101 protein-coding genes, 9 tRNA genes, 3 rRNA genes and 2 riboswitches (2 of these 115 cut by a window edge) are annotated in these 115,343 nt (G+C 37.2%); of the genes, 27 read left to right on the forward strand and 86 right to left on the reverse strand.

Annotated features, from left to right (window positions below):
- The 5 genes from HXV90_RS20400 to HXV90_RS20420 form a co-directional block, all read right to left on the reverse strand.
- A protein-coding gene (locus tag HXV90_RS20400) for a bifunctional homocysteine S-methyltransferase/methylenetetrahydrofolate reductase (RefSeq protein ID WP_066038151.1) crosses the window boundary here: on the reverse strand, window positions 1–1,761 show its 5' portion. 87 nt of this gene lie to the left of the window's left edge; the window shows 1,761 of its 1,848 coding nt (coding positions 1–1,761); its start codon is at window positions 1,759–1,761; the stop codon falls past the left edge of the window.
- An 89-nt stretch (window positions 1,762–1,850) separates the two neighbouring features.
- Window positions 1,851–1,951: riboswitch (SAM riboswitch) on the reverse strand.
- Window positions 1,952–2,050: 99 nt separating this feature from the next.
- Entirely contained in the window at window positions 2,051–3,445 is a 1,395-nt protein-coding gene (locus HXV90_RS20405; protein ID WP_269899052.1) for a protoporphyrinogen oxidase, read from the reverse strand.
- Between the two features lie 240 nt (window positions 3,446–3,685).
- Window positions 3,686–4,978 (reverse strand): globin-coupled sensor protein, encoded by a 1,293-nt coding sequence (locus HXV90_RS20410; protein WP_048394980.1) that lies wholly within the window; start codon window positions 4,976–4,978, stop codon window positions 3,686–3,688.
- A gap of 630 nt (window positions 4,979–5,608) precedes the next feature.
- On the reverse strand, window positions 5,609–6,895 hold the full coding sequence (locus HXV90_RS20415; protein ID WP_269897901.1) for a tetratricopeptide repeat protein: 1,287 nt from the start codon (window positions 6,893–6,895) through the stop codon (window positions 5,609–5,611).
- 72 nt (window positions 6,896–6,967) lie between these two features.
- Window positions 6,968–7,984, reverse strand: a complete 1,017-nt coding sequence (locus tag HXV90_RS20420) for a YdcF family protein (RefSeq protein WP_269897902.1) — start codon at window positions 7,982–7,984, stop codon at window positions 6,968–6,970.
- A 184-nt stretch (window positions 7,985–8,168) separates the two neighbouring features.
- On the opposite strand from HXV90_RS20420, the gene HXV90_RS20425 reads away from it, so the two are divergent.
- On the forward strand, window positions 8,169–8,630 hold the full coding sequence (locus HXV90_RS20425; RefSeq protein ID WP_269897903.1) for a hypothetical protein: 462 nt from the start codon (window positions 8,169–8,171) through the stop codon (window positions 8,628–8,630).
- Window positions 8,618–8,905: a DUF2653 family protein gene (locus HXV90_RS20430; RefSeq protein WP_004224435.1), complete on the forward strand. Its 288-nt coding sequence runs from the start codon at window positions 8,618–8,620 to the stop codon at window positions 8,903–8,905. The genes HXV90_RS20425 and HXV90_RS20430 overlap by 13 nt, the downstream gene beginning before the upstream one ends.
- A 49-nt stretch (window positions 8,906–8,954) precedes the next feature.
- Here HXV90_RS20430 and HXV90_RS20435 read toward each other — a convergent pair whose 3' ends face one another.
- From HXV90_RS20435 to HXV90_RS20450, 4 genes are all read right to left on the reverse strand, one after another.
- Window positions 8,955–9,323: an ion channel gene (locus HXV90_RS20435; RefSeq protein WP_048394973.1), complete on the reverse strand. Its 369-nt coding sequence runs from the start codon at window positions 9,321–9,323 to the stop codon at window positions 8,955–8,957.
- 88 nt (window positions 9,324–9,411) lie between these two features.
- Window positions 9,412–11,037 (reverse strand): S-layer homology domain-containing protein, encoded by a 1,626-nt coding sequence (locus tag HXV90_RS20440; protein WP_269897904.1) that lies wholly within the window; start codon window positions 11,035–11,037, stop codon window positions 9,412–9,414.
- 109 nt (window positions 11,038–11,146) lie between these two features.
- The gene (locus tag HXV90_RS20445) at window positions 11,147–12,313 is read right to left on the reverse strand and encodes an endonuclease Q family protein (protein ID WP_269897905.1); all 1,167 of its coding nucleotides are present in this window, start codon (window positions 12,311–12,313) and stop codon (window positions 11,147–11,149) included.
- A 72-nt stretch (window positions 12,314–12,385) separates the two neighbouring features.
- A complete protein-coding gene (locus HXV90_RS20450) occupies window positions 12,386–12,556 on the reverse strand; it encodes a hypothetical protein (protein WP_175400775.1) in 171 nt (56 codons plus the stop codon).
- A gap of 181 nt (window positions 12,557–12,737) precedes the next feature.
- Between HXV90_RS20450 and HXV90_RS20455 the strand changes: the two genes are divergently transcribed.
- The 3 genes from HXV90_RS20455 (at window position 12,738) to HXV90_RS20465 (ending at window position 14,058) form a co-directional block, all read left to right on the forward strand.
- Window positions 12,738–13,316: a TetR/AcrR family transcriptional regulator gene (locus HXV90_RS20455; protein ID WP_048394966.1), complete on the forward strand. Its 579-nt coding sequence runs from the start codon at window positions 12,738–12,740 to the stop codon at window positions 13,314–13,316.
- 74 nt (window positions 13,317–13,390) lie between these two features.
- Entirely contained in the window at window positions 13,391–13,744 is a 354-nt protein-coding gene (locus HXV90_RS20460) for a DMT family transporter (RefSeq protein WP_054548870.1), read from the forward strand.
- Complete coding sequence (locus tag HXV90_RS20465; protein WP_054548871.1) at window positions 13,744–14,058, forward strand: DMT family transporter; 315 nt, start codon at window positions 13,744–13,746, stop codon at window positions 14,056–14,058. The genes HXV90_RS20460 and HXV90_RS20465 overlap by 1 nt, the downstream gene beginning before the upstream one ends.
- 81 nt (window positions 14,059–14,139) lie before the next feature.
- Here HXV90_RS20465 and dapF read toward each other — a convergent pair whose 3' ends face one another.
- The 3 genes from dapF to HXV90_RS20480 are packed head-to-tail and all read right to left on the reverse strand — an operon-like array spanning window position 14,140 to window position 16,893.
- Window positions 14,140–14,997, reverse strand: a complete 858-nt coding sequence (dapF, locus tag HXV90_RS20470; RefSeq protein ID WP_269897906.1) for a diaminopimelate epimerase — start codon at window positions 14,995–14,997, stop codon at window positions 14,140–14,142.
- A 52-nt stretch (window positions 14,998–15,049) separates the two neighbouring features.
- Entirely contained in the window at window positions 15,050–15,841 is a 792-nt protein-coding gene (locus tag HXV90_RS20475) for a heme ABC transporter ATP-binding protein (protein ID WP_048394959.1), read from the reverse strand.
- Between the two features lie 5 nt (window positions 15,842–15,846).
- Complete coding sequence (locus tag HXV90_RS20480; protein ID WP_269897907.1) at window positions 15,847–16,893, reverse strand: FecCD family ABC transporter permease; 1,047 nt, start codon at window positions 16,891–16,893, stop codon at window positions 15,847–15,849.
- Window positions 16,894–17,039: 146 nt separating this feature from the next.
- Window positions 17,040–17,226, reverse strand: a riboswitch (cobalamin riboswitch).
- A gap of 153 nt (window positions 17,227–17,379) precedes the next feature.
- Between HXV90_RS20480 and HXV90_RS20485 the strand changes: the two genes are divergently transcribed.
- Window positions 17,380–17,976 (forward strand): biotin transporter BioY, encoded by a 597-nt coding sequence (locus tag HXV90_RS20485; protein WP_269897908.1) that lies wholly within the window; start codon window positions 17,380–17,382, stop codon window positions 17,974–17,976.
- A gap of 103 nt (window positions 17,977–18,079) precedes the next feature.
- Window positions 18,080–18,649, forward strand: coding sequence for a YdhK family protein (locus HXV90_RS20490; RefSeq protein ID WP_048394955.1), 570 nt, complete (start codon window positions 18,080–18,082; stop codon window positions 18,647–18,649).
- A gap of 41 nt (window positions 18,650–18,690) precedes the next feature.
- On the opposite strand, the gene HXV90_RS20495 is transcribed toward HXV90_RS20490, so the two are convergent.
- From HXV90_RS20495 to HXV90_RS20520, 6 genes are all read right to left on the reverse strand, one after another.
- Window positions 18,691–19,392: a response regulator transcription factor gene (locus HXV90_RS20495; RefSeq protein WP_257962242.1), complete on the reverse strand. Its 702-nt coding sequence runs from the start codon at window positions 19,390–19,392 to the stop codon at window positions 18,691–18,693.
- Entirely contained in the window at window positions 19,370–20,764 is a 1,395-nt protein-coding gene (locus HXV90_RS20500; protein WP_269897909.1) for a sensor histidine kinase, read from the reverse strand. The genes HXV90_RS20495 and HXV90_RS20500 overlap by 23 nt, the downstream gene beginning before the upstream one ends.
- 483 nt (window positions 20,765–21,247) lie before the next feature.
- Entirely contained in the window at window positions 21,248–21,790 is a 543-nt protein-coding gene (locus HXV90_RS20505; RefSeq protein WP_048394950.1) for an NADPH-dependent FMN reductase, read from the reverse strand.
- Between the two features lie 63 nt (window positions 21,791–21,853).
- Window positions 21,854–22,471, reverse strand: a complete 618-nt coding sequence (locus HXV90_RS20510) for a nitroreductase family protein (protein WP_004224402.1) — start codon at window positions 22,469–22,471, stop codon at window positions 21,854–21,856.
- Between the two features lie 70 nt (window positions 22,472–22,541).
- Window positions 22,542–23,525 (reverse strand): ring-cleaving dioxygenase, encoded by a 984-nt coding sequence (locus HXV90_RS20515; protein WP_048394949.1) that lies wholly within the window; start codon window positions 23,523–23,525, stop codon window positions 22,542–22,544.
- A gap of 50 nt (window positions 23,526–23,575) precedes the next feature.
- Window positions 23,576–24,010 carry a MarR family winged helix-turn-helix transcriptional regulator gene (locus HXV90_RS20520; RefSeq protein WP_004224400.1) on the reverse strand — a complete coding sequence of 145 codons (435 nt, stop codon included), beginning with the start codon at window positions 24,008–24,010 and terminating at the stop codon, window positions 23,576–23,578.
- Window positions 24,011–24,162: 152 nt separating this feature from the next.
- On the opposite strand from HXV90_RS20520, the gene HXV90_RS20525 reads away from it, so the two are divergent.
- Window positions 24,163–26,157: a catalase gene (locus HXV90_RS20525; RefSeq protein WP_269897910.1), complete on the forward strand. Its 1,995-nt coding sequence runs from the start codon at window positions 24,163–24,165 to the stop codon at window positions 26,155–26,157.
- 47 nt (window positions 26,158–26,204) lie between these two features.
- Here the strand turns inward: HXV90_RS20525 and HXV90_RS20530 are convergent, their stop codons facing one another.
- The 3 genes from HXV90_RS20530 to HXV90_RS20540 form a co-directional block, all read right to left on the reverse strand.
- Entirely contained in the window at window positions 26,205–26,669 is a 465-nt protein-coding gene (locus tag HXV90_RS20530) for a YusW family protein (RefSeq protein ID WP_048394947.1), read from the reverse strand.
- Between the two features lie 105 nt (window positions 26,670–26,774).
- Window positions 26,775–28,982, reverse strand: coding sequence for a YcdB/YcdC domain-containing protein (locus HXV90_RS20535; protein WP_269897911.1), 2,208 nt, complete (start codon window positions 28,980–28,982; stop codon window positions 26,775–26,777).
- Window positions 28,983–29,110: 128 nt separating this feature from the next.
- On the reverse strand, window positions 29,111–30,283 hold the full coding sequence (locus tag HXV90_RS20540; protein WP_412758673.1) for a glycosyl hydrolase family 18 protein: 1,173 nt from the start codon (window positions 30,281–30,283) through the stop codon (window positions 29,111–29,113).
- 605 nt (window positions 30,284–30,888) lie between these two features.
- Here HXV90_RS20540 and HXV90_RS20545 point away from each other — a divergent pair.
- Together HXV90_RS20545 and HXV90_RS20550 are read left to right on the forward strand one after the other, a co-directional pair.
- Entirely contained in the window at window positions 30,889–31,308 is a 420-nt protein-coding gene (locus tag HXV90_RS20545; RefSeq protein WP_048394944.1) for a hypothetical protein, read from the forward strand.
- A gap of 12 nt (window positions 31,309–31,320) precedes the next feature.
- Entirely contained in the window at window positions 31,321–36,411 is a 5,091-nt protein-coding gene (locus HXV90_RS20550; protein ID WP_269897912.1) for a DUF4132 domain-containing protein, read from the forward strand.
- Window positions 36,412–36,454: 43 nt separating this feature from the next.
- Here the strand turns inward: HXV90_RS20550 and HXV90_RS20555 are convergent, their stop codons facing one another.
- Window positions 36,455–37,186, reverse strand: coding sequence for a hypothetical protein (locus HXV90_RS20555; RefSeq protein ID WP_054548883.1), 732 nt, complete (start codon window positions 37,184–37,186; stop codon window positions 36,455–36,457).
- Window positions 37,179–38,516 carry an AAA family ATPase gene (locus HXV90_RS20560; protein WP_269897913.1) on the reverse strand — a complete coding sequence of 446 codons (1,338 nt, stop codon included), beginning with the start codon at window positions 38,514–38,516 and terminating at the stop codon, window positions 37,179–37,181. The genes HXV90_RS20555 and HXV90_RS20560 overlap by 8 nt, the downstream gene beginning before the upstream one ends.
- 149 nt (window positions 38,517–38,665) lie before the next feature.
- Here HXV90_RS20560 and HXV90_RS20565 point away from each other — a divergent pair, with 149 nt between their 5' ends.
- The 4 genes from HXV90_RS20565 to HXV90_RS20580 all read left to right on the forward strand — a co-directional run bounded on the left by HXV90_RS20565 (window position 38,666) and on the right by HXV90_RS20580 (window position 45,357).
- Window positions 38,666–39,124, forward strand: a complete 459-nt coding sequence (locus tag HXV90_RS20565; protein ID WP_269897914.1) for a hypothetical protein — start codon at window positions 38,666–38,668, stop codon at window positions 39,122–39,124.
- Window positions 39,125–39,648: 524 nt separating this feature from the next.
- Window positions 39,649–41,397: a methyl-accepting chemotaxis protein gene (locus HXV90_RS20570; RefSeq protein WP_054548886.1), complete on the forward strand. Its 1,749-nt coding sequence runs from the start codon at window positions 39,649–39,651 to the stop codon at window positions 41,395–41,397.
- Between the two features lie 136 nt (window positions 41,398–41,533).
- A complete protein-coding gene (locus HXV90_RS20575; RefSeq protein WP_269897915.1) occupies window positions 41,534–44,704 on the forward strand; it encodes a non-ribosomal peptide synthetase family protein in 3,171 nt (1,056 codons plus the stop codon).
- Window positions 44,701–45,357: a 4'-phosphopantetheinyl transferase family protein gene (locus tag HXV90_RS20580; protein ID WP_269897916.1), complete on the forward strand. Its 657-nt coding sequence runs from the start codon at window positions 44,701–44,703 to the stop codon at window positions 45,355–45,357. Before HXV90_RS20575 ends, HXV90_RS20580 begins: the two co-directional genes overlap by 4 nt.
- A 79-nt stretch (window positions 45,358–45,436) precedes the next feature.
- Here the strand turns inward: HXV90_RS20580 and HXV90_RS20585 are convergent, their stop codons facing one another.
- The 5 genes from HXV90_RS20585 to groES form a co-directional block, all read right to left on the reverse strand.
- Entirely contained in the window at window positions 45,437–46,447 is a 1,011-nt protein-coding gene (locus HXV90_RS20585; RefSeq protein WP_048394931.1) for an ABC transporter substrate-binding protein, read from the reverse strand.
- Between the two features lie 10 nt (window positions 46,448–46,457).
- Complete coding sequence (locus HXV90_RS20590) at window positions 46,458–47,219, reverse strand: ABC transporter ATP-binding protein (protein ID WP_054548890.1); 762 nt, start codon at window positions 47,217–47,219, stop codon at window positions 46,458–46,460.
- Window positions 47,220–47,223: 4 nt separating this feature from the next.
- Window positions 47,224–48,303 carry a FecCD family ABC transporter permease gene (locus HXV90_RS20595; RefSeq protein ID WP_009374126.1) on the reverse strand — a complete coding sequence of 360 codons (1,080 nt, stop codon included), beginning with the start codon at window positions 48,301–48,303 and terminating at the stop codon, window positions 47,224–47,226.
- A 353-nt stretch (window positions 48,304–48,656) separates the two neighbouring features.
- On the reverse strand, window positions 48,657–50,288 hold the full coding sequence (groL, locus tag HXV90_RS20600; protein WP_036075467.1) for a chaperonin GroEL: 1,632 nt from the start codon (window positions 50,286–50,288) through the stop codon (window positions 48,657–48,659).
- 129 nt (window positions 50,289–50,417) lie between these two features.
- On the reverse strand, window positions 50,418–50,702 hold the full coding sequence (groES, locus tag HXV90_RS20605) for a co-chaperone GroES (protein WP_004224358.1): 285 nt from the start codon (window positions 50,700–50,702) through the stop codon (window positions 50,418–50,420).
- Between the two features lie 170 nt (window positions 50,703–50,872).
- Here groES and HXV90_RS20610 point away from each other — a divergent pair, with 170 nt between their 5' ends.
- The gene (locus HXV90_RS20610) at window positions 50,873–51,637 is read left to right on the forward strand and encodes a CPBP family intramembrane glutamic endopeptidase (RefSeq protein WP_112116748.1); all 765 of its coding nucleotides are present in this window, start codon (window positions 50,873–50,875) and stop codon (window positions 51,635–51,637) included.
- A gap of 379 nt (window positions 51,638–52,016) precedes the next feature.
- Window positions 52,017–52,379: a hypothetical protein gene (locus HXV90_RS20615; RefSeq protein ID WP_269897917.1), complete on the forward strand. Its 363-nt coding sequence runs from the start codon at window positions 52,017–52,019 to the stop codon at window positions 52,377–52,379.
- Between the two features lie 1,418 nt (window positions 52,380–53,797).
- Here the strand turns inward: HXV90_RS20615 and tatC are convergent.
- From tatC to HXV90_RS20630, 3 genes are all read right to left on the reverse strand, one after another.
- On the reverse strand, window positions 53,798–54,622 hold the full coding sequence (gene tatC, locus HXV90_RS20620; protein WP_269897918.1) for a twin-arginine translocase subunit TatC: 825 nt from the start codon (window positions 54,620–54,622) through the stop codon (window positions 53,798–53,800).
- A 16-nt stretch (window positions 54,623–54,638) separates the two neighbouring features.
- Entirely contained in the window at window positions 54,639–54,824 is a 186-nt protein-coding gene (locus HXV90_RS20625) for a twin-arginine translocase TatA/TatE family subunit (RefSeq protein ID WP_008176991.1), read from the reverse strand.
- A 166-nt stretch (window positions 54,825–54,990) separates the two neighbouring features.
- Window positions 54,991–55,626, reverse strand: a complete 636-nt coding sequence (locus HXV90_RS20630) for a redox-sensing transcriptional repressor Rex (protein WP_004224350.1) — start codon at window positions 55,624–55,626, stop codon at window positions 54,991–54,993.
- Between the two features lie 253 nt (window positions 55,627–55,879).
- Here HXV90_RS20630 and HXV90_RS20635 point away from each other — a divergent pair, with 253 nt between their 5' ends.
- Window positions 55,880–57,823, forward strand: coding sequence for an ABC transporter ATP-binding protein (locus HXV90_RS20635; protein WP_259951099.1), 1,944 nt, complete (start codon window positions 55,880–55,882; stop codon window positions 57,821–57,823).
- 434 nt (window positions 57,824–58,257) lie between these two features.
- On the opposite strand, the gene tsaD is transcribed toward HXV90_RS20635, so the two are convergent.
- The 6 genes from tsaD to HXV90_RS20665 all read right to left on the reverse strand — a co-directional run bounded on the left by tsaD (window position 58,258) and on the right by HXV90_RS20665 (window position 61,934).
- Window positions 58,258–59,274, reverse strand: a complete 1,017-nt coding sequence (gene tsaD, locus HXV90_RS20640) for a tRNA (adenosine(37)-N6)-threonylcarbamoyltransferase complex transferase subunit TsaD (RefSeq protein ID WP_048394920.1) — start codon at window positions 59,272–59,274, stop codon at window positions 58,258–58,260.
- Window positions 59,274–59,726 (reverse strand): ribosomal protein S18-alanine N-acetyltransferase, encoded by a 453-nt coding sequence (gene rimI, locus HXV90_RS20645; RefSeq protein WP_054548892.1) that lies wholly within the window; start codon window positions 59,724–59,726, stop codon window positions 59,274–59,276. Before rimI ends, tsaD begins: the two co-directional genes overlap by 1 nt.
- Entirely contained in the window at window positions 59,719–60,426 is a 708-nt protein-coding gene (tsaB, locus tag HXV90_RS20650) for a tRNA (adenosine(37)-N6)-threonylcarbamoyltransferase complex dimerization subunit type 1 TsaB (RefSeq protein WP_048394916.1), read from the reverse strand. Before tsaB ends, rimI begins: the two co-directional genes overlap by 8 nt.
- Window positions 60,423–60,872 (reverse strand): tRNA (adenosine(37)-N6)-threonylcarbamoyltransferase complex ATPase subunit type 1 TsaE, encoded by a 450-nt coding sequence (tsaE, locus tag HXV90_RS20655; protein ID WP_269897919.1) that lies wholly within the window; start codon window positions 60,870–60,872, stop codon window positions 60,423–60,425. The genes tsaB and tsaE overlap by 4 nt, the downstream gene beginning before the upstream one ends.
- 180 nt (window positions 60,873–61,052) lie before the next feature.
- Window positions 61,053–61,391, reverse strand: coding sequence for a hypothetical protein (locus HXV90_RS20660; RefSeq protein ID WP_048394912.1), 339 nt, complete (start codon window positions 61,389–61,391; stop codon window positions 61,053–61,055).
- 467 nt (window positions 61,392–61,858) lie between these two features.
- Window positions 61,859–61,934: transfer RNA gene (locus HXV90_RS20665), tRNA-Asp, on the reverse strand.
- 209 nt (window positions 61,935–62,143) lie between these two features.
- Between HXV90_RS20665 and HXV90_RS20670 the strand changes: the two genes are divergently transcribed.
- A complete protein-coding gene (locus tag HXV90_RS20670; protein WP_269897920.1) occupies window positions 62,144–63,208 on the forward strand; it encodes a M24 family metallopeptidase in 1,065 nt (354 codons plus the stop codon).
- Between the two features lie 159 nt (window positions 63,209–63,367).
- Here HXV90_RS20670 and rrf read toward each other — a convergent pair.
- The 23 genes from rrf to acpS form a co-directional block, all read right to left on the reverse strand.
- Window positions 63,368–63,483: ribosomal RNA gene (gene rrf, locus HXV90_RS20675) — 5S ribosomal RNA — on the reverse strand.
- Between the two features lie 192 nt (window positions 63,484–63,675).
- Window positions 63,676–66,603 (reverse strand): 23S ribosomal RNA (locus HXV90_RS20680).
- A 181-nt stretch (window positions 66,604–66,784) separates the two neighbouring features.
- Window positions 66,785–68,336: ribosomal RNA gene (locus HXV90_RS20685) — 16S ribosomal RNA — on the reverse strand.
- The 16S, 23S and 5S rRNA genes sit together here with 8 tRNA genes alongside, the layout of an rRNA operon.
- Window positions 68,337–68,535: 199 nt before the next feature.
- A tRNA-Gly gene (locus HXV90_RS20690) sits at window positions 68,536–68,609 on the reverse strand.
- 17 nt (window positions 68,610–68,626) lie between these two features.
- A tRNA-Arg gene (locus HXV90_RS20695) sits at window positions 68,627–68,703 on the reverse strand.
- Window positions 68,704–68,725: 22 nt separating this feature from the next.
- Window positions 68,726–68,811 (reverse strand) — tRNA-Leu (locus HXV90_RS20700).
- Between the two features lie 66 nt (window positions 68,812–68,877).
- Window positions 68,878–68,950 (reverse strand) — tRNA-Lys (locus tag HXV90_RS20705).
- Between the two features lie 15 nt (window positions 68,951–68,965).
- A tRNA-Gln gene (locus tag HXV90_RS20710) sits at window positions 68,966–69,040 on the reverse strand.
- Between the two features lie 5 nt (window positions 69,041–69,045).
- Window positions 69,046–69,121: transfer RNA gene (locus HXV90_RS20715), tRNA-Asp, on the reverse strand.
- A gap of 30 nt (window positions 69,122–69,151) precedes the next feature.
- Window positions 69,152–69,223, reverse strand: a tRNA-Glu gene (locus HXV90_RS20720).
- A 1-nt stretch (window position 69,224) separates the two neighbouring features.
- Window positions 69,225–69,301, reverse strand: a tRNA-Asn gene (locus HXV90_RS20725).
- A 91-nt stretch (window positions 69,302–69,392) separates the two neighbouring features.
- Window positions 69,393–69,854 (reverse strand): SprT family protein, encoded by a 462-nt coding sequence (locus HXV90_RS20730; RefSeq protein WP_103118888.1) that lies wholly within the window; start codon window positions 69,852–69,854, stop codon window positions 69,393–69,395.
- Window positions 69,855–69,921: 67 nt separating this feature from the next.
- Window positions 69,922–72,093 (reverse strand): Tex family protein, encoded by a 2,172-nt coding sequence (locus HXV90_RS20735; RefSeq protein WP_269897921.1) that lies wholly within the window; start codon window positions 72,091–72,093, stop codon window positions 69,922–69,924.
- 135 nt (window positions 72,094–72,228) lie between these two features.
- Complete coding sequence (gene sigB / locus HXV90_RS20740) at window positions 72,229–73,014, reverse strand: RNA polymerase sigma factor SigB (protein WP_066038032.1); 786 nt, start codon at window positions 73,012–73,014, stop codon at window positions 72,229–72,231.
- The gene (rsbW, locus tag HXV90_RS20745) at window positions 72,992–73,462 is read right to left on the reverse strand and encodes an anti-sigma B factor RsbW (RefSeq protein ID WP_016993413.1); all 471 of its coding nucleotides are present in this window, start codon (window positions 73,460–73,462) and stop codon (window positions 72,992–72,994) included. The genes sigB and rsbW overlap by 23 nt, the downstream gene beginning before the upstream one ends.
- Window positions 73,462–73,794: an STAS domain-containing protein gene (locus HXV90_RS20750; protein ID WP_016993414.1), complete on the reverse strand. Its 333-nt coding sequence runs from the start codon at window positions 73,792–73,794 to the stop codon at window positions 73,462–73,464. The genes rsbW and HXV90_RS20750 overlap by 1 nt, the downstream gene beginning before the upstream one ends.
- A 63-nt stretch (window positions 73,795–73,857) precedes the next feature.
- Complete coding sequence (locus HXV90_RS20755) at window positions 73,858–74,808, reverse strand: PP2C family protein-serine/threonine phosphatase (protein WP_048394289.1); 951 nt, start codon at window positions 74,806–74,808, stop codon at window positions 73,858–73,860.
- A 58-nt stretch (window positions 74,809–74,866) separates the two neighbouring features.
- Window positions 74,867–75,268, reverse strand: coding sequence for an anti-sigma regulatory factor (locus HXV90_RS20760; protein ID WP_048394287.1), 402 nt, complete (start codon window positions 75,266–75,268; stop codon window positions 74,867–74,869).
- Window positions 75,269–75,629: 361 nt separating this feature from the next.
- Window positions 75,630–75,980 carry a type II toxin-antitoxin system PemK/MazF family toxin gene (locus HXV90_RS20765; protein WP_004232054.1) on the reverse strand — a complete coding sequence of 117 codons (351 nt, stop codon included), beginning with the start codon at window positions 75,978–75,980 and terminating at the stop codon, window positions 75,630–75,632.
- A 4-nt stretch (window positions 75,981–75,984) separates the two neighbouring features.
- Entirely contained in the window at window positions 75,985–76,248 is a 264-nt protein-coding gene (locus HXV90_RS20770; protein ID WP_004232053.1) for a hypothetical protein, read from the reverse strand.
- Window positions 76,249–76,549: 301 nt separating this feature from the next.
- Entirely contained in the window at window positions 76,550–77,671 is a 1,122-nt protein-coding gene (gene alr, locus HXV90_RS20775) for an alanine racemase (protein WP_269897922.1), read from the reverse strand.
- Window positions 77,672–77,849: 178 nt separating this feature from the next.
- Complete coding sequence (locus HXV90_RS20780) at window positions 77,850–78,908, reverse strand: LolA family protein (RefSeq protein ID WP_048394283.1); 1,059 nt, start codon at window positions 78,906–78,908, stop codon at window positions 77,850–77,852.
- A gap of 124 nt (window positions 78,909–79,032) precedes the next feature.
- Window positions 79,033–79,386, reverse strand: coding sequence for a holo-ACP synthase (acpS, locus tag HXV90_RS20785; protein WP_048394281.1), 354 nt, complete (start codon window positions 79,384–79,386; stop codon window positions 79,033–79,035).
- A 65-nt stretch (window positions 79,387–79,451) separates the two neighbouring features.
- Here acpS and HXV90_RS20790 point away from each other — a divergent pair, with 65 nt between their 5' ends.
- Window positions 79,452–80,075, forward strand: a complete 624-nt coding sequence (locus tag HXV90_RS20790) for a rhomboid family intramembrane serine protease (RefSeq protein ID WP_048394279.1) — start codon at window positions 79,452–79,454, stop codon at window positions 80,073–80,075.
- 60 nt (window positions 80,076–80,135) lie between these two features.
- Here HXV90_RS20790 and HXV90_RS20795 read toward each other — a convergent pair whose 3' ends face one another.
- From HXV90_RS20795 to HXV90_RS20830, 8 genes are all read right to left on the reverse strand, one after another.
- Window positions 80,136–80,711, reverse strand: a complete 576-nt coding sequence (locus HXV90_RS20795) for a GNAT family N-acetyltransferase (RefSeq protein WP_054549589.1) — start codon at window positions 80,709–80,711, stop codon at window positions 80,136–80,138.
- 111 nt (window positions 80,712–80,822) lie between these two features.
- Window positions 80,823–82,289: a PH domain-containing protein gene (locus tag HXV90_RS20800; RefSeq protein ID WP_269899054.1), complete on the reverse strand. Its 1,467-nt coding sequence runs from the start codon at window positions 82,287–82,289 to the stop codon at window positions 80,823–80,825.
- Window positions 82,282–82,761 carry a PH domain-containing protein gene (locus HXV90_RS20805; RefSeq protein ID WP_004232029.1) on the reverse strand — a complete coding sequence of 160 codons (480 nt, stop codon included), beginning with the start codon at window positions 82,759–82,761 and terminating at the stop codon, window positions 82,282–82,284. The genes HXV90_RS20800 and HXV90_RS20805 overlap by 8 nt, the downstream gene beginning before the upstream one ends.
- Before the next feature lie 136 nt (window positions 82,762–82,897).
- The gene (locus HXV90_RS20810) at window positions 82,898–84,421 is read right to left on the reverse strand and encodes a degradosome RNA helicase CshA (protein ID WP_054549592.1); all 1,524 of its coding nucleotides are present in this window, start codon (window positions 84,419–84,421) and stop codon (window positions 82,898–82,900) included.
- Between the two features lie 352 nt (window positions 84,422–84,773).
- Complete coding sequence (locus HXV90_RS20815) at window positions 84,774–85,466, reverse strand: alpha/beta hydrolase (RefSeq protein ID WP_269897923.1); 693 nt, start codon at window positions 85,464–85,466, stop codon at window positions 84,774–84,776.
- A gap of 75 nt (window positions 85,467–85,541) precedes the next feature.
- Entirely contained in the window at window positions 85,542–86,909 is a 1,368-nt protein-coding gene (locus tag HXV90_RS20820; RefSeq protein WP_269897924.1) for a UDP-N-acetylmuramoyl-tripeptide--D-alanyl-D-alanine ligase, read from the reverse strand.
- An 11-nt stretch (window positions 86,910–86,920) separates the two neighbouring features.
- A complete protein-coding gene (locus HXV90_RS20825) occupies window positions 86,921–88,000 on the reverse strand; it encodes a D-alanine--D-alanine ligase (protein WP_269897925.1) in 1,080 nt (359 codons plus the stop codon).
- A gap of 223 nt (window positions 88,001–88,223) precedes the next feature.
- Window positions 88,224–88,976 (reverse strand): hypothetical protein, encoded by a 753-nt coding sequence (locus tag HXV90_RS20830; protein WP_048394266.1) that lies wholly within the window; start codon window positions 88,974–88,976, stop codon window positions 88,224–88,226.
- 353 nt (window positions 88,977–89,329) lie between these two features.
- Between HXV90_RS20830 and HXV90_RS20835 the strand changes: the two genes are divergently transcribed.
- A complete protein-coding gene (locus HXV90_RS20835; protein WP_036079404.1) occupies window positions 89,330–90,517 on the forward strand; it encodes an FtsW/RodA/SpoVE family cell cycle protein in 1,188 nt (395 codons plus the stop codon).
- A 57-nt stretch (window positions 90,518–90,574) separates the two neighbouring features.
- On the opposite strand, the gene HXV90_RS20840 is transcribed toward HXV90_RS20835, so the two are convergent.
- A complete protein-coding gene (locus tag HXV90_RS20840; protein WP_004232019.1) occupies window positions 90,575–90,712 on the reverse strand; it encodes an Lmo0850 family protein in 138 nt (45 codons plus the stop codon).
- 368 nt (window positions 90,713–91,080) lie between these two features.
- Between HXV90_RS20840 and HXV90_RS20845 the strand changes: the two genes are divergently transcribed.
- Window positions 91,081–92,241, forward strand: a complete 1,161-nt coding sequence (locus HXV90_RS20845) for an MFS transporter (protein ID WP_048394263.1) — start codon at window positions 91,081–91,083, stop codon at window positions 92,239–92,241.
- A gap of 186 nt (window positions 92,242–92,427) precedes the next feature.
- Window positions 92,428–93,885 carry a cardiolipin synthase gene (cls, locus tag HXV90_RS20850; protein WP_103119112.1) on the forward strand — a complete coding sequence of 486 codons (1,458 nt, stop codon included), beginning with the start codon at window positions 92,428–92,430 and terminating at the stop codon, window positions 93,883–93,885.
- Window positions 93,886–93,934: 49 nt separating this feature from the next.
- Here the strand turns inward: cls and HXV90_RS20855 are convergent, their stop codons facing one another.
- The 4 genes from HXV90_RS20855 to HXV90_RS20870 form a co-directional block, all read right to left on the reverse strand.
- Window positions 93,935–94,714 carry a M15 family metallopeptidase gene (locus tag HXV90_RS20855; RefSeq protein ID WP_054549595.1) on the reverse strand — a complete coding sequence of 260 codons (780 nt, stop codon included), beginning with the start codon at window positions 94,712–94,714 and terminating at the stop codon, window positions 93,935–93,937.
- 149 nt (window positions 94,715–94,863) lie between these two features.
- Window positions 94,864–95,112, reverse strand: a complete 249-nt coding sequence (locus HXV90_RS20860) for a hypothetical protein (protein WP_048394257.1) — start codon at window positions 95,110–95,112, stop codon at window positions 94,864–94,866.
- 55 nt (window positions 95,113–95,167) lie between these two features.
- Window positions 95,168–95,929, reverse strand: a complete 762-nt coding sequence (yidC, locus tag HXV90_RS20865) for a membrane protein insertase YidC (RefSeq protein WP_004232011.1) — start codon at window positions 95,927–95,929, stop codon at window positions 95,168–95,170.
- A 176-nt stretch (window positions 95,930–96,105) separates the two neighbouring features.
- Entirely contained in the window at window positions 96,106–96,900 is a 795-nt protein-coding gene (locus HXV90_RS20870) for a helix-turn-helix transcriptional regulator (RefSeq protein WP_048394255.1), read from the reverse strand.
- A 505-nt stretch (window positions 96,901–97,405) separates the two neighbouring features.
- Between HXV90_RS20870 and HXV90_RS20875 the strand changes: the two genes are divergently transcribed.
- The 3 genes from HXV90_RS20875 to HXV90_RS20885 all read left to right on the forward strand — a co-directional run bounded on the left by HXV90_RS20875 (window position 97,406) and on the right by HXV90_RS20885 (window position 101,227).
- On the forward strand, window positions 97,406–98,056 hold the full coding sequence (locus HXV90_RS20875; protein ID WP_004232004.1) for a LytTR family DNA-binding domain-containing protein: 651 nt from the start codon (window positions 97,406–97,408) through the stop codon (window positions 98,054–98,056).
- A 352-nt stretch (window positions 98,057–98,408) separates the two neighbouring features.
- Window positions 98,409–99,929 (forward strand): succinyl-CoA:acetate CoA-transferase ScpC, encoded by a 1,521-nt coding sequence (locus HXV90_RS20880; protein WP_004232003.1) that lies wholly within the window; start codon window positions 98,409–98,411, stop codon window positions 99,927–99,929.
- A 155-nt stretch (window positions 99,930–100,084) separates the two neighbouring features.
- Window positions 100,085–101,227 carry an MFS transporter gene (locus HXV90_RS20885; protein WP_054549597.1) on the forward strand — a complete coding sequence of 381 codons (1,143 nt, stop codon included), beginning with the start codon at window positions 100,085–100,087 and terminating at the stop codon, window positions 101,225–101,227.
- A gap of 17 nt (window positions 101,228–101,244) precedes the next feature.
- Here HXV90_RS20885 and HXV90_RS20890 read toward each other — a convergent pair whose 3' ends face one another.
- The 12 genes from HXV90_RS20890 to HXV90_RS20945 form a co-directional block, all read right to left on the reverse strand.
- On the reverse strand, window positions 101,245–101,553 hold the full coding sequence (locus tag HXV90_RS20890) for a hypothetical protein (RefSeq protein WP_004232000.1): 309 nt from the start codon (window positions 101,551–101,553) through the stop codon (window positions 101,245–101,247).
- A 499-nt stretch (window positions 101,554–102,052) separates the two neighbouring features.
- Window positions 102,053–102,334: a GNAT family N-acetyltransferase gene (locus HXV90_RS20895; RefSeq protein WP_009370656.1), complete on the reverse strand. Its 282-nt coding sequence runs from the start codon at window positions 102,332–102,334 to the stop codon at window positions 102,053–102,055.
- Between the two features lie 228 nt (window positions 102,335–102,562).
- Complete coding sequence (locus HXV90_RS20900; protein ID WP_048394252.1) at window positions 102,563–103,477, reverse strand: DUF1002 domain-containing protein; 915 nt, start codon at window positions 103,475–103,477, stop codon at window positions 102,563–102,565.
- Between the two features lie 158 nt (window positions 103,478–103,635).
- Window positions 103,636–104,493 carry a CvfB family protein gene (locus HXV90_RS20905; protein ID WP_048394250.1) on the reverse strand — a complete coding sequence of 286 codons (858 nt, stop codon included), beginning with the start codon at window positions 104,491–104,493 and terminating at the stop codon, window positions 103,636–103,638.
- A 29-nt stretch (window positions 104,494–104,522) separates the two neighbouring features.
- Window positions 104,523–104,942: a transcriptional regulator MntR gene (mntR, locus tag HXV90_RS20910; protein ID WP_004231993.1), complete on the reverse strand. Its 420-nt coding sequence runs from the start codon at window positions 104,940–104,942 to the stop codon at window positions 104,523–104,525.
- A 122-nt stretch (window positions 104,943–105,064) separates the two neighbouring features.
- On the reverse strand, window positions 105,065–105,361 hold the full coding sequence (locus HXV90_RS20915) for a late competence development ComFB family protein (RefSeq protein ID WP_369700627.1): 297 nt from the start codon (window positions 105,359–105,361) through the stop codon (window positions 105,065–105,067).
- A 170-nt stretch (window positions 105,362–105,531) separates the two neighbouring features.
- Window positions 105,532–107,655: a heavy metal translocating P-type ATPase gene (locus HXV90_RS20920; protein ID WP_054549599.1), complete on the reverse strand. Its 2,124-nt coding sequence runs from the start codon at window positions 107,653–107,655 to the stop codon at window positions 105,532–105,534.
- Window positions 107,636–108,007 (reverse strand): ArsR/SmtB family transcription factor, encoded by a 372-nt coding sequence (locus HXV90_RS20925; protein WP_269897926.1) that lies wholly within the window; start codon window positions 108,005–108,007, stop codon window positions 107,636–107,638. The genes HXV90_RS20920 and HXV90_RS20925 overlap by 20 nt, the downstream gene beginning before the upstream one ends.
- Before the next feature lie 141 nt (window positions 108,008–108,148).
- Entirely contained in the window at window positions 108,149–110,518 is a 2,370-nt protein-coding gene (locus HXV90_RS20930; protein ID WP_269897927.1) for a penicillin acylase family protein, read from the reverse strand.
- Window positions 110,519–110,934: 416 nt separating this feature from the next.
- Window positions 110,935–111,690 (reverse strand): exodeoxyribonuclease III, encoded by a 756-nt coding sequence (locus HXV90_RS20935; RefSeq protein WP_269897928.1) that lies wholly within the window; start codon window positions 111,688–111,690, stop codon window positions 110,935–110,937.
- 52 nt (window positions 111,691–111,742) lie between these two features.
- The gene (murB, locus tag HXV90_RS20940) at window positions 111,743–112,657 is read right to left on the reverse strand and encodes a UDP-N-acetylmuramate dehydrogenase (protein WP_269897929.1); all 915 of its coding nucleotides are present in this window, start codon (window positions 112,655–112,657) and stop codon (window positions 111,743–111,745) included.
- A gap of 219 nt (window positions 112,658–112,876) precedes the next feature.
- Window positions 112,877–113,182, reverse strand: a complete 306-nt coding sequence (locus HXV90_RS20945; RefSeq protein ID WP_004231981.1) for a winged helix-turn-helix transcriptional regulator — start codon at window positions 113,180–113,182, stop codon at window positions 112,877–112,879.
- 359 nt (window positions 113,183–113,541) lie between these two features.
- Between HXV90_RS20945 and HXV90_RS20950 the strand changes: the two genes are divergently transcribed.
- Together HXV90_RS20950 and HXV90_RS20955 are read left to right on the forward strand one after the other, a co-directional pair.
- On the forward strand, window positions 113,542–114,069 hold the full coding sequence (locus tag HXV90_RS20950) for a YceI family protein (RefSeq protein ID WP_048394236.1): 528 nt from the start codon (window positions 113,542–113,544) through the stop codon (window positions 114,067–114,069).
- Window positions 114,070–114,102: 33 nt separating this feature from the next.
- Window positions 114,103–114,468, forward strand: coding sequence for a DUF2500 domain-containing protein (locus HXV90_RS20955; RefSeq protein ID WP_004231978.1), 366 nt, complete (start codon window positions 114,103–114,105; stop codon window positions 114,466–114,468).
- 31 nt (window positions 114,469–114,499) lie between these two features.
- On the opposite strand, the gene HXV90_RS20960 is transcribed toward HXV90_RS20955, so the two are convergent.
- Window positions 114,500–115,343, reverse strand: partial view of a bifunctional 2',3'-cyclic-nucleotide 2'-phosphodiesterase/3'-nucleotidase gene (locus HXV90_RS20960; RefSeq protein ID WP_269897930.1) — the 3' end only. The gene runs 1,517 nt beyond the window's last position; the window shows 844 of its 2,361 coding nt (coding positions 1,518–2,361); its start codon lies beyond the right edge, outside the window; its stop codon occupies window positions 114,500–114,502.

Genomic DNA, 115,343 nt, shown 5'->3' on the forward strand with positions numbered 1-115,343 from the left:
TGGTGTAATAAGGTAAATCCCATTGAAATATTGCGTAGCCACTTCTACTAATTCTTTGGCAATAGCAATCCCTTCCAAGGTTGCCTTTTCTTTATCTTCTCCACATGCTTTCATTCTTGTTAAGGCATCTTCAGATAATTTGATACCTGGCACTTCATGATGTAAAAATTCAGCACTTTTATAACTCGTAACAGGCATAATACCAATGTAAATTGGAGCTTGTAAATGCTTTGTTGCCTCATAAATCTCTACAATTTTCTCTTTCGTATATACTGGTTGAGAAATGAAGTAGTCTGCCCCATGCTCAATTTTCTTCTCCAAGCGTGTCACAGCACGATCTAACACACGGACGTTTGGATTAAATGCAGCAGCAACTGAAAAATTTGCTTTTTTACGAAGTGGCTTACCTGAGAAAGAGACCCCTTCATTTAATTGCTTAATTAATTGAATTAGCTCCATGGAAGATACATCATAAACACTTGTCGCACCTGGGAAATCTCCTACTTTCGTTGGATCACCCGTAACGGCCAACACATCATGAATACCTAAAGCATTTAACCCCATTAAATGAGATTGTAGACCAATTAAATTACGGTCTCGACATGTAATATGAGTTAGTGGGCGTACACCATGTGAGCTCTTCAACAATGCGCCCATTGCAATATTGCTAATACGTGGAGAGGCCAATGAATTGTCTGCCATCATAACTACATCTGCACCTGCATCATATAATTGCTTTGCTCCTTCAAGGAACCCATCAATCTCTAAATGTCTAGGCGTATCCAACTCTACTATGACAGAACGTTCACGTTTAACTTTTTCATGAAGAGGCTCATACTTTGTTGGCTCCGCTTCCCGAACAATCTCAATCTTTTTAGGCTTCGCAAGCTTCTCCTGAACCGGTGATAACTCTTCTAAATACTTCTTTGCTGCTGCAATATGTTTGGGTGTTGTACCACAGCAGCCCCCTATTAAACGTACACCTTGATCACGCAATTCAACAGCCGCTCGACCAAAATAATCAGCTTCTGATTCATAAACGACACGCCCATCCTCTAAGTCCAGTAGTGATGCATTTGGATAGGCCGACATAAATGCCTTATTAGGAAGTTCTACACCTTCAAATGCCTGAATTGTATGGTGTGGACCTAGTCGACAATTGACACCAACAATATCAGCACCTAGGGCTTCAAGCTCATGGAGAGCATTATTTAAAGACATCCCATTTTGTAGAACACCGGGCTCATGCATAGAAACTTGTGCAATAATCGGCAATTTTGTTTTTTCTCGTAGCATCTTTAAGGTTGCTGTTAATTCTTCAAAATCATAATAAGTTTCAAGTAAAAGGCCATCTGGATTCCCTGCAAGTAAGACGCTTGCTTGTTCTTCAATAGTCGCTAATATTTCATCCAAGGTTGCATCACTTTTACGAATTCCCCGAATACCACCAATTGTTCCTAAAACAAATTGACCGCCATCAGCCGCTGCTCGTTTTGCGATGGTGACAGCAGCTTCATTAAATTGTTGGACACGTGATTCCAATCCATAGCGAGCTAATTTAATGGCATTTGCACCGTACGTATTCGTTTGAATGATGTCAGCACCAGCTGCAATATATTCTCTATGAATCTTTTCAATTAACTCGGGTCTCTGAACATTCATTTCCTCATGGCAATACTCCAATCCATAGCCATATAGCACTGTGCCTATTGCACCGTCTGCCGTCAATACATGCGTTTTTAACCTTTCAAGCAATCCCATAAAATTAGCCTCTCTTCCTATGTCTCTATATAATAAAAAGCCTTCTTTCATAAAAAAAGAAGGCTTTAACGATTCATCATTGTTGTTCCTTCTCATCTTCGACTCAACGGTCTTCTGGATTTAGCACCTGACAATAAAGTTGGTTGCTGAAGCTTCAATGGGCCAGTCCCTCTGCTTCTCTTGATAAGAATTAAGTATGAATTTTTTAAATAATTAAAAGAATCATATCGTTTACTGACGAATGAGTCAAGACTATTTCACATAACAAAGTTTTTTTCCACTTAAAACCCTAGAAATTGGCAAGTTCCTTTGCAAGCTCTTCACCAATTTTTTTCCCGTTTTGAATGCAAGCACCAATACCTACGCCAAAATACGAGCACCCTGCAATCGATAAATTAGGATATTTCTCATGTAATTCTTGTAGTAATCCTTGTAATGCTTCACGATGCGCTAGATCATATTTAGGCATTTGATCAATCCATTTTGTTACATTCACAACGGTTGGCTGCTCCTCTATTCCTAGGCTCTTTCTCACATCTTCTAAAGCAACTGCTGCCAATTCTTCATCCGTCATGGCGCGTAGTTGCTCATAGGCTGGATTGATGCTCTTATAAAAGAGTCGCACAAGTAATTTATTTTCTTTCGATGTATGCTTCCATTTACGACTAGTCCAAGTTGCCGCATTACAAGTTACGTCTGAATTATGGGAAACAATATAGCCCGTTCCATCTGCTGGCAATTTAGCGTCTGGCACATCAAAACCTAAATAGATAGTAATCGCTGACGCTGTCGTAAATTGGTCAAAATAGCGGTTTAAAGATTCATCCTGTAGCAGATTTTGTACAGTATGGTTCGGTAATGCTAAAACGACATAATCTGACTCAATAATTTCACCATTAGCTAAGGAAATTGTGTAGTTCTTATCTTGTTTTTGAACATTTAGTGTAGTAACACCCTTGATAATTTCTACATCGGATAAGGTTTGTTCAAGTCGATCAATTAAAGAAGATAAACCATTTTTAAAGGATATAAATTTTTTGTTCGCTGCTTTAACAAATTGCTCACGATTCGCATCAAAGCCTTTAATAATACTTCCAAAATCATTCTTATAATCAATTAAATACGGTAAAGTAGAGCCAATAGAAAGCTGATGTAAATCTCCCGAATAAACACCTGCAAGGACTGGTGCAATTTGGTTTTTCACCAGTTCCTCTCCTAAATAGTAAGTTAAAAATTCACCAATTGAACTTTCCTTTGTGAAGCCATTGTTTGGCAATGTTAAATCCTTCAACGCTTCTTTTTTTCCCTGCTCGGAAATAAGTGTACTTTCCTCTAAGGATGCTACACTCATCGGTATTCCGAAAGTTGAATCTGCCGGAATAGCATGTAACTCATTATTCGTATAAATATAAGAAATACCTGTTTCGTTGTAAACTAATTCCGCCTCAAAATCAAGCTCCTGCACGAGTTCCATAACGCCTTGATGACGGGCTACAATAGAATCAGCACCCGTTTCCATGATGAAACCTTGTTCATGTGCTGAATATAATTTGCCTCCTAAATATGTATTTTTTTCTATAAGCACTAGACGAACATTTAAATTATGTTCCTTCACTTGACGTTGCAAATAATGCATTGTACATAGTCCTGTAATACCGCCGCCTAAAACAACAACTGTTTTCATCATAACCGCCCCTATTATTCATTCTTTCTACAGTATAATCCTTTTTTCATTGAAAATTACGTTAAACCCTTTACAAATTTAGCAAAAATAGAGCTATTTCATCAGTGAAATAGCTCTTACTTTCTGAATCTCTATAAAATTGATCCTCTATAGCGATAACTTCACAACAAACATTTAAATAGGTACTATAGTGTTTATTACGTCTAAAAATATGAAAAATAGAATGTAAATGTTAGTAGTCTATCCTTTTAAATTTTGCGCAAAGCTCGCTAATTTTTCAGCTGAATTTGTTACCTCAGTAAATGAAGTGCCTAATTCACTTAATATGCCTACAATTGCTTGTATTTTTGTTGCCATACACTCATTTTGATCTTTTGCTTCTGTCATGGCTCCCAATATACTCGTAAATTGGCCTTCAGTTTGTAACATATTTTCTTCACCTGCTGCAACTTCATCTTGAATGTTGGTCAAAGAATACTCTAATTTCTCTGTTCGTTCACCTGTCTTTTTCAATAACAAAGCCACCGCTGTAACAGATTCTTTTGTCTGAATTGATAATTTACGTACTTCATCGGCCACTACGCTAAAGCCCTTTCCCGCTTCCCCAGCACGTGCTGCTTCAATTGCAGCATTTAAAGCCAATAGATTCGTTTGATTCGCAATATTGGTCACAACACTCATAATTGTTTCCATTTCCTTAGACATACCTGATAATTGTTCAATATTTTCTTCTATATCATGAAGAGAATGACTAATATTGAGCATATTTTGTGATTGATTTTTTAAACGCTCGCGACCCTCAAGTGCTTGGTTTTCAGCCAGTGTAGACACATCGAGTGATTTTTTTGCCAAATGTTTAATTTCGTCAGATTGCTTACTTAAGCAGCAAAATGAATTATTGGTTTCCTGCGAGATAGCTGCAAGTGCTTCCGAAGAATCTACAATCTGTCGTTCAATCGCTTCTTTTTCATGAACCATTTTTTCTTTCAGTTGTTCCACAGTGTTTTCAAAAGCTTCTAAAACGAGTTGTTGCTCAAAATTACAAATTTTCGATATAGCTCTGATCGTATTAAATTGATCTTGTGGAAATTCTATATTTTTTTCGACTAAATCAATAAATGATATCGATAAATCTTGGAATGCGCAGATATACCACTGTGTTCTAAGCCCAATGTGGACATGCACCTTTGCAATTTTTACACGCCTTTGGTAATACATCTCATCAATGGTTCCGTTAAACATTTCAATAATATGTTGCCGTAATGTTACTTTAAGCTTTTCTACAGAACTATGATGACTGATAATATCTACCAAATGATGCTCTGTTCCAATCATGTTGTAAAAACGGTTTACGATGTGATCTACATTATCCATAACTATTGGCTGGAAAGCTTTTAAATATTGTAAGTCGTTCTTCGTTAAGTTCAGCATTTCAATTTGCTTCGCCATCGATTGACGAGAGGACAAATCCATTTTCACTGTGTATTGCTGTAAATCCAATACCTTCGTCTTTCTTTGTTTTTGAAAAATCACACATCTTCCCTCTTTCATTCCGTTTACTTTCATCAGGCTGAGAAACATCAAATCCCTTTTAACATATTGATGGATACACGAAAAAATACCGATAAAATCTGATTAGTCAGATTTAATGGTTACATTCGATAGCGCAATTCCGTATGACAAACTTCCTCCAAAAGTATGTCGGGTACCCATTTGCTCAATTTATCCTAAGGTCATTTGCTCTCAGCAAACAGATATAGTCCCTACATGACTAACAGTAAATTATTTACGTATGCTTCTTTTCAAAATCACTCATTTACATTAATCATTTTATAAATGACTGTCAATCTTATTAATACCATTTTTTTACACAAAATGTATAAAAAGTCCTTGTTGTTAAATAAAGCGTAATAAACTATAAAAAAGCTACCACAATATTATTGGGTAGCTTTTTTAACTATTTTTTTGTTTATTATGCTTACTTGCTTTATATTTATTCTACTTTTTTATCGATCGTCTTCAAATTTCACTATACTAATATTTTTTATCCTCAATCATGATCTATCTAAATACTCGTAAAAAGCAGTATGATTTAGACTAAAATACCCATATACCCTAGCATTATAAATCATTCTAAAAGCCTATGTTTTTTTAACACTAAATTTACAATCCTTTAAGTTCCTGTAATATTTTAGCCGCTTCTTCGGATCCTGCATCTGCCGCGAGTCCATACCATTTAATAGCTTCTTTCAGATTTCTATCTAACCCTGTATCTTTATTAAAAATATGCCCCAATTGTAGCTTGGCTTCCACATCTCCTTGAAGTGCAGCCTGCTTAAACCAATGAATACCTTTTTCGAGATTGCGTATTCCTGCCAGACCATTACTCCATATATAACCTAAATCATAAAAGGCGTCTACATGATATTGCTCCGCAGCTCTTTCATACCAAAACAGACCACGATTGACATCTTTCGCTTGGCATAAGCGCCCCTCTAAATAAATTCCACCAAGTCGATATTGTGCTTCCACATACCCTGCCTCAGCTGATTTTTTATAGGCGTTAAAAGCTTCTTTCTCATCTACCTCAACGCCTAACCCCTGCTCATAAATTATTCCTAACGTAAACATTGCCTCTGCCACATTCTTTTGTGCAGCATAATCAAACCATTTTTTTGCTAATGTATAATTCGTTGCTACGCCCTCGCCATTAAAGTACATATCTGCTAAATTATTGGCAGCGTCCGCATGTCCCTGCAAAGCTGCTTTTTCATAGTATGAAAAGGCAAGGGAATAATTTTCCTCCATACCTATGCCTCCAAAGCAAAAATTCCCAAGCATATATTGAGCATCTGCATTTCCCTGGGCAGCGGCTAGCTCAAACCATTTCAATGATTTTTCAGGTTGAAAATGTTTACCCTCTCTAGAATTATAGTATTCACCCAGTTGATATTGGGCATCCCCATCCTGCTCTTCAACCGCTTCTTTATACAAATCAATAATGAGCTCATGATCTAAGTCCTCTTCATCTAGAGCAGCAACTTGTTCATCTTGATGGCGTAAATACCACTCTACAATATCAAGCACATCATCTACTACTTCTATACTGTTTTTTAACTTTTCTAGCGAAGAAATTTGCCAAATGAGTATATAGATAGGCTGTGGAATGGCATCGCGCAAGACATCATCATATTCTGCCAACAGCGTTAATACATTCTCCTGTATCGATTGAGATTGCACTGTATGGACAATCTGTAAATGACGTTGTTGCTGTTCTTTTAATAACCCTCGTACTACTTGATACAGTATTTTCTGCAAGGCTGTTAGGTTAACTTCAGCGAATGTAAGTAATTTTATATTTTGAGCAAACCACTGATCTTGAGTTTGTGTAGGATTTTGTAGGGAAATTATTCGTTCTTTATTTCGCTTGGCTAAAATTTGCTCGTACATTATTTTCCTCCCTTGCACACTATGTAAAAAAACTGCCTTACCACTATTATATGGAAGACAGTTGAAGTTTGGTTACACATATGCTCTCAATAGTAAGCCTACGAATAGCGTAATAATTAAAAATACTGTGACATGGGTCCATTTATACATGGCTAATAAACCTATAAATTCTCGTGTGAATGCATTAGGAACATAGTAAAAAGCAGTTTTTGAACCAATCCCCTCAGCATCTAATGCTGCTTTCCTAGCATAAATACTTGCGCGAAACACATGGAAATTATTCGTAACAAAAATGGAACGATAGTTCTCTTCATGAGAATGGTGGTCCATTATTTGCTTTGAAAAGATCATATTTTGTTCTGTATTGGCTGAACAATCCTCCATAATTATCTTGTCAGTCGGAATATGATGTACTTCTATTAGGTATTGTTTCATTGCATATGCTTCTGATACCTTTTCATCATTTCCTTGACCACCAGAGACAATGATATAAGGCTTCATCTCATACTTTATATATTGCTTTACTGCTTCATCTAAACGGCTTGCTAAAAGTGGAGGTACTCTATCGCCAATTAATCCTGAACCTAATGCAATAATGTAATTTGGTTTATAACGTATTGGTGTAAGAAGATACAATATTGAATAAGCAAGGACACTAGTGTATAAGAACATTGTATAACCAAAAATCAAAAACGCATAGAAGAAAAGAATATGCCAAAATACATTTTCAATTTCAATAAAAATGACGAATACATACCATAACATCATAATAACAAAACTTAGCCCTAATATGGCTAACATTAAGTTACGGAATTTGCGTCCTTCCTTTTCCAATAATACTTTACTATTGAAAAACATGGCTATTGATAAAATAAACATAATACTTGGAAAGCTTCCTAATATAATGAATATCCCCATTTCAGAAATAATCCCCTGATCATTTGGTAGCAATAAAGGATAATGAATAATAAACGCTCTGACAATATATATCCCTATCACGCCAAGGGCTACAACGTTGAGAAAGCGCCTTTTTTCTGTTAGGTACAAAATGATAAAAATGGTAAGGAAGATTGATAAAGTTAGTAGCATTTTTTCACTCCTTCCTATTGCATAATTTCTACAATCATTACATCTGCCACTATTTGTCCATATTTTTTGATATAGCTTAATTTTTGAAAGCGTTTGTTTTATTTTTTAATATAGTTCATGTAATATTACTATATAAGAACTAGTTTATGATTAAATTAAAAATTATATTGGAGGAATGTATGTAATGAAAAAAATTCTTGCCGCTCTTTTTGCAGCGACACTGATATTTTCGACTGTTGGTGCAACATTATTTATTTCTGATACACCAACGGCAGAAGCTAAATCCTATAAATCGGGTAAAAAGGGCTTCTCTAACAATAATAATAGCTCGAATATCCAAAAGTCGGATATTACTAAAGATCAAAACAATGCAACAACAAATAAAAACAACTCAACATCTACTAATAAAGCAGATACTACTAAAAAAGGTGGTTTTTTCTCAGGTGGTCTGATGAAAGGATTAATGCTTGGCGGACTTGCTGGATTATTATTCGGTAGTCTATTTAGTGGTATGGGTATACTGGGGAATATTTTAGGTTTACTTATTAATGTGGCAGCAATTGTTGTTATTGTGATGCTTGTTGTGAAGATAATAAATATGTTTAAAGATAAAAAGCGCAAAGAGGAAGCACAATGGCACAAATAATCAACGAACAAGATATTATTAATGCTATTTGTTTATCTCAAGCCTACTATCAAAACATTCGCCCTGAGGATGTTCTTGTTGAATTAACTTACGAGGATGATGCAGGTTTTGGTGCAGAGGTCGAAGTCAACGGTCAAATCGAGGTGCTTAATACAGCAGCCATGATTGGTGCCTTACGTGTTTGGATCAAGGATGTTCTACACGGTGATCCATTCTCGACAGGGATTGAATTAGTTTTAGATGACGAAGAAGGCATTATTGCCAAACTATCATAAAAAAATAGCAGTACAATGAATCGTCCAAAAAATTCATTGTACTGCTATTTTACTTTTTCAAACGTTTTTTAACCTCTTCTTTTTCTTCTTCATTCAGAGAAAAATCTACGATAGAGCGTCCCAGCATTAATAACATGATAAACATTACTCCTGTACCAACAATTAAATAAATCATTGTAAATACTTTAGAATAAGCCGTTGTTGGATATAGTCCTGTTTCGACTCCAGTTGGAATTAAGCTCACTACAGCAAAATACATGGCATCCAACCAGTACCATCCTTCTGTCCCCTTGTAGAATAGAGTTCCTGATAGAATGATTAAAAATAGTGTAGTAAATAATGATAGGAACTGTGGACGTTTAAAGGACCTCCACAGTCCTTTTCCTAATCTTTTAGCAGATAATATAAATGACAGCATCCCATTCTCCTTTATTTAGATAGACTATACTTCGTTTTTTACGAAAACATCAAAAGGTAGAGGAGACAATCCCCCTACCTTTTAATGATTATTGAATGAGTAGCTGACTAAGATTGGTAAATATTTTAGCTGCTTGACCTCTTGTTGTGACAGCCTCAGGTGAAAATTTCCCTCCATCCCCTGTCACGATTCCTAATTCATACAGCATTGTGATTGCACGTTTGGTTTCTGCATTATATGAAGCGACATCTACAAATGGCACATTACCTTTTGCAATATACGGCTGATTAGATTGCTGTTCATAAGCGCGATGAATCATTAAAGCTAATTGAGCGCGTGTCACAGGGTGTCCAGGCTTAAATTTCCTATCTGTTCCTTTAATAAGACCATGTACATATGCTGCCGCAATTTCTGCCTGTGTTGCTGCATCATAATTTTCGATATCAGTAAATGGTGCTTTTTCTTCTGTAGTTAAGCCAAGGCTTCTTACAAGAATAGCTGCAGCTTGGGCACGTGTTACACTACTCTCAGGTCTAAATGTCCCATCAGTATAGCCGTTCATTATACCTATATTTGCAGCTGTTTGAATATAATCTTTTGCCCAATGATTCTGTGTATCTGTAAAGCTAACTGTTCCTTTCGTAGTGAAAGTTACTGTAGGATTTTGAACACTTTCATTACCAGCAGCATCAATTGCTTTGATAGATACATTGTAGGTTGTATTTTCTATTAAATCTTTGAGCGTAATTGTAGTAGTGTCAGCATTTAATGTTGAAGTTAATTTTCCATTCACATAGACAAGGTAATTTGCTACGCCTACATTATCTGTCGCTTCTTGCCAGCTAACCTTAACAGTTGTACGATCTTTTACCTCTACTCCAATAGCCTGCGTGACATCCCATAAAGAGCTTGTTTTAATGATTGGTAAAAATGCTTCATTTGCTACTGCTAAATAACCAGCTTCACTTAAATGAATATTTTCAGGGTTTGGTAGATAGTTGGCAACATCCTTTGCAACAACATCATATGTAGGAACAAAAATAGCGCCCGCTTTTTCAGTAGTTGTTTTAATTGTTGCATTCAATGTAGCTAATAACAAATTAAATTGTTTTTGTAAGTTCTCACTATAGTATGGGAAGGAATTATAATAGCCCATTACATATACTTCAGCTTGTGGATTAATCTTTTTGATTTCAGATAGAATAGTAGCAATGTTCGATACAGCTTCTTTAGTAGCTTTTATGATAGCCACAGTGTCAATTCCCGTTGCTTGAGATTCTTTTAATATTGGCAATAGATCATTTGCCCCAGCTGTTAATGTGATGATTTCAGCTTCTTTAATAGAAGCCCGTAACTTTGCCTGTTCGTCTGTATAGCCAAAACCAGTCACTGTTTTTGCAACATCATTTTGTAGATCAGCTAAAACATTTTTAGTTGTGTAGCCTGACATAGCAAAGCCCTTATTAAAGGAAGTAAGGAAGCCGTCTTGCTGTAATGCCTGTGCAATAAAATCGGTATAGCCTAATCCAATTACACCTACTTCATTCATTCCATGTGCTAATGAATCACCAAGTGCCACATAATCGGTTTGTACAACCCAACTTGGTGCTATATGGTCACCCTGTCCTTCTTCTGCACTAGCTGCTACAGGTATAGCTAATTGCAAAGCCAATACACTTGAAGCTAAAAAACGAAATTTCTTTGATAATCGCATTTACTCTCTCCTCTACTTATAAAATAGTCGTTATTTTCACTATTTTACTAGAGGAACGATAAAAATAGGTTAAATTACAACAATCTTTTTGAAACATTTCATTTTTTATCTAATTAACCTGTATCTTTCCATAAATCCCACCACCACCAACTTCAATGGCTAATTGACCCGTTCTCGCTAAATCGATTAAATGGGCTAGTTTATGTGGCACAATTTGTTCAAGCTGGTCGATTGTTACACGATGCAAAATATTCATTTCTGTACCAAATGCTTCGATTAAACGTTCCATCATTTTAGGACCAATACCTGGAATGAAATCAAGTGGTATCTGATGAATATAAGGTGGTCTATTTCGTTTATCGGGAAAGTCTTCAGATAGCTCTTGTATACGGGTAGCTACTCCCTTTATAATTTGAGTACTCCCACATTCTGTACAAATGGTAGCCTCTTTACTTAGCTGTTGACTACATTTTGCACAAACTGTTTGATGATATTTGCCAAGCAAAGGGTTTAGGCCATAATTGGCTATTATCGCTCGTCCCTCTTGCTCATGCAGGGCCATTTTTAATTCTGTAAAATTCGCTTCTGCTAATCGTAACTTTTGATACTCTCGTGCTAATTTCCCAAGCGAATGTGCATCAGAATTGCTAACGAATGTATATGCTTGTAATTCTTTAATATGACTTACCATATTTGTATCAGAGCTTAAACCTAATTCAATACCATCAATAAGCTGCGGATCAAAGACTTCAGTTAAACTTCGACGAACCCCTTTGCCAAACAAGCTTTTAAATGGTGTAAATACATGTGCAGGAATAAAAATACCTCCCAATTCATGTACCTTTTGCTGCAAGGTCTGACCATCACAATAAATACGCTGTGAACTTAAATGGATATTCTTCATATGTTGTGACATCCATTCTGAGAACAGCTTCATGAGCTCTAGTGTAGGAAAGTAAGCAAGCACATGAATAGGACCCTGACAATGTTGATCATAAATTTCGATCTCTGATCCGGGAATTAAAGTGGTTTCCTGAAATCGCAGACCACCTTCTTTAAGTTCTTGTAGTTCTCCGTGTTCAATCATCCTCACCATTTCTTCGATTACTTCAGGTGAGTGACAGTCAATGATCCCAATGATGTCTAATCCCTTTCTTGCACTAGCCGTCTCTAAAATTCGTGCTAATGTTAACGTTTTACTGCCAGTAATTTTCACTGCCCTTCCACTAGAAGTACGTCCAATATGAATATGTAAATCAGCATAGAATTCATTCAATTCAAACACTCCTTTAAATACATTCTATAAAACGAAAATACCTTACATTACTGCAAGGCATTTCTCACTTCATTATGATGGATGATTTGTAGTAGTGCTATTATTTGACTCAAAAGCGCCGGAACCGTGTGATGGTGTGGAGGAAGCATCATAGGCAACTAATGTTACACCAATCTTTTCTTCAAGCTCATTAATTTTTTCTAGTTGCTGCGGGTCTAATTGTGCAAACTTAATTTCTTTCATGGTCATCAATCCTTTCAATTATACAATTCCCCGAAATATAGAAAATATACTCCTTCGCATAATTGTGGAATTACAAACGAACATTGGATAATAAAAATGACTGATAATCAGTCATTTTTATTGACATTATTTTTCTTATTCTATAACATAATAATTAAGTAAGGCAAAAGTGAGGGATTGCATGTCAAAAGAAGAAAAAATTATTCAAGCTGCCATTGAGGTTTTTCGAGAAAAAGGTATAGAAAAAACAAAAGTTTCAGATATCGTTAAAGCTGCTGGGATCGCTCAAGGAACATTTTATCTTTATTTCCCATCACGCCTTTCTGTTATGCCTGCTATTGCAAAAAATATGGTAGAAAGAATTATTGCTACCTTAGATGAAGGTATTTCAAGTCATAAGCCCTTTGAACAGCAACTTGAAGAGGTTGTGGAAATGGTTTTCTTAATCACGAAAGATTATGGAGATATCGTTGCACTTATTTATGCAGGTATTGCGCAAACTGAGCATTTAAAAGAATGGGAAAATATATATGCACCCTATTATGACTGGATGAGTCATTTCTTATTATCTGGCCAGCAACAGGGAATGATACGTGATTCAATTGACCCAACACGTTCTGCTAAACTGATGATTGGTCTAATTGAATCTGCTGCTGAACAAATTTATTTATTTGATGATAGCAAGGACGAAACAATGAAATTGCTCAAGCTTGAGCTTATAGACTTCCTATCTCACGCACTTGGCCTACGTCACCCATAAAAGTGACGTTCTCTTTTACCTCGAAAATGACTGAATGTCAGTCATTGTATTACCTAATAGAAAGGATTTTATTGATGAAAAAAGAATGGATGTACGTCGTTTTAACAAGTTTATTTGAATTGCTTTGGGTATTTGGCTTTAACGTAGCAAGCTCATGGTGGCATTGGATAATTATTGTGACAATCATTGCTATAGATTTTCATTTCTTATCGAAGGCTTGTGAGAGCTTACCTACTGGTACAGTCTACGCTATTTTCGCTGGAGCAGGTGCAATCGGTACCACATTAATGGATATTTTCATTTTCGAAGGAGAATTTAATGCCATTAAAGGACTGTTCATGATTATTTTATTATTAGGTGTGATTGGTCTAAAATTAGCGGATAATTCCTCTAAAGAGCAGGTGCAAACGAAAGGAGAGAATGTATAATGGGTTGGGTACTTATTATCTTAGCTGCATTGTCTGAAATTATAGGTGTGGTTGGCTTACGCTTCTATAGTCAGCATAAAACATTACGAAACTTAATGTTATATATTGGTGGTTTTGGTGTGTCTTTTGCCCTTTTATATGCATCCTTCAACTATTTGCAGTTAAGCATTGCCTATGTTGTTTGGGTAGGAATTGGTACTGTTGGAGCTGTACTCGTAAATATCATTTTCTTTGGCGAATCTAAAAATCTATCACGTATTATCAGTATCATAGCAATTATCATAGGTGTAGCAGGCTTAAAAGCAGTATCTTAATGGCTTTACAATATAGGACGCCACTCTTAAATCGGAGGCGTCCTGTATTCATTTATTTAAAATGGCATGAAATGGGAGTAATTAAGATAAAAATTCATAAATACCATCCGCTATAAATTCTGCAGGTCCACGCATCCAGATATGGTCATTGTCAGCCCATCGAATGACTAAGTCACCGCCCCTAAGTTGGACTACTATCTCTTCTTCCTTCTGACAAAAACCATTTAATATAGCAGCCACTACCGCTGCACAAGCACCTGTCCCACATGCCTCTGTTATACCCGAACCTCGTTCCCAAACGCAGCATTTTAATGCCTTCTCATGAACAACCTCTACAAACTCAACATTGCAACGATAAGGAAATCTCATATCGTTTGCTATAATACCGCCTAATGTTCTTAATGGTGCTTGCTCGATCGCATTCACAAAAACTACAGTATTCGGATTGCCCAAAAACAAAGCTGTTACCAAAAGAGAGTGTTGGGGTAAAGGAAATATCTCATTGATGACAAGCTCATTTGGGTTTCCTAACATCGGAATGTCTTTGCGCAATAAGAGAGGTTTGCCCATATCGACAATCACTTCTATTACACGATTGTCTTGCACCACTACCTGTGCCAGCATAATCCCGGATTTCGTTTCAATCGTAATTAGCTCTTGTCGTACAATATGACGTTCAAAAATATACTTAGCAACACAGCGAAGACCGTTACCACAATTTGTCCCCTCAGATCCATCTTTATTAAATACACGCATACCACAGTCAGCAATTTTAGAGGGTTGGATAATAATCAATCCATCTGAGCCAATACCAGTATGGACATTGGCCATTTTTTGAGCCAATTCACAAAAGATATCTTCCTTGTAATCATGTTGGAAAAGATCAAGATAGATATAGCTGTTGCCAATACCATGCATTTTCGTAAAGGCTATTTGCATACAGTCACTCCTTAAAGGATGTTTTATGTATCTAATAGAAGATGAAACTTTTCTATATTTGGCTAAACCCCTTCGTGAACTGTTCAGGAACATATGTAAGATACGGCTTCCCTGTCATTGGATGTATTTGAATATCCGCAAAAACACCAAATACATCTTGCAGCACTGTTGGCGTAAGTACTTCCTCTGGTGTACCATGACAAACTATTCGCCCTTGCTGTAAAACGTAAATTTGATCGCAATACATAGCAGCAATATTCAAATCATGTAAAGCTGCTACTACGGTTAAATGCAAAGTCTGAATTAAATCCATAAGTTGAAGTTGATGTTGAATATCTAAATGATTCGTCGGCTCATCTAATATTAATATCTGTGCTTGTTGAGCGAGTGCCCTTGCAACCATGACACGTTTTTTCTCGCCACCAGAAAGCGAACTAAAGCTTCGTTTCTCTAAATGCGATATGCCCGTTTGTCTAAGAGCCTCTTTAACAATTTGAAAATCTTTCTCTTGATCAAGCTCTAACAGCTTTTTATGTGGGGTTCTTCCCATACTGACTAAATCATGCACAGTGAAATCAAATAATACGGGTGTCTCTTGGCTTACAACAGCCAAATTTTTCGCAATTGCTTTACTTGATTGCTTTAATATATCTTGCTCATTTAATACTACCGATCCACTTTCAGGTTTTAGGAGACGATACATATTTTTTAACAATGTAGATTTTCCGCTCCCATTAGGACCAATTAATCCAACAAATTGCTTTTCTTTTATTTGAATGCTTACATCATGCAGTATACGCTGATCGTAAATGGAGAATGATACTTTTTTCGCTTCTAATGTCATGGAAGTTAATCTCCTTCACCGAAAGAATAGTTGTTACGACGGAGAAGCCAAATGAAAAATGGTCCTCCACAAAAAGCTGTAATAATACCAATTGGCATTTCCTGAGGAGCAATAATAATTCGAGCAAAAGCATCTGCCCACACTAAGAATATTCCACCTATTAAAGCACTGATAGGTATTACGTATTTATAGTTTGAGCCCACAATTAAACGCACAATATGGGGAATAATCAATCCCACAAATCCTATAGAACCACTAACTGCGACAAGCACACCTGTTAATAGAGATACTAGTAGTATTAACTGAATACGGAATTGCTGAAGATTAACGCCTAATGTCACTGCCGCCTCTTCTCCTAGTAATAATAAATTTAAATTGCGATAGTGTAGCCACAGTAGCCCAAATACAATAAAAAATACGAAAGCTGGAATCACAATATTATTCCATTTGGCTCCAGCTAAACTACCTAGCATCCAAAACATAACAGCCTTTAAGGCCCCTTCTTGCTTTGACATCATTAAAATAAAGTTAGAGATAGCCGTTAAGATAAAGGACACAGCCATGCCTGCCAATAGCAAGCGGAAAATAGAGACACGTCCCCCAACACGTGATAAGAAAAAGACAAGTGCAATGGCAAGTAATGAACCAAGGAATGCGGATACTGAAAGAGCGTAAATACCTAAAAATGAAAAGGCTCCTAAAATAATCACAGAAGTAGCTCCGACAGCTGCCCCTGAAGAAATCCCTAGAATATACGGGTCTGCAATAGAATTACGTACTAGTGCCTGAATGGCTGCCCCTGCAATAGCTAACCCCGCTCCTACTATCACAGCTAGCAAAACACGAGGTGCTCTTATTTGCCAGATGATGATTTCCTGAGAGCGACTCCAATCTTGCTCGATCGAATTTTGTATAAAAGGAATTTTAGAAAGAATAACTTTCCATACATATAACGGTGTAACTGAAACTGAGCCAACCATTACAGCAAAGGTCATTGAAACAATTAATACCATGAAAAGTACGAAGGAAAATAACATAAATTTTTTATTCATCTGTTTTAAACTCCTACTGAATATTGATGAATGAAGCAATAAAAAAAGGTATCCCATGCGAAAATGCGCATAGAAATACCCAAGATTAAACAAAGTCAGAAAAATATCCAGCTATTGTCCGTAATTGCTTGCATCCTCGTGGGCATTACAGGTATTACTAAATGGCAGGTCTCCTGGCTTCGATTCACTATCCTATAATTGCCTTCCCATTCTTAAACAGTGGCAAATCATATTATAGGATTCCTCGTTACAGTTGCGGGACAGCGTCGGACTTCCACCGACTTCCCTTTTAAGTGACATTCAAAATGTCACACCAATAGTATTTGAAGTTATAAAATTGTGACGGTTCTATCATACATTTTTATAGATAGATAGTCTACTTCAATTTAATCCAACAATTGAGTTAACTTATTTAAATAATAAGGTTGACACAAATACATTCGTTTTTTACACTAGCAGTAATAACTTATAAAACGAGGTGAAATCATGGCAACTGTTACACAACATAGTCACCATAAGTTAAGAACTGTTGACATTACCTACATTGGATTATTTACAACGTTAATGATGGTGGGTGCTAATATCACTTCCTTTGCACCTTTTATGGTAGTTGGTGGTGTACCCATTACGCTTCAAACCTTCTTTGCAATTTTAGCAGGGCTTATTCTTGGTAGTAGAAAAGGTGCGCTCGCCTGCACAATTTATATGTGCGTAGGATTGGCAGGAGCTCCTGTCTTTGCTCGTTTCGGTGGTGGAATTGGCCAAATTTTAAGCCCTACCTTTGGGTTTATTATTACATTTATATTTGCGGCATTTGTTGCGGGGTTGATCGTAGAACGAAGCGGAACAAAGAAAAGTTTTATCGTAGCTGCTTTGGTAGCAACGGCTATAAATTATTTGATAGGAACAAATTGGATGTTTTTTGCCTATAAGCTATGGGCAAGTGCGCCAGAGAATTTTTCATATAAGCTCGTTTGGCTTTGGATGATTCCTCCACTACCAAAAGATATTATTTTAGCTATTTTTGCTGGTATCTTCGCCCATAGATTACAAAAAACATTGAAGATCATGCCCATTCAATAGCATATCTCCCCGCCAGACTAAAGAAATGTTTTTCATAGGTTATATCCATCGTTTCTGCACATTTATTTGCTACATTAGGAGCACATAGTGAGGAGGATATCATATGAAATTCAATAAAAGATGGTCAGTCGGACTATTATCAGTAGTCGCTCTAATTAGTTTATCGGCTTGTACAGAGGATCAAACAAAACCTGCGTCCACTTCTAATGAAGCTGCTGAAGAAATGGATCATTCTACAATGAACCATTCAAGTTCTGGCGAAGTACCAGTAACGTTAAAAAAAGCTGAAAATCCGAAATTTCCTATAGGAAGCACAGCCATTATTACAGATGGACATATGGAAGGTATGAAAGGGGCCGAAGCAACAATAGTAGGTGCCTATACTACAACTGCCTATGTTATTTCCTATGAGCCTACATCTGGTGGAAAGCGAATAGAAAAGCATAAGTGGGTAATTCATGAAGAATTAATTGACCCACAAGAAGCACCACTGGCTCCTGGAACAGAAGTAAAAACGGACGCAACACATATGGAAGGTATGGAAAATGCAACTGTCCTTATTGACGAGGCTGTGCAAACAACTGTATATATGGTTGATTATACTTCCACTACAAGTGGTGAAGCTGTAACAAATCATAAATGGGTAACAGAAGAAGAGCTTAGTCCAAAATAATAGAAATAACCTCTACCTTCAATTCTGGTAGAGGTTAATTTCTAGCTTTTATGTTCCATTTGCTTTCTCTTTGCAGACTTATGCCATTTATAGCCAATGCCCCAAACGGTTTGCAAGTAATCATCCGCCGGAAAACCACTTTTTCTTAATTTTTCTCGTAAATTACGTACATGTGAATCAATGGTACGATCTTCAATCGTTACATCATATCCCCAAACGGCATGTATAAGGTGTTCCCTAGAAAATGCTCTATTTTGATAATCTAAAAATAGGGCGAGCATGGCAAATTCCTTTGGTGTTAATGGAATTGCCTTATGTTGAAAATATACTTCAAAGGACTCTCTATCTAAACAAAGCCCTTCAAAGTTAATCACTTTTTCTTCAGATATCGTTCTTCTTAATACAGCATGTATGCGTGCTAACAATTCTTCCTCATCAAAAGGCTTTAAAACGTAGTCATCAGCACCAAGATTTAAACCTTTTACAATATCAGCGTGTTCTCCTTTTGCAGTAAGCATAATGATAGGAACATCCCAAAACTTCCTAATTTCCTGGCAAACCTGCCACCCATCCATCTCTGGCATCATAATATCCAAAAGAACTAAATCCACATGCTCTTCTTCTAAAAAATCCAATGCCTCTTGTATAGAAGACATTGCTCTACAAATAAATAGTGGTTCCAAATAAAGGGTTAATAAATCTAACATTCTTGGTTCATCATCAATGCATAAAATCGTTTTCATTCGTTTCTACTCCTTTAAATGATAATTCAAAAGTAGTCCCTTTATTTATTTCACTTCTAACCTTTATTTCTCCCCCATGTGCTTGTACAAGCTCCTTGACAATAGCAAGCCCAAGTCCAGATCCACCTAAAGCACGACTACGTGATTTTTCCACTCGATAAAACCGATCAAAAATATACGGTAAATCCTTCTTTGGAATTCCTTTCCCTGTGTCTTCAACGATGATGCTTAAAATTCCACTGTCTTGTTTTACAGTGACTGTAGTCATATCTCCTGGTGCACAATAGATTAATGCATTATTTAATAGATTAATCAGAATTTGCTCAAGTCTTGCTTCATCTGCACATAGTGTTAAGCCATTATCACAACGTACAACTAAATAGATACCTTTATCTTGAAAAGCGGGACTTAATTTTTCTTCAATGCTTGTAAAAAACGGCTCTAAATGTAAGCAATGTTTTTCAATTACAAATGAGTTTTCATCCATTTTCGCTAAATCAAATAAATCTTTGATTAATCTAGAAAGTCTATTTGTTTCTTCTATTATAATAGCTAAATACTTTTGACGATCTTGCCCTGTTAAATCCCGTTTAGCAAGAATGTCTGTATAGCCTTTAATAAAAGTTAGCGGTGTACGAAGCTCATGTGCAATACTTGATAAAAACTCCTTACGCTCTTGCCTTAGATGATTTAAATCATTGGATAAAAGCTGGATAGCATTTGATAAATCCCCAAGCTCATCTTTTCCATTCGTAGAAAGAGCAACTGTAAAATCACCCTTACTCATTTTCAATGTAGCCTCTTTCATTTGAATAAGTGGCTTAGCCAGCTTACGAGATAGAACAACAATGACTGCAATACTGACTAGACCAGATACAATACCCACGATGAGAAAATGCTTATTCAGCCGTTTCATTAATGCATGGATGGAATCGGTATTTTGAAACATAAATACATAGCCAATCGTTCCTTGCTGATTTTGAATAGGGCTTATAGTCGCAATTGCTTTAACTTCTTGCCAATTGTCTTGTAAAACCCTTCCTTCATAAGGTATTTCCCCCTCTATTTCACGAATCAGATCACTGATTTCTTGATGTGGCTGTGAGGATGCAAGGATTGTCCCGAAATGGTCAGTCACCACGACATCTGTACTTGCTTCTGATTCCATAAGAACGACATGTGCTAGTGTTTCATTATTGAAGTTCTGTTCTAATATAGTACGATGTGAATTTCCTATCGCTTGTAAACGCTCTAGTTCCTCTTCCACTCTAGAATTCGTCAGGGAAACATGCAAAAAAAACATCATAAAGGTTTCAATACAAAACAATGTGATGAAGAAGATAATGCCCAGCTTTAATGATAATTTTCTCATCCATAACCACCATTTTAGAATTTCTTAAAAGTATATCTTGAAAGTGTGAAGATTTCATGCAGAAGTAGCATCTTTCCAAACAAAAAATGCCCATAAGTATATTGTATACCTATGGGTCATACTATTGAACATTCATTAGAATTTGTATGAAAAAGGCTTGCTGTTTCACAAGAATTACCATCTTAGCAAAGATTTTATGGGTAACTAATCACTTCTCCAAGTGCCTATCCTTTCTCTAATGGGCTATTTTATCCGTTACTGCTAATATGAAAAATAATCTCTTGATGTATGGTTGATTAGAGAGGAGCTAGCGTCACAGAGTAGATCCTAGAGGAACGGAATTGAGGGAAGCGCTCATCGGACGCTAGCGGAACCGAAATCAACCATTCGCCTTAACAAAAGGGCTTTTTTCGCTAGTGACATCCTCTTTTTTCCAACAACATAACCCATAAGTATATTGTATACTTATGGGTTAGATTTTAATTAAACGTATTTTTTTGCCCAACTTAAGAAATTATCAATAACTACGTCAAGGAATTTCACTGTACCTTCATCAGTTAAATTGCCTTCTTCATCAAATTTAGTGTGAACAGCACCAATATAAACGTCATTACCGCTAAGTAATGGTGAGTTAATGCCTGGAGAGAATAAAATATCACGTAAATGTAATTGTGCTTTTACAGTACCTAAATTCCCCATTGATGCACCCATAATGATAGATGGTTTGCCAATCATTACTTTATCTACACGAGATAGCCAATCAATAGCATTTACCATAACCCCAGGAACTGTACCATTATATTCTGGTGTAACCCAAAGTACAGCGTCTGCAGCTTTTACTTTTGCTTTAAAATCAAGAACTGCTTGTGGAGCCTCATTTTCAATATCTTGATTATACATTGGTAGGTCCTTTAAGCTTAATACTTCAAGATCTAACTTTTCTGTATAACGTTTTTGAATAAATTGAGCTAATTGCATATTATAAGATTCTTTACGGATACTACCTACGATTGCTACTACTTTCATGATGTTTCCTCCTAAATGTATATTATTCATAGTATTTGTATAGCTATTGTATTTTATACCATTTCAATAATAAATGGCAAATTCTTCAACTGGCTTGCGATACCCACGTAATCGACGACTGCTTTCTTTTTCTTTCCCAATAGTAATCATTAAGGCTATTTCATGTGTTTCTGGCACATTGAAAAGCTCACGCATTTTCTGATTATCAAAGCCAATCATTGGGCAAGTGTCCCAACCACGATTTTTCGCAGCTAGCATGAATAACATTGCAGACAGAGAAGCATTACGAATGGCTTCATCTTTCATGAATCCTTCACCGCGATCCTCATAAAATCTTGTATTCTCTGCTACAATATCCTCTAGTTCACCCGCTGTAATTATGCCTAAATCCACCATGCCCTGACTTAACTCAGCAGTATTTTTATATGCTTCCTTGTCACCTAGTACAAGAATTACACCTGAAGCTGAATGTACTTTATATTGACCATATGCTGCCTCTCTCACCTTTTCTTTCATATCCTCATCCAGCACAACAATATAATTAGCATGCTGTAAGTTAAATGCTGAAGGGGCAAGCTTAACATCCTCCAAAATAGGGCGTATATCTTCTTCAGTCATTTTAACGTCCTTGATAAAATTATTAGCAGAGCGACGCTTATCAATCAGCTTGGAAAATTCCATTTTTTTATCCCCCAATACAGTTATGTATACATCCAGTGGGGCTTTGCTTTCCCAACTGGATGAAATTGTGTTACTCATATTCTTTATCGAACATAATGGAACTTCTTACAGTGTCAATCGGACGAACAAGACTTTCAATCTGTTCACGTTTTGGTTCTAAAAATGGTGGTAATGACAGTTTTTCTCCTAATGTTTCATATGGTTCATCGCCCATAAATCCTGGACCATCTGTAGCCAATTCAAATAAAATCTGCGGAGCTACTCGTGCATACAATGATTCAAAGAAATGACGATTTACATAGCCAGAAGTGTGGAAACCAAAACTTTCGAAACGTGCAGTCCATTCATCTAATACCGAACGATCCTCTACACGAAAGGCAGCATGGTGAACAGTACCAAAACCTTGACGAGCAACGGGTAACACTGTGTTGTGCTCGACAATAATCTGGGCGCCATTTCCTCCCTCGCCTACTTCAAATAAATGGAAGTCCCCTTCATCTGCAATCTCTGTAAAAAGCATTACCTTTTCTAAAACATCCTTAAAGTATTTAAAATTAGCGACACGGACAAAAACTGGTCCTAAACCTGTAATGGCATACTCAAGTGGGATGGGGCCATTCTGCCAAGGCGTACCTGCCGCCACACCTGTATTGTGCTCATCAGAAATTAACTGATAGTGCTGATCATCAAAATCTACGAAAGATAGTGTTTTTTTACCAAACTGTTCTTTCATACCTGTATGCTTCACATTTAAACGGTCAAAGCGCTTTATCCAATAATCTAAAGCAGCATCCGTTGGTACACGGAAAGAAGTCTTTGAAATTTCATTTGTACCATGTACACCTTTTGGGATATTAGGGAAATCAAAGAACGTCATATCTGTACCCGCACTACCCTTATCATCTGCAAAGAATAAATGGTATGTTTGAATGTCATCCTGATTCACTGTTTTCTTTATTAAGCGCATTCCTAAAACATAGGTAAAGAATTTATAATTTTCTTCAGCACTACTTGTGATAGCCGTTACATGGTGTACACCTTTTAAATGATTCATAGTATGCTCCTCCTATATATCTCGATATCGAGATATATATTTAAATTTTTTTATTGGTTAGTGGCGTTCTTGCCAACTTTTTTAAGTGATAAAATCATGTTGTCCAGCTCCTGGGCTTCCAATACTTCAAATATCTCATTTATTTTCTGTTCATGCTTAGGGAATATTTCCTCCATCAAAACCTGTCCCTCAAGCGTTAGTAATACGTACGTAACACGACGATCTCTTGGACATGCCTTACGGTACACATAGCCCTTTTGCTCGAGCTTATCAATCACATAAGTAATACTACTGCTTGCAATTAATATTTTTTTACCAATCATTTGAACTGGTTGTTCTCCATGGTGATACAAAAATTCAAGAACCGAAAATTCAGTTTGATTTAAATCGAATTGAAGTAAATCTCTTCTAGTTGCATCTTGAATCGTTTGATATGCTCGGAACAAGACCGTAAATGCTTTTAAGTTACGATTGTTTTGCTTCATACGACTCCCTCTTTTTACTTCGAATTTAATTATCTCTAATTCGAGATAATAATAACATATACATTTTTAAACAGCAAACAATTTGTTTCTTTATGTTTGCCATCTTTTCGTTCGGGTAGAAGGTAGTTGTAACTTATAAAGGAGGATTCTAAATGAAAAAAGATGTCAATCAAAAACAACAACAGCTAGAAGCATTCCGAGTAAGTGATAAAGATCAACCTCTCACAACCAATCAAGGATTAAAAATATCGGAAGATGAACATTCACTAAAAGCAGGTGAGCGAGGACCCACTTTACTAGAGGATTTTCATTTCCGTGAAAAAATGACTCACTTTGACCATGAACGAATTCCTGAACGAGTAGTACACGCACGTGGCTCAGCCGCTCATGGAATTTTTGAAACATATGAATGCGCAAGTGATATTACAAAGGCTCAATTTTTAAATGGAAAAGGCACTAAAACCCCTGTTTTTGTCCGCTTCTCTACCGTTGCCGGGTCTAAAGGCTCTGCAGATACTGTTCGTGATGCACGCGGCTTTGCTACTAAGTTTTATACACAAGAGGGCAATTATGATTTAGTTGGAAATAACATACCAGTATTTTTTATTCAAGATGCTATTAAATTCCCCGATTTTGTACACGCTGTAAAGCCCGAACCAAATAACGAAATACCACAAGCACAAAGTGCCCATGATACTTTTTGGGATTTCATTGCAAATAATCAGGAGTCTGCTCATATGGTTATGTGGCATATGTCAGATAGATCGATTCCACGAAGCTATCGAATGATGGAGGGCTTTGGTGTTAATACTTATCGCTTTATCAATGCCGAAGGAAAAGCCCACTTTGTTAAATTTCATTGGAAACCTGTACTTGGGGTAAAATCATTAGTATGGGATGAAGCACAAATCATTGCTGGAAAAGATCCCGATTTTCACCGCAGAGATTTATGGGAATCCATTGAACGTGGGTATTTCCCAGAGTGGGAGCTTGGTGTGCAACTTATTCCCGTTGAAGATGAATTCAAATTTAGCTTCGATATTCTTGATGCCACGAAAATATGGCCTGAAGAAGAAATTCCAGTACGCATTCTTGGGAAAATGACCTTGAATAAAAATGTGGATAATTTTTTTGCAGAAACGGAACAAGCCGCATTCCATGTCGGGCATGTTGTGCCTGGCATTGATTTTTCAAATGATCCTTTATTACAAGGTCGTTTATTCTCCTACACCGATACACAGTTAATACGACTGGGAGGACCTAATTTCCATGAGCTTCCTATTAATAAACCAATCTGTCCATTTCATAATAACCAACGAGATGGCTATGGCCGACAAACTATTAATGTAGGACAAGTTAGCTACCATAAAAATTCCTTAGCCAATAATACACCACATCCTGTTTCTGAAGCAGATGGTGGATATAAGCATTATGAAGAAAAAGTTGAAGGGCATAAAGTACGTGTACGTAGTGAGAGCTTTAAAGACCATTTTTCTCAAGCAAGATTATTCTGGCTTAGTATGTCAGATATTGAGAAAAAGCATATTATTGATGCCTTTAGCTTTGAACTTGGCAAAGTAAAAAATAAAGCGATTCGAAAACAAGTTGTAGACATGTATGCTCATGTCAGTTACTCACTTGCTTCAGCTATCGCTGAACGTATTGGTATAGTTCCACCTGTAGAAGTGGAAGTACCACATATTCAACAAACTTCTCCTGCTGTTAGCCAAGTAATCAATGCAAAGGAAAGTGTCAAATCTAATAAAGTAGCTGTAATTGTTACAGAAAATAGTAGTGAAAAATTAAATGAACTTATTGCTACATTTTTAAGTGAAGATATCGTAGTTGAACTAGTAAGTAATAAACAAGGCATAGTAAGCGGTTATGAAATTCACGAAACATTTGCTACTACCTCCTCAGTTCTTTATGATGGGGTTTATGTTACAGGAGCCTTTCAGAATTCCTATGAACAAGCAAAAGCAGAACAGTTTATTGAACAAGCCTATCAGCACTGTAAAACAATAGGTTATACGGAAAATGTTTTATTTTTACAGCATATAGCCAATAAACATGGGGTTGCAACCGATCCAAAATCTTTTGTTCATGCCCTTGCTAAACATCGACATTGGGTACGAGAATGTAAATGAATGTAAAGCCAGCTAACTGATTAAATCAGCTAGCTGGCTTGTTTTTATTATTTAATTCGTTTAAATTCCTTTTCATTGCCGTCTACAAATTCGACATCCACTTCAATGGATTGATAGTTATCTTCAATATTAAATACTTTGATTACTTGATCAATCACTTCATCATTAGATGTTGTAGAATCAAAATTCAACTGCTTAAATAACGGCTCTAATTTAGTATAAGCTTCATCGCCCTGCAGTTTTTCATTTTTTCGATCATCTTCTAATTTTGCTTCTATTCCTGTTTTTTTATCCTCATATTCTACCTCATAAGACTCCGTTGCAGAGTAATCAACATCTAAAGAAAACTCTAAAAAATTAAATGTCACTTGGTCAGTTGGCGTCTCACCCGTCTGTTGAGTAGCATTCTGATCTGCTGGAGCATTTGCAGGCACATCTTTTACCTCATCCTTATTACAGCCGTAAAGAATAACAGTCATTAAAGAAATCACTAAAATAAATTTCAATTTCAATTTATTCACTCCTTTCTTTACATATTATTTCCCCATTCTTCTACAAACTAACCTAAAAAGGGCATCTCCTACAAATAAGGAGATACCCTTTTCATGGAATGCGACTTAATAATAGAAGTTACGATCCACTTTATTTTCTTGAATAGCTTTTGCTAAACGAACTGTTGACACAGCCAAATCGGCATATGACACACTCTTGGTAGCATTAAAGTTATTTTGCTGTGTATCAATCAGCCCCATCCCATTTGCTATTGCTATATAGCCTGTATACGCTGGATCAATAGAAGCTGCATCCGCAAAGTTTAATTTGTAAATATCCTTATACTTTGCAACATTCTCCAATTGCATTGCTTTAACAGCCCATACTGCTAGCTCTTGACGAGTCAATGTTTCATCCAAAGCGAATTGGTTTGCTGGCTGTAAAATTCCCATTCTTACAGCTTGTTCAACCACTCCATATAATGGATGGTTTTTATCGATATTGCTGAAGGTTTGCTTTTCACCATCGCCACTACCAAAATGGCCATATGTTAAAGATTTTAGTAGAATCTTTAATGCTTCTCCCTTTGTCACAGCAGCATCAGCATTAAAGTTTGCTATATCTTTTATCTCTAATACATTTTGATGTAGAAGATAATTTAATTCATTGGCTGCTGTTGGGTGTGAAATAGATTGCTTTTCTTTTGAGCCATCTACCTCATACAACCATTCACCAGTAATTGCATCAATTTGATTAACTAAGCTACCGTTGTAAGTTGGAGCATAGACTAGATCATAATGTTGTTTACCTTCAGTATCCTGCTTTACATATTGTAGTTGTAATGTAAGGGCCTTACTATAGGCTTCTTTTGCTTTATCAGCAGAGATTACTTGACTAAGAGAAGGCCAGTTATTAATCTTTTGTTTATTAACATTCAAAGAACGTAATGATCCATCAGAGCCAATACCTACGTTTATTTCATCTCCAACAACCGCAATCCCGTTTACGATGCGTGGGAAGGAGAAGTAATAATCTTTACTATAATCATCATGTACAGGATTATCAATTGGCATCGAATACTCATGTAAATAGGATGGAGCCCATTGCTTTAAGTATTCAACAGCCTTTGCTAATGCCGCATCCTTAGAGAGGGTAGTTGTTTTGTCAGTGTTGATAAAATCTCTCATAATATCGTGATACTGCACGATATCGCCTGTTGCCTTATTAATTTCTAAAGAGGTACCAGACCCGCCATTATTGTACATATACATGTAATTTACTGTATAAACCGTTTCACCATTGTCATTTTCTCTTTCGTCAACCATATCAATAGTGAGCTTTGCCTTGTCTTCATCGACTTTTAATAAATTTTTAGCGAATTCCTCAACCTCTGCTACTGTCATACCGCTTTTTCTTGGTGGTAATTGCTGTGAGGATATTTTCTCAGCGCTTTTCGTCTTTGGAACTTGTGTAGAGAAGCCATTCGTTGTTTGCCATTGACCTGTTAAAGCATGTACACCATTAAATCCTGTTGCTGGCATATAGACAAGCTTCACATTACGTTGATCGCTAAAATAGTCAACGTAATAACGAAGTTCAACTGCTAAGTTATCACGTACTTGTGCAACAATTTCTTCCTCATTTTTTTTCTGGCTTGAGCTATCAAAGGTTGCTTTACCAATTGATTCTGTATTTTTATACATTCCTGTTATTTGACCATTAGCAAGAACATCTATAGTGATACTTTGATCGCCAATAAGCACTCCATTATAGGTTGGTGAATAAACAAATGAGTAGGTAATTGGTTGTGATAATGGACGATTAATGTCATTGTAATAACCGAAGCCATCTTCACGGAGTTTATAGTTCTCTATTTTCGCAAATTTTCTTAGGAAGTCATCTGCAATTTTTTTTGCTTCAGTCTCTGAATATTTTGCGGGATATACTGCTTCAGCGATATTAGCTGGCTGATAATAGAAATGTTCTAACTCTAAATCTTCACCTTTAAATGTAAAACCACCATATACATCTTTACCATTTACCGTTTTATGGAAGTTCAAATCATAACGGACCGTTGTATCATCTCTAAAGAAATGACCGCCTCCAGAATTAAACTCATTATCAGCTACAAATTTGAACTCTTCAGGGAATAGTGCACGTAATTTGTTAATTAGCATACCTTTTGTCACTTTCGTCTCTGAGGCAGCCAACTGTATTGCAATACGCTCTGAAGGTTCTTTCACATTTGCAGAAGCTTGTGAAACGGGTGCTAGAATACCAACAGAAAATGCAGTAGTTGTTAAAATAATACCTAACTTTTTAAATTTACCCAAAATATACCTCCTAAAATACTATTTACCATAATTATAATATATTTACCCATAATTAGAAATGAATTTTACAGATAATTTCCTCTTCGAAGAAAATACATTGGGCAATCCGTCCTTTTTTCTTCATTTTCTCATTTCTTTACCACATCAAAATTGGCACCAATTAACACCCAGTTCTGAGGGAATGGTAGTCCTAATTTCCAATAACCAATACCACGAAGGTTATATTGTTTAATGAGATTGAATTTAGCTTGAATAGATCTAGCATCTTCAAACCACACCATATGCGCCCTACCTTGCTCATCATAGTATTCAAAAAATGGTGCTTGGGCTCTCCAATCATATTGAATTGCTGCATTATAACGTTTAGCAATTTCAATGGCTCGCTGTGGACTAAGCGCTTCTGCATACGGTCCCCCCTGAACAAAAGGTAACGTCCAATCGTAGCCATATAAATTTTGCCCTAACATAATTTTGCTTGCAGGTATTTCACTCACCGCATATTTTACAACTGCTTCTACCTCTGGGAGAGGTGAAACGGCCATTGGTGGGCCAGCTGAATATCCCCATTCATAAGTCATGAGTAAAACAAAGTCCACGATTTCCCCATGTGCTCTATAATCATGTGCCGCTGTCCATGGTCCTCGTTCACTATCACTTGTTTTAGGAGCTAATGCTGTAGACACTGTATATCCTTGAGCGTGAAATTTTTCTACAGCTCTTCTTAAAAAATTGTTATAGGCTTGTCGTTGATCTGCTGGCAAATTTTCGAAGTCAAAGTGGATATCTTTAACATCCCCAAGTCGCTTTGCTTCTGCAAGAATATTATCAAATAATAAATCTTGAACAGCTGTACTTTGAAAAATATCTCTCGCTAATTCACCACTAAAACTAAAATTCTCCAAATTAGAAATAACCATTGCCATTGATGCTCCCGTATCATTTGCAATTTGTGTCACACCTTGGCTTGGTGGCTTCTGTAAAGTACCATCACGCCTAGCCTCATAGCTAAATAAAGCTAAATATGTTAAATTAGGACCCGCTTCCCTCGCTTGATTCAAGAGTGCTTCACTAACTGATGTTCCTCTCGGCTCTAAATAGGCTAATGTTTCTGCCCTTGTTTTTGGTGGCTGTGGGATATATAATCTCGTTCCAACTGCTAATGGTTGATTTGGATTAATGCCATTTACTTGTGCAAGTGTTACATAATTAATACCGAAACGTTGGCCAATTGACCATAGGCTATCACCTGGCTGTACATAATAAAAGCTTCCGACAATCGGGATTACAAGAGCTTGCCCCACAACTAAACGATTTGGCTCTGGAATTTGATTGGCATCTATAATGCTCTGAACCGTAGCCCCATACGCCTGTGCAATTCCCCATAAAGACTCGCCAGCCCGTACAACGTGTATTTGAATGATTTTGCCTCCTTCTAGCTTTATAAAATCATACCTATAAAGCTTATGAAATCAGAGATGAAAAGATGTCTCTTAACAACTCCACAAAAGTACACCACTATTTTATAGCAAATAAATAGTAGGCTGTATTATGTCACCTATTTAATACTAATGAGAATAATCTTCGTTTACGAGATTTCATGAAAGAATTTTCTTTTAAATACGTATGTCTAAAAAGTTACCTGAGTAATATATTCTGCTTCTTCACCGTTATTAGAATAAAAAAACGTAAAATGATACTTATCTTGATAACAATAATCGTACAAATGTTCTATTTTCCGCATAATCTTCAGTAAATTTTTACCCACTTTCTACCCTACAAATCAGTTGTAGCAGGCTACTTTTGATAACACTTTTCCCAAATTTTTTTACGCAACTAGCGTCATATGACTTATTCTTTTCCCTGTTCTCACTCTTGTATAATGAAATTATTGTAAGGAGGTGTTAGATTGCGTTTATTTTACCAGCAAAAAGTAATCGGTAAGAAGTCTCGTAAACTTGAAAAAATTTCATTTTCAATTGAAGAGCCTGTCATAACGTTACAAGATTTACTTGTTCAGCTTGTTACACAGCAGGTTCAACAATTTAATGAGAAAATGGTAGATACACCACTTCATGTTTATTTATCGGATCAGCAACTAGAAGAAGCTGCTCAATATGGCAAAGTACATTTTGGAGAAAAGAAAAAGGATACTGTACAGTCAGTGGATCAAGCTATTTCCACAATGCTTCAAGCCTTTCAGGACGAGCTGTTTTTAGTCCTTCATAATGAAGAATCTTTAGATTCTCTTTCTACACCATTAAACATACAGGAAGACGATGTCTTTACATTTATTAAACTTACTATGCTTGCAGGACGAATTTGGTAAGGAGGGATTTATATGACACTTTCACATGAACAAAAAATACATTTTCAAAGTATAGTTGATTCTGCACCTATAGCAATACAGCCTTTAGCAGCTGCATTGTTAAAATACATGGATAATAGAGATTATGACATTGAAACGCTTATAGCTGCTCGGCAATATTCATCACTTGAAGAACTATTTAGTGGACCATTATTTGAAGTGCTTACCATGTTTTCTTCACAAGAACGTGCACTTAAGATCAAGAAACTAGCATTACGCTTTGATGCTACAATGTTCCAAAGAGGTGTTTTACGTCGATCTTTTCGTTCTTCTCAACCAGTGCAAGACCATCTGTTTCAATGTTTACAGTTAATAGAAGAAATGCTGACATTTGAGGAAATTACTTTGCAGGAGTTGTTAACGAATCATCGTCAATATGAGCATGGAACCTATCCAAACTATAGCTCCTATGTCTTAAAGAATGAAAATACAAAAGTAATGGGTTTTAATGTCTTTGAGCAGTTGCTTGCTGAAGAACTATCATTAGAAAACCCGTCAATTGAAGAAGCAGTAGAAGGTATTTTATTTGATGAACATCAAAGTAGCTTTTTCGGCCATCCATTCATTCGAGGTATTTTTAAATCAAGTAATCATCGGATGCATGATGCACTTGGCAAACTCTTATTAGCAGCTGCACGACAAGAAGGTTTACGACAGGCAATAGTAGAAAATATTGACCATGGCAATCTTGATGCACAACTCAACATGATGAAGCTTATTCAGGAACATCGCCTAACACGCTTCTCCTCTGTAATTCGAGCAGTCGATACTTGGATGGGACTTGGCTATAATAGTTTCGAAAATCAAAAAATAACAGAGGAAGTTCTTGCATTAGCCATCCAAGCAATCGAAGAAGACAGCTTTGTTGAGCAATTGTTAAAAAGTGAACGTACAATTGATATTTATGTTGTATTATGGGCTACTGCTACAAAGGACTATACGAAGTTAAATGACCTTGTAACAATACTCTTAAAGCGTGACAAGCATATCCAACTTACAACGCTTGCCTTTTTGAAAAACTTATCGAAAATTTCCTTCACTGCGCCATTTGTAAAGGATTTAATCTTATCAACAAAAGATATCGAGTTGTTTGCCTTTGCATGGGGCAATTTTCTTTATGCTAATCACCATATTAATAGTGAGTATGCAAGAGACAATGAATGGGCGCAAATCCTTCAAACCTTCATGCAAGAAAACACACAGTTACAAGGGATTGAATACCTTTTATTTGAACAGCTTGAGTGGGCAAAAAATGAAATTACGAAAGATGGACTTAACATTACAGGTAAACCTCTATCCTTTGTCCATGTCCATTTGTCATTAGAAGATTTAATTTCAACACAAATTATTTTAGCCCATCATGTACAAGACGAGGCATTATTCCAACGAATTATTGAGCATGCAGATTCTTACTCACCATCTAGCAGAATCGGCCTACTGAATATTTATTGTCTTGACCCTGTCACAGAAGGTCAACGTGAATTTTTATTTAATTCATTACGGGATCGCAGTTCCATCAATCGTTCTCTTGCGTTAAAGAAAATACATGCTCTAACACCAACAGAAGAAGAAATAGCAAAAATTGAAGATCTTTTAGCTAATAAATCAGGTGCACTTCGTAAAGAGGCTATTTCACTCTTAAAAGTTCAGGCACAGAATAATCTGTTACAAAGTGCTGAAAGGCTGATAAAAGATAGTAAGCAGTTAAAGAGACTTGGAGGGCTTGAATTACTACTAGTAGCCTCTAAGCAATACAACTTAGCAAGCGAGCAAATTACAGCTTTATGCTCCTTATTACCAAAAGTAACTAAAAACGAGCAAGTTTTGTTAGAGCAATTAATTACAAGGGATGTCCCTGAGTATAACGAGAGTAATGGCTTTGGCTTGTATACACCACATCCCCCTATTCAATATGGCTGTATTTCGGATGGAGCCATTCAAATGAATGGTGTAGAGCCTTGGCAACAGCTTGCTCCACTTTATGTACAGGCACCTACACCTTTTGAAAAATTCTTTCAATATGATGTTGATAAGTTATTATCTAAGCTTGAACAGCTTATTCAGGTTTTAGATCAACATGCTGAACTAGAATATGAAACATACCAATGGAATGACACACCCATTAGCACTACATTAGGACAAAGATATAGTGTAATGGCAACTAAATCGGATAATCAACGACATGCTAGTCTTGATGCTTATCCTATCCCCGAAGAAATTGTTCAATGGATGAAGACAGCATTATTTAGTAATGAGGACTTAGCCTATTTTAATTTTTACCATAATCTATCAGAATACCCTGCTGCTCATGATCTTTCCGAAGCAGCTCATACACTAATCAAACCGTTCTTCCAATACAAAGATTTAAAAGTACGTGTTGCGCAATTTAATTCCTTGAAATATGACGATACAATTCAACAGATTTTCTCAGTGCTATCCCAAGACATCGACAAAATCTCAGGTGATACAGTGCTACATCAGGAAGCACTTTCATTACTCGAAAAGCATGCACCCGAATTTAATCGCTTCGAACAGGCAGTAGGCATAATGTTACAGCTATTCAAACAAATCCCTGTTGATCAGTGGCAACTTGATGTTCGAGAGAAGGGTTATTATTACTATCGTTCCACTTCTACTATTATCGATTTAGATGTCGTTGAGTCATTCGTTGATCGATGCTGGTCTGATTACTCAACCTATGGTGAATATGTCAAAATGCTAGCTGTTAATGAAGAGCTAACAAAGCGTATGAAAAATGCAAGCTATAGCCCAAACGTCTACAATTTATCTTTGTTCCAATATTTAGACGCCATGAAAGTTGGTTTATTTACGCAAGATCACTTATTTGAAGCCATATTTACCAACACGCTCGCTTCAGAAATATTTAATGAGCCAACTAAGTTACAAGAACGCTATCAACAATCGTTTGAAGATTTAACAGATTTCTTTGCTATTCGTGAACAAGCGATTGATCGTATTTTAGCCATAGAGCTAAAACGTGGTGATACGCCTACTGCTGTAACAAAGCTTGCTAGTAGCATTTCTTATTTTGAGGGTATTGATTATTTCTTACAGATTCTACAGGCACTTGACGGAGAAAAGCTTGCGAGAGGATATATTTGGCAGGCAGAAACGAAAAAGGATGTATTCTCCCGATTGCTAACTAACTGTTACCCCAAAAAAGAAGAAACAGCGCAGCAATTAAAAGAAGCTTGGCAGAAAACAGACATTTCTAAAGAACGATTAATTGAAGCAATGATGTATAACCAGCATTGGATAGACCTTGTAAGTGAAGTGATTGGCTGGGATGGACTAAAAGAATCAGCCTGGTATTTTATCGCTCACACCACAGATTCTTTATCCGACTTTGCCAAAGATCAGATTGCCCTTTTCTCTAGCATCACTGCTGAGGATTTCCGTGATGGTGCATTCGATTTAGCTTGGTTCCAAAGCGCCTATCAAACACTTGGGGCTAAGAAATTCAAACTTGTTTATGATGCTGCAAAATATGCTTCTGAAGGAGCCAACCATCGTCGGGCACAGCTTTATGCCGATACAGCCATCGGTAAGCTCAGTCCAAAAACGTTAATGCAAGAAATTCAAGATAAACGCAATAAAGATAAACTGCGTGCACTTGGTCTTATCCCTTTCATAAAATCAGATGACAAAGACGCCCTGACACGCTATCAATTTATTCAACAGTTTTTGAAGGAAAGTAAGCAATTTGGTGCTCAACGCCGCGCAAGTGAGGCTCGAGCAGCAAGTATCGCTCTAGAAAATTTAGCGCGCAATGCAGGGGATGGAGAAGCCACTCGCTTCACATGGCGTATGGAGTTATCTGCCTTTAACGATATGAAGCATTTATTTAAAGCACAACAAATCGAGCAAATTACAGCCCATCTACAAATAGAGGATGATGCCTCTGTAGCTATTATTGTTGAAAAGGATGGTAAACGTCTAAAGAACGTTCCTGCTGCATTAAAAAAGCATGCTGATATTGTAACCTTGCAGGAAGCCCGAAAAGACTTACAAGAGCAATATAAACGAGCACGCCCAGCGCTTGAGCAAGCAATGGAATTAGAAACAGTATTTTCGGTCGAGGAGCTCATTCATTTATTAGCTCATCCGATTCTAGCTCCGCTGTTACAAAAACTACTATTTATTAGCGATAATTACGTTGGAATGCTGACATCAGAAGGTTTACAGCTTTTATCGGCTGACATTGTGAACCTTGCTCCTACGTCCTCTATAAAGATTGCTCATCCTTACCATCTTCTAGAGAGCGGTCAATGGAGACAGTGGCAATCCTATATGTTCGAGCACAACATTAAACAGCCATTTAAGCAAGTGTTCCGTGAGTTATATCTCATCAATGCTGATGAAAAAGCACAGAAACATTCATTGCGCTATGCAGGGCATCAAGTAAATCCTTCACAAACAGTAGCCCTGTTGAAAACACGTGGCTGGCAAATCAGCTATGAAACAGGACCACGTAAAGTATATTATAAGGAAAATATTGTGGCATCCTTGTATGCACAGGCAGATTGGTTTACGCCAGCAGAAATTGAAGCACCTGCAATCGAAGGTGTTTACTTCTATGATCGACTAACAGGCAAAGATATCGTTTTAGATGATATTCCAGCTGCGATATTCTCTGAGGTTATGCGAGATATTGATCTTGTTGTCAGCGTAGCTCATGTTGGTGGTGTAGACCCTGAGGCAAGTCATTCTACTGTTGAAATGCGCAGTATTATCGTAGAAGAATTGGCTAAATTATTGAAGCTAAACAATGTGGAAGTGAAAAAGCAACATGCCCTCATAGAAGGTAAGCTAGCAAGTTACTCCTTACATTTAGGAAGTGGTGTGGTGCATCAAATAGGCGGTTCCATGATCCCAATTATTGCTGTCCCATCTCAGCATCGTGGACGAATTTTCTTACCGATGGTGGATGATGATCCACGGACGGCTGAGATCATGACCAAGCTCTTATTACTATGTGAAGATACAAAAATTAAAGATCCAGCTATATTAACTCATATTCGAAGCTATGAGCAAATGCACTAACGTACTCTAGATAAAAACAGGTGACTCCATTCGTCACCTGTTTTTACTTTACATCTGTTTTAATCATTTCAAACAATAGCGGTACATTCGTGCCACGATGCAATGAATGACAGCCTTCCATTAAAAATGACCAACTTTTCTTTATTTTTTCCCTATAAGACAACTCTGAACTAACTGGGAGATAGGTGCTTAAATATTCCTCAATCGTGCATGTCAGATTGTCCATAAATTTATCTGCTTTTTGTATTTTTTCTGTTGGGATTTCATTGCGCTCATTCCATAAGACATGTTCTAAATTCGTAGAAAAATAAAATAATTGATAAGGTACTTTCATACGGTTAATGCTAAAGTGGTCGTTGGCAATCAAAATTCTAGCATTCTTAGCCTTCATATCATTGCGTTGTTCTATTTGTTCTTTGCGTTTATCTGACTTCACTAAAATAGCATCCTCTGTATAAAATAAGTTTTGCTCGATACGCTCATCTACCTTGACGCACTCTGGTGCGATAAAGCATCCATCTGCATCTGTAATATGAACAACCGCTGTTAAATCATTGGCTAAAAATTTATATTTTTCAAGATAGCTTTGAATCACTCGTACAACACTGTTTTTAATATTCGGTATTCGTTTGTGCGCATCCCACTTTGTTAAGATATCTTCTCGTTGTACATCAAAACGTATTGTGGAGTTCGCAAAATGAGCATCTAAATAATCTTCTAAAATAATTTGCTCCGTCTGCCCTTCCACAATAATCAAAAGTACTTTTTTAGTCATGTTGAACACCTGCTTTACGAAAAGCCCGCTTTATTTTAAATGTTTTAGTTTCCTTATATATCTCTTCCTCTTGCCCGCCAAGCTGGATAGCACGTAAATAGACATCTCTAGCGTTATTCACTTCTTTGATACCTTTTAGCTGCATATAACGGTGATGTTCATTTGTTGTCGTAAACCATAAATTTTTAATAGCTAGCACCTCTAACACACGTAGATTATGGGAAGTAAAAATAAGTTGCCCTTTTCCATCCTCATCTATCACTGTTAACAACTCACCTAACAAATATTCAAATACACCTGAATCTAATTCATCAATAACCACGCATGCATTCGGATTATTGTATACAGCAATTAATACACTAAGAATAGAAATGATCTTTAAAATTCCCTCTGACTCTGTTCGTAGCGGTAATTCCTGCTCCCCGCGCTGAGACAAAAATTCAAAACGAATTCCTTGCTCGCCACTGTCCATCATTTGCTTTGTAATGATATTAATTTTAATCGTCAGTCCAGGAATAATTGCTGAGAGCACTTGATTACTTTGTTCAATAACTTCACATAAAGCATAGAATGCATCCTCTGGTAATAAAGCTGGTCCATTTAAATCATAAGGAATAAGACCTCTTGTTTTCTCTAAATGAATACTGAATGGCATCATCCGTTCTTCAAATAGTGGGGCAATATTTTGAGTATTAACAACATGTAAGTCTCGACTAAAATCAACAGCAATATTTTGTAGCAACTGCATTTCTAGCTCAGAAAGCCGTTCCTGTAATAATGTCTTTATATCTTTATGGAATAGAAATGACATATATTGTTTTCTTGCTAACTGTTGAATAACCAGTAATTGAATTCGTGCTTGTTCACTCAAATCATCCAGTTTCGATTGACGAATTTGTACATCCCTCTCCGTCACAGCCACTAAAATCTTTGATCGCTTCCCTTTCGTGTTTTCTCGATAGGTAAGGCGCTCCAACGTAGTATATAGTCGATGTTGATCCTGCTGTAGCTCCACATAGTAATTCACAAAAAATGTACCGAATTGATTCTGAACTAGAAATTCTACATCCATGCTAGCTGTTTGCTCTCCTGCCAATATAAGTCGCTTCTTTTGAGAGGGCAACTTCACTTCAGCAAGCCATCCTGATAGAAGTGTCTTCAATAAACTAAATGCATCTACAATGGTTGTCTTTCCAGAGCCATTTTGTCCATATAGGCCAACAACATTCGCTTGTAGAAATGTCTCAAAATTTACTGCGAGAACAATTTCACCCTGTCGTACATTTCGTAAATTTTGTATGTTTATTTTTTTTATCTTAATAATTGCCATGTGCTAAACATCCTTTTAGCTTTTTCCCTTATTATAATGAAAATCGTTTTATTTTATAACAAATTCGAACTTAAGCATCCATAGCCTATAGCCTATGACAAAAATCGTAATAGGCATATGTTAGAAAAAATGAAGAAAGGTGTGTTTCATTGGTTTATCCTAGATTAGCCCCTGATGATTTTAACAGTCAATTTCGCCCAGGTATGAAAATATGGGTAACACTCCCTACTGGTACTTATTCAGGTACATTAATTCGGACATTCGGAACTGGAGGAAGAACTGCTGAAATTCAGTTAGATAATGGTCAAATAGTGACTGTGGATGTTAGTCAAATCACTGCTGCAGGTACAGGAACACCTCCTGGTAGTTCCTATCCGCCGCCATACCCACCATATCCACCATATCCGCCTCAACCTTATCCACCGCGTCCATACCCACCACAGCCTTATCCACCGCAACCTTATCCGCCACGTCCTTATCCACCACAGCCTTATCCACCGCAACCTTATCCGCCACGTCCAGGGGGGCAATATCCTGGTTTCCCACCACCATTAATACCAGGACTCCCTAATATTTTACCGGGCATATTTGGTAATCCGCGGCCTTAGCAACAATTAGAAAAGGTTATTTCTTTATTTAAGAATAAAGAAATAACCTTTTTTCATTTTATTCCCATAACAATAATCATCAAATTCCTTTACATATAAGTCATGACAAAATAAGTAAAAAGCCCTAACAAGGAATTGGAAATTGGTATTTCAGCCAAATTTTTAATCAACTAAAAATAAGTTAGATCTGAGCATACTTCTTTTTTATACTAGGAAATATATAGCTTTTTGTAAAAATTTAACCTAACTTAAAAAATATATAGACTAAAAAACTATATATCATCGTTTATTTATAGAAATCATGACTTGAAATAGTAAGTTTTCTGGGTTGTGAATCAATTTTTTTGGCAGTATAGTAGTTAAATGATAGGGGATAAATAGATTATTTTGCATTTATAATAGTTAACACGCATCTGGACTTCTACGAATAACATCAACATCTTCAATGTGTAGTACATTGACTAAATTATCCATTTATAGTCCTTAGCTTGAAATATTTGCTATATCATATTAGGAGGAAAAGCATGAAAACACGCAAGAAGCAGCAAATGTCTATTAGTAAGAAATTAACTGCAATAGTAGTGAGTATTTTATTATTATTTGGATTAGTTACTTTAGGTCTTTCTTATTATATAGTAAGAAATAGTAATTTAACAGACATGAATCAATCTCTTTCTGACAAAGGCATGATCCTAGCCAAAACCATTGATATTACTACACTAAAATCGATATTAGAGAATCCTACAAATAGTAACCCTGATGCTCTACGATTAACTAGTGAAATGGATGCAATCAATGATAATTCAGATAGCATTACCAATCTATTTTTAATTACAGTTAACGGTGAAAATATTAATGCACCTGTTCTATCATCTAGTATACTTGAACTAGGGGCAGAGTATAACCAAGATATGATTGCAATGGGTTTATCTCCAGATTTCCTAGCAAGAATTAAAGAAGTCTTTGATACAAAAAAAGCAACAGCAACAGATATTTATAGCGATGAATATGGTAGCTATAAAACAGGCCTTACACCAATCTTGGATGAGAATGGGAATATGCTGGCTGCTTATGCCATTGACTATGACGTATCAATGGTAACAGGAAAAGCGATGTCTGAAGCCCTATGGACTTTATTAGTAACGGTTATTTTCTTAATTGGTTCATCCATTGCTGTTTACACTCTTTTAAGAAAAAAATTAACACCAATTCAACAACTTTCCTTACAATCTAAAAAAGTCGCAGAAGGTAATTTAGAGCTGGAACCATTACCAGTTACTTCAACAGACGAAGTAGGAATGCTCACACAAAATTTTAATTCTATGATCGATAACTTAAAAAATGTTATTAAGAGTACAACGATTGTTTCTGAGCGTGTTTCAAACACAGCCAATGTTTTATCTGTAAATATGCAAGAAGCTTCCGATTCATATAATAATGTAGCATCTTCCATGCAGGAGATTGCAAGTGGCGCTGATCTTCAAGTACAAAAGGCAAAAGAAAGTACAATTACCATTGAAGAAATGAATATTGGTATTCAACGTATTGCCATGACGTCCAATCAAATTTCAGAATCCTCGATTTTAGCATCAGAGGAAGCTGAAAGAGGGAATGAATCGACAAATAAATCTGTTGCACAAATGAATGCTATTAGCAAAGCTGTTAATCAATCTGCAGCTTCTGTTAAATTACTTGGCGATCATTCTAATAAAATAGAAGAAATCGTAGGAATCATTACAGGGATTGCTTCGCAAACCAATTTACTTGCATTGAATGCGGCAATCGAAGCTGCACGTGCTGGGGAGGCTGGTAGTGGCTTTGCAGTGGTTGCTGATGAGGTACGTAAACTTGCAGAGCAATCTGAGGCATCTGCAAGAGAAATTTCTACACTTATTTCTCATATCCAGCATGATACAAACGAATCTGTAAATATCATGGTTCACGCTGTAGAAGAAGTAGATCATGGTATTGTCATGATCAATGATTCGGAAAAATCATTTAGCCAGATTTTAACTTCCATTCACCATGTGACAGGGCAAATTCAAGAGCTTTCTGCAACAATTGAAGAAATGGCAGCTGGTATGGAAGAAGTAACATCTGCCGTAAAAGATATGGAAGATTTTTCAGTCAATTCAAAGGACAATACAAGAGCAGTAGCAGCAACTTCTGCCTCTCAATTGAATACAGTACAACGAGTTTCTGAAGAAGCTCAAGTATTATCCGAGCTATCTGATGAATTAATGAATGTTGTTAATACCTTTGTAGTGAAATAAAAAATGAAAGGGCTGCCCTTATTAAGGAGAGTTATGTCCGTTAGTTTCTCACAGATCGATTCACTACTGTGGACCTAATGACGATAATCGCTCCTTCATAGGTGTCGGCCCTTTTCTAAAATAGGAGTTGTCATAATTGAATAATAAAAAAGAATTTGATGTACACCCATCACAGAATAATACGCTTTCTTTTGACCAACAAACACTTCAATCCAATAGTACACAATTATTAAACAGAGAAGACTTACTCGCATATCAAACGTTAAACCGTACAATAGCTGACTACGATCAAAACACCACAATACCTGACGTATTTTATCAAGCAGCACAAAAATTTGCGGAACGAATCGCATTATCCTATGAAGGTGGAAAACTTACCTACCGTCAGCTAAATGAACAATCCAACCAAGTTGCTCATATGTTAGTTGCCAACGGTCTACAAAAAGGAAACTATGTAGCGATAGTTATGGAACGCAGTAAAGAAACCGTCATTAGTTTGTTAGGTATCCTGAAAGCTGGTGGAGTTTATGTTCCCATTGATCCGAGCTATCCAAAAGAACGTTGTCAGTACCTATTAAACGATACAGGTGCTCCATTTATCATAACGAAAAACGAACATACAGCTCTACTGAATGATTTTATACATAATGATTCCCAAACACGCACAGTGTTCACAATCAACCAAATGGAGCAAGGATATTCACAGGAAAATATCCAATGTGAACTTCTTCCATCCGATTTAGCCTATATTATTTATACATCTGGTTCAACAGGTAAGCCAAAAGGCGTCATGCTTAAGCATGAGGCTGTCATTAATTTAATAACAGATAATCAACGAATCTACCATTCAACTAAAGAAGATGTTTATTCCCAGTTTATTTCTTTTAGTTTTGACCCTTCTATAACAGAAACCTTTACTGCTTTATTTTCAGGTGCAAGACTTCATATGCTTACAAGTATAGAGCGTTTGTCCATTGAGGCATTTGCTGATATGATCGACCGTGAGCAAGTAACGACCGCTACTGTTCCAAATGCTTTCTTTACACAGCTAGCTACACATTTACCAGTAAGCTATAGAAAAAAGCTTTCGACATTAAATTATTTATCTGTAGGTGGTGAGGCCCTATTGCCTGCCATTGTTCAAAAATGGCAAGACAAATTTGGACTCTCTACAGAAATTATTAATGTGTATGGACCAACTGAATGTACAGTATTGTCCTCCTATTTTAAGGTGAAAAGTCAGATAACAGACATGCAATCTAGTATCCCTATTGGTAGACCAATCGCCAATTATGAAATGTATGTTATTAATACGGACGATCAGCTATGTCCCGTTAATGTAATCGGAGAATTATGTATTGCTGGTGCTGGTTTAGCAGCAGGTTATTTACATCAGCCTGAAAAAACAGCTGAAGTATTTGTACCTCATCTCTTAAAGCCAGATCAAAAAATGTATCGAACAGGTGATTTAGTTCGACTATTGCCAACTGGTGTCATTGAATTTGTTGGACGTAAAGACTCTCAAATTAAAGTAAGAGGCTTCCGTATTGAACTTGGAGAAATCGAAACAGTATTGAGCAATCATACGAGCATTCAGGAAGCTGTGATCATTGCAAAGAAAATGGCTGATGGGAATAATCATTTATTTGCCTACTATACGGTGGCAAGTGGGATGCAGCTTGAGGAGAATCTTTTAAGGGACTACTTAGCAAATCTTTTACCAGATTATATGGTGCCAGAGCAATTTATTGAATTGCAAGAAATGCCATTATCCCCTACAGGAAAAATTGATCGAAAACACTTAGCTTCATTGGAATTAACTTTATCACGCAGTACTACATATATTGCCCCAGAAAATGATACACAGCGTATGCTTGCTACTGCATGGGAATTTGTACTCGGTATTGAGCCAATTGGCATTCACGATAACTTCTTTCATATCGGAGGGCATTCGCTAAAAGTGCTCGAGATTCTTGTACAAGTGAAAAAACATATACCATTCTTAAAGATTCAGGATTTCTTCCAATATCAAACGATTGCTGAACTGGATCATTATATTCGTCATTATCAACCAGAAGCGATTGAAGATCAAGACGAGCCAGCTAAAAGCATTGTATTCAAGGACTTAATGGAGCCTAGTCCTCTAAAAGTCTCCCAAAATGTGAAGCCCTTGCCAATGACATCGGTATTACTAACAGGTGCTACAGGTTATTTAGGTAGTCATGTATTATATGAGCTATTAGCAACAACAACTGCGCACATATATTGCCTTATTCGACCAAGCACCCAAACTACGATTGAAGATAAACTAAGAGAGAGTATGCAATTTTATTTTGGCAATACCATTGCTCAGCAGATGAAAGATCGTATTACTGTTATCCAAGGTGACTTAGGGAAGCAACGACTACACTTATCTGATAAAGATGAAAAAATCATTATGAAAGAAATTAATGCTATCATTCATTGTGGTGCAGATGTACGTCACTTCGGTGCAGCTGATCATTTTAATAATGTCAATGTGAATGGAACTCGCTACTTGCTTGAAATAGCCAAACAGAAACCAGGTGTGCATTTCCATTATGTATCGACAATTGGCATTCCAGAGGAGCTAGCCGCCATACAATGGGGACCAAATGAAGCAAAAGGTAACTTCAATTACAATGTTAAGCTTGATAATGTTTATACTCAAAGTAAGCTAGAAGCAGAAAATCTTGTTCGAAACGCTGTACAGGATGCAATCCCTGTCTCCATTTATCGTGTAGGAAATTTAAGCTGTCATTCTGAAACAGGTAAATTCCAACGTAATATTGATGACAATGCCTTTTACCGTATGATTAAATCAATGCTTTATTTAGGTAAAACACCTACCGCACAATGGCATGTTGACTTCACACCAATCAATTATGCTAGTCAGGCACTTGTTTCTTTGGCAAGCCAGCCAGCAACCAACGGCCATGTCTTCCATTTATGTAACCCTGTATCGCTTACTTATTTAGAATTAATCGATATGCTTAAGGAAATTGGTTATGACCTAACAATTGTGTCAACACAAGAGTATACAGATTGGCTATTAAATGGTGATCATTCAAAAGATGTACAGGAATATTTATCGTTAGCCATTGCGCAGCTTGAAGGTGATGGAGCAAGTGACTCCCCATTTATCTTCAATTGCAAGAAAACGATAGAATTTTTAGCTCATACCAAGATTGTATGTGCGGCACCAAATAAAGCCTTTATTTACAGAATGATTCAATATGGCATTGATACAGGCTACTTTCCTGAGCCAAAACAAGTCAATATAAGATGATAAAACAAACTATACAGTTATTTGCACTTCCTCTAGGAGTACAGTTAGCACCACCAGAACGGGAGGCTTTCCTTAAAGTACTCCCTTTTGAGGTGCAAAGAAAAGTTCAGCAATACAAGCACTGGCAAGATCAACAAAGAGCGTTGCTAGGTAGCACTCTTATTAGATGGGCACTCCTTCCCTATATAGATGACGTTCTGTTACATCTAGCTCATAATGAATTTGGGCGCCCTTATATTGCAAGACACCCTCATTGGCAGGGAGATTTTAATCTCTCTCATTCTGGGGATTGGATAGTGTTAGCAGTCACCACTATCGGACGAGTCGGCATTGATGTTGAAGAAATAAAGCCAGTGAGTGAAGATATGATGATATATGCGCTTTCTGAGACAGAGCGTCAATTGGTCTCTCATCAGCCTTTACATGTTTTTTATGAGTTTTGGACTTTAAAAGAGGCTCTTTTTAAAACAGGCTTATTGCCAATCCTATCGCCATATTTGCTTGATACCACCAACATAAAAAAAACAAGGAAAGACCTTTTTACCCAATTACTCTATCTCGATCCACAGCATCCTGTATCCGTCTGCTGGAACAATGAAAATTCTAAGTTAATAACCACAATATTAAATAAAGAGCAGCTTCTACAGCCATAACAATAATTATTCCTCCGTATTAAGAAAACGCTGCCCTAACGTGTCATTTATTCGACCCGCTAGGACAGCACTTTTTGTTTTATTTAAATAAGTCTGGATACATTTCTTTTGCTAATGCTTCCATTCCATCAATTGTGTTATAGCCATAGCCAAACATGTAATTGTAATCTACAATATACATTTGTTTATTTTTAATAGCCTTCATGCTTGATAGTTTAGGATTCGCATAAATTTCTTCACGTACTTTTGTCAAATCAGAACCGTCCCAGTTAGGAAGAATTAATACATCTGGATCTGCTGCAATTAATGTTTCAACACTTACATCGCCTGTTTCATCTTTAAAAATATTATCTAATTTAACCATTTTAAATGCATCATTAAAGAATGTTTCATCGTGTGCTGGATAAACAAAAAGCTCTTTTGGATCATTTGTATGCAAATAGGCAAATGTTTTTTCTTCTTTAATACTTTCTAATTTTGAGGAAATATCTTGTTGTCGACCTTTTAATTCTTTAATAAAGCTATCTGCTTTGTCTTGAACATTAAAAATTTCACCAATATTCTTTATATCTTTATAAATAGAATCATATGTGCCGCCTGTTACGGATGACTCTAAAACATATGTTTTTACACCCATTTCATTAAGCGAATCTACTGTCCCTACTCCCCATTCAGCATTATCAAATAAGCCACCACGACCAAATACTAAATCAGGATCAGTACCTAATGTAACCTCTTTCCCAACATATTCATCACTTAAAATATTTAGCTTAGCATACTCTTCTTCAACAGCTTTATCAACTGCACCAAAGTTTGCACCAACACCAACGATTTTATCGCCTAATCCTAAATGTAATAATAATTCTGCAGCTGGGCGTGTATTTGCCATAATTCTTTCTGGTGCTTTATCAAATACTTGATCTTTCTTTTCCCATGTTGATCCACCTTCAGCCTTTGTAAAGTTCTCAATTGTCAGTGGATAATGCTCTTTTGTTTGTTTTTCCTTAGATGTATCTTTTGATGTGTTACCGCAGGCTGTTAATGTTAATAAAGCCGCTAAACCAATTCCTAATAATAATTTTTTTTTCATGTTTTTCCTCCTACAGTCCATATGCAAAGCCTAATCCATTCGTCACTGGATTAGTAAACGTTTGACATTTGATATGATATAAAGCTTCTATTGTTTCTGGTGTTAAAACTTCTTGGGGTGTACCATGTGCATAGATTTCACCATCTTTTACTGCATAAAGATAATCACAGTAATGTGCTGCCATTTCTAGATCATGAAGAGCTGCTAAAACACCGATGTTTAAACTTTTTACACAGGATAGTATTTCAATTTGATAACGAATATCTAAATGATTTGTTGGTTCATCCAAAATCATAAATTTAGGCTGCTGGGCAATCGTTCTAGCTAAAATAACCCTTTGCTTTTCACCACCAGATAGTGAAAGAAAACTGCGTTCTCTATAAGATTGTAAGTTCGTTCTTGTCAATGCCTCTTCTACGATGTCAAAATCCTTTTGGTTATCTGACTCTAGCATTTTTTTATGAGGTGTTCTACCTAACATCACCATTTGTTGTACCGTTAAATCAAAGTGCATTTCATTGAATTGTCCAACTACACCTAAGTGTTGAGAAATCTTTTTTTCGGCGCTTTTTAAAACATCTAAATCATCTAAGAAGACCATCCCTTTTTGAGGTACTAGGCTTTTATAAATGCTTTTCAGTAAAGTTGATTTTCCGCATCCGTTTGGTCCGATTAAGCCCACAAATTGTTGCTTATTCACATGAATGGATACGTTTTTTACGATTTCCTTTTTGCCGATTTTTACTTCTATTTCCTTTGCTACTAATTCCATTGTTCTACCCTCCGAAGTTGTAACCTTTTTTTACAATCATATAGATAAATAATGGTGACCCAATGACAGAAGTAATAATACCAATCGGTAATTCCACATTTTGGATTAACGTTCTAGACAGAATATCAGCCCAAATCATGAAAAGGCCTCCTAAGAGCAATGTTCCTAACATTAATCGTTTGTGATCTGCCCCGAAAATACCTCTTGTGATATGAGGAATAATTAAACCAACAAAACCGATCATACCTGCATAAGCGACCATCGTTCCTGTAATAAGCGAGGTAAGAATCATATATAATTTACGATAAGCACTTAAATTGATCCCTAAGGTGATAGCTGATTCATCTCCAAGTAGCATTGTGTTTAGCACACGATGTTGGAAAAGGAATAATGCAGCTCCTAGTACAATCACGATTGTTAAAATTGGTGTTTTGTCCCAGCTGGCAGATGCTAAACTCCCCATAGACCAGAACGTAACAGTTTTAATGCCCTCTGCATTATTGGCAAAAAAGATGATAAGGCTTGAAAACGAACTACATAATGCACCGATAACAACCCCTGATAAAACCAATTTTACTGAGGTTGCTTTACCTCCAATGCTGGATAAGATAAGCACTGCCATAGAGGTAATCATCGCCCCTGCAAATGCACCAAAGGCTACTCCAAATTGTGCTAACAATGCACTACTCCCAAAACCAACTAGAATAGCAAAGGTTGCACCTAATGACGCTCCTGAAGAAATACCAAGTATGTATGGATCAGCAAGCGGGTTTTGGACAACTGCCTGCATGACAGCCCCACACAATGCAAGACCGACACCAATCAATAAGGCAAAAACCACACGCGGCATTCTGACCTGTAGAATAATATTCAAATAGGATTCACTTTCCACACTATCAAGTGTTCCAAGTTTTCCATTGGATATAGTATGTAGCAAAATATCCATCGATTGCTTGAAAGGAATGCTGACTTGTCCTATTGATACAGAAAAAACGGCAGATATTAAAATAGAGACTATTAAAAGCAAGATAATAACATAATAAATATTGCCCATTCCTATTCTGTTAGCTTCCTGTCTATCCAAAATTTCACCTCTATCTATTAAACTTTTAGTTAATGATAACGATTATCATTTTCATTTTGTATTGTAAGTGATAATCCATTGAAAAACAACAGGAAAATTTTTAATTATAGATTATGCATACATTCAGTAGATAAATATTCCACTACTGGCGGGTTTTAATTCGCTAAAATTATTGTTCCGATAGAAATTAAAACAGCTCATTGTAAATTCCGGATATTATATAGCGAAGAAAATTTAGGGATTTTTATTTAAACTCTGTTCTAATAAAAAATCAAAATAAAAAACCACTTTCCATAAAACTATGGAAAGTGGTCATATTACTTAAAAGATTGTGCTTATAGGCTAACTAAATCTTACATCATTCCTGGCATACCGCCCATGCCGCTCATATCTGGCATTGCTGGTGCTGCTTCAGGGATATCTGCTACAACCGCTTCTGTTGTTAAGAATAGGGCTGCAACTGATGCTGCGTTTTGTAAAGCTGAGCGAGTTACTTTTGCTGGGTCTACTACGCCTGCTTCCATCATGTTTACCCATTCGCCAGTTGCTGCATTGAAACCAATGCCAACTTCTTCACGTTTTAGACGATCTACGATAATTGAGCCTTCAAGACCAGCATTATTAGCAATTTGACGAACTGGTTCTTCTAAAGCACGTAGAACGATTTTCACACCTGTAGCTACATCGCCTTCTACTGCTTCAGCCGCTTTTTCCACTGCTGCATAGACGTTAAGAAGTGCTGTACCACCACCTGATACGATACCTTCTTCAACAGCCGCACGAGTTGAGTTTAAAGCATCCTCAATACGAAGTTTACGCTCTTTCAGCTCTGTTTCTGTTGCAGCACCAACTTTGATAACTGCTACACCACCTGCTAATTTAGCAAGACGTTCTTGTAATTTTTCTTTATCGAACTCTGAAGTAGTTTCAGCAAGTTGTGCACGGATTTGACCAATGCGTGATTCAATCGCGTCTGCTCCGCCTACACCTTCAACGATTGTTGTGTTATCTTTTGTTACAACTACTTTTGCTGCACGACCAAGTGCAGAAATATCAGCTGATTTCAGGTCTAAGCCTAATTCTTCTGTAATCACTTGGCCACCTGTCAGGATAGCAATATCTTCAAGCATTGCTTTACGTCGATCACCGAAACCTGGTGCTTTTACTGCTACAGCATTAAATGTACCACGAAGTTTGTTCACAACAAGTGTTGCAAGAGCTTCACCTTCTACATCTTCAGCAATCATTAAAAGTGGACGACCTTGTTGCACCACTTGTTCTAATAATGGTAATACTTCTTGAATGTTTGTAATTTTTTTATCAGTAATTAAAATGTATGGGTTATCAAGAACCGCTTCCATTTTATCTGTGTCAGTTACCATGTAGTGAGAAGCATAACCACGATCAAACTGCATACCCTCAACTACATCTAACTCTGTTGTGAAGCCTTTTGATTCTTCAATTGTAATAACTCCATCGTTACCAACGCGTTCCATTGCTTCAGCGATTAGTTGTCCAACTTCATCATCTGCAGCAGAAATAGCAGCAACTTGTGCAATTTCTTCCTTATTGCTTACTGGGCGAGAAATAGCGTGTAATTCAGTAAGTGCTGCAGCAACTGCTTTATCGATACCTTTACGGATACCTACTGGATTTGCGCCAGCTGTAACGTTTTTCAAGCCTTCACGAATAATTGCTTGAGCTAATACTGTTGCTGTAGTTGTACCATCACCAGCGATTTCGTTTGTCTTAGAAGCAACTTCTGCTACTAATTTTGCTCCCATGTTTTCGTATGGGTTTTCTAGTTCGATTTCTTTAGCGATTGTCACACCATCATTTGTAATAAGTGGTGAACCGAATTTTTTTTCTAAAACAACATTACGTCCTTTTGGTCCTAATGTTACTTTTACTGCATTTGCTAATTTATCTACACCTTGTAACATTAATGAACGAGCGTCTTCTGAGAATTTAATATCTTTTGCCATGAGAATTTACCCTCCTGAAATGGAATATTCGTTAAGCTTCTTCAATATATTTATATCAATTTCACCTTATTGTCACATTTGTTATGAAAACAATAAGTATTCACCTTACGTAAGGTGCCTTTAAAGTTCTTATTCAATAATTGCAAGAATATCGCTTTCGCGTAAAATTAGGTATTCATTACCTTCAAATTTAACTTCTGTGCCAGCGTATTTAGAGAAAATAATGCGGTCGTCAACTTTAACGTCAAGCTCTACACGTTGCCCGTTCTCTAATACACGACCTGTCCCAACTGCTACTACTTTACCTTCTTGTGGTTTTTCTTTTGCAGAGTCAGGTAGTACAATACCGAATGCAGATTTTTCTTCTACCTCGATTAGTTCAATTACAATACGATCTCCTAGTGGTCTTAACAAGTGAAACAACCTCCTAATAGTTAAATAATTGTTGATATTTATTAGCACTCTATATCAATGAGTGCTAACACAATTATTATGATAATCAATCACTCTTTTTTTTGCAAGTCAGAACTATAAAAAATTTGTTTTCTTTCCATATTCCTCTACAATAGAAAGGAAGCATATGAATGGAAAGGATTTTGACTGTGACTAATTCTCAAAAAGTAACGAAACATAAAAAAACAGCCCTGTATGTTTTGCTGATTTATATCTTGATGCAAGTCTCTAGCAGATGGTTGCTCTTACCGTTCCATAAGCTCATCATGAAGGTAACTGGTTTAGCTTCTGAACAAGCGGCTCCTATTACTCAAGGTTGGTATATTGCACTAAGTTTTGCGGTAGCGCTCATTTTAAGCTTAATCCTTACATCTCGAGATAAAGCATTTTGGAACATTTATCAAGGAAAAAAAGAAACGATACCTCTTACAATTGTGTGGGGAATCATCGGCTTCTTCCTAGTGTTCTTTGGACAAATGATTGGTGCAGCTATTGAGATGGCTGTTTTCGGTATTGAAGGAGGCTCACAAAATACTGCAGATATTGTCGCGATAGCTAAAGGTGCTCCCATCGCCATATTAGCAATTGTTGTATTCGGGCCAATCTTAGAAGAATTCGTCTTCCGTAGAGTGATCTTTGGCTCGCTTGTCCAAACAACAAATTTCTGGGTGGCAGCAATTGTGAGTGCCATTTTCTTTGCGATTATCCACTTCGACTTCTCACATATCTTGCTTTATACCATCTGTGGTTTAATTTTCGCCTTTTTATATCACAAAACAAAGCGCATTTGGACGTCTATTATTGCACACGTCATGCTTAATGGATTTGTGACACTTGTACAATTCTATGCGGAACCATTGCAAAAGTTTCTTCAAGAACTAGAAAAAATGCAATAAATTTTTGTAAAGCCCAAAAGGTAATACAAAATATAGACGAAATTGTATAAGTACCAATTTAATGTAATTTAATTACATCATGTTAGATTTCAGTATAAATAGCCTCCATTACAAAAAGACAATAGCTTTCCCAATTTAAAAATAGCAACAGATAACGAATAGTTTTCTGTTGCTCTTTTTTATTTCGGAAACAAAATTTGTAAAAGTCCGATAATACTCTATAGTTTATAGAGAGATAAAAATGAAAATATTAACATAAATACACATTTTCTGTAAATTTTGATTGATTATCCATAATGCGAATGTTACACTTGATTTAACTCGAGTGTAGCTTACTTTTAATAGCGCTTTAAATGATTAATTATAGGAGGTATTAAATATGCAAGCAAAAAAAATAATTAGTGGTGTGTTACTAGGATTATCCGTAACTCTATCAGGAGCACTAATTTCTTCGGCAGAAGAAATAGAGAATAATGAAACTAATAATGAAAGTACTGAAAATAATAGTGAAATTTCACAAAGCTCTGGAGAAATAACTCCTTATGCTGTACACGAAAGATGGGTTTCAGGAATCAAAAGAGGTTACTATAGTTACGCAACTGTAGAAAAACAAGTATATTATATTGACGGCGATTGGGGCGGTATACTAAATTTAGTAAGTATTGAACATACAACTGAGTTTTTAACAGGAAAACCCATTAAGATGGGTACTTATGAGGGTTGGATATATCCAAGAAAATAAGTTTTACGAAAATTTATTTAGTATTTGAACTGCACCCCCATTGGAGGTGTAGTTTTTTCATGAATAAAAGGAAAACTAGAAGCAACTAATTGCTTAGTAGTAATAAGTGGAATTACCTTGATATTGCTTAATCAATGGGATTAAATCGACAACTTACTGTAAAATGGGTTTACAATCTAAACATGTCCAAATTACACATCACAGTTTAAATTAGATCTACTAAATTTTATGATTGAAAACACTGGGTTACAATGCCCCTCAATCAATGAAGATGGGCGCACATCCATGAAAAAAGATTTACACAAACAACCTTACCAGCACAAATGGTAGGATATTCCAGAAGCAATTAAAGCAAATCAAACGTTTACATATGGAAATCGAGTATTTCTGTGCACAAATTCTACTCAGTTGCACGCATTATGAAATAAAGTTTATTGGATATAAAAAATATAGGTTATACGAATGCTCAATCGTTAAAGGGGCCATTGCGTCAAATTTAGATAGAATCTTTTAAGCGGAAACGCACAATGAGAAATGGTAGAAGATATTACGGAGTTAAAATTGTCTGGTAAGAAGATTTATTTAACTTTGAAATTTATTAGTATACAATTGGCCCTCCACCTATTCACTGGTTTCAGATAGTTATAAAAAGCATTTAGAACGTTTTCCTTAGGATTACTGGCTACTGATGCATTTTGAGATCAAGGTTGGCATTATCAAATAGAGAAGTATCGTAGAATACTTGAATCAAGATGAAGCAAACAGGGTATGTCTCATAAAGTGAATTGATAACGCCATGGTAGGGTATTTCTTTAGCATAATGAAGTAAGAATTCCTTTATTTATTGCTTTTGGATTAGCTACAATTTGAAGTACACGATTAATCGGAACCATTCATCTTGGAGTTTGAATATCAACGTTGCTTTTGCTTTTCGAGGTAAGAACCCTGATTCTCCTAAAAAAAACGTCTAATAAATATACATTTTCTTAACGAAGAAGCTCTTTTCACGTTCTAATTGTTCTAAGATAATAATTGATTTTCTTCCATTGTGTATTTTTCTTTTCTTTTTTAGACATAAGGGGTCGTTCCTTTATTTAAATCAAACCCTCTATTCCTTCTTTTGAAAATGTACTGTACCACTTAATTTATAATAGTTGGTTGATTCATTTGAAATTTAATCCCATCATCTTGTTAAAAAGCCTGTTTGTTTTATAAAGTGTTTTACAGAATAAACTTTATTTTATATGTTTCTACGTAATCACTAGGATTACTATACTTCTTGGCTAATTCCCAATAAGAAATGATGTCTTAAATATTCTTATAAATTAAAATTTACTGCTATACTTTGACATATAAAATACCCAAAAGTTAGATTATTGACACTAACTTTTGGGTGTCACTTCAATTCTAAAAATCGATTATTGATTATTTATTTCTTCAATTTGTTTCCGTTGTAACTTAAGTGCCTCTTCAATCTGGCGCTTTTGTTCAGCTTCCTGCTCTTCTTTTAATCTCATTTCTTCTGATTGCAAGTATTTTTTATAGCCAATACGTGAAATCATAATGCTTATTTCATATAGCATAAACAATGGTATTGATACCATTAAATGCGAGGCCAACTCCGGGGGTGCAATTATAGCTGCACACACAAACAGACCAAAATAGGAATACTTTCGAAAACGCACTAGTATTTCAGGAGTTAACATTCCAATACGTGAAAAGAATAGGACTACAATCGGCAATTGAAAAAGGAAACCAAATGGAATTGTAAGTCTAAATAAAAATGAAAAATAGTCCTTTATGCCAATTGTTGGTTGTATGTCTAATTCATTCGATAAACCCATCATAAATTTTATGACATAAGGAAATAAGTAAAAGAAAGAAAAGGACAGCCCTGCTAAAAATAATAAAAACGCATACGGAATATACTTTAAGGTTGCTTTTCGTTCTATGTCCCTTAGTCCTGGACTTATAAATGCCCACAATTGATACATTAAAATTGGCGAAGAAACAATAAAAGAGATTAAAAATATAACTTGAATATAAATTGAAAGCGGTGTTACTACATCAAACGCATGGAGTTCTATATTATAGGATTCTCCAGTAATTTGAAGATATTTAATAATTGGCTTTGCGACAAAAAAGGCGCCGGCCATAGCTAGAACAAAGAAAACGGCAACAATGAACAGCCGTTTTCTTAATTCTTCTATATGCTCAATGACAGTTAGATCTTTTGGATTCATTCCTCAACATCCTAACTTACTTATCTAGTTCTTTCTTTTTCTTATCATCATCATCTTCGTCGGCTAAACCTTTAGTAGCATTTTTGAATTCACGTAGTGTTGAACCAAATGCCTTACCAAGCTCTGGTAACTTTTTAGGACCAAAAATTAGTAACGCGACAACTCCGATAATAATGAGGCTCATAGGACCAATACCACCCATTACAGCCACCTCCTCTTTATATCCATCATTTTAACGCATATTTCGCCATTTTGCTAACTAATTATATGTGAAAGTTTTTCGTCACTCTCACTGATTTGACCCCATTTTATTTAAATTATCTATCTTGACAGAAACGGTGAATTACACTTAAAAATATGTATGGTTTTCACTCTTCCTGATTACGAATTAAATAAATAAGCGCTTGCAACTCTACCGATAAATCGATTGTTAAAAGCTGCATTCTATCAGGTACTGTTAATCGCTCTGGCGTAAAGTTTAAAATTCCCTTTGCATTCATGGCTGCTAAGCGATCCGCCATTTTTTGAGCGGAGCGTGGTGAAACGGTTAAAATAGCGAGCTCTGCACCGTATTCTGCATATTTTTCTTCCAATAAATCTGGATGAAAAACCGGAATGTTACTGATCATTTTGCCATCCTTCGGTGCTTTTGAATCGAATGCTACCACAATATGTGTATTATGGTTTTTTTGAAAATTATATTTTAATAATGCACTGCCTAAATTCCCCACACCAATTAACGCTACTTTTGTCGTTTCATGTTGATCAAGCGTCTGGCTAAAAAATTGTAATAAATGCTGCACATCGTAGCCATAACCTTTTTTCCCAAGTGCACCAAAATAAGAAAAATCACGGCGAATAGTTGCAGAATCTATTTTCATCGCTTCACTCAATTCCTTCGACGAAATACGTTCCATACCTTCTTGTGCAAAGTTTTGAATAAATCGATAGTAAAGAGGAAGTCTTTTTGTAGTGGCTTGTGGAATTTTTAATTCTTGTTTCAAACTTTTTCCTCCTTATGATGTACCTCCATCAATTTTACTGTCTTTAACTACTAATTTTAATACATTTATCCTTAACAATATACAACATTTTTGCAATCCCCTGCTGTATTTCTCTTTAGTTAATGGCGCCTTATACGCAGCTAACTAAAAAGAAATCGTTTCAATCTTACATGACTGCTAGGAATAAGTAAAGCACGGACATTGCATGCAAATCGTTCATCCATTACACTAAGGTAGAATTGAGGTGTCAAGAATGATTGTTTTACAGGTCAATCAACTAACTAAATCCTTTCTTGCAGATGAAATTTTAAGTGGTGTTAAATTAGAAGTTCAACACCGTGACCGTGTTGCCTTAGTAGGACGAAACGGTGCAGGTAAATCTACTTTATTAAAAATAATTGCTGGTCAAATGTCTTATGATTCAGGTGATATCATTATCCCAAAGGATATTCAAATAGGCTATTTAGAGCAACATGCAGGATTAAACTCTACGCTAACAATTTGGAATGAAATGATGACTATATTTGAATCTCTTTTAGCCCAAGAACAGCTGCTACGCTCACTTGAACAACAAATGGCTGATCCTACTGTCTATGAAAACCCTACTATGTATGCGAAAGTTATGTCGGAATACGATCAATTACAGCATACGTTTAAAGATGCAGGTGGCTATCAATATGAATCAGACATACGGTCAGTCCTTCATGGTATGCAATTTTATTCCGAAGACTATGACAAACCCATCAGTTCCTTATCTGGTGGACAGCGCACACGTTTAGCACTTGCTAAGCTCTTACTTAGTAAACCAGATCTTTTAATTCTCGATGAGCCAACGAACCATTTAGATATCGAAACACTATCTTGGTTGGAATCCTATTTAAAGGGCTATGAAGGCGCTATTTTAATTGTTTCCCATGACCGCTACTTCTTAGACCAAGTCGTTTCTATTGTCTACGAAGTATCTCGTCATCGCGTTACCAAATATCCGGGTAATTATAGTGCATATTTAGATGAAAAAGCTAAAAATTATGAGCGTGATGTCAAACTCTATGAACGTCAGCAAGATGAAAAGGCCAAGCTAGAGGATTTTATCCAAAAAAATATTGCACGTGCTTCTACAACAAAAATGGCACAAAGTCGACGTAAAATGCTTGAACGTACCGAGTGGATGGAATCGCCGGATGGTGATGAGAAATCCGCTAGTTTCGGTTTCACGATTGAACGTCAAAGTGGAAATGATGTTTTATCTGTTGATGAATTAACGATAGGTTATAACGATCGCACCATTTCTAGTGGGATAAACCTCCGCACTTTTCGTGAGGATCGTATTGCCCTTGTTGGACCAAACGGAGTTGGTAAATCGACATTATTAAAAACAATTGTAAAAGATTTATCCCCTCTTGGAGGTAGTATTCGTTATGGTACGAATGTACAAATCGGCTACTATGATCAAGAGCAAGCAAAGCTATCGAGCAATAAGAGTGTCCTGAAAGAATTATGGGATGAATGGCCACTCATGAACGAAAAAGATATTCGAACTGTATTAGGGCGTTTTCTTTTTAGTGGTGAAGATGTGGATAAAGCTGTATCCTCTTTATCGGGCGGTGAAAAAGCACGCCTTGCACTCGCAAAGCTAATGATGCAAAAGGCTAATTTCTTAATTCTAGATGAGCCTACCAATCATTTAGACTTAGATAGCAAAGAGGTATTAGAAAATGCCTTGATTGATTATCCAGGTACGCTTCTATTTGTCTCACACGACCGCTACTTCATTAATCGTATCGCAACAAAAGTGGTGGAGTTATCTGGAACGGGTTCATTTGAATATTTAGGTGATTACGATTATTACGTTGAGAAAAAGCAGGAACTATTAGAGCTAGCACAAATGAAGGCTGCCTCCCAACCACAAGTACAGCAAGACCTCCCTGATAAAACGTCTACATCAAAAATTGATAAAGAAGCAAAAAAGCGTGAACGTCAAATTAGACGTACGATTGAAGATTTAGAAAGCAAGATGCAAGAAACATCTGCTATTGTTGCAAGACTAGAAGAAGCTCTTTGTGACTCTGCCATTTTTACCGACCATGAAAAAATTTCAATGCTTCAAGCAGAATTAGCAACTGCTAAAGAACAGCATGAGCTATTAGAATTAGAATGGCTTGAGTTAAATGAAGAACTTGAAAATATTAGTATGTAAATGATGTAAGCCATGTGAAAGGTCACATGGCTTTTTCTTTACTTGTCTTCATTTTTCATATATATTGGTCAAGTGCTATTTTTCGACAAAAAATGCCCACAGTTTTATTCACACTATAAATCTAGTAATACCAACATATCAACAGAGTTTTCCACATTGTCCACAATAAAAATTTATTTTATCCACATTCTATCGTATAAAATCAGCTACTATATATTGAATAATCACAAGTTATACACAAGTTATCAACAATTTGTGCATAAGTACGCGTGTTCGCCATTTAATTCGCTCCTTTACCTGTGGATAATTTTCTGAAAAATTTGTCAATTGTGATGTTTCTACTGACTATTCCCTTAGCATGGTTCTTTTTTATCAACAATTATTCGACAATTAAAAAAAGAGATATCTAAAAATATAGATACCTCTTTCCTACACTATACCCAGGATTTTAACTCCATTCCTGGACGTCCATTCATCATTAAGTTTCCTCGAATACCAGCCTCAAACATCGGCATAGCTGCTGCGCCAATCATTGCCGCATTATCAGTACACAATTTAAGCGGCGGTACAAAAAACGGGATACCTTCCTCTTCAAATACAGTCTCCAAAGAAATTCGCAACCCCTTATTTGCTGCTACACCTCCAGCTGCAATAACCTGTTTCACCTGATATTCGCGAGCAGCACGTAATGTTTTAGCAGTCAGTACTTCAACAACACTTTCCTGAAAGCCCTTGGCGACAGCTGCTGGTGAAATGGCTTCACCTCGTTGATCCATATTATGTTTATAATTGATGACAGCTGATTTTAAACCGCTAAAGCTAAAATCATATGAATCCTCTTCCAACCATACTCTTGGAAAAGGAACAGCCTCTCCTTCCTCATGAGCAAGACGATCAATATGTGGCCCACCAGGATAAGGTAAATTTAAAACACGCGCCACTTTATCATAAGCTTCACCAGCTGCATCATCTCGTGTTTCACCAATGACTTCAAAAGAGCCATGTTCCTTCATATAGACAAGCTCTGTATGACCGCCTGAAACTACTAGTGCTAATAAAGGGAACTCCATCGGCTGAACAAGCGCATTGGCATAAATATGCCCTGCAATATGATGCACACCTACAATTGGTAGGTTATTCGCAAAGGCAAAAGCCTTCGCTGCATTAATGCCAATCAACAATGCCCCTACAAGACCCGGACCCTCTGTAACAGCAACCGCATCCAAATCTACCGGCTTTAAATTTGCTTGGGCTAATGCTTCTTCAATTACCATCGTAATTTGTTCAACGTGATGGCGTGATGCAATTTCAGGAACAACGCCACCAAATCGCTTATGACTCTCTATTTGAGAAGCAACAACATTCGACACGATTTCATGACCATTTCGTATAATCGCTGCAGCTGTTTCATCACAGCTTGATTCTATTGCTAATATCAATCCATTATTCATTATAAATTCACCCACATGACAAGGGCATCCTCCCCGTTATCCGTATAATAGCCTTTCCGTATACCACCATCTTGGAATTGGAGCTTACGATAAAGATTTTGTGCAACTGTGTTCGTTACTCGTACCTCCAATGTCATAACCTCCATTCCATGTAAACGAGCTATTTGCATTGCCTCACGCATTAATCCCTCGCCTATACCTCGTCCACGAGCTGCCTCAATAACAGCTACATTCGTAATTTGGGCTGCATCTATAACCATCCACATCCCGCAAAAACCAATAATACTTCCACTTGCATCAACAGCCAGCACATAATGGGCATACTGATTTTCATGTACTTCATAGTAAAAGGAATCCAACGTCCAAGGTACAGGAAATGAAGCTACTTCAATTTCATAAACTGCTGGTACATCATCAGAAACCATTTTACGATAAGTTACATCACTACTCATGTTCTTTCTCCTTCTGTTCTTTCAGCCAATTTGCTTCAGCCTCTGCAATTCGTTTATATTGTGGGACAAAGTGATGAGTAGCTTCAACACTCGGTAATTCCACTTTAGTTCCTACACGAATAACTTCCGTTGCACGTGGCAAGTCAAGACTAAAAGGTGCACGAAAAGCGTTATCGCCAAGCTCCTCTACAATGTTATCCCAAAATAAGCCCACATCTGTTCCTACAAATAAAATAGGTGCATCTAATGCCCTTAAACGCTCTAATAAATCAGCGATATGTGCATGATGATCCTCCACAAGAGCCTCTAGAGTCACTCCTTGATAAACAGCTGTATAAACATTATCTCTTCTTGCATCAAAAATTGGACAAATTAATCCATTATAAAGGGTAGCATTTGCAGCTAATGCTTTTAAGCTAGAGACACCAACTAAAGGTATCTGTAATGTCCATGCTAGGGTTTTCGCTAATGTTACACCTATACGGACCCCTGTATACGAACCTGGCCCTTCAGACACTGCAATAACATCCAAGTCGCCTGCCTTCAAACCTGCTCTTGCTAATACCTCTTCAATAGCGGGCATTGCGCCTGCTGAATGTGTTAATTTTATATTTTGTACCAGCTCAGCTACCACTTTTCCATCCCTCACAATAGCAACGGAAAGTGGTGTATTCGCTGTTTCTATTCCTAACCAAATCATTTCATTAGCTCCTCACATAGTGCCTCATAGCGTTTCCCACTAGGTATTAATACAAATCGTCGTTCATTGTCTCCGATTCGATAAATCTCTATCGCTAATCGATTCCGTGGCAAATCCTGTTCTATTAAATGCGCCCACTCTACCACTGATACTGCATCTCCATAAAATAATTCATCCCAACCAAGGTCCTCGTCACTTTCAGCCAAACGATAAACATCTAAATGATTGAAGGGTAAACGTCCTTCATACTGTTTAATGATTGTAAATGTTGGACTGTTGACCGTTCTTTTCACACCAAGCCCTTTTGCTAAGGCCTTCGTAAACGTTGTCTTGCCTGCACCCAAATCTCCTTCTAATGTAATTGTATCTTGAGCTTCTAGTAATTTTGCAAGTGTCACGGCAAAACGCTCTGTATCATCAACTGAATTCATGATTATTTCATACATTCTCATTTTTCCTCTCATCACTACATTACCTCTAGTTTACCTAAACTAGCGAAAATGTTCAAAGCATCCAATATCATTATATCCTACATAGATTATCTTCGTTAAAAAGCCTAATTTTATGACATAGGTAGCCATTAAAATAAAAAAACACGCCTTCTTTTACAAAGACGTGACAACTATTTATCTGTTTGAATGACCTTTCACTGCTATGATTTCTTTGCCAATTAGTTTATCATCCTTAAATTTTACTATATAGGCCTGTGTCATCAAGATTTCATCATTCCAACGATATTCATTATTTTTGATTTTTTTACCTGCGCCGCCTGCTGCTTCTACTACCTCAATATATGACATATCATTTTTTAATTTCTCAAATTCTACTTCGTTCATATTTTTTTGCCAGTGATACGCATTTGATTCTTCAATCTCCATAATAGGATCTCCACAGCCTACCATCATTATCATGGAACCAATAAGCAAAGGGAAATAAATACTTTTAAAAGAATAATCTTTGCTCATATAAACACCTCCGTAGCCAATCCAATTACTTCTACTTTTTTACCCCTAATCTTTATATTAGAAACATCTCTAATTTTACCTTATAGAAGCGCTATCATTTATCGGTAATTTTTACTATTTTTAGATAATGTTAAATATATGAAATTCGCTATGTTTATGGCAATATTATCGATCATTTCACAGCGATTTAAGCCATTTTTTAGATACACTTGATATGTTTTAGGGAAATAGATGTTGTTTATGAAATAATAAAGGGAAGTTGGTCTCAAATACTTCACAGAATGTTATGCTTTTAGCCTCTGTGTTTCTACTAGGCAGTGTTGATCCTTTCGACATTATTCATTTGCCATGTAATTTCTACTTAATTTACTGATAAACTCCTGAAAGATGAATTGGATTCATACTCCAATCACATACAAAAAAGTCCCTATGATGTAAAATCATAAGGACTGTAATATCAATTTAAATGGCGGTCCCGACCGGGATCGAACCGGCGATCTCCTGCGTGACAGGCAGGCATGTTAACCGCTACACCACGGGACCTCTTTAAGACATTTATAAATATATCATAAAAAATATAGATATACAATATCTTTTTTCACATTTTTTTAATATATTTTCCAACACTCTTTAATCTAGGATAGAGGTTATCCTGCAATGCATTTTCCACATAATCAACATCTACTTTCATATAAGCTCTAAACATGATGCAAATTTTGCAGTATATTTAACTTTGAAGGGGGAAACATAACATGTCAAAATTAGAACAATTACAAGCAGCCTTACAGCTCCACAATACCGATGCAATTATTATCACAAATGCTCAAAATCGTCGCTATCTAACAGGTTTTACAGGTAGTGCAGGTACAGTTATTGTAACAAAGACACGCGCACTTTTATTAGTAGACTTCCGCTACACTCAGCAAGCAACAAATCAGTGTGACACCTTTGAAGTACTAGAGATTGATCGCAACCATTTATATGAAACCATTCAGGAAATTCTTGAACAGGAATTAATTCAAACTGTTGGTTTTGAGCAACATCATGTAACTTATTTTAGCTATCAATTAATGAAGAGCAAATTGACAGCTATATTAAAACCAATGCCTACTATTGTAGAAGATTTACGGATGATTAAAACACCAGAAGAAATTGAAATAATTAAGAAAGCAGCATGGATTTCCGATGAGGCGTTTAATCATATTCTGACATTCATCAAACCAGGTATTTCAGAACTTGATATTGCCTATGAATTAGAGTCTCATATGCGAAAAAATGGTGCAACAGGTGCAGCCTTCGATATGATTATTGCTTCTGGCCAACGTTCAGCACTCCCACATGGCGTAGCATCCTCTAAAATAGTGGAGCAAGGTGACATGTTGACAATGGATTTTGGTGCTTACTACCGAGGTTATCGTTCTGATATGACAAGAACGATTGCTGTTGGAGAACCATTAGAGCAATTAAAAGAAGTATATCAAATAGTTTATGGTGCCTTACAGCATGCCCTTTCCAATATGAAGGCTGGTATTACTGGACAAGAGGCCGATAGTTATTCACGAGACTTCATTACTAAAAAGGGATATGGACAAAATTACGGACACGGTGCAGGACATGGTATAGGCTTAGATATCCATGAAAACATATTTATGTCTACCATATGTAAAGACATGTTAGAAGAAAATATGGTACTAACTGTCGAACCGGGTATTTATATACCTAATGTAGGTGGTGTTCGAATCGAGGATGATGTTATCGTTACAAAAGAAGGTGTGGAAGTCATCACTCACTCTCCTAAGGACCTCATTATTTTATAGCCCATTAAAGTGATGTTTTATATGGAGATATCATTAAAGAAGTTTAGCTGCTTACTTTGATATATAACAAATGTTTTAAAGAGTAAGTACAATAACTTCTTTGTACTTACTCTTTTTATAAAGGAAAAAACAGCCAACACACAGCTGACTGTTTTGTTTGCCTAGCGACGTCCTACTCTCACAGGGGGAAGCCCCCAACTACCATCGGCGCTAAAGAGCTTAACTTCCGTGTTCGGTATGGGAACGGGTGTGACCTCTTTGCCATCATCACTAGACTTATGCGACCTCCAATACACGGCGTATTACTGCGTCAGCTGCTCTCGTTCAATCAGTCACGTACAGAAGTACGCTCCTTCAATCACTCGTTTGCTTCCTTGTACTACTTGTGTCTTGAAGCTCTCTTTTTTTGTTGAAAGATTTATTCTTTCAAAACTGGATAAACGGTGCATTGAATGTTTCAAACTTTTTTGGTTAAGTCCTCGATCGATTAGTATTCGTCAGCTCCATGTGTCACCACACTTCCACCTCGAACCTATCTACCTCATCGTCTTTGAGGGATCTTACTTACTTGCGTAATGGGAAATCTCATCTTGAGGGGGGCTTCATGCTTAGATGCTTTCAGCACTTATCCCGTCCACACATAGCTACCCAGCGATGCCTTTGGCAAGACAACTGGTACACCAGCGGTGTGTCCATCCCGGTCCTCTCGTACTAAGGACAGCTCCTCTCAAATTTCCTACGCCCACGACGGATAGGGACCGAACTGTCTCACGACGTTCTGAACCCAGCTCGCGTACCGCTTTAATGGGCGAACAGCCCAACCCTTGGGACCGACTACAGCCCCAGGATGCGATGAGCCGACATCGAGGTGCCAAACCTCCCCGTCGATGTGGACTCTTGGGGGAGATAAGCCTGTTATCCCCGGGGTAGCTTTTATCCGTTGAGCGATGGCCCTTCCATGCGGAACCACCGGATCACTAAGCCCGTCTTTCGACCCTGCTCGACTTGTAGGTCTCGCAGTCAAGCTCCCTTGTGCCTTTACACTCTACGAATGATTTCCAACCATTCTGAGGGAACCTTTGGGCGCCTCCGTTACCTTTTAGGAGGCGACCGCCCCAGTCAAACTGTCCGCCTGACACTGTCTCCTGCCCCGCTAAGGGGCATGGGTTAGAATTTCAATACAACCAGGGTAGTATCCCACCGACGCCTCCTTCGAAGCTGGCGCTCCGAGATCTCTGGCTCCTACCTATCCTGTACAAGTTGTACCAAAATTCAATATCAGGCTACAGTAAAGCTCCACGGGGTCTTTCCGTCCTGTCGCGGGTAACCTGCATCTTCACAGGTACTATAATTTCACCGAGTCTCTCGTTGAGACAGTGCCCAGATCGTTACGCCTTTCGTGCGGGTCGGAACTTACCCGACAAGGAATTTCGCTACCTTAGGACCGTTATAGTTACGGCCGCCGTTTACTGGGGCTTCAATTCGCAGCTTCGCTTGCGCTAACCACTCCTCTTAACCTTCCAGCACCGGGCAGGCGTCAGCCCCTATACGTCACCTTACGGTTTTGCAGAGACCTGTGTTTTTGCTAAACAGTCGCCTGGGCCTATTCACTGCGGCTCTCATGCGCTTGCACGCTCAAGAGCACCCCTTCTCCCGAAGTTACGGGGTCATTTTGCCGAGTTCCTTAACGAGAGTTCTCTCGCACACCTTAGGATTCTCTCCTCGACTACCTGTGTCGGTTTGCGGTACGGGCACCTCTCACCTCGATAGAGGCTTTTCTTGGCAGTGTGAAATCAGGAACTTCGTCCATACGGACTCGCCATCACAGCTCAACGTTACAGTGTGCGGATTTGCCTACACACACGCCTTACTGCTTGGACGCGCACAACCAACGGCGCGCTTACCCTATCCTACTGCGTCCCCCCATTTCTCAAACGGTGAGGAGGTGGTACAGGAATATCAACCTGTTGTCCATCGCCTACGCCTATCGGCCTCGGCTTAGGTCCCGACTAACCCTGAGCGGACGAGCCTTCCTCAGGAAACCTTAGTCATACGGTGGACGGGATTCTCACCCGTCTTTCGCTACTCATACCGGCATTCTCACTTCTAAGCGCTCCACCAGTCCTTCCGATCTGACTTCAACGCACTTAGAACGCTCTCCTACCACTGACATCGTAGATGTCAATCCACAGCTTCGGTGAATCGTTTAGCCCCGATACATTTTCGGCGCAGCGTCACTCGACCAGTGAGCTATTACGCACTCTTTAAATGATGGCTGCTTCTAAGCCAACATCCTGGTTGTCTGTGCAACGCCACATCCTTTTCCACTTAACGATTACTTTGGGACCTTAGCTGGTGGTCTGGGCTGTTTCCCTTTTGACTACGGATCTTATCACTCGCAGTCTGACTCCCGTGTATAAATATCTGGCATTCGGAGTTTGTCTGAATTCGGTAAACCGGGATGGCCCCCTAGTCCAAACAGTGCTCTACCTCCAGTATTCTCATCACGAGGCTAGCCCTAAAGCTATTTCGGAGAGAACCAGCTATCTCCAAGTTCGATTGGAATTTCTCCGCTACCCACACCTCATCCCCGCACTTTTCAACGTGCGTGGGTTCGGGCCTCCAGTAAGTGTTACCTCACCTTCACCCTGGACATGGGTAGATCACCTGGTTTCGGGTCTACGACCACGTACTATTTCGCCCTATTCAGACTCGCTTTCGCTGCGGCTCCGCCTTCTAAAGCTTAACCTCGCACGTAATCGTAACTCGCCGGTTCATTCTACAAAAGGCACGCTATCACCCATTAACGGGCTCTAACTACTTGTAGGCACACGGTTTCAGGATCTCTTTCACTCCCCTTCCGGGGTGCTTTTCACCTTTCCCTCACGGTACTGGTTCACTATCGGTCACTAGGTAGTATTTAGCCTTGGGAGATGGTCCTCCCGGATTCCGACGGAATTTCACGTGTTCCGCCGTACTCAGGATCCACTCAGGAGAGAACGAACTTTCGACTACAGGGCTTTTACCTGCTCTGGCGGACCTTTCCAAGTCGCTTCATCTAACTCGCTCTTTTGTAACTCCGTATAGAGTGTCCTACAACCCCAAGAGGCAAGCCTCTTGGTTTGGGCTCTTCCCGTTTCGCTCGCCGCTACTCAGGGAATCGATTTTTCTTTCTCTTCCTCCAGGTACTTAGATGTTTCAGTTCCCTGGGTCTGCCTTCAAGACGCTATGTATTCACGTCAAGATACTACGCGATTAAACGTAGTGGGTTCCCCCATTCGGAAATCTCCGGATCAAAGCTCACTTACAGCTCCCCGAAGCATATCGGTGTTAGTGCCGTCCTTCTTCGGCTCCTAGTGCCAAGGCATTCGCCGTGCGCCCTTAATAACTTAACCAAGTTATTAAGCCTATAAAAAACTTAAAAAATAAATGTGTTTGTTACAATTTCAATGTCGTTTTATCCAGTTTTCAAAGAACAAGTTTTGAAGTGTTTCATTCAGATAGAATGAACCTTCAAAACTGAACGCAAAACGTAATCTTACAAACCCAAGGTTTGTATTCCGAAATAATCCTTAGAAAGGAGGTGATCCAGCCGCACCTTCCGATACGGCTACCTTGTTACGACTTCACCCCAATCATCTATCCCACCTTCGGCGGCTGGCTCCAAAAGGTTACCTCACCGACTTCGGGTGTTACAAACTCTCGTGGTGTGACGGGCGGTGTGTACAAGGCCCGGGAACGTATTCACCGCGGCATGCTGATCCGCGATTACTAGCGATTCCGGCTTCATGTAGGCGAGTTGCAGCCTACAATCCGAACTGAGAACGACTTTATCGGATTAGCTCCCTCTCGCGAGTTGGCAACCGTTTGTATCGTCCATTGTAGCACGTGTGTAGCCCAGGTCATAAGGGGCATGATGATTTGACGTCATCCCCACCTTCCTCCGGTTTGTCACCGGCAGTCACCTTAGAGTGCCCAACTAAATGATGGCAACTAAGATCAAGGGTTGCGCTCGTTGCGGGACTTAACCCAACATCTCACGACACGAGCTGACGACAACCATGCACCACCTGTCACCGTTGCCCCCGAAGGGGAAACTATATCTCTACAGTGGTCAACGGGATGTCAAGACCTGGTAAGGTTCTTCGCGTTGCTTCGAATTAAACCACATGCTCCACCGCTTGTGCGGGCCCCCGTCAATTCCTTTGAGTTTCAGTCTTGCGACCGTACTCCCCAGGCGGAGTGCTTAATGCGTTAGCTGCAGCACTAAGGGGCGGAAACCCCCTAACACTTAGCACTCATCGTTTACGGCGTGGACTACCAGGGTATCTAATCCTGTTTGCTCCCCACGCTTTCGCGCCTCAGCGTCAGTTACAGACCAGAAAGTCGCCTTCGCCACTGGTGTTCCTCCAAATCTCTACGCATTTCACCGCTACACTTGGAATTCCACTTTCCTCTTCTGCACTCAAGTCCCCCAGTTTCCAATGACCCTCCACGGTTGAGCCGTGGGCTTTCACATCAGACTTAAAGGACCGCCTGCGCGCGCTTTACGCCCAATAATTCCGGACAACGCTTGCCACCTACGTATTACCGCGGCTGCTGGCACGTAGTTAGCCGTGGCTTTCTAATAAGGTACCGTCAAGGTACAGCCAGTTACTACTGTACTTGTTCTTCCCTTACAACAGAGTTTTACGATCCGAAAACCTTCTTCACTCACGCGGCGTTGCTCCATCAGGCTTTCGCCCATTGTGGAAGATTCCCTACTGCTGCCTCCCGTAGGAGTCTGGGCCGTGTCTCAGTCCCAGTGTGGCCGATCACCCTCTCAGGTCGGCTACGCATCGTCGCCTTGGTGAGCCGTTACCTCACCAACTAGCTAATGCGCCGCGGGCCCATCCTATAGCGACAGCCGAAACCGTCTTTCAGTCTTTCACCATGAAGCAAAAGAGATTATTCGGTATTAGCCCCGGTTTCCCGGAGTTATCCCAAACTATAGGGTAGGTTGCCCACGTGTTACTCACCCGTCCGCCGCTAACGTCAAAGGAGCAAGCTCCTTTTCTGTTCGCTCGACTTGCATGTATTAGGCACGCCGCCAGCGTTCGTCCTGAGCCAGGATCAAACTCTCCATAAAAGAAATTTGATTAGCTCAAATTGTTTTGCTGGCATCATGTTTGATGTCCAAAATTTTTGTTTTGTTCACTAACCGAAGCTAGCTACTTAAAACTTTATTGATTACGTTTTGCTTGTTCAGTTTTCAAGGTTCATGTCATCGCCCTTTTGGACAACTATTTAAATTTACCATACAACCAAGAGGTTGTCAACACTTTTTTTGGAGCGGGTGATGAGAATCGAACTCACGACATCAGCTTGGAAGGCTGAGGTTTTACCATTAAACTACACCCGCATATATTTTCTTAAAAATGGCGCGCCCGGCAGGAGTCGAACCCACAACCTTCTGATCCGTAGTCAGACGCTCTATCCAATTGAGCTACGGGCGCATATGAAATTAATTAATTGACTTGGTGCGGCCGAGAGGACTTGAACCTCCACGGGGTTGCCCCCACTAGGCCCTCAACCTAGCGCGTCTGCCGTTCCGCCACGACCGCATTCAATTAGTAACTTTTTTATTATACTATGATAATTCAAAAAGTCAACTCTTTTTCTTAAAGAGATGAGCCATGAAGGACTCGAACCTTCGACCCTCTGATTAAAAGTCAGATGCTCTACCAACTGAGCTAATGGCTCGAATTAAGAAATGAATGGCTGGGGTACTAGGATTCGAACCTAGGCATGACGGAATCAAAATCCGTTGCCTTACCGCTTGGCTATACCCCAATAAGTGGCGGTCCCGACCGGGATCGAACCGGCGATCTCCTGCGTGACAGGCAGGCATGTTAACCGCTACACCACGGGACCAAAATATTATTTACATTAAATTATGAAAAATGACCCCTACGGGATTCGAACCCGTGTTACCGCCGTGAAAGGGCGGTGTCTTAACCACTTGACCAAGGGGCCATGGCTCCGAAGGCAGGACTCGAACCTGCGACAACCTGATTAACAGTCAGGTGCTACTACCAACTGAGCTACTTCGGAATAATTCATGTTATGTTGTCGTCGTTATCTTGTCGACTTTTACTATTATAGGGACAACTCAACAAAACGTCAACTATTTTTTAAACTTTTTTTACTCTACTAATTTTAATTTCCCCAAACACTTACTGCAACAATACTTTTCAACATTCATTTTTATTTTCCGTATATATAATTGGTGGCAATTGACACAAGTATATGTATAGCGTCGTCGTTGTTTTTTAACTGTAGCTTTCGGGACATGTAAAACTGCGCAAAATCGAGGGGCATCTACTTTCCTTAATAATTCTCTAAAATCTTTATCTCGATGCTGATACCCTTTACCTTCAATATGTAGGTGATAATGGCATAATTCGTGTAAAACAATACCTTGAATCTCTTTCAAACCGTATAACTCATAGGCTTTAGGATTAATCTCAATATTATGGGATTGTAAAAGATATCGTCCTCCCGTTGACCGTAATCTCGGATTAAAGTAGGCTTGATGCAGAAAAGGCCTCTGAAAGTTTTCTAAAGATAAGCGACGAACAAGCTCTTGTAATTCTTGATTGTCCACAGTAATCACCTCTAACAACAAGAATACCACACTGCGTAGTATAGACAGTGTGGCAAAAATTTAGTACTCAAACTAATGCTTGATTTTTAGGAGGAAGCATCGTTAAAGAGATACGCCCTTTCGTTACATCTATTTGTTCAACCCAGACAGTTACAATATCCCCAAGTGCCACAACTTCTAATGGATGCTTAATACGTTTATTTTGGAGTTTAGAAATATGCACAAGTCCATCTTGCTTCACGCCAATGTCAACAAATGCGCCGAAATCTACTACATTTCTTACCGTCCCCTGCAATTCCATACCTACTTTTAAATCTTCCATTTTTAATACATCAGTCTTAAGCAATGGTTGTGGGAATGCATCACGTGGGTCACGACTAGGTTTCATTAAGGTATCCACGATATCTTGAATTGTCACAACTCCTACTCCAAGCACATCACTTAATTTTTGGATATTTAGTGCTGCAATAGCATCCTCTGCCTTCTGTGTCCCTAACTCTTTTTTATCTATTTGAGCCTCTGCTAATATTTGCTCAGCAAGGGCATAGCTTTCAGGATGAATACCTGTAGCATCAAACGGATTTTTTGCTTCTGGGACACGTAGGAAACCAATAGCTTGTTCATACGTTTTGGCGCCTAACCTTGGAATCTTCTTTAATTGCGCACGTGTAGTAAATTGACCATTTTCCTCTCGCGTCTTTACGATATTCTCTGCAACAGTTTTTGATAGACCAGAAACATATTGTAAGAGTGATGATGAAGCCGTATTTACATCTACACCAACTTGGTTAACAGCTGTTTCTACTATAAAAGATAGCGATTCATTTAATTTTTTTTGAGAAACATCATGCTGATACTGACCTACACCCACAGCTTTTGGTTCAATTTTCACTAACTCTGATAAAGGATCCTGTAAGCGACGTGCAATGGAGACAGCACTACGTTGTTCAACCTGTAAATCAGGAAATTCTGTACGTGCAATTTCAGACGCTGAATAAACAGATGCCCCCGCTTCATTGACAATCACATAGGCTATGTCAGTAGTAAGTTCATTTAATACATCCGCGATAAATTGTTCTGTCTCCCGAGATGCTGTACCATTACCAATGGCAATTATACTTATTGGATACTTTGCCAAAATTCCTTTTACAATAGCTTTGGATTTTGCCACATCTGGTTTCGGTGGATGTGGGTAAATAGCTGTAACCTCAAGCATTTTCCCAGTTTCATCTACAACCGCCAGCTTGCAACCTGTACGGTAAGCTGGATCAACCCCTAAAACATATTTACCTTTCATAGGTGGTTGTAGCAATAGGTTACGTAAATTTTCGGAAAAAATATGAATAGCCTGTGCCTCAGCTTTTTCTGTAAGCTCGTTTCGTAATTCCCTTTCAATTGAAGGCTGAATTAAACGCTTGTACGAATCCTCGATTGCTAGTTTAACTTCTGCAATAGCAGGAGACGAACCAGTTGCAGGTATCCATTCTTTCCACATAATCATTAATACTCGATCCACCGGCACATGAATAGAAACCTTTAAGATTTCTTCTTTCTCTCCTCGGTTTATCGCTAAAATACGGTGTGGTACAATGCGACTAACAGGCTCTTCATATTCGTAATACATTTCAAAAACATTTTTCTCGTCGATTTCTGTATTTTTCACAGACGTCACAAGAATTCCATCTTTCCATGAATAAGCTCGGATTTTTTCACGAATAGAGGCATCGTCCGCAAAACGTTCTGCTAATATATCTCGAGCTCCTATCAGGGCTTCTTCCGTATTAGTAACTTGTTCGTTGTCCACAAAGTCAGTTGCTAATTGCTCTAATGCATCATCACTAAATGCTAACAGGAGATCTGCAAGAGGCTCTAAACCTTTCTCTTTTGCAATCGTCGCCTTTGTACGTCGTTTTTGCTTATAAGGTCTATATAAATCCTCAACACGTTGTAAGATTGTTGCAGAAAGAATAGTCTGCTCTAATTCTGGTGTAAGCTTTTCTTGCTCTTGGATTAATCGTATAACTTCTTCTTTTCGTTGTTCAAGTTGCTGTATGTAGTGATAACGATCTTCTACAGCTTTAATTTGCACCTCATCAAGTGATCCTGTAACCTCTTTTCGATAGCGCGCAATAAATGGTACCGTATTTCCCTCTTCTAATAAGTTAATAACAGCTTCTACTTGCCCTGGTTTGACTGCTACATCCTTTGCAATGAGCTGTAACATTTGCTTTTGCTCCACATCATCACTACCTTTTTCTTTTCATTTTACCATTACACTTTACTAAAAATGCAAAAAAATAGTCTACTCAGACGAATATGAGTAGACTATTTCCATTCATTTTAAAGGTATTTTTCATTAAACACCCACGAAAGATTAGAGCGAAACACCGCCACTTGCTAGAATAGCCTCTTGTAATTTCTTTATTGCTTTCCTTTGTATCCTCGATACATGCATTTGAGAAATCCCTAATCGTTCTCCAGCTTCTTTTTGACTAAGTTGCTCTAGATATGTAAGCTGAATAATTTGTTTTTCCCTCTCATTCAACACAACCAGCGCCTCTGAAACAATCATTCGTTTATTGGTCATTTCATAGCCATCGTCTTCCCTGCCCAAAATATCGAATAACGTGACTGTACTACCGTCTGAGTCTGACTCTATCGAATGGTCCATAGAAAGAGCTTGATAACTACGGCTCATTTCCATAGCTTCTAGTACCTCTTCCTCTGCTACTTCTAATCGTTCAGCAATATCTTTAATGGATGGAGAACGCTGTAATTCAATTGTCAGCGCCTCCACAGTTGATTTAATCCTCGGCCCAAGTTCCTTTATACGTCTAGGTACATGCACATCCCATGTTTTATCACGTAAAAAACGTTTGATTTCCCCAACAATTGTTGGCACGGCAAAAGCTTCAAAACTACGACCAACATTCGGATCAAAACGTCTTATTGCACCTAACAATCCCAGCATCCCTACTTGAACAATATCATCATAATAAGATTTACCATTCGAATATTTACGAGCTATAGATTCAACTAGATATCGATAATGAATCACTAAATTGGTTTGTGCTTCATCATCCTCCGTTGACTGGTACAATTCAATCCACTTAAGTACATCTTCTTTAGATGAAGATTTATGTAGTGATTCTTTCGACATTTTTCTCCACCTGCTCCCTAGTGACATACTTTGTCATGAAGACAGTTACGCCACCATCGTTATTGATCATCACCTCATCCATCAAAGTTTCCATTAAATAAAGTCCCAAACCACCTTCTCTTAGCCCTGCAATACTTTCTTCAGGATGATACGGCCCAATCTTAGACTTAATCTCTTCAAAATTAAAACTATTGCCGTAATCCGCAATCATCATTTCCATTTTATTGTCATACAGCGCACACCCGATGACAATTTCACCCTCTTCTTCGTCTTTATAAGCATGGTGAACAACATTTGTCACAGCCTCACTTGCTGCAATTTTTAAATCTTCAATATCATCATAATTAAAGCCAATCCTACTCGCTAAGCCCGAGACAGTTAATCGAATGACACTGACAAATTGCGGTTTAGCAGGAACTCTAATTTCAATATAGTCAAATTCCTTCATTATCTTAATTCCACCTTTTTATCAGTTTCGATATCCATCAAATCACTAAGACCAGTAATTTCAAATAATCTTTGTAACCTATTCGATAAACCAACGAGCTTTACTTTACCATTTTCACGTAATGCTCTTTTATAAAAGGCAACAAAAATCCCAAGTCCTGTACTATCCATGTAATTTACCTTTGATAGATCAAGCTCAATTTCTAAACCCTCTGTAATCTTTACAGCTTCTAATTCGTCTCGTAATCCTGAAGCAGTAAACGTATCAATCTCACCCTCAACAAAGCCAAATAATTTATGATCAATTTCTTTAAAATGTATCGTTACGTCCATATAGCACACCTCCACCATATTTGTTAGACTATTTTCTCTACCCTGTTCAATTTAAACTTAAACCTATTTTTTTAAAATAACTACAGTAAAATCATCAAATAGTTTAAAATTTTGCACTCTCTCTATTTCCTTATAAAGGAGCTGACACAATTGCTGGGCAGATAAATGTCTATTTTCTTTTATTAAAGTTGTGATTACCTCTCGCGAATTTAATTCTTCTTTCACTCTAAATTCTGTCACACCGTCGGTCATCATAATAATCAAATCATTCTCTTCTAACACAATTTCATGAAACGTATAGTTTGTTTCAGACAATACACCCAATAGTAAACCTTTAGCCTCTAAGGTAAAGAACTGATCGTTCTTTGCACTATAATGTAAAGCTGGTTCATGGCCTGCCGAAGCATAAGAAAAAATGTTTTGCTCTACATCTAAGCAGCCATAAAACATCGAAACAAACATACTGTCATCCACACCTTTTTCTATTACCCTATTAATAACTTCTAAAACATATGAGGGATCTTTATATGCATATACCAATGTTTCAAGTCCATATTTCACCATCGACATACATAAAGCAGCAGGAACTCCTTTACCGACAACATCTGTCACAGCCACACTTAAATATTCTTCTCCATCATGAAAAAAATGTACATAATCGCCGTTCATTTTTCGAATAGGTACTGAAATCATACCTATATCAATATTTTGCATATTCGGCACATAAGTTTTCAACAATGTTTTTTGGATGTTTGTCGCTATTTTCATTTCCATTTCATATTCAGCTTGCTTTTGAAGTAAACTTTGATGCTCTCTATGTGCCATTCCATAATGCACCATTACTTCAATCAAAAAATCATAAGCAGGCTGTGATTCGTTCATTTGATTCGGAAATATTTGTTCTACAGCATTTTTATGAATGCTAATAACATCCTCGGGAGAGATATTTTTTTGAATTAACTGACGTGTGAAGTTCTGAGCGATATATAAATTTCTTTCTGTTTGGTTGACCATATAATCTGCTAATATTTTTTTATACTGAGCTTCTAATTGTTTCAGTTTTCTTCACGTCCTAACGCAACCATTTTTCCGCTCTTATCGTTGTTCCCTCTCCAACGACAGATTGAATATCTAAACTATCCATCAATCGTTTAACACCTGGCAAACCAGCACCTAGCCCCCCCGAGGTAGAATAACCATCCTCCATTACTTTACGAACATCTTTAATACCAGGCCCTTGATCTGTTGCAACAACAACTATTTTCTTTTCAGTATCTGCTTCAACCCTTTCAATTGCTATGATACCTATACTTGCATATAAATAAATATTTCGTGCTAATTCACTAATTGCCGTGGTGATGCGGGCTTGATCAACAGTGCCAAATCCAAGTGCTTTTGCTTCATTGCGCCCCAGTTGTCTAGCTGCAACAATATCCCACTCTGTAATAATTTCAACCGAAGACCTATATGTCACTGCTGTCCCTCCATTTCCTTTGGAGTTATACTCTTACACTTTTATTCAAACTGCTTGCCATCATTTAAAATGAATGAATTGCCTCTATAAATGGAATATTCTATGTAAATTTTCATATACCTTTTAAGAATTTTTTCAAAAATCTATTTTTATTAAAAATCTTGTGTATATCTTAAAGCTTTTTGTAACATTTATCAATTACACCTTAGCTTAATTATTTCAGGTACTTCATCTTTCGTAGCAAAATCGTTCGTTGAGCAAGATCTATCGTAATTCAAATTATGGTAAAGACATTTCAAGGATATAAGACAAAAAAGCATCGAGATATCATAATCTCGATGCTTCTATACACATATGTATATCAAAATTTAACTAGACCTAAACTAATCATCAACGCACCATCAACTTTTTCCATCACAGCATGATCCAGTTGCGTAATACGATCCGTCAATCTTGACTTATCAATTGTCCGCACTTGTTCTAGCAAAATAACCGAATCACGTTCAAAACCATACTTTTCAGCATTGATTTCAACGTGTGTCGGTAACTTTGCCTTTTGAATCTGTGCAGTGATAGCTGCGATGATGACAGTCGGACTAAATCGATTGCCAATATCATTTTGAATAATCAGCACCGGCCTAGTGCCTCCTTGTTCAGAACCTATTACCGGTGATAAGTCTGCAAAAAAAACGTCACCACGTTTTACATTCAAAGTGTCATCCCCCGCTAACGAGACGCTCCACCATATGTTGTGCTTCATACTCTGCATGCAAGCATTCGCTCGCAATCATTAAATTAATATGAGACATTTCAACATATCCTTTAATCATAGCTTCCCGTATTTGATTTGGTTGCTCCTGCATTAAATTTTTGCGCGCCAAAATACGCACAAAAGATTCACCTTCAATTACTTCCTTTGTTTGTAGAAATAGTCTGTCTTGAACAGCAATTGTAGCTTCTCTTAACTTTTTCTCGTACACAGCAAGCACCTCCAACGGAACCATACACTTTTCATTACTTCCCATTCTATCATTGAAAGATATTGTTGAAAAGACATGAAATGACAAAATATCTGACAATTTGAAGTACAAATTGTAAAAATATGTTGGTTGTCGAAGGTATATGCTGAATAATTATTATTGCAATGTGTTTTCAAATATGAGCCATTACTATGTTTTGGAAAAGAAATAAGTTCTCCAGTGCTAATTTATTTACCAAATTCAACTTGGAACATTGCTCATGACATTACATTGAGATTTGACTTATTCTAATGAAAGACAACTAAAGATATATTCTAGGAACTCTTGTTGTTATAATGCATGGTATTTCATAATTAATTGTTTCGAGCTTTGTTGCCCATTCATCGATCGATACTCCAGTATTTCCTTGTCGACCAATGAGTGTTACCTTCTCACCTATATCATATGCTTTTGGTAGGGCAACCATACATTGGTCCATACAAATTCGTCCAACAATCGGCATTCTTTGTCCATCAATTAAAACCTCTTGTCCACCTAACTTGCGAATCACGCCATCTGCATAGCCAATTGGAATTGTTCCTATCCACATATCTGTCGGAGCAACATATGTAGCTCCATAGCCAACTGGATCACCTGATTTTATTTGCTTTACATGAACAAGTTCACTTTCAAGCGAGAACGCTGGTAACAAGGGAAAAGGTAATATACTTTTCACATATGAAGAAGGTGATAATCCATACATCGAAATACCAAATCTAACAGCATCATATTGTAAATGCGGATCTTTTACTAATGAGGCGGCTGTATTAGATGCATGAACAAGTCGCGGCTTATTAGGTATTACAGCTAAACATTTCTCAAAAAATTGTACCTGTTGATCAAAATGTAGCGTATCCTCTTCATCAGCTGTCGCAAAGTGTGTAAATATTCCATCCAGCTCCATGTGATCTGTAGACTGTATTGTTTGATAGAGCTCTAATAATTCCTGCTCTGAGCGAATACCTATTCTACCCATTCCGCTATCTATTTTTATATGAAGTCGTAAAGGAAGCGCTTCATCCACTAAAAGAGAAGCAGCTTGCTGAATCCAATCATCGGCAAATGCCGTAAGTATAATACGTTGCTGCGCTGCATAAGGAGCAAACGAAACTGGAGATGCACCTAATATTAATATGTCTGGTTCTTCAAAATGTGCTCGAATATGTAATGCCTCATCGGGCGTTGCCACTGCAAGTACTGTGGCACCAGCTTCAAGAGCTGCCCGTGCAACGGCTACATCTCCATGACCATACGCATTTGCTTTTACTACAGCGATAATTTGGACATTAGGTCGTAAAAATTCTTTTAAGTTTTTTACATTTTGTTGAATTGCTTGTAAGTCTATTATTGCTTTTGTTGGACGAAAAAACTGCTGTGTCTTCATAAGAATACCCTCTTTATTTTTAATTAAAACATTATGTAGGACATACATATTGCAAAGTATGTCGATTTAGCTTGTACACACAAAGTTTTGGTTTTCGGATGAGCCTATACTTTATAGGTTCATTTTAATTATCAATAAGCTACAGCCTCCGTATTCCAGAAGGCTGTAGCCAGAAAAGTTACTTCATACTACTTATCGTCATAGATGTAGCAACTTCAATCATTTCTTCCCGCGTTAATTTACTTGATGCTACAAAGAATTCAACGCCATCTTTTTCCCAACTAATTGATGTATCTGTAATAGCACCAATTGTATAGCCTAAATCAACTGGATCACCAGGTGACGATACAGGTAACATTGAATTTTCCTTCATTACTGGTTGCTGCATAACAGTAAATGCCTTCTCACCATCGTATGTTAAGATTACTCGTTCCATTCCACTTTCCTGCACAACTTTTTCATTCGCTAATTGTGCCCAATTTACAACAGGATAATGTGTTTGGAATTCTTGATATTCAACTTCTGCTCCAACAGCTTCCTTATCCTCATTATCTTCTTGCCCTTCTTTTTCGGCAGGTGTAGCTTGTTCACCTTTCGTGTTATCTTTATCAGTGAATTGCTCAACTGCATACTCTTTTGCAGCATGTTGTACACCTAGCTTAATTTTCTTAAATGTGATTTTGATTTGCTCTTCTTTCACATCATTCATAATCACTACTGAGGTTGGCAATAAAGTTTTCTTATCTACTGTTATAACCTGATGTGGCATACTGTTCTTATAGCTATTTCTAGTAGCCGCTTCAAATATATATGCTTTTTCTTCTTCTTTCATGACAAGATTTTTATCTTCTGCTAAATCTTCTGCTAGTGCTCCAATTAAGTATGCCTGACTATTTTTCTTTGGCCAATCACTTTGGAATTTATACATTTTGTTTAATGTCGGTGTTACGACAAAAACACCATCAGCATTACGTACAATCATTTGAGAAACATCTTTCCCACTTTCAACTACTTCTACTCGATAGAAATCAGGTTTTGTGTGCCATACTGTTACATCATAATTTCTAGGTTCCCCACCCGATTTAATTTCCATCGATGCATTTAATTCATAACCATTCGTCTCTGCCCATTTACCATTCACTTTCTTCAACACTTTTTCCTGTGAGGCTGCACCACATGCCGACAGAAGTAATATCGTACAAAGTAAGACGAGCCATTTAACTATACGGTTGCCCACGCTTTCACCCTTTCTTCTTTCAAATCCACTACGACAATATATGAACCGTATTTGTCAGTTATGTCATTTGAAGAAAGGGCAATATATTTAAATTTACATGCAATCCTTTTAGACAAGTTAAGTACTATTCTAATAAGATTACTTGAGCAGCTGCGTATTGCTTAGAATGCGTAATACTAACAAATCCATTGACAAGTTCATCCTTAAAATATAAAACAGGATTGCCAGCTGCTCCTTTTAACACTTCCAAATCATGAAGCTTACATTGTTCCCCAAGCCCTGTTCCCAGAGCCTTCGAAAATGCTTCTTTTGCAGCAAATCGCCCAGCTAAAAATTCTATTTTGCGAGTTTCCGAATAACCATCAAATATTTTTTTTTCATTTATCGTTAAAATGCGGTCTTTAAATTTATCTGTTCGTTTCATAGCCTTTGCAATACGATCAATCTCTACAATATCGAGGCCAATTCCCTTAATCATGTGAACCTTCTCCTTTACCTATTTCCAACAAGGCATGTATAATAATTGTAAATTGAGGTGGAGCCATGTTTAGTAGAACGGAAAATTTTAAGCAATATACAAAGTATTACCCTGTTGTTTCAACTTTAATAGCAATAAATCTTACTCTTTATGTATTGTCTCTCATACCCAGCATAGGAACACTCTTGTGGAATTACGGAATCCAAGCAAATTTCCTGATTCAAAGTGGGGAATGGTGGCGTGTTTTCTCTGCCATGTTTTTACATGCAGGTTTTATGCATGTATTTTTTAATATGTTTTCCTTATATCTCTTTGGACCAGAGCTAGAAAAAATCGCAGGGAAAGCACGTTTCATTACAATTTATTTAGTATCAGGTATTGTAGGCAACATGGCAACCTATATATTCTATGATAGTAGTTATGCCAGCCTTGGTGCAAGTGGGGCTATTTTTGGAATTTTTGGTGCATTTGGGGCATTAGTTTACTATACTCGACGTACAATGCCCATGCTTCGTAAGCTCATTTTACCAATCATCGTCATCAGTGTCATTATGACCTTTCTCCAACCAAATGTGAATGTCTTTGCTCATTTAGGCGGTCTAGTAACCGGATTTATCCTTGGACTTGTCTATTTACATCCAAAAAGAATTTTAAGCTGGCGCAAACAAAAGATGGCTGGTAGACCATAACATTAAAAAGAGGAGCTGCTCACCTATAGAGCAGCTCCTCTTTCCTTACAATGACCTCCATTATAAAACCACTGTAGCTTCATTTGACATCTTTATTTTTTTCCATTCAGTTGCTGTTAAACCATAAACAACCTGATCTACGTAGTGATCATATAGCCACTCAGCATCCCTTAAACGCCCTTCTTCATGAAAGCCCAATACCTTTGGGATTGTACGACTACGAATATTACCAACTGCAACACGCACTTCTATACGATTTAACTTTAAATAATTAAAGGCAAAATCAATCAATGCTTTCATGGAATTCGTAACGAGCCCCTTTCCTACAAATTCATTCCCTAGCCAGTAGCCAATACTTGTCCATTTATGTTGCCAGTTGATTTGGTGATAGCCGATAACACCGGCAAGCTTTCCATCATAGTAAATCCCTGCTTGTATGCCATTGTGATCAGCATATTGTTGCATAGCATTTTTTACGAATTGCTCAGTATCCTTTACTGTTTTGACATCATCTACAAAGGGCAACCATTCACGTAATGTATCCCTTGAACGGTCAGTTAAAGCGAATAACTCTTCTACATCACTTAAATCCAAAAGCTTTAAATAAGCGCTTTCATTAATGTCATATTTAAACAATGTCTCCACCCCTTTTGTTCTATTTATTTTATTATAAACAGCATCTCTATTTATTTATAGTTAAAAAAGCTAATCCTTCCATAAAATTGAAAGGATTAGCTTTTTAGTTCATTAATGTTCGTACCATGTTAAGATCGTCTCGGCATCTTGTTGCTCTAAGCTGGAAACACTCCCCGTTGTACCAGTTGCTCCTGACATGACGGTTGCTTTTACAGACATAACATTCTTTCTTTTTTGAAAGTATGATTGTGTACTTTCAATAGATTGAATTCGCTTCTTCTCCATGATTAACGTAATTCGACTAAACACTCGATACTGCATAGCCAGTTGCTTGCCATCTATTTGATAGCCTGCTGTTTTATGTTGCCAAATACCAAGTAACATTGTTAATGGAATTAACAGCAACGACAATAGCCCGTATGGATAAAAGAAATAGATAGATGCACCGATAATCGGAACTAGCCAGAAAAAATCAATGCGATAAAAAAATGGTCTTGCCCTTTTTGGTGAGCGAGTAAATGTAGGCTGCCAATTCATTTCTGGGAAAAGCTGTTCTAATGTTTGCATACAATCCGGCTTCTTAATAAGTGGAAATAGCGTAATTTTTTTATCATTTCCATTTTCACCATTACCACCAGCACTTTCAACAACCACTGTAGCATAACCTGTTAACTGACGTATTGGATTTTCCACAATACGAATTGCCTGAATTCGATTCAACGGCAAAGTAATACGCTTCTTTTCTAACAGTCCCTTTGTGATAATCAACTTTTCTTCCTCAATGCGGACAGTATAATCATAATAATTTATCAGTGTGATAACCACTGATACAATCCAAGCAACAATTAAAACAACCATCACCGTCAATGCCACTAAAAATGCGCCGATTTTCACGAAATCAGCTAACTCATGAAATACAGTTTCATAAGGAATAATGTCGGAAAATTGTGAAGCAACGGCTGCAAGACCTGATAACACAACACCAATTCCACCAGATGTTGTTGCTAATACTAGTAAATCTCGCATGGACATATGGTAAATCATCGGAGTTGGTATAGCTTCCTCTACAACCTGCATTTGATTCTGTTGTTGAACTGCTTCGTTTTTAGCATGTCGCATTTCTAATTCAATAACATCTGCTGCTGCTTTGCGAATGGCTGTCAGCTCAACCTCAGGTTTTCCCCCTTTACTACCAGCAGTCTCCACCTGAACTTTCACTAAACCAAAAATACGATGAAAAACACCTTCATTGTAATTCAAACTTTGAATACGTTCAAAAGGGATATAACGTTTCTTTTTAACAAATAATCCATATGTCACACGCAACTCCCCATCTTCAAACCAGTAAACAAATGTCCGCCATTTTATGATTCCTCCCACGAGCGCAAGAAGTGCTGCTACTCCCCATACACCGAAAAGTAAAATGGTTTCAAAAAAATGATCACTACGAAAATTCAAAGAAAAATTAAAGCCGTTACTTATGATAATAATGGCAATTGGTAATATCATACTTTTCAATGCTTTTACACTCGTTATAATTGCAGACACTGGGTGTAAACGATTAATTTCCTTAGACATCATCTTCAGCCACCCTTGCTAAATCAGAAATACGCGCACGCAGTACGTCTGCTTCATCCATAACAAGTGCAGGAATCGTATGTACAGTTGCAGCTGTAGAAATAGAGATATTACCTAAGTCGTATTTTTTTAATATCGGCCCTTGTGTTGTATCAACATGTTGCACACGTACCATTGGAATTAATGTGCGTTTCACAACAAATAAACCATGTTGTACTTCGATTTCATGCTCTCGAACTTCATAGCGCCATCTTTCCCATCTTATTTTCGGGAAAATAAAAATAGATAATATCGCACTTAGTAAAACAATTGCACATGCTATGAAGTAAATAAATGAAGGCCATTCAAAATAATAAGTACCATAGCTTACAAGTCCTGCTACAACTAACAGCACCAATGTTTGTATGACTCCATATAAACGCCACACTGTTAGCCCTTTACGAGAAATTTGATGAATCGGTTGTGCTCTCATTGTCGTTCCCCCTCTTTCTTCATTAGGTGTATACGAATTCACTCACCTTTTTGTTTCAACTATAGCCGAAAAAAAACCTTACAGCCATCATGACTGTAAGGTTTACTATAAAAAATTAAGTGTATTTCGTCTAAAATTATCCTTCGTGACGTCTTGGAGAACGAGAACGACCTTGTCCACCTTCACGACGTCCGCCTTCACGGCGTCCACCCTCTCGACGGCTACTGCTACTGCGACGCTCTCCACTGCGAGCATTGTCACGACGTCCGCCGCCAAAGCTACGGTTACCACGGCCACGATCACCGCCACCACGGTTATTGCTAGAACGTTCACGACGCATTGGTAATGGACGTTCTTCTGTGATTGTTACTGGTGTATCGTCTGGCTCTCTCGTTAATGAACGCAGAGCAGCTGCAACAACATCAACAGCATCATGATTGTCTAATAATTCTGCTGCAAGTGTACGGTAATCACCTAAATTGTTATTAGCAATAAGACCTTCCAGTGTTTCAACAGCTAAGCGTTGTTGACCTTCTAATGCTTCGTCCGTTGTTGGTGGGCGAAGAGGTGTCATACGTTTTTTCGTAGTTTCTTCTACAATACGTAAGTAACCCATTTCACGAGGTGTTACAAATGTTACGGCAAGACCTGATTTACCTGCACGACCTGTACGTCCAATACGGTGAACATATGATTCAGGATCTTGAGGAATATCAAAGTTATAAACATGTGTTACACCAGAAATATCAAGTCCACGAGCGGCTACATCAGTCGCAACAAGGATATCGATTTTATTTTCTTTAAACTGACGTAATACTGAGATACGCTTCGCTTGGCTTAAATCACCATGAATACCTTCAGCTAAATAACCACGAATAGATAGTGCCTGTGCAAGCTCATCTACACGACGTTTTGTACGACCAAAAATAATTGCAAGCTCTGGTTGGTGTACATTTAATAAACGAGATAAAATATCGAATTTTTCACGTTCAGCAGACTTAACAAAATATTGATCAATGTTATCAACAGTTAGTTCTTTAGCTTTAATTTTTACAATCTCTGGATCACGCATAAATGTTTCTGCAATTTTACGGATTGCTGGTGGCATTGTTGCTGAGAACAGTAATGTTTGGCGCTCAGAAGGTACGTTTTCTAAGATTGAATTAATATCATCAATAAAGCCCATGTTTAACATTTCATCTGCTTCATCCAATACTAATGTTTGAACATCTTCTAATTTTAACGTACGACGATTAATATGATCAATAATACGACCTGGCGTACCAACAATGATTTGAGGTCTATTTTTCAGTGCACGAATTTGACGACCTATTTCTTGACCACCGTATACTGATAATAATTTTACGCGTTTGTCATAGCCAATTTTATAAAGCTCTTCTGAAACTTGAATTGCTAACTCACGAGTTGGAGCAATGACTAATGCTTGAATATTAGGGTTTTTTGGATCGATTTTTTCAATTAGTGGAATCCCGAAAGCGGCAGTTTTACCAGTACCTGTTTGTGCTTGACCTAATACATCACGGCCTTCAATCGCAAAACGAATAGTACCTTCTTGGATTGGTGTTGCTTCTTCAAATCCCATACGCTTTACTGAGCGTAATGTAGATTCGCTAATATTTAATTCTGAAAAATTTGTCAAACTTCTCAATCTCCTTTTTTTCCTTTTAAGTTGACAAATGGTTACATTTTCAGATGAAGTTGTCGGCAAATTCGAGCCTGTGTAGTGGAACGTTTCCGTTACTTAAAAATTTTCTCTACATGATAGTCCATATAGAGCTCTCTTATATGAAAAGGAAAGCCCGGTCTTTACCGAGCGGTTCGATTCTGTCGTAATTTTTCACTTTAGAATAAAACCGTTGTGTTCAAAAAAAAGTACTCTTCAACCAAATATGAAGAGTCTTCGCACAAAATGTATCCATTGCTTACACTAGTCTAACATGGCTTTAAATCCTATGCAACGATAACGCATGAGTCGTAATAATCTGACTACTTTATTTACCTTTTAAAAACATTAAAACCTGTGGAAACCATTCAGAGCAATCTTCCTCAAAAAATATATGGTGCTTGCCATTATCAGAAAAATACAAAACCTTGTCTGTAGAGGCTAATTCATCAAAAAGAAATTGAGCCGTATGATAAGGCACTATCCCATCCAACTTCCCCTGCACAATATATACAGGAATTTGAATATGCCGATAATACGGCTCCACCATTCTTACCAACTTCATAAATTCTACTGTTGAGGCAAGTGGCACATTGTTAAACTTCTGATGGTACCGTAGATAGAGTTCGTTATTAGTTAAATTATGGTGATAAGCTTCAGTAGCTAACATTTTAAAATCTTTGACTAGCTGTTTAGGGCTCACATACTTTGCAGCCGCACTTAGTAATACAAGCTTTTTCACTTTATAGCGTTTAGCTAAATATAGCGCTATAATTCCTCCCATTGAAAAGCCAACAACGATTACCTCGTCAACTTTTTTTGCCAACGATCGGAAAGCTAATTCGGCATCCATTAACCAGTGTTTCGCCTTAAAACCACTCATATGTAATTCTTCACCATGTCCAGACAATGTTGGCTCTTCAATTATCCAATCTGTATGTGAACGTAAATAACTTGTGAATGGCTTCACCTCATATGGTCCACCTGAAAATCCATGAATACATAGCACACCTACTAACAAATTCTTCACCTCATTTAACAAAGATAAACCTACACAAATAAATCGGTGAGCGTTTCTCTCACCGATTCATTGCTACTATGACGTAAATGCCTTTAAGATTGTCTCTAATTTCATACCACGTGAACCTTTAAGTAAAACAATAGATGATTCATTCGCTTGTTTTAGCTTTTCAATAATAGCCGTATAATCATCTTCTGTATACAATAAACGTTCAGCCTCAAAGCGCTCTTTTAATATTTTGTAAAGATATAGCATCCGAGGGCCAAACAAACAGACATAATCAATTTCATCCTCATTAATATGCTCAACCAGACCCTCATGGAAACGTTGCTCATTTGGTCCAAGCTCTAGCATATCTCCTAACACAAGCCATTTTTCAGGTCGAATAGTTGATGTAGCCATAAATTGAATGGCAGCTTTTACAGAGGTTGGAGCTGCATTATAGGCATCATTGATAAATAGAGCGCCATTCGTTCCTAGTACCTGTTGCATCCTCATATCAGTTAATACGACATGCTCTAAGGATGTACGTATTTGTTCATTGCTTAAACCTAGCTTATGAGAAATTAACATGGCCACAAGTGTATTTTTTACTTGATGCTTGCCAAGCACTGAAATAAAGAAATCACCCTCGATCAGACCGTGTGTAGTGAAGTGGCTGCCATCAGCGTTAGCATGAATATTGTCAGCGTATAAAAGATTATTGGATTCTAACCCGAACGGCACTGACTGTAATTGCTGTTCTTTTGCCACTAATTCCTTGAGCAAAGGTTCATCACCATCATAGAATAATAGACCATCTTCTTGCATTCCTTGAATAATTTCAAACTTAGCTTTTGCAATACCTGCACGTGACCCCAAATCCTGCATATGGGCCTCACCAATGTTGGTAATAACCGTCATATGTGGACGAGCAAGCTTCGTTAAAAACTCAATTTCACCAAATCCACTCATGCCCATCTCAAGGACAGCCACATCTGTATCTTCATCAAGCTGTAAGATAGTAATAGGCAAGCCCAATTGATTATTAAAGTTCCCGATCGTTTTTTGTACTTTAAAGAATGGAGCTAGTGTTCCCGCTAAAATATCCTTTGTTGATGTCTTACCATTTGAACCTGTAATGCCTATAAATTTTGCTTTATGTTCATTACGATATGCTCTAGCCATTTCTTGCAAAGCTAATTCTGGATCATCCACAAACAACAACGGGTAACCTTCTGGTGGATTCGGCTCATCCTTTTGCCAAAGAGAAGCTCCGGCACCTTTCTCAAATGCCTGCATTACAAACTTATGCCCATTTGTATGCTCACCACGAAATGGAACAAATAGGTCTCCTTGTTGAATTGTTCTTGTATCAATAGAAATTCCTGACACAACAGTGTCACCCAAAGCCGCCATATCCTCATTTAACCATGCAGCTAATTGTTTTAAAGTTTTTTTCACGATAATCCCACTCAGTCTTTTTTATAGTGGAGCTGTTGTTTTTCTTCATAGCGTTCAATTGCTAGGGTAATTAAACGGTCAATCAGCTCTGGATAACTCACATCTGTATGCTGCCATAATAATGGATACATACTTACAGGCGTAAAACCTGGCATTGTGTTTACTTCATTAATGTAAACGTTATTTTCAGTTGTTACAAAAAAGTCCGCACGAACTAAGCCGCTACCATCTATAGCCTTAAATGCACGCTTTGCCAGTTCTTTTAAGCTTGCCACAGTTTCTACTGGAAGCTCAGCTGGAATAATAAGTGCTGTAGAACCGTCCTTATATTTAGAATCATAATCATAAAAATCAGTAACGGGTTTAATTTCTCCTGGCTCTGATACTTCAGGATAGTCATTTCCTAACACCGCTAGTTCAACTTCACGAGCGACAATTCCCTGTTCAACAACGATTTTACGATCATATTGTAAAGCAACCTCAATTGCTTTTACCAATTGCTCGCGATCTGTTGCCTTGCTAATCCCAACACTTGACCCTAAGTTTGCAGGCTTCACAAACATTGGCCAATTCAGGTTATTTTCACAGCGTTCAATGATTGCGTGTTGCTCATTCTTCCACTCACTACGAATAAAATACGTATAGGGCACTTGAGGTAATCCAGCAATTTCAAATAATTGCTTCATTACCACTTTATCCATTCCAGCAGAGGATGCCAATACACCATTTCCTACATACGGTAAATTTAGAACCTCAAGTAAACCTTGCACTGTTCCATCCTCACCATTCGTACCATGTAACAATGGGAAAATGACATCAAACTTTACCTCATTGCCATTTTTATCAAGCAAAAAATCAGTGATATTATTTTCTAAAATTGTAGTATTATCACCAAATTGTAGTTCTTCTATTGCACTGACGGGTTTTTCTAAACGCTCTCCACGGCGCCATTCCCCGTCAGTTGTAATGAAAATCGGATATACTTCATACTCCTCGAAATTCAAAGCTCCTGTGACTGCACGTGCTGTCGATAACGACACTTCGTGCTCCGCTGACTTTCCGCCGTATAATAAACCGATTCTTTTTTTCATTTTTGTGCCCTCCACATACTTCTTGAGTACTATTAGTTTATCATGAAACGTCTTGACAAATGACATAAAAATCTCACCGTATTTTTAACGGTGAGATTTTGCGTGTACATTTCTTCGATTATGCCCCAGCATCAATACTTCCTGCTATTAAATTGTACAGGAATAATGCAACATAAATATTGTCTACCAACATCTTAGTTCTTTGATTGCGTCACCATGAAGTTTAAATAATATAGATTAATTCATCATGCTCTGTTTTTAAAATCGTATTTAAGTCATCCCAAACTTCGTCAGGAAAAGAATATTCAGACAGATTGCGAACTTCTATTCCATACGCTACTTTTGGTTTCTCAATCCGATACAAAGATAGTAACGCTCCATCTTTCGCAAAGGATCGGTAAGAACGTAAAAAATCTGGTGATATAGCGGGAATACTCGCTTTTACTTTTCGACGCCAAAATCCAGTGCTGCGTTCCTTTTCACGAATTAAACTATTAAAAACATTGGCAACCAATAAATCCGAATCACTTAAATGACGAAAATAAATTTTAGTCATTTTCTCTAAGTCTGAAGAATAATAGACGAATCTATTTTGTAATTTATTAAAAAATGCTGACGTAATTGGTTCTTTCTTGTGACTTATGTACAGCAATTCTCCTTGTTCCATCGGTGTTAAATGATCTAGCCTCTTCTCGTCCATAAAATCTACCCAGCATAATTCTTTAGATTCAGCAGATTTTTTCACAAAACGAGGAACATCTTCTTCTAATACATATTCAAATTGTGTATGCATATTAAAAGAACCGTCTTCATAGGAATGTTTTAATAACAGTAAGTGATGTAGTGGTTCAAGTGCAGCCACAAATTGCGAGAATTTTAACCCGCTAAATATAACAAATTTATCGACATCATTCATATGAACATAAATATGATACATAAAATCATCAGCTGACTTTAATTTTTTAGCCACAACCATCACCCCATTCTTCACTACATTATAAGACTAAACATGATTTTTTTGAAACATTTTATGTTAATTGTCGTCACTACTATATACGCAGGCATAAAAGTAATTTTTGCGTTATAATTAGGAATGTTAAACATGCATTTGCATATAAAGTTTAGATTACTCAATGAGTTCAAGTATTTGCTTAAAATTCCATTGACAATATTCAAAGCAAATTGCAAGCTTATCAATAGATATGAGCTATTTTCACACCACTGCTGGTTATTAATTTGCTTTCTTCTTTGACCAATTATAAACGAAATAGGGAGAATCGCATCACATTTACTCATATTGAGATACTATTTTAATTTTAGGTGGCTTTTATGGAAAATAAACGAAATTTCGCAAATCGTTTTGACTGGACACTTGCATTTATACTCTTCACTTTTCTAGTCATTAGTTTGTTAGCTATTGCATCTGCCCAAACTTCAGGACAATATGGCATTAACTACGTACCAAAACAAATGCAATGGTATGTGATTGGTGCAGTAATTATTGGTATAGTCATGTTTTTTGAGCCAGATCAATATAAAAAAATGTCATGGTATATGTATGGAGCAGGGATTGCCTTACTGGTACTGCTTATTTTTATGCCAGAAGGAGAAGGTCAAATCGGTGCACCCGTTAATGGTGCTAAAAGTTGGTATCATACGCCGATTGGAAATATTCAGCCTTCTGAGTTTATGAAAACTTTTTACATTTTAGCACTAGCTCGATTAATTAGTAAGCACCATGAAATTTATTCATTACGATCAATTAAAACAGACTTTTTGCTACTAGGTAAAATCGCTATCACCTTAATCGTACCATTAGCTATTATTTTAAAGCAGCCTGACCTAGGCTCAGCACTTGTATTCTTTGCCATTACGGCAGCACTTATCATTGTAGCAGGGATTTCTTGGAAAATCATTCTACCAACATTTTTAGGTGGCATGGTAGCAGGCGGTACCCTACTGTGGATGGCACTCTATATGCAGGACTTTCTAGAAAAAACATTTGGTTTTAAGGCCTATCAATTTGCTCGTATTTATTCTTGGCTAGACCCCTATTCCTATTCATCCAGTGATGGCTATCATTTAATTACCTCTTTAAATGCCATTGGATCAGGTGAAATTTTTGGTAAGGGATTTAGAAATCGTGAAGTATATGTAGCTGAAAACCATACCGATTTCATTTTTACAGTTATCGGCGAGGAATGGGGCTTTATTGGCGCTAGTATTGTTATTTGTATTTTCTTCTTATTAATTTATCATTTAACAAAGACAACCCTATTACTGAAAGATCCCTTCTCGACCTATGTATGTGCTGGGATTATTGCTATGATTACCTTCCACGTTTTCGAAAATATTGGTATGACTATTCAATTATTACCTATCACAGGTATTCCACTTCCGTTCATTAGCTACGGAGGAAGTTCACTTATGGGGAATGCTTTAGCGATTGGGCTAGTCTTTAGTATGCGATTCCATTATCGAACATATATGTTTACCACACATGATGAAGATGAATAAATATAGAAAAAGGGAAGTCTCGCGTATTGAGACCTCCCTTTTTCTATTGGAAACGAGTTAAGCTTGAACTTGCGGAGTTTGCGTTGGTGGTGTTAGCACTTTTAAAAGTTCTAGTCGAGACTTTGTTACAGTGGCTGTTACACCCAACTTAGATAAATTCGAAACAATCTTTTTCAAATCTACTTCTTTTGTCATACATTCCACCTCAATCTTTCCTCGATTTTATATAACGTTTTATTTACGAAAAAGTTTCATTTTTCTACGAGTATGATGTCTGACAAATTTATCATACCATTTAACTTCCCTTTAAAATTTTTCAATTTTGTTACATTGTAAATTTTTCACATCATCAAACTTTTCCATCAAACATATTTAAATTACCCAAAATGGCTACATTTTATTCAAAAATCAGAACATAGATTTAAAAAATCTAAAATGCTTCATTTCTTTCTTTACTAAATTGTTCCACTTTATTCAAGCTTCCCTTCCCCTATTGTTGTAATCGCAAGAACAAGAGAGGTAGAATATACATATTGAAATATCGTATGAAAGCAGGGAACTGTATGAAAAAGGCTATTTTACTATTGATGTCTGTTCAATTCCTCGTTTATCTAGGGTTCGGCATTATTATTCCCGTCTTACCAGAGGTAATTGTGCAGCAAAATTGGCATGATCTCCACGTGGGTGGTTTATTGACCGTTTATTCACTTGCAAGTTTTTTCACAGCACCGTTATGGGGGATGCTATCAGATAAGGTAGGGCGAAAACAACTAATCCTTACTGGTCTAATTGGCTTTAGCCTTAGTTTTGTTATTTTTTCACTATTTATAGATAACCTAGCTATATTGTATGTTTCACGTATTATTGGTGGTTTATTTTCAGGTGCATTATATACAGCAGTAACAGGATTTATCGCCGATATATCTAGTGAAGAGGATCGCAATAAGTATATGGGCTTTATGGGCATGTCCATTGGTCTTGGGTTTATTTTTGGTCCAGCAATCGGGGGAATGCTAGGCCATTATAGCTTGCAGTTACCGTTTACTGCATCAGCATCATTAATTGCACTATTATTTATTTATGCAAGTTTCGTCCTAAAAGAACCTAAAAAACGAAAAGATTCAAATAAACGTGCTATAGTGCCAAAGGGTGCTGCAACAATGTTACAATTCCGTGTGCGCTATCTATTTATGTTTTCTTTTTTAGTAACTTTTATGCTAGCTGGCGTAGAGGCTACATTTCAGCTATTTCAAATCGAAAAAATTCACATTACACCATTACAAATTGGTTACTTGTTCATGTTTAGTGGATTTGTCGATGCTGCTATTCAAGGAGGGGTCGTTCGACGCATAAAAAATGGCAGTGAAACGACATGGTTAATCGGTGCACAAATTGTAACTGCTATCGGCATGCTTTTATTTACATTGACAGCTAATCTTTTTATCGCTGGGCTTGCCCTTTGTGTCTTTACAGCAGGTAATGCACTTGCAAGAACATGTGTTGTATCACTCTCCTCTAAAGAATCTGGAGGACAATATGGAACTGCCGCTGGACTGTCCTATTCAATGGATAACTTAGGACGTATTCTTGGTCCACTCTTTTTTACATGGTTATTTACCGTACAAGCAAGTCTTGGTTATTATATTTCGGCTGCAATAGCCATTCTTTCTATAAGCCTAATCTTTATATATAAGGCATCCCGTAAATCATTACGTCTTCCGTAAAATATAGTAGGTTGCATTTTATGAATTTCTAACTATTAGAGAATTACTAATTAAACCATGCGGATTATTCCTATATATCAAAGGGATAATCCTTTTCCATGCTATCTAGCCATTTCATATCTTCTTTCCGCATTTGAAGTAGGCTATACTAAGTATGTTATTAACAATACAAAGGCAGGTGTAGGAATGAGCATTTTTACAGATATAGAATATTTAGTTCCTTTAACTTTGTTTTTTAATATTTTATTAGCCATGACCATCATTTTCTTAGAACGTAAAGATGCTACCTCTACATGGGCATGGATCCTCGTGTTATTTTTCCTGCCATTAGCTGGATTTATTTTGTACTTATTACTTGGAAGACAATTACGAAGAAAGCACCTATTCCGTTGGGAAGGACGCAAGGATATTGGGATTGATAATCTGATTACCTATCAGATGGAAGCGATTCGAGATGAAACGTTTGAGTTTCGTATTGCTAATGCAGAAAATTATCAAGAGATGATTTATATGCACCTCAGAACAAACAATGCGGTGTTAACACAGGACAACCATCTGGATATTTTTGATGATGGTGCCGATAAGTTTGAGCAGCTCCTTAAAGACATTGAAGCAGCTAAAGATCACATTCACATCCAGTATTATATTTTTAGACTTGATGACTTAGGTACACGTATCGTCAATGCATTGATAAAAAAAGCAAAGCAAGGTGTTAAGGTGCGTCTTCTCTATGATGAAATGGGATCACGTAATGTTAAAAGACGCCATTTTAAAGAGTTGCTGCATGCTGGTGGTGAAGTAGAAGTTTTCTTCCCATCCATTTTGCCACTTCTTAACCCTCGTTTAAATTTTAGAAATCACCGAAAAATCGTTGTCATTGATGGTCGAATTGGCTATATTGGTGGTTTTAACGTCGGTGACGAGTATTTAGGTTTACAAAAAAAGTTTGGTTATTGGCGAGATACACACTTACGTATTGAGGGTAGTGCCGTACATCCTTTGCAAACACGCTTTTTACTCGACTGGAACCAAGCTAGTGCACAACAAAAAATGGGGTACTCTGATCGTTACTTCCCTGCCATCCCACAAAAAGGTGATGTGGGTTTACAGATTGTTTCAAGTGGACCAGACTCAGACTGGGAGCAAATAAAGATCGGTTACTTAAAGCTTATTAATATGGCTCAAAAATATATTTATATTCAAACACCATATTTCATCCCAGATGTTAGTTTTTTAGACGCCATTAAAATTGCCACCTTGTCAGGCATCGATGTACGCATAATGATTCCTAATAAGCCTGATCATATGTTTGTATATTGGGCTACTTATTCTTATGTGGGTCAATTATTACGTGCTGGAGCCAAAGTCTACATCTATGAAAAGGGCTTTATCCATGCTAAAGCTATTATTATTGATGACGAGGCTTCCTCTGTCGGAACAGCGAATATTGATGTACGAAGTTTTAGTCTAAATTTTGAAGTCAATGCCTTCATATATGATGCAAATATATCGCACCAATTGGCAGAACTGTTTGAGAAGGATATTTTTGATTGTACGGAATTAACATGGGAAATGTATAAAAACCGTTCAACACTGATTAAATTTAAAGAATCTATTTCCCGTCTATTAACACCCATTTTATAAAAATAAAAAGGAAGAGAGCCTGTTCACAGAATGGCTTCTCTTCCTTTTATTATTTTACGCCTAAATATTCTTCCAACGTAATGTTTTTCTTTGTTATCTCTTTTGCAATCTCTTTGCCCACATAACGATAGTGCCATGACTCATACATATAACCTGTTATCTCTTCTTTGTTTTGAGGGAAACGCAAAATAAAGCCGTACTCCTGGGCATGTGCAAATAGCCATTGCCCTGCTGGAGTTTCCCCAAACTCTTCTGTCAGCCACACATCTTCTTTTCCACGCTCTCCTATATCAAACGCTAAGCCTGTTTGATGTTCTGAGTAGCCAGGACGAGCACTATATCGATCTGCCGCTGCCTGTCCATCACGCTTAACATAGTTATCATAAAGGGTTGTTTGATATTCAAAAGATCGATAGCCACTAAATGCAACTAAATCAAATCCTTGCTGCTTGGCAGCTGCTAACATTTGATTTAACGCTTCTCGTGCTTCTGGATTTTCTTCAGGTGCAAAGGTAGATGGAAGCGGATAAATTTTATTAGCTAACAGAATACCATTGATATAGGTTGGTTCCGTAGGTAATGTTTGATTTGGAAGATACCCATTTTCGTCTGGTTGTTGCTCTGGCTTTGCAGGAGTTTCAGTATTGTCTAGTTTCTCTGTTGCAGTAGAATCTTGTTCAGTTGTTTTGTTTGTTTCTGTTGTTTTTGGCTGCTCATCAGATGCACTATTTACTTGATTATTTTTATAGTTATAGACTACAAAAATTGCTACAATTAACGCGATAGATATGAAAGCACCAACGATAAGCGGAAGACGATTGTTTTTCACTCTTTATACCCCTTTTAAAATATCAGGTATCTAAAAGGATATTTAAAGCATTTCACCTTGAAAATACCTATTTTATTGTATTACTAGTTATAATCTTATTTTAGCACTGTTCACATTTTCAGGTGTAAATTTCCTACGTAAATATTCAATTAATCTGTTAGAACGATGACAAATACTACTATAGATGCAATTGCGAAAAAAACTGCCATATACTGCATCCATTTTGCTTCTTTTACATAACCTTGCTCTTTAAAGCTTTTTGCTCTAAACCCATTTGATAGGGCAAACATGATCGTCATTGCAAGTACGGCAAAATTAAATTTCCCCATAATAATAAATACAAGTGCTGCAATACTAAAAATTGCGACAAGAATAGATGATAGCCATTTTTTGTTCATCTTGCTGTCCTCCTAAAAAAATCGAGGCAGCAAAGGCGCCTCGACATCAATCAATTTATTTTTTTGCTTTCTCAGGATGTTCCGAATAATATTTACGCCCAATATATGTTTGAATAATCAACAATGCACCACTGACAGACCAATACAAAGGCAGTGCTGCCATAGAAGACATGGAGATAAAGACAATCATAATTGGTGAAATATAAATAAACATTTTCATCTGCGCTTTTTGTTGCTCAGGTACCGTCCATAAAGATACACGAGCCTGGATTAGGTAAACAATCCCTGCAACAATAGTCATTACGATATCAGGTGAACCTAAGCTAAACCATAAAAACTCATGGGATTTAACATCGGCAGAATACAAGATCGAGAAATACAGACCCATAATAATCGGCATTTGAATTAACATCGGTAAACAACCCATATTAAGTGGATTAATGCCATGCTTTTGATATAGAGCCATCATTTCTTGTTGATATTGCGTTTGCTCTTCTTTTGTCTTAGCTTCCTTCATTTTTTTCTGAACGGCTTCCATTTCAGGTTTAAAAGCATCCATCTTCGTTTTCATTAATTGCTGTTGACGATAGTTTTTTAGCATAATCGGCATTAATACTAAACGAATTAGAACAGTAATCGCAATGATTGCTAAACCATAGCTCCCTGAAAAGATATCATTCCCGAAAAACTCCAATAAAAATTCCATAGGTTTTACAAAGATACTATAGAAAAAACCTTCTTTGTTTTGCACAGCTTGACAGCCACTAAGAACAAAAACGGCAATACCAAGCATTGAAAATAGCTTCAAATTTTTCATTTTTCCACCTACTATTATTTATCAACTACTGTGAAGTATACCTTATAGGGTCTCTCTTTATCAAATAGCAAGTGCTACTTATTCCTTAAGCTGGTTCCTCAGATGATTCATCAAAAAAGATGCGAGCTTTAGCAACGCTAATATGTTCGCACCTTCTCATTTTCTATGCTCAAAATCTACACATTTTGTAATTCAGCTTCTGCCATTTCAAAACGATAAAATTCATGATGAAGCTCGTCTCTAAAATGTTTTGGCGTAACTCCAGTATATTTTTTGAAAATACGAGTAAAATAACTTTGATTACAGAAATGGAATTGATCTGAGATAGAAGTAATACTTTTGTTTGTATGTCGTAAGTAGTATTGTGATTCTTCTACACGTCTAACATTTAAATACTCAACCAATGTAATGCCCACATGTTCTCTAAAAATACGTGATAAGTGACTAGTACTTATATGAAAGTTATTTGCTATACTTTCAACAGTTAAATCATTTTCAAGCTCGTCATTTATATACATTATCACTTTGTTAACAGTTTGATGTCGGAAAGTCGGTTGTTTGCGATCTGCAATAAAGTAAACAAAGAAATCAATTAAATCATCAGCAAATTGTAAAAACTCTGCGTCTTTCATTTGATTTTCTATCATATCGTTACAAGCAATATTGAAAGCAAATGCTTTTTTCGAAGGTACTTGATTGTCCAGCAATTTACGAGCAACAATTGATGACAAAACAGAAAAATAACTTCGAACGATTTTAATGACCTGTTTGCCAAAACGAATTGAGAGAATATCAATTAACTCATGCAAAGATTTTTTCGCTTTTGCAGATTCTAAATGGTAAATTTCAAAAATTAATTTCGACTCAATATTAAAAAATTCTTCGACACCGATATATTGATTAATATTATCGATTTCTTGGAAGTATCTTTTGGATATCGTTTCTGACATAGAATGTTGATGTAGTTGCATAATCTTCCCCATCTTTCCTCAGAGTGCACGAATTGCATGACAATATTTGACACCAATCCCGACGAATTAAAAATAAGAAAATAGTATTTACTTATTCAATATAAGAACTGAGTCCTATTTCACAAATTTTATTAACAAATAAATCAAAAATAACCCTACTAAAACACCAGATATAAAAAAAATAGACTATACAGTGAATTTTACCATATTCTGCGATTTCCTTTCAACCACATTTTAATTGCTACTCTAGTTCTAATTTATCACATATGCATAGTAGAAACCTCGTAAACTTATTCCTAACAATTAAATTTTACCATATACATATCAAAATAAATTAGTCATTTTATAAATTTATTTACAAATTATACAAAACAACTTACATCATTCTAATGGATCATTCGACATTTTTCTATTTTATTCCTAAATCTTCTCTATATAATTTATATGAATATGTAGTAAAATAGATGATAATACTATTTTTAAAAGTTTAGACGAGGTGTTTAAAGTGGATCCAAAACAAATAGAAGAGATCATGGAAATTATTAAGGAATTCTTCCCTGAAAATACGTCCATCGCTATCTCTGATACAAATGAATATTTGTATTACCAACCAAGCAAGAAAGTTGATTTAAAAATTAAACCTGGTGACCCTATCAAAGAAGGTTCAGCCGCACACAAAGCATTAAGCTATGGTCAAAAAATCAGCTCTTATATCGAACCTGATGTCTTCGGTGTCGCTTATTATGGCATGAGTATTCCTTTAATGGAGGAAGGCGAAACAAAAGGAGCTATTACTGCTATCTTCCCGCAAAAACCATCAGCATTCTTAACTAACTACATTACAATCAAAATTGATGATTGCTGGTACCCAATCAAACATGATCAAGTTATTTATTTAGAAACACAACTCCGTAAAACATTTGTTAAAACAATGACACGTGAAGGTTATCACCGTTTAAACTTAAGTGATCTAGAGCTATTTTTAGCACCTGACTCATTTATTCGTTGTCACCGCTCTTATATCGTTAACATTGACTACATCGATGAAATTCAACCAGATTCACACTCAACGTTTTTATTAATTATGAAAGATGGTACACGTATTCCTGTTAGCCAACGCTATGCAAGCTATTTCCGTCGTTCTTTAGGTTTCTAATTTGTATGAACAGCGAGCAATTTTTATAATTGCTCGCTGTTCTTTTTTGCGCACAAATCCGCCTCATTTACCTCAACATTTAACTATTTTTGCACTATTTTTAATATAGAAAACAACTAAATTTATACAGCTCTACAATAAAACGTTTTCTCTGTCGAAAAATCATCTTAATGCTCGATTTTCCTTTTTTTACTCAATTTAATGCTAATTCTAAAGTTTTTGTGACAATTTGGTGATAGTATTATTCAAATGGTTGGAGTCATACTACAACTGAATAAACAGAAAATTCTTAAATGTTTTTTCTAGTTTTGTAATCGGTTTCCATCAAAATTATTTAGGGGAGGATTTTTTTATGGATGCAAATGTTCAAAAACGCCTAGGTTTAAAAGAACTTGAGAGTAAAATTGTAACTGCTGAAGAAGCAGCAGCACTTATTTCTAATGGTGATGTAGTTGGGATGAGTGGTTTTACTCGTGCTGGGGATGCAAAAGTTGTTCCAATGGCATTAGTTGAGCGCGCAAAAAATGAAGAATTCAAAATTGATGTATATACAGGTGCATCATTAGGACCAGAAGTAGATAAGTACTTAGCAGAAGCTGGTGCCATTCGTAAACGTGGACCATTCCAGGGTGATGCGGGTATCCGTAATTTAATTAATTCTGGGGATATCTTATATGTAGATGCTCATCTTTCTCATAATGCTGAGCTAGTGCGCCAAGGAATTATCGGACCAATCAAGTATTTAATTCTTGAAGCGGTTGCTATTACTGAAGATGGTTTAATCATTCCAACAAACTCTGTAGGTAACTCACCTATCTTTGCAGAATATGCAGAAAATATTATTATCGAGTTAAATATCTCTCATCCAGAAGCTTTAATCGGTATCCATGATATTTATGTACCTGGAGAACAAGGTAAACGTGAAGCTATTCCAATGACAGATGCTATGCAACGCCTTGGTGATATTGGTATCAAAGTAGATCCAGCTAAAATTAAAGCAATTGTTATTTCTGAAGAGCCAGATGCTCCTTCATTAATCGTACCTCCAGATGAAGAAACACAAACGATGGCAAACATTTTATTAGACTTCTTCCGTGATGAAATTAAAGCGGGTCGTTTAACAAATCAATTAATGCCATTGCAATCTGGTGTAGGTTCTGTAGCAAACGCTGTACTTGATGGCTTTGCAGATTCAGAATTTGAAGATTTAATTGTTGCATCTGAAGTACTTCAAGATGCTGTATTTAACTTAATCGATGCTGGTAAAGTTAAATTCGCTGCTGCAACTTCAATCACACTTACTGAAGAATTACAGCAAAAAGTTTATGGTAATTTAGAAAAGTATGCTGATAAAATTTGCTTACGTCCACAAGAAATTTCTAACCACCCTGAGCTTATCCGTCGTTTGGGTCTAATCTCAATCAACACAGCTCTTGAGTTAGATATCTATGGTAACGTTAATTCGACACATGTTTCTGGTACTCGTATGATGAACGGTATCGGTGGTTCAGGTGACTTCGCACGTAACGCACGCCTTGGTATTTTTGTTACAAAATCATACGCAAAAGGTGGAGCAATTTCTTCTATCGTGCCAATGGTATCTCACGTTGACCATACAGAGCATGACGTTGATGTTATCGTTACAGAACAAGGTATTGCTGACTTACGTGGTCTTGCACCAAAAGAACGTGTACCTTTAATTATTGAAAACTGTGCACACCCAGATTACAAAGAACAATTATGGGATTACTATAACCGTGCAGTTGAAGCAACTGGCAACCACCAAACTCCTCATCTGTTAGAGGAAGCACTTTCTTGGCATGTAAATCTTGCTAAAAACAAAACAATGAAAAAAGAAGTTGCAAAAGCTTAATTATTACATTCTCTACGTCTAATAAGTTAATACTTATTAGACGTTTTTTTATACGTGAAAGCAAAAAACAAATGAGAAGTATTATCGATTGGAAGATGCTATAATAGGACTATATTAATCTTATTGACTATAATGTTCTATTTATCGGAGGAACCATGAAGAAATTTATCTATGCTATTATTTTCTTTTCGTTTTTCGACCTTTTTACCCAGCTTCCTGTTATGAGTACTTATGCTGAGTCTTTAGGTGCATCGGCATTCCTCACTGGTCTTGCAGTGGGCATGTATTCGCTTTCCAATACATTCGGTAATATCATTTCTGGTTTCTTAACGGATCGCAAAGGACCTTTCATCATACTCATAATAGGTCTTCTAACAACAGGTCTATCATTAACATTTTATAATTTAGTAGAAGAGCCTATTGCTCTATTAATTGTACGTTTTATCCATGGCCTTGTTGCAGGCTTCATTGTTCCTGCTGCCTTTACATTTCTAGCGAACGCTACAGAGCAGGAAAAAAGAGGTAAAGGCAGTGCTATTTCTGGCGCCTTTGTTGGTATTGCAGCCATTATAGGCCCTGCATTTAGTGGCATTTTAGCTAGCCGGACAAGTGTACCATTTGTTTTCAATATCACAGCAAGCTTTATGCTTCTGCTAGGTATCCTTGCGTTCTTTATATTGAAAGCAAATCAAGTAAAAAAAGAGAAGGCTAAACCAAGTAATTACATTCCGATCAGTGTCTTTTTTAATAACACAGGAACATTAAAAGCCTTTTTAGGAGCCTTTTTCTTAATGTTTTCTCAAGGGGTTATTGCGTATCTACTCCCTCTTAAAGTACATTCCTTAGGCTTCGACTCTCGTTTAAGCGGCACTTTAATGAGTACATTTGGTATTATTGCAGTTCTTGTTTTCCTATTACCAACTAATCGTATTTTTGATAAGGTTAATCCACTCAAAACATTGTCTTTTGGTATAGGTTTAATGGGAATAAGCCAGCTATTAATTAGCCAAGCAAATTCTAGCTCTTTACTCTATACAGCAATGGCTTGCTATGGGATCGGATTCGGTTTCCTATTCCCTTCAGTAAATTCGCTGCTAATTGACTCTACAACTGCTGAAGTACGAGGAAAAGCTTACGGCTATTTCTACGCGTTTTTCTCTCTAGGTGTAGTTATAGGCTCTTCTTTATTAGGTTGGCTATCACTTGGTACTGTCAGTGGCTTTGCATTTACTGGCTTTGTATTATTGCTCTTTGCAGGCGCAATTCTTATCCCACACAAAAGACCTTCTCATGCTTAGATGAGAAGGTTTTTTGTTTACTTTTCCTTTTCTTGAATTTCTTCATTATAGAAATGGACACCAGTATGTCCTCCACCTTCAGCTACCATTTCATTCGAGGCAATTTTAGTTGGTGAAGTACCAGCCTCTGTTGCTACCTCTGTAGCTACACGTTCTGCAATATTGTCATGCATATCAGGACCTGTAGTAAGATACGACTCTAATTTTGCTTTCATACTATTAAACATTGTTAGTGCTTTATCACGATTCTCTTTTTTACTGAAATAAGATGCTGCTAGTCCTGCTAATCCTGCAACGACAACACCTGTTCCTTTTCGTTTTGCCATAGTTTATAACCTCCTAAAAATATAGAAACTAGCTCTGTAGTATAGTTTTTCCCTATTCTTAAAAGAATAAACATTATTTTTTTATACCCTCTAGCATATATATTAATGTATGGATAAATACTTGCCCTTTTATCTAGTAAAAACCCCGTCAATCCATTGTAGTTCGTCTAGTTTTTAATGCAGACAATCACACTCTATTTCCTATTAAAGCCCAGTTATCGTACCCTTATTTTTAGCATTCGTCAAAATTTTGTAACTATTTATGATTATAAAAGGCAAGTAAAGGGAATTAATGAATTAATACTAAAATAGGAGAGTGGTTAAAATGAAAGATTTCGATTTAGCATACGATTGGATAGATATGGCTTCATTAATTGGCGGGGCTGGCTTCTTAACAGTACTAATTTATAGTGTCATTCTATTATAAGGAGCTATTTACATGATTTGCTCTAGCAATTAAAAGGCAATCCGCTTAATTAAAAGCAGATTGCCTTATTTTTTATTGTTTTACATCATTGTATGCATCTGACTTTTCAAATGCTGCCACCACATAGGAACAAACGGCCTTCATTTTATAACCATTTTCGCGTGCATACGATGCTGCTTGATCGAGTAATTGTTTGGCCACACCTTGACCACGGAGCTTATCAGATACATATGTGTGATCCATTACCATTACTGAGCCATTTTGCTGCCAAGTAATTTCTGCTAGTTTTTCCCCTGCTTGCTCATTCAAAAATGCAAACTTATTTTCTGCTAATTGTTGTAATTGGAATTCCATTTCTCACCACTCCTTTTATTCATAGTACCATAGCTTTTTATATTTTCACAAAATTTGTGTACGCTTCTTTTATCTAATCAGCGAAGCTATGTCCAGATATTCGGTTAGCTTTCCTATGTCGAAAACATCACACTTCAAAATCTTTCACTTGTTGAATAAAAAAGAATCTGTACACCTTCTCTAGCAAAGTGAGAAGGTATAACAGATTCCTTTCTATCAACTATAAATTTAGTTAAACCATGAAGAAATAGTATCTTTTAAATTAGCAAAAAAGCTTTTTACGCTTTCCCAGAAACCTTTATCTTCCATAAGTGAGCCGAATTTTTCTTGGATTGTATTACTGATATCATTTAATTGATCAGACCATTTACTAAAATCAATGTCCAACTTGCTTATTTTATCCATTAAATCCACTAGCAATTGACGGTCCTTTTCACTTAAATTAATTTCAAGCTTACTTAATTGCTCTTCTACAATTTTCTCCACATCTTCACGTGTTGCTGGCTTTAACTCTGCAATTTGCTTTTTAATTTCTGTCAGTAATTCCGCAACCTTTGCATCGTCTACCCCTGCAGATTCTGCAATGGATGTTGCTACTGATAATTCTTCGTTTGCTACATCTGTACGATCAATATCCAGTGTTTCCCCTGTAGTGACCTCATATGCCTTGTAAATACCTACTAATGCTGAATGCCCTGTAACGGCTTTCGGTGCAGCTACTTGTACGGATGCATCCTGAATTCCTGCTGTTAACATCGCATTTGCGTACATCTCTGAAGTTACCTGCGTTATATTTGATGGTGTGACAATTTGTATTACTAGACCCTCTCCTGCTTCTCTGCGTGTAATCTTTGCAGAAGAGTACATACGTGAGCTTGAATTACTATCTTTAATGTATTTTACTAGATCCTCACCAGACACAGTAATTTCTTCAATTTCAGGTTCTTCGCTTACTTTTAATGATTTTTTTACTGACTCTTTTTCAGCCTCAGATAAATTTGCTCCATACACGACGATCGGTACGCCTAGTTTTTCATCAATTGCTTTTGGAGGCGTATTGTCAGATGCAAATCCTGTTGCTGGTGCCATCACTCCAAATACTAACATTGTAGCAGTTAGTATTTTAATCCATGTTTTTTTCAAATCGTGTGACCCCTTTCGCTAAAACTTCATAATTAGCAAGTATAGTGTATGCCACTATACAATAATTAGTACGAAAAAAAGACGAGAAGGTTTCAAGGCTGTCTCTCGTCACTTTTCCTGTTGTAAATGTTTTGCTAGCTAGTCAAACAAACCATCCTTTAAATTTCTTCAGTCCAACCGTCCTGTTGTTTCACTTTACCAGCTTTCATTAACGTTCCTAAGGCACGTTTAAATGCCCCTTTACTCATATTAAACATTTCTTGAATCTCTTCAGGAGACGATTTATCACCAAATGGCATTTTACCGCCCACATCCTGTATATACTTTAATATTTGTTGCGCATCATTTGAAAGACGCTCATGTTTTCTTGGTAAAAGTGAGCCATTCATGGAACCATCGTCTTTTACATCGATAATACGTACAACTACATCTTGTCCTAATCGAGGCTCATTATTTCGCTCAGACTCATGCACAAAAATACGGTAAGGAACTTCTACACCTAGCAAAAATGTCCCGATCGGTAACAAACGATATGGGCGTGCTTGGATATTCTTATTGTGCATATCTTCAAATGCACCTTCATATAGCTCCGAAATTTTTTCCTCTGTGGCTAAACGACCAAATAAATCACCGTTACGATCTGTACGTAGTGTCATAAATAAATGATCGCCTGGTTCTGGCCATACCTCTTTTAATGCAGGTAAATCTTCTGCTCTTACTAATACTTCACGAGATGTACCAATATCCACAAAAGCACCTTCACGTTCCACTACTTTCAAGACACGTGCCCAGCCATATTCACCTTGTGTAAAAGCTGGAATAGCCGTTGTTGCAGCCAAATCTCCACGACGGTCTGCAAATAAAAATACTTCAAGGCGGTCACCTACTGTTAGTGGCTCTGTTACCTCTGAAGCATTTAAAGGTAGTTCTTCAACTCCATTTGTTAAAATCCATTTTGATGCTTGTTGCTCTAATACCGTTAATGTAACGACTTCACCTGATTTTAATGCGTTCATATTGTCTCCCTTTCCTTCACACCATCATTTTAAAGATTGTGCTGTGTCTTAGATGCCTCTAATTTTTTCACGATGTCTGGATTTTCTTCCATTACTTGCACAAGATCTGCAATACGATCGATTGAATTCCAACTTAAATGATGTTCAATTCCCTCTACATCATCATAAATACGTTCTTCATCCACACCAATCATTCGTAAAAACTGCTCGAGCAATTCATGACGCTGCACAAGACGCTTTCCGAGCTTATCCCCTTTAGGCGTCAATGTCAGTCCACGGTACTTTTCATAAACTAAATAACCATCTTTATCTAATTTTTGAACCATTTTTGTAACAGAAGAAGGAAGAACAGATAATGCTTCAGCAATGTCAGACACTCTCGCATATCCCTTGTTGGCAATTAATAAATATATTTGTTCGATATGGTCCTCCATACTAGGTGTTGGCATATCCTTTTCCCTCTCTTTCCTTTTCTTACTCTCTAGTTTACTACAAGCTTGGCTTAAAAGTTAACTGAAAATACATTGCCTAGAAAAACACTTCCTATACAACTTAAATAGAGCCTCTTCTATTAAGAAGTAGGCTCTATTTTGTGTCGAGGATACTTATTTACCACATGTAACGCATGAATAATCTCTTTATTAATACGCTCAATGTTTCCAGGAGTATTCATTTCTTTAAATGCCTCATCTCTAGCTTCCATAGATGTAACATACTTACTTGGCAATGCATTTAGTGTAAGTGCCACCGTGTCTAATTCACAGATTTCGCATTTACAAAATGTTTGATATTCTGGTCCTCGTAGTAAAAAGCTTACTAAACCACGCACAATTTCTTCTGTAACATTTACTAAAATAGGATCTGACATATTCAAACTTTCGCCTCATTTATATTTAATTGTTACATTACTCCTGAAACTATAATAGCCTTAAAAAAAGTCTTTTTCAAGAATCACAAGTAGCATCTATTCACATAAAATCCCTTGTGTCAAAGCAAGATTAATTTCCTACCTTTTCAGATTGTTCTACACCTTACTTACTACTTTTTTGCTCTAATTAGTCTTAATGAATTAAACACAACTAATAGTGTCGCACCCATATCGGCAAAAATTGCTATCCATAATGTTAACCAACCAGGTATGACAAGTAGCAATGCAATTAATTTTAAAACTAGGGCAAATATAATATTCTCTTTAATGATACGTAATGTTTTTCTGCTCAATCCAATAGTGTAAGGAAGCTTTGTTAAATCATCACCCATTAAGGCAATATCTGCTGTCTCAAGAGCTGCATCTGTTCCTGCTCCACCCATGGCAATTCCTACATTTGCAGTGGCCAATGCTGGTGCATCGTTTACACCATCTCCAACCATTGCTACAGCACCAAATTGTTTACGTAAATCCTTAATCGCCTTTAATTTTTCTTCTGGTAACAAGCCAGCGCGCACATCTGTCATCTTTAATGAAGTAGCAATGGCTTGCGCAGTAGGCTCTGCATCGCCTGTTAACATCACCATATGCTTTACTTTTAAGGCATTTAATTTGTTCAATACATCCTTGCTTTCATGACGTAATTGATCAGCAATTGCAACCAGTCCAATAAGTTGATTATTCGAAACAGCTGCTACTACTGTTTTACCCTGTTCTTGCAGATTCTTAACCTGACTTTCTATACTTTGATCTACAGAAGTTAATGAAGTAGCCCATTTCATGCTACCTACATAAATAATCTGATTATCAACGGTAGCATAGGCACCTTTTCCTGTTACTGATTGGAAATTTGTTGGTATTAGCTCAGATAATTTTTTATCGTGTAATCTATTTAAAATTGCTTTAGCTAAAGGGTGCTGTGACTGTTTTTCTACCGCTGCCACTAGTTGTAACACATAGTCCTCTGACCAGTTTTCAGTCGTTACGATATCTGTTACTGCTGGCTGCCCCTTCGTTAATGTTCCTGTTTTGTCAAAGGCAACAGCTTCAATATGTCCTAGCTGCTCTAAATGAACACCACCTTTGATCAGTACACCTTGCCTTGCTGCATTACCAATGGCTGTAACAATGGCGACGGGCGTAGAGACGACCAGTGCGCAAGGACATCCTACTACTAAAACAGCTAGCCCTTGGTAAATCCAATGCTGCCAATCACCTACTATTAAAGGTGGAATTACAGCTACTAAAAAAGCAATAACCATAATCGCTGGTGTATAATACTTTGCAAAGCGATCTACAAATTGCTGAGAAGGTGCCTTTTCTGCTTGTGCTTCTTCCACTAGATGAATTATTTTAGCGATAGTAGTATCTTCTACACGCTTTGTCACACGTACTTCAAGAGCACCCTCTTCATTTAAAGTCCCAGCAAATACTTCATCATTTACTGTTTTATTTACGGGAATCGACTCACCTGTAATAGCTGCCTGATTGACTGCAGACAACCCACTAATGACTATGCCATCCATCGCAATCTTTTGCCCAGGCTTTACAATCAAAATATCTCCTATTTCTATATCCTCAGTAGGTAACTCAACCTCATGGTAGTGTTCACCGTGGGCTCTTTTGATAATCGCTGTTGGTGGAGCAATATCCATTAATTGACGAATAGATTGACGTGCCTTATCCATTGAATACGCTTCAAGTGCCTCACTCACAGCAAATAAAAATACGACCACTGCAGCTTCTTCCCATTCACCGATAATAGCAGCTCCAATGATGGCGATTGTCATAAGCGTCTTCATATCAAATTCAAAGCGAACTAAATTACGGAAGCCTATTTTAAAAATACCCACTCCACCCACAAGGATAGCTATAATGAACATGGAAATCGGTAGCGGGCTCGATTCCCCATTCATACCCGCAAATAGATAACCTAGAATGACAAAAAGCAATGAAATTCCTGCTAAAACATTTTCCTTTTTACGATAAAAAGGTGTAGTATTTTCAAGTGCTTTTGCTGCCGATTGTGTAACCTTAATGCCATCAAAGGCACCTGCTTCTTCAATTTGGTCTACACTAATAGCACCGATTACTGTAATTTTAGAAGCACCAAAATTCACTTGTGCATCCTGTACTTCTGGTATAGCCTTTACGTTTTTCTCAAACTTTGCAGCACAACTAGCGCAAGATAAATTTTGCAATCTGTATTCTTGTTTAATTGGCGTCGTTGCCATTCGCAATCCCCTCTTTCGCATGTTCGTAGGCAATTGTTACAATTTGATATACATGCTCATCCGCTAAAGAGTAATACATTTGCTTACCTTTGCGGTGTGATCTCGCTAAATTATTATCTTTCAAATATCGTAAATGATGGGATGCTGTAGCAACTGAAGAACCAATAATAGTTGCAACATCACAAACACATAGTTCATCTTCCACCGTTAAAGCATAGGCAATTTTAAGTCTAGTTTCATCAGCTAACGCTTTTAAAAATTTGGCTACACCTGATAAATCAGGCATTTGTTGTTTCACCTTTGTGACTGCTTCTTCATGTACATGCGTCACCTCACATATTTCTTTCGGCATTTTTCTCACCTCATTCAAATATTCGTTTGATTGTATTCAATGTAACATATTATTCCATCATATTCAAACGAATATTTGAATGTTAGGATGTATATCCTTAAATAAAAAAGTTAGCGCACTTTCTGTACGCTAACTCTTTTATTACTTCGCTATTAATTGTAATGTTTTCCCTTTTATCTCTTCCTGTTTAATAAATGTTTGATGGTAATCACCATTTGCCCAATCCAGCACCTGATCTTGATACCAATCAGATTTTACATGACCACTTTGACCAGGACCAACAATATGATAGGCTGAGCTTAAATCACCTACATCCACCACAAAACGCCAAGATGCACCGTGATCTACATTACCAGCTAAATCATTATCTGCTGCTTGTACGGTAACTTTTGATCCACCAATAGGAACCTTTTTAGCATTAAAATAGGCTGCAAGAATAGGCGATGCGCTTCCTAGTGTATGGTCAAAAGTAAGCTGATGGTAATCACCCCATTGCCATTTCGAGGAATTTTTTCCGAATTGATCTTCTAATTGTGCAATTGTTAGCTCAAATGCCTTGTATATGGTTTCATCAATGCCACCCTGCTCCTCAATCCAAATGCTTTTCTCTCCTGAATAGGCTGTACGTAAGAGCTGGTCTGTAATATTAAACTTCCCATACATGATGCCATACATATCTTCAGGCATTTGATCTTTAAACAAAACTTCCTGTAGCTTAATCATTAATGTATGGAACACAAGTGGTGCACCTGATTCCTTTGCGTCTACCATATCCCACTTCTCTAGCATGGCCATAATCTCGGCATACTTCCCATCCTGATCTTTTTCTTTTAAAGATGTTAATAAATCAGGCAGAAATTCTCTTGCATAGAGGTTGTGCTGATCCATTTGCAAAGCCATCATATCTTCTACTGTAATCGCATCATTTGCATCTAACACTTCTTTAATTCTTTCGAAACGATAAGGTTGCGCCCAGAAATCAGTTATGTGATAAGGGTAGTCCTCTCCTATTACTTGGTTATTTGCCGTTGCAATAAAACCTTCTTTTGGATTTACTTGAGTTGGTAATTCACCCCATGGGATAAAGCCCTCCCAGCCATAGTCACTCGAATCACCTGGAACTGGTAATTGGCCCTCACCTTGCTTACGAATAGGTATTTGACCATTAGCTTTATAGGCAATCGTACCGTCTTTTGATGCAAATACAAAATTTTGTGCTGGCGCTTTAAAGTCTTCTAATGCTTTTTCGAAATCACTCCAAGTTTTTGCCTTATTAAAACCAAGCACTGCTCTTAGTTCAGCTGTCGGTTGTAGTGCTGTCCACTGCATCGAAAATTGTGCGGTTGGCTCTGTATCTTTAAAAGCTAAATCTGTCATTATAGGGCCGTGACGTGTAACAACGACTTCAAAATCTATCGTTTCTCCATCTTTTACCTTAATTGATTCGTCGCGCACCTCTGCTTGTTCCCACTTTCCATCGTATCGAAATTGTGTTGGATTATCTGGATTTGGTATTTCAATATATAAATCCTGTACATCTGGACCCACATTGGTTACCCCCCAAGCAATTTCATCATTATGGCCTAAAATAATACCCGGAATCCCTGCAAAGATAACGCCACTAACGTTTTGCTGTGGTGATTGCAGATGCATTTGATACCAAATAGAAGGGGTGCTTAACCCTAAATGTGGGTCATCTGCTAAAATAGGCATTCCTGATTTCGTTTTATCACCTGAAACTACCCAGTTATTACTTCCGTTAAATTCGTTTGGTAGCATTTCCGCACTGAATTGCCCAGCTACTGCTACAGGATTTTGGATATTGGCCTCGATAATCGCCGAAGCATTTTCTGGATATTTAATAAATAATTCTTTTGCCTTTTCTTCATCAAAATTCTGTAGTGCCCAATGACGAAAAGCTAACGTATTCCAATTTCCACCCAGATCATAGGCCATATATTTTCCAATGGTTAAGGAATCAACAACTGTCCACTCCTCAGGTTCATAGCCTAACAAAGCGAATTCATAGCTTAGTGTATTGCTTTCCTTTGCCTGTGCAATAAAAGCATTTACTCCTTCGGCATACCATTCAAGTACTTGTTTGCTTTCGTCATCATAGGCAGCTAATGATTTCTCTGCAGCATCTCGTAAGCTAAATGTACGGAAATGTTTGTCAGTATTAATCGTTGCTTCTCCAATAATTTCAGATAGTCGACCACTTGCCTGCCTTCGTGCTAAGTCCATTTGAAATAGTCTATCCTGTGCTTGGACATAACCTTGCGCACGATACAAATCCGCATCTGTTTTGGCAAAAATATGCGGAACCCCTTTTTCATCTCTCGTAACTGTCACATCCTGATCCAGAATAGTAACAGCTAATTCACCATCAATCACCGGCTTAGATTTATCCATAAACCATGTAAATCCAATAAAAGCCACAAGAGCCAAAGCAGCTATTATCCCAGCTATGACAATTAGCCACTTTTTCCAATTAAACTTTCTCTTCCCCACTGCATAACCCCCTTTTTGCACTATATTCCCGTACTACCTTTCCAAACCCGCTTTGTAACGCAAATTTTTTAGCGAAATTTCTTATTTTATGTATATAAAATTGTCTCTAAATACAAAATTTTATATTTATTCGCTATTAGAATAGTATAATCAATAGGAATTATGAAGGCTACTGAGTAATGTTAAAAATTCGTATGTTCATAGAGATATAATGATTCTATAGAGTATATTTTCTTTTATCTTCTCTCGTGGAGCGGACTTATATGGTGGAAGCGGGTTCCCATGTGATTGTTGCATCTACTCCTCACTTTGAAGGTACCCCCCTGGCATTGCCAAATCTTACATTTTTAAAAGTCACCTTATTAAGTTACAAATACAAAAAATCGTATTTCCATTTAGAAAATACGATTTAAGTACTAGCATTGTAATTGCAATTCAATTGGACAATGATCACTGCCCATAATATGTGGGTGAATTGTTGCGCTTTCAATTTGTTCCTTCAATTGATTGGATACAACAAAATAATCGATACGCCAACCAATATTACGTTCACGCACTTTATTCATATAGGACCACCATGTGTAGTGGTCAGTTTCCTCGGGATGCTTGTATCTAAAAGAATCTACAAAACCGCTTTCCAATAACGCTGAAAATTTTGCTCTCTCTTCATATGTAAAGCCCGAATTTCCAATATTAGATTTTGCATTTTTTAAATCAATTTCCCTGTGTGCAACATTTAGATCACCACAATAAACCACTGGCTTCTGACTATTTAGTTCTTGTAAATAGCTAGCTAAACGATCCTCCCATTGTAAACGTAATGGTAACCTCGCTAAATCACGCTGTGCATTTGGAGTATAAACATTTACTAAATAGAAATTCTTATATTCTAATGTTATAATTCTGCCTTCATCCTGAGAATCTTCGGCGCCCACCCCATACTTAATAGACAATGGCGTGTGTTTCGTGAAAATTGCTGTTCCAGAATACCCTTTTTTCTGCGCGTAATTCCAATACTGCTCATAACCTTCGATAGAGAGCTCAACTTGTCCAGCCTGACATTTTGTTTCTTGGATACAAAAGAAATCTGCATCTATTTGATGAAAGAACTCTAAAAAGCCTTTACCTAGACATGCTCGTATCCCATTAACATTCCATGATATAAATTTCATTTTATCCACACTCCTAAAAAAACGCCCTTCGGCTTATGCGAAGGGCATCCTATTATAGATCGTCACCAACAATTTTGACTTCCGTCTCTAATTCAACGCCAAATTTTTCTTTCACTACATGTTGAACCATTTGGATTGTCTTAATATAGTCTGAAGCAGTAGCATTTCCTTTGTTGACAATAAATCCTGCATGCTTGGTAGATACTTCAGCATCACCAACACCTTTACCTTGTAGGCCACTATCTTGAATAAGTTTTCCAGCAAAATGACCAGGTGGGCGTTTAAATACACTTCCAGCAGATGGATATTCTAAAGGCTGTTTTGATTCACGTTGGAAGGTTAAATCAGCAATCTTCGCATCAATTTCCTCCTGTACGCCAACTGCTAATTGAAATTCAGAGGACAGCACATAATAACCCTTTTTGGCAATAATGCTTTGTCGGTATCCTAGTTCAAGGTCTTCTTTACCTAGTATTAAAATGTCCCCTTCTTTTGTTAACACCTTCGATGAAACAATAATATCTTTAATCTCACCGCCATAGGCACCTGCGTTCATAGCCATTGCTCCGCCAATTGATCCAGGAATACCACATGCAAATTCAAAACCTGTTAAGGATGCTTGCGCTGATAGCTTTGATACATCTTTGATCAGTGCACCACTTTGAGCATACACATGCTGACCAGTAATACGAATCTCATCTAAGCGTGAAAATGTTACAACGATTCCTCTATGACCGCCATCTCGAACAACCATATTAGATCCGTTACCTAACATTAATAAAGGAATATTATTTATATATGCATAGCGAATAACGGATGCCGCCTCTTCTTCTGTTTCAGGAAGAACAAAAACATCTGCTTTGCCACCTAATTTTGTCATTGTGTATTGCTGTAATGATTCATTTAACTTAATATTGGCAGGATTAATACTTTTTGCTAAATCCATCGCCCATTGTTCTTTTGTCATGAGAGCTAATTCCTTTCTAACGTCCTTCTTACTCTACACCAGTATGGATTTACAACCCCAATTTGACAAGTAAAATGAAGGGTATTTTTATCTCATATTAAAAGACAGGTAAGACCTGTGCAGAGATGATGAATATTATAAAGAAAATTGACAGTCATTCCAAGTGTCGTTTTTAGGACACTATTTCATTGTATTATCTAGTAAAATAATCCATTCACCCTAGAGCCAACTACTTGCCCATGTTTCGATATTGCGGATAGCACCTTCAAGTGCCTGACCTTTATCTGTTAATGAATACTCAACGCGTACCGGTACTTCTGAATATACTTTACGTTCAACAAGCCCCTCTTTTTCAAGCTCCTTTAAACGTTCTGATAATAAACGTCCACTGACAGGTAGTGCAGATTCGATTTCATTAAAGCGCTGTGGTCCATCTAGTAATTGATATAATATTAACCCTGTCCATCGTTTTCCGATTAAATCCATTGCTTTAGCTAAACGAGGACACAAAGTTGTCTCATTCATAATTTTTCACCTCTATGTAACTATTGTAACGATTAATGCACTAAATGTAAATTTGAAGTAACTTATTTACGTAAAATAATCTATTAACTTTTATATATTTAATTACAAATAGTAACTCACAATTTCAATGTTGGACATATCTAACAAGGGAACATAAAATGTCTTAGACTAAACGCTATCTTAATAAAATGCACATATTTCCAATAATATGCCTATTCGATTTTAAATATGTTCTGTTTCATGTTCACAGATTACACTTTTATAGAGGGAAATACTTCCACATTTATAAAAAACTCATTGAATATGCGATTTGTTTACTTTATCATTCGTTGTAGAATGCTGTTTTAGGAGGTTTTCAAATGAAAAAATATGCTATTGATTTCAGTCATTCAACGATCGGGTTTTCCGTAAGACATATGATGATTTCTCGTATTCATGGTACGTTTGAATCGTACAGCGGTGAAATAGTTACATCCAATATCGAACAAATGCAGGATGCAAACATTTCTATCACGATTACAGTGGCTAGTGTCTCCACCAAGAATCATGATCGTGATGTCCACCTTGTGTCTCCTGACTTTTTTGATGCAGACGTCTATCCAAAAATAGTATTTACCTCTACATATATTGATAAACTTGATGATAAAAATTTTGCTATTCATGGGGATTTAACCATCAAAAACATAACAAGACCTATCGTATTTACAACAGTATATACAGGAAAAGGTGTGAATCCATGGGCACAAGAAGTTTTTGGCTTCCAAGCTAAAGCCCAAATTGATCGTCGTGATTTTAATCTAGTCTACAATACCTTTTTAGAAACAGGTGGTGTATTGATTAGCGATGAAATAGACGTGATAGTAGATCTTGAATTAAATCCTCTTTAAGTATTGTTCTACCTTAAAGAAAGGGAGGAATTTATGTTTTGGTTTGATAATGATTTTTTATTTGGCTCTGCTTTTATTACCATCATCTTCTTTATTGTTTTTGGGAGCATAGCCTTTATGATTGTAAACGGTATTATCACTTGGTCTAAAAACAACCGTTCACCAATATTAACGGTACCCGCTAAGGTTGTGACAAAGCGTACGAATATACGTGGGGGATCTAACAATACTGGGGCATCTACGTCCTACTACGTTACGTTTGAAGAGCAAAACGGAGAACGGCATGAACTAAAGATGAATGGCTACGATTATGGTCAGCTTGTAGAAGGTGATCTTGGCATTTTAACCTATCAAGGTACACGGTATCATTCATTCAACAGACATAAAAAAGGAGAGTAGCGATTATCGTTACTCTCCTTTTCCTATTCTTTTATTTAATTAAATATTTAGCAAATCCAGCTTCTGTATCTTCTAAATATTCAATACCACTACCTGCTGGTATGAACTTTTGTGCATCTTTTGCAGATAGGTAGATAACCTTTGTATTGGCTGGGAACGGTACAAATGACCAGTTATTATCCGCAGCTGGGTTAATTGTTTTATTCGCCATAATATAATCTACAACAGCTTGTCGATTTTCATAAGCATAGTTAGTTATGTTAGAGCCTTCTGCATTTTTAAATGTCGCCCCATATGATCCACCAACACGATAATTGTTTGTAATGATGATGAATTCTTGTTTTAAATCGATTGGTTTACCATTATATTGTACATTCTTAATACGATTTGCCTTTTCATCAGTAAGATTACCGCGGCGGTCATATTTTGCTGGCGATGTGACATCAATTTGATATGTTAAGCCATCTAACACATCAAAGTTATAAGAACGTGCTTCTGCATCGATAATATTTTGCTCTTCCGTTTTAGTCGGATCAATTGTTGCGAAAATACCAGCAGCCATCTCTAACCACTCGATTGCTTGTGCGCCTGTCACTTTAATCGTAGCAACAGTATTATCATAATGATAAATGTCGGCCATATTTTTAATAGCAAGCGGTCCTACAGGAATATTTGTATAATCTAATGGATTATTACGTGATCCTGCTTTGAAAGGTGCTCCTGCTGAAAGAATTGGTGTCTTTTCATCAGCCGTACCCTTTAGCTCTTGTTCGATAAACCATTTTTGAGCTTGTGTTACGATTTGAATGGATGGATCATCTTGCACCATTGAAAAATAACTATGGATTGGTGCAGTTGTTTCTCCAACAGGCTGA

Source organism: Lysinibacillus sp. JK80, assembly GCF_027557635.1.
Classification (GTDB): domain Bacteria; phylum Bacillota; class Bacilli; order Bacillales_A; family Planococcaceae; genus Lysinibacillus; species Lysinibacillus capsici.

Bases quoted from the DNA above. Each gene is read 5' to 3' on its own strand.
- HXV90_RS20405 (WP_269899052.1), bottom strand. From the start codon at position 3,445: ATGAAAACAGTTGTTGTTTTAGGCGGCGGTATTACAGGACTATGTACA.
- HXV90_RS20415 (WP_269897901.1), bottom strand. From the start codon at position 6,895: ATGTACGAGCAAATTTTAGCCAAGCGAAATAAAGAACGAATAATTTCC.
- HXV90_RS20420 (WP_269897902.1), bottom strand. From the start codon at position 7,984: ATGCTACTAACTTTATCAATCTTCCTTACCATTTTTATCATTTTGTAC.
- HXV90_RS20425 (WP_269897903.1), top strand. From the start codon at position 8,169: ATGAAAAAAATTCTTGCCGCTCTTTTTGCAGCGACACTGATATTTTCG.
- HXV90_RS20430 (WP_004224435.1), top strand. From the start codon at position 8,618: ATGGCACAAATAATCAACGAACAAGATATTATTAATGCTATTTGTTTA.
- HXV90_RS20435 (WP_048394973.1), bottom strand. From the start codon at position 9,323: ATGCTGTCATTTATATTATCTGCTAAAAGATTAGGAAAAGGACTGTGG.
- HXV90_RS20440 (WP_269897904.1), bottom strand. From the start codon at position 11,037: ATGCGATTATCAAAGAAATTTCGTTTTTTAGCTTCAAGTGTATTGGCT.
- HXV90_RS20450 (WP_175400775.1), bottom strand. From the start codon at position 12,556: ATGAAAGAAATTAAGTTTGCACAATTAGACCCGCAGCAACTAGAAAAA.
- HXV90_RS20455 (WP_048394966.1), top strand. From the start codon at position 12,738: ATGTCAAAAGAAGAAAAAATTATTCAAGCTGCCATTGAGGTTTTTCGA.
- HXV90_RS20460 (WP_054548870.1), top strand. From the start codon at position 13,391: ATGAAAAAAGAATGGATGTACGTCGTTTTAACAAGTTTATTTGAATTG.
- HXV90_RS20465 (WP_054548871.1), top strand. From the start codon at position 13,744: ATGGGTTGGGTACTTATTATCTTAGCTGCATTGTCTGAAATTATAGGT.
- dapF (WP_269897906.1), bottom strand. From the start codon at position 14,997: ATGCAAATAGCCTTTACGAAAATGCATGGTATTGGCAACAGCTATATC.
- HXV90_RS20475 (WP_048394959.1), bottom strand. From the start codon at position 15,841: ATGACATTAGAAGCGAAAAAAGTATCATTCTCCATTTACGATCAGCGT.
- HXV90_RS20480 (WP_269897907.1), bottom strand. From the start codon at position 16,893: ATGAATAAAAAATTTATGTTATTTTCCTTCGTACTTTTCATGGTATTA.
- HXV90_RS20485 (WP_269897908.1), top strand. From the start codon at position 17,380: ATGGCAACTGTTACACAACATAGTCACCATAAGTTAAGAACTGTTGAC.
- HXV90_RS20490 (WP_048394955.1), top strand. From the start codon at position 18,080: ATGAAATTCAATAAAAGATGGTCAGTCGGACTATTATCAGTAGTCGCT.
- HXV90_RS20495 (WP_257962242.1), bottom strand. From the start codon at position 19,392: ATGAAAACGATTTTATGCATTGATGATGAACCAAGAATGTTAGATTTA.
- HXV90_RS20500 (WP_269897909.1), bottom strand. From the start codon at position 20,764: ATGAGAAAATTATCATTAAAGCTGGGCATTATCTTCTTCATCACATTG.
- HXV90_RS20505 (WP_048394950.1), bottom strand. From the start codon at position 21,790: ATGAAAGTAGTAGCAATCGTAGGTAGTATCCGTAAAGAATCTTATAAT.
- HXV90_RS20510 (WP_004224402.1), bottom strand. From the start codon at position 22,471: ATGGAATTTTCCAAGCTGATTGATAAGCGTCGCTCTGCTAATAATTTT.
- HXV90_RS20515 (WP_048394949.1), bottom strand. From the start codon at position 23,525: ATGAATCATTTAAAAGGTGTACACCATGTAACGGCTATCACAAGTAGT.
- HXV90_RS20520 (WP_004224400.1), bottom strand. From the start codon at position 24,010: ATGAAGCAAAACAATCGTAACTTAAAAGCATTTACGGTCTTGTTCCGA.
- HXV90_RS20525 (WP_269897910.1), top strand. From the start codon at position 24,163: ATGAAAAAAGATGTCAATCAAAAACAACAACAGCTAGAAGCATTCCGA.
- HXV90_RS20550 (WP_269897912.1), top strand. From the start codon at position 31,321: ATGACACTTTCACATGAACAAAAAATACATTTTCAAAGTATAGTTGAT.
- HXV90_RS20555 (WP_054548883.1), bottom strand. From the start codon at position 37,186: ATGACTAAAAAAGTACTTTTGATTATTGTGGAAGGGCAGACGGAGCAA.
- HXV90_RS20560 (WP_269897913.1), bottom strand. From the start codon at position 38,516: ATGGCAATTATTAAGATAAAAAAAATAAACATACAAAATTTACGAAAT.
- HXV90_RS20570 (WP_054548886.1), top strand. From the start codon at position 39,649: ATGAAAACACGCAAGAAGCAGCAAATGTCTATTAGTAAGAAATTAACT.
- HXV90_RS20580 (WP_269897916.1), top strand. From the start codon at position 44,701: ATGATAAAACAAACTATACAGTTATTTGCACTTCCTCTAGGAGTACAG.
- HXV90_RS20585 (WP_048394931.1), bottom strand. From the start codon at position 46,447: ATGAAAAAAAAATTATTATTAGGAATTGGTTTAGCGGCTTTATTAACA.
- HXV90_RS20590 (WP_054548890.1), bottom strand. From the start codon at position 47,219: ATGGAATTAGTAGCAAAGGAAATAGAAGTAAAAATCGGCAAAAAGGAA.
- groL (WP_036075467.1), bottom strand. From the start codon at position 50,288: ATGGCAAAAGATATTAAATTCTCAGAAGACGCTCGTTCATTAATGTTA.
- HXV90_RS20610 (WP_112116748.1), top strand. From the start codon at position 50,873: ATGGAAAGGATTTTGACTGTGACTAATTCTCAAAAAGTAACGAAACAT.
- HXV90_RS20615 (WP_269897917.1), top strand. From the start codon at position 52,017: ATGCAAGCAAAAAAAATAATTAGTGGTGTGTTACTAGGATTATCCGTA.
- tatC (WP_269897918.1), bottom strand. From the start codon at position 54,622: ATGAATCCAAAAGATCTAACTGTCATTGAGCATATAGAAGAATTAAGA.
- HXV90_RS20625 (WP_008176991.1), bottom strand. From the start codon at position 54,824: ATGGGTGGTATTGGTCCTATGAGCCTCATTATTATCGGAGTTGTCGCG.
- HXV90_RS20635 (WP_259951099.1), top strand. From the start codon at position 55,880: ATGATTGTTTTACAGGTCAATCAACTAACTAAATCCTTTCTTGCAGAT.
- tsaD (WP_048394920.1), bottom strand. From the start codon at position 59,274: ATGAATAATGGATTGATATTAGCAATAGAATCAAGCTGTGATGAAACA.
- rimI (WP_054548892.1), bottom strand. From the start codon at position 59,726: ATGAGTAGTGATGTAACTTATCGTAAAATGGTTTCTGATGATGTACCA.
- tsaB (WP_048394916.1), bottom strand. From the start codon at position 60,426: ATGATTTGGTTAGGAATAGAAACAGCGAATACACCACTTTCCGTTGCT.
- tsaE (WP_269897919.1), bottom strand. From the start codon at position 60,872: ATGTATGAAATAATCATGAATTCAGTTGATGATACAGAGCGTTTTGCC.
- HXV90_RS20660 (WP_048394912.1), bottom strand. From the start codon at position 61,391: ATGAGCAAAGATTATTCTTTTAAAAGTATTTATTTCCCTTTGCTTATT.
- HXV90_RS20670 (WP_269897920.1), top strand. From the start codon at position 62,144: ATGTCAAAATTAGAACAATTACAAGCAGCCTTACAGCTCCACAATACC.
- sigB (WP_066038032.1), bottom strand. From the start codon at position 73,014: ATGTCGAAAGAATCACTACATAAATCTTCATCTAAAGAAGATGTACTT.
- rsbW (WP_016993413.1), bottom strand. From the start codon at position 73,462: ATGAAGGAATTTGACTATATTGAAATTAGAGTTCCTGCTAAACCGCAA.
- HXV90_RS20750 (WP_016993414.1), bottom strand. From the start codon at position 73,794: ATGGACGTAACGATACATTTTAAAGAAATTGATCATAAATTATTTGGC.
- HXV90_RS20755 (WP_048394289.1), bottom strand. From the start codon at position 74,808: ATGGTCAACCAAACAGAAAGAAATTTATATATCGCTCAGAACTTCACA.
- alr (WP_269897922.1), bottom strand. From the start codon at position 77,671: ATGAAGACACAGCAGTTTTTTCGTCCAACAAAAGCAATAATAGACTTA.
- acpS (WP_048394281.1), bottom strand. From the start codon at position 79,386: ATGATTAAGGGAATTGGCCTCGATATTGTAGAGATTGATCGTATTGCA.
- HXV90_RS20790 (WP_048394279.1), top strand. From the start codon at position 79,452: ATGTTTAGTAGAACGGAAAATTTTAAGCAATATACAAAGTATTACCCT.
- HXV90_RS20800 (WP_269899054.1), bottom strand. From the start codon at position 82,289: ATGTCTAAGGAAATTAATCGTTTACACCCAGTGTCTGCAATTATAACG.
- HXV90_RS20805 (WP_004232029.1), bottom strand. From the start codon at position 82,761: ATGAGAGCACAACCGATTCATCAAATTTCTCGTAAAGGGCTAACAGTG.
- HXV90_RS20825 (WP_269897925.1), bottom strand. From the start codon at position 88,000: ATGAAAAAAAGAATCGGTTTATTATACGGCGGAAAGTCAGCGGAGCAC.
- HXV90_RS20830 (WP_048394266.1), bottom strand. From the start codon at position 88,976: ATGGTTGTGGCTAAAAAATTAAAGTCAGCTGATGATTTTATGTATCAT.
- HXV90_RS20835 (WP_036079404.1), top strand. From the start codon at position 89,330: ATGGAAAATAAACGAAATTTCGCAAATCGTTTTGACTGGACACTTGCA.
- HXV90_RS20840 (WP_004232019.1), bottom strand. From the start codon at position 90,712: ATGACAAAAGAAGTAGATTTGAAAAAGATTGTTTCGAATTTATCTAAG.
- HXV90_RS20845 (WP_048394263.1), top strand. From the start codon at position 91,081: ATGAAAAAGGCTATTTTACTATTGATGTCTGTTCAATTCCTCGTTTAT.
- cls (WP_103119112.1), top strand. From the start codon at position 92,428: ATGAGCATTTTTACAGATATAGAATATTTAGTTCCTTTAACTTTGTTT.
- HXV90_RS20860 (WP_048394257.1), bottom strand. From the start codon at position 95,112: ATGAACAAAAAATGGCTATCATCTATTCTTGTCGCAATTTTTAGTATT.
- yidC (WP_004232011.1), bottom strand. From the start codon at position 95,929: ATGAAAAATTTGAAGCTATTTTCAATGCTTGGTATTGCCGTTTTTGTT.
- HXV90_RS20870 (WP_048394255.1), bottom strand. From the start codon at position 96,900: ATGCAACTACATCAACATTCTATGTCAGAAACGATATCCAAAAGATAC.
- HXV90_RS20880 (WP_004232003.1), top strand. From the start codon at position 98,409: ATGGATGCAAATGTTCAAAAACGCCTAGGTTTAAAAGAACTTGAGAGT.
- HXV90_RS20885 (WP_054549597.1), top strand. From the start codon at position 100,085: ATGAAGAAATTTATCTATGCTATTATTTTCTTTTCGTTTTTCGACCTT.
- HXV90_RS20890 (WP_004232000.1), bottom strand. From the start codon at position 101,553: ATGGCAAAACGAAAAGGAACAGGTGTTGTCGTTGCAGGATTAGCAGGA.
- HXV90_RS20895 (WP_009370656.1), bottom strand. From the start codon at position 102,334: ATGGAATTCCAATTACAACAATTAGCAGAAAATAAGTTTGCATTTTTG.
- HXV90_RS20905 (WP_048394250.1), bottom strand. From the start codon at position 104,493: ATGAACGCATTAAAATCAGGTGAAGTCGTTACATTAACGGTATTAGAG.
- mntR (WP_004231993.1), bottom strand. From the start codon at position 104,942: ATGCCAACACCTAGTATGGAGGACCATATCGAACAAATATATTTATTA.
- HXV90_RS20915 (WP_369700627.1), bottom strand. From the start codon at position 105,361: ATGTCAGATCCTATTTTAGTAAATGTTACAGAAGAAATTGTGCGTGGT.
- HXV90_RS20920 (WP_054549599.1), bottom strand. From the start codon at position 107,655: ATGGCAACGACGCCAATTAAACAAGAATACAGATTGCAAAATTTATCT.
- HXV90_RS20925 (WP_269897926.1), bottom strand. From the start codon at position 108,007: ATGCCGAAAGAAATATGTGAGGTGACGCATGTACATGAAGAAGCAGTC.
- HXV90_RS20935 (WP_269897928.1), bottom strand. From the start codon at position 111,690: ATGAAATTTATATCATGGAATGTTAATGGGATACGAGCATGTCTAGGT.
- murB (WP_269897929.1), bottom strand. From the start codon at position 112,657: ATGACAAAAGAACAATGGGCGATGGATTTAGCAAAAAGTATTAATCCT.
- HXV90_RS20945 (WP_004231981.1), bottom strand. From the start codon at position 113,182: ATGAATGAGACAACTTTGTGTCCTCGTTTAGCTAAAGCAATGGATTTA.
- HXV90_RS20950 (WP_048394236.1), top strand. From the start codon at position 113,542: ATGAAAAAATATGCTATTGATTTCAGTCATTCAACGATCGGGTTTTCC.
- HXV90_RS20955 (WP_004231978.1), top strand. From the start codon at position 114,103: ATGTTTTGGTTTGATAATGATTTTTTATTTGGCTCTGCTTTTATTACC.